This is a genomic window from Streptomyces sp. NPDC041205, assembly GCF_055591765.1.
The window spans coordinates 569,119-663,116 of the sequence record NZ_JBVIZH010000001.1 but is presented as its reverse complement, the minus strand read 5'-3'; the positions used below and the strand labels follow the sequence as shown (position 1 = coordinate 663,116).

Sequence of the window (93,998 nt, the reverse complement as noted above, 5' to 3'; positions counted from 1 at the left end):
GGGAACCGGAGCCGGGGCCGGGCCCGAAGCTGAGCCAAGGACCGGGTCTGAAGCCGAGCCTGAAGCCGGGTCCAAGGCCGAGACAGGCGCCGAGGCGGGCGCCCGGACCGAAGCCGGGTCGGGGGCGGGACCCGGTGCCGGGGCCGGTGCCGGACCAGGGCCCGGAGCCGGAGCGGACGCCGCCTCCGCCCCGGCCGCACGCTTCGGTCGGATTCCGGCCGCGCCCCCGCTTCCCGGCGGGGCGGACCGCGGGGGTGGGGGCAAGGGTGAGGGCTCGGCCACAGGGGCTGTCATCTGGGGTCACCTCCGTCCGCGACGCTAGTTTTCGCACGCGCTGGCGTGGCAGACGAGGCTCCCCGCTTCACGCGTACGTGTGGCGAAGTGACGATTCGCCTGAGAGGGAGGGGGCGACTGTGCTGGCTGGAAAACGGCGCTTATGGTTAGGCGAACCTAAGTCCGCCCCGGGACGGGATCCGAGCCCGAGCCCGGACCGGGACCCGAGCCCGGCCCCGACCCGAGCCCGGTGCCGGTCCCCCGGACCGCCCCACCCCCACCAGCACCAGCACCACCCCCGCACAGCCCCCTGGAGCCCCGATGTCCCCGCACCACCGCCCTCACCGCCGCGCCGGCGCCCTCGCTCTCGCCGTAGCCGGCGCGCTCGCCCTGTCCGCCTGCGGGTCGGGCGACGACTCCGGGAAGTCCGACCGCGGCACCGGCAGCAAGGCCGTCGCGCAGGGCGGGGACGACTTCGCCAAGGCGGCCGAGAAGACGGCGAAGATGGGCACGAGCGCGAAGCCGGGGCAGTTCCCGCGCACCATCGAGCACGCGCTGGGCAAGACGGAGCTGAAGCGGGCGCCGAAGCGGGTCGTGGTCCTGGACGTCGGTGAGCTGGACAACGTCGTGTCCCTCGGCGTGAAGCCCGTCGGCTACGCCCCGACCGAGGGCGACGACGGCATCCCCTCGTACCTGAAGAAGGACGCCGGGAGCCCGAAGAACGTCGGCACCATCAACGCGCTCAACCTCGAAGCGATCGCGAACCTCAAGCCCGACCTGATCCTCGGCAGCGAACTGCGCGCCGCCAAGCTCTACCCGCAGCTCGCCAAGATCGCCCCGACCGTCTTCTCGGTGCGCCCCGGCTTCACCTGGAAGGAGAACTACCTCCTCAACGCCGCCGCGCTCGACAGGACCGCCGCGGCCAAGGCCCAGCTGGGCGCGTACGAGAAGAAGGCGAAGGCCCTCGACAAGGACCTCGGCGCGGACAAGCCCACCGTCACGATGCTGCGCTACATGCCCGACCGCATCCGGCTCTACGCCAAGGCGTCGTTCGTCGGCACCATCCTCCAGGACGCCGGTCTGCCGCGGCCCAAGAACCAGCAGGTCAACGACCTCGCCGTGGAGATCAGCCCGGAGAAGATCGACGAGGCCGACGCCGACTGGATCTTCACCGGCGTCTACGGCGACGCCAAGAAGACCGGCCGCTCCGGCGCCGAGAAGAACCCGCTGTGGAAGAAGCTCGACGCCGTCAAGAACGGCCGGGCCAAGGACGTCCCCGACGAGACCTGGTACCTGGGCCTCGGCGTGACGGCGGCCGACAAGGTCCTGGACGACCTGAGGAATCACCTGGCGGAGTAAGGGGGATCCCGCCGGTGGTGAAGATCACCGCTGCCATCGATCGCGGAACCCCGACGCTGATCAGCCAGGTCCGCGAGAGCGACGCCGGTTCAGGCGCACAAAGGGGCCAGGTAGCCTTGCTGCGTGCCCCGTCTGTCTGAAGTCATCGCCGCCCTCGACGCCCTGTGGCCCGCGGAGCGGGCCGAGCAGTGGGACGCCGTCGGCACCGTGTGCGGCGATCCCGAGGCCGAGGTCTCGCGGGTCCTGTTCGCCGTCGACCCCGTCCAGGAGATCGTCGACGAGGCGGTGCGCCTCGGCGCGGACCTGCTGATCACGCACCACCCGCTGTATCTGCGGGGTACGACCACGGTCGCGGCCTCGACGTTCAAGGGCCGCGTCGTGCACGACCTGATCAAGCACGACGTGGCCCTGCACGTCGCGCACACGAACGCCGACTCCGCCGACCCGGGGGTGAGCGACGCCCTCGCGGGCGCCCTCGGCCTGCGCGTCGTGGGGCCGCTCGTGCCGGACCCGTCCGACACCGCGGGGCGCCGCGGCCTCGGCCGGGTCTGCGAGCTCGAACACCCGCTGCCGCTCGCCGAGTTCGCGGAGCGGGCCGCCGCGTGCCTGCCCGCCACCGCGCAGGGCGTCCGGGTCGCGGGCGACCCCGGGCAGACCATCCGCAGGGTCGCCGTCAGCGGCGGCTCCGGCGACAGCCTCTTCGACGCCGTCCGGGCCGCGGGCGTGGACGCCTTCCTCACCGCCGACCTGCGCCACCACCCGGCGTCGGAGGCCCGCGCACAGGCGCCGCTCGCGCTGCTCGACGCCGCGCACTGGGCCACCGAGTGGCCGTGGTGCGAGCTGGCCGCGGCGCAGCTCGACGAGATCTCCGACCGGCACGGCTGGGGCCTGCGCGTCCACGTGTCGAAGACCGTCACCGACCCCTGGACCGCCCACGCGGCGTCGTCCACCACCACCCTCGCAGCGAGCGCTACGCGCGCGCCTTCCGACCCCGATTCCCTTGGAGCCCCCAACTGAACGCCGCGCCCGCCGACCAGATCCGTCTCCTCGACCTCCAGGACCTGGACGTACGCCTCAAGCAGCTCGCGCACAAGCGCCAGGGGCTGCCCGAGCACGCCGAGATCGAGTCGCTGACGAAGGACCTCACGCAACACCGCGACCTGCTCGTCGCCGCGACGACGGAGGAGAGCGACTGCGCCCGCGAGCAGACCAAGGCCGAGCAGGACGTGGACCAGGTGCGCCAGCGCGCCGCCCGCGACCAGAAGCGCCTGGACTCCGGTGCGATCACCTCCCCCAAGGACCTGGAGAACCTCCAGAAGGAGATCGCCTCCCTCGCCAAGCGCCAGGGCGACCTGGAGGACGTCGTCCTCGAGGTCATGGAGCGCCGCGAGTCCGCGCAGGAGCGCGTGAGCGAGCTGACCGAGCGCGTCGGCTCCGTCCAGGCGAAGATCGACGACGCGACGGGCCGCCGGGACGCGGCCACCGCCGAGTTCGACCGCGAGGCCGCGAACGTCACCAAGGAGCGCGAGGTCGTCGCCGGTTCGATCCCCGCCGACCTGCTCGGGCTCTACGACAAGGTGCGCGCCAAGCAGGGCGGCATCGGTGCGGCCAAGCTCCACCAGCGGCGCTGTGAGGGCTGCCGCCTGGAGCTCGACATCACCGAGGTGAACGAGATCAAGGCGGCGTCGCCCGACAAGGTCGTGCGCTGCGAGAACTGCAGCCGCATCCTGGTGCGCACCTCCGAGTCCGGTCTGTAAGGGGCGGGCGCGGTGCGGGAGTTCATCGTCGAGGCCGACGGCGGCTCCCGGGGCAACCCGGGGCCCGCGGGCTACGGCGCGGTCGTCATCGACGCGGAGTCCGGGGAGACCCTGGCCGAGGCCGCGGAGTACATCGGCGTCGCGACGAACAACGTCGCCGAGTACAAGGGCCTGGTCGCCGGCCTCAAGGCGGCCCACGCGCTGGATCCGGCGGCGAGCGTGCACGTCCGCATGGACTCCAAGCTCGTCGTCGAGCAGATGTCGGGCCGCTGGAAGATCAAGCACCCCGACATGAAGCCCCTCGCCGCCGAGGCCGCCCGGGTCCTGCCCGGGACCCAGGTGACGTACGAGTGGATCCCGCGCGAGAAGAACAAGCACGCGGACCGGCTCGCCAACGAGGCCATGGACGCGGGCAAGCGCGGCGAGCAGTGGTCGCCGTCGGCGTCCACCGCCGAGCTGGACCGGCCCGCGCGCACGGCGGGCGCCGGTGTGCCCGCCGGGCCGCCCGGGGACGCGGCCGCGGGTGCGGCGAAGGCGCGGGCCGCGCTGGCCGGGGCGTCCGCGGGGCGCGACGCGGAGGCCGGGGGCGGTGGGTTCACCGCCGGTTCCCTCGGCGGGGCGACCGCGGGGGCGCGGGGCTCAACCGCCGGTTCCCTCGGCGACGCGACCGCGGGGGCGCAGGGCTCACCGGGCGTGGCCCAGGCCGCCGACGTGCGGGCCGCGCGGTCCGTGGCGGCCGGGTCCGGCGAGGGCGCTGCCGCGAGCGGGGCCGGTGCGGTCGCCGCGGCCGACGTGCCCGGTACGGCGGTGCCGCCCGTCGGATGGGGTGCCGCCGCCGACCTGGGCGCGCCCGCCACCTTCGTGCTCCTCCGGCACGGCGAGACCCCCCTCACGCCCCAGAAGCGCTTCTCCGGCAGCGGCGGGAGCAACCCCTCCCTCTCCGACGTCGGCCGGGAGCAGGCCGTCCGCGTCGCCGCCGCGCTGGCCGCGCGCGGCACCGTCCAGGCCGTCGTCTCCTCGCCGCTCCTGCGCTGCCAGGAGACCGCCCGCACCGTCGCCGCCCGGCTCGGCCTCGACGTCCACCTCGAAGAGGGGCTGCGCGAGACGGACTTCGGGGACTGGGAAGGCCTCACCTTCGCGGAGGTGCGCGAGCGGCAGCCCGACGAGCTGACCGCGTGGCTGGCCTCGCCCGACGTCGCGCCGCCCGGCGGCGAGTCGTTCGCCGAGGTCACGACCCGCGTCGAGGCCGCCCGCGAGCGGCTCCTCGCCGCCCACGCGGGCCGCACCGTGCTGCTCGTCACGCACGTCACCCCCATCAAGACCCTCGTCCGGCTCGCCCTCGGCGCGCCGCCCGAGTCCCTGTTCCGCATGGAACTGTCGGCGGCTTCGCTGTCGGCGGTGGCGTACTACGCGGACGGCAACGCGAGCCTGCGGCTGCTGAACGACACGGCGCATTTGCGCTGAGGTAGTGGGAGGGGCGGTGGTGCCGGTGGGGTCCGGCCCTCGCCCCTCTTTGCGTTGCGGGGTCGGTGGAGTCCGACCCGCGCGCCCCCCTTTGCGGCGCGGGGCCGGTGGTGTCCGATCCTCGCCCCCCACGTTGCGGGCTCAGCCGTGCCCGGCCCTCGCGTCTCCCCTTCCGTAGCGAGGTCGGTTGCGCCCCGCCCCCGGCCCCGCTCCCTCACGCAGCGGGGCCGGTCGTGCCCTGCCCCGCCCCTCACGCGGCGGTCCTCAGCGCAGGGACGCCGCCTCGCGGGCCAGGGACTCCACCCGCGACCAGTCCTTCGCCGCGATCGCGTCCGCCGGGAGCATCCAACTGCCGCCCACGCAGGACACGTTCCGCAGGGCGAGGTAGCCCGGGGCGGACGCCGCCGAGATGCCGCCCGTCGGGCAGAAGCGGGCCTGGGGGAGCGGGCCCCCGAGCGACTTCAGATACGGCGTCCCACCCGCCGCTTCCGCCGGGAAGAACTTCATCTCCTCGACGCCCCGCTCCAGCAGCGCCACGACCTCTGATGTCGTCGAGACGCCCGGCAGGAACGGCAGCCCCGACGCCGCCATCGCGTCGAGCAGCTTCGGCGTCCAGCCCGGGCTCACCAGGAAACGGGCGCCCGCGTCGGCCGCGGCTGCGACGTTCTCCGCCGAGATGACCGTCCCGGCGCCGACGACCGCGTCCGGGACGTCGGCCGCGATGGCCCGGATCGCGTCCAGGGCGACGGGCGTCCGCAGGGTCACCTCGATCGCCGGGAGGCCGCCCGCGACCAGGGCTCGCGCCAGGGGGAGCGCGTCCGCGGGGTCGTCGATGACGACTACGGGGATGACCGGGGCTAGGTCCAGCACGGAGGCCTTGGCGGCGGCAGGGGGGTTCATGGGGTCATCGTGCCCCGCGGTACGCACCGTGCGCAAAGCCCGTTGCGCACTCCGCAACGCCCCCTGGGCTCACCCCCGCTACCGGCGCTCCGCGCCTGGTCCTCGATCGCCGGACGGGCTCTCTCCCGCCCACCCGCCCCACCTGTGCCCCGGCTCACAAAAGCCCGGCACCCTCGGGCCCCGAACCACCCCACCCCACAACACCGCCCCGCCCCGCCCCACCCCACAACGTCGCCTTCCCGGCCCGGCCCGCTGCGCCTCTCCGTCCCCGATGCCCGCTGCGCCTCTCCGTCCCCGATGCCCGCTGCGCCCCTTCGGCCCGGCCTCGCAGTGCCTCTCCGGCCCGGCCTTGCTGTGCCTCTCCGGCCGAGGCCGCTGCGTCTCTCGGGCCGAGGGCTTCGCTGCGCCTCTCCAGCCCGGCCCCGCAGTGCCTCTCCGGCCCGCCCCGGCGTAGTTTTCAGCCGGTCCGGCGTTTGAGGACGAGGCGCGGAGCGCCGATTCGGGGGTGCCCCCGGCCCACCCGGAGGGGAGTCCCATCCCCGGGGTCCAGGGGCGCAGCCCCGGTTTCGGGAAAGGGGCGGGACTGGGGAGCCCCCGTCAGGGACCCCACCTGCACCCTCAGTGAATCTCCCGCACCACCACATCCAGCCCCCAGGCCCGCCCAGCCCGCGAGGGCGGCTCGGCCTCGACGACGTATCCGAGGTCGCGGAGCGCGGAGACGAGCTCGGCGGGGTCGGCGGGGGAGATGCCCGCGGTCAGGAGGGCCCGGACGATCCGGCCCTTCGTGGCCTTGTTGAAGTGGGAGACGACGGACCGCCGCTCCACCCCGTCGACGACCTGGGCGTGCAGCACCCGCACGGTGGCGGTCCGCCCGGCCACCTCCCCCTTGGGCTTCCACGCGGAGGCGTACGCGGCGGACCGCAGGTCGAGCACGAGCCCGTCCCCGGCGGCCGAGGGCAGCACGGACGCCATGGGCTCGCGCCAGTACGCCCCGAGCGCCCCGACCCCGGGCAGCTTGACGCCCATGGAGCAGCGGTAGGAGGGGATCTTGTCGGTGACACCGACGGCCCCCCACAGGCCGGAGAAGACGAGGAGGGAGCGCGCGGCGCGCCGCTTGGCGGCGGCGTCGAGGGAGGCGAGGTCGAGGGCGTCGTAGAGGACACCGGTGTAGATCTCCCCGGCGGGCCGCGCCCCGGCGGTCCGCAGCTCGGTGTTCTTGGTGACCTCCCCGCGCAGCCCCTCACTGAGCCCGAGCACCTCGCGCGCCTTGTCCTCGTCGCCCGCGCACAGCTCGACGAGCTCGTCGAGGACGGCGGCGCGCGCGTCGGCGAGCCCGGGCAGGGACAGCGACTCCGGCTTCAGGGGCGCCCCCCGCCCGGAAGAGGCCTTGCCTTCGGACGGCGGCAACAGGACGAGCACGATCGCTTCTCCGTTTTCGTTTCGGCCGGGTACGGGTTGTCGCCGGCCGGGTGCGTGCGGGGGTGCGGCCCCCGCGAAAGCGTACGGGGTGCCGACCCCCGGCCCCCGCCATACGCTCGGTGCATGCCCCGCCGCCACCTGCATGTGACCGGCGCAGCCGAGGCTCCGCTGCGGGCCGCGCTGCGCGACCTGCGCGCCGAACTCGACGTACCGGAGAGGTTCCCGGCCGACGTGCTCGCGGAGGCCGAACGCGCCGCGGCGGCGCCCCGCCTCCCGGACGAGGACGCGACGGGCGTCCCCTTCTTCACCGTCGACCCGCCGACGTCCGTGGACCTCGACCAGGCGATGCACCTGTCGCGGCGGCCGGGCGGCGGCTTCCGGGTGCGGTACGCGATCGCGGACGTGGCCGCGTACGTCACCCCCGAGGGGCCGCTGGACGCGGAGGCGCACCGCCGCGTCACCACCCTCTACTTCCCCGACGGGAAGGTCCCCCTGCACCCCACCCCGCTCAGCGAGGGCGCGGCCAGCCTGCTCCCGGACCAGACCTGCCCGGCCGTCCTGTGGACCCTCGACCTGGACGCGGACGGCCGCACCGAAGGCACCGACGTGCGCCGCGCCCTGGTCCGCAGCCGCGCCAAGCTCGACTACGAGGGCGTACAGCGCGCCATCGACACGGGTACCGCCGAGGAGCCCCTCGCACTGCTCGCCGAGGTGGGTCGGCTGCGCGAGCGGCTGGAGGTCGAGCGCGGCGGCATCTCGCTGAACGTGCCCGAGCAAGAGGTCACGGAGAAGGACGGGACGTACGAACTGGGCTTCCGCGCCCCGCTGCCCGCCGACGGCTGGAACGCCCAGATCTCCCTGCTCACCGGCATGGCCGCCGCCGACCTCATGATCTCCTCGGGCGCCGGCGTCCTGCGCACCCTGCCGCTCGCCCCCGACGGCGCGGTCGCCCGCCTGCGCCACACCGCGAAGGCCCTCGGCATCGACTGGCCGCACCACGTCCCGTACGCCCGCCTCGTCCGTTCCCTCGACCCGCGCGACCCGCGCCACGCGGCGTTCCTCCAGGAGTGCACGACGCTGCTGCGCGGCGCCGGGTACACGGCGTTCAGCGGCGGCGAGGTGCCGGAGCTGACGACGCACGCCGCGGTGGCCGCCCCGTACGCGCACTGCACGGCGCCCCTGCGCCGCCTCGTCGACCGCTACGCCGCCGAGCTGTGCCTCGCCGCGTGCGCGGGCACGCCGCCGCCGGACTGGGTGCTCGTCGCCCTGCCCGAGCTGCCCCGGGAGATGGCCGAGGGCACGCGGCGCGCCAACTCCCTGGAACGTGGCTGCGTGGACATCGTCGAGGCGGCGCTCCTGAAGGACCGGGTGGGCGAGGTGTTCGACGGGGTGGTGGTCGAGGTGAAGGAGCGTGAACCAGCGGTGGGGACCGTGCAGGTGGCGGAGCCCGCGGTCGTCGCCCGCATCGAGGCGGGGCCGGACGGTGCGGGCGCGCTGCCGCTGGGGGAGCGGCTGCGGGTGCGCCTCACGCAGGCCGATCCGGGCCGGGCGAAGGTGCTGTTCGCTCCGGCGTGAGGGGACTCGGCGCGGCGTCGTCGGCGGGCCGAGTGAGCGCGTCGACCAGGGCGCGCGGGTCGTCGGCGTGCAGCCGCACCACGCGCGCCGTCGCGGGCAGCCCCAGCGGGCGTACGAAGGCGACGGGCCGGGCGAGTTCGACGGTGACGGTGGTCTGGTTGCCGACGGCGACGTCGAGGGCGCCGTCCTCGTGGAGCTGGACGGTGCGCCCCTCGGGACAGCGCCGCTCCACCCGTACCCGCAGGATGTCGTCGGCCGCGATCCGCAGATCGAGGAACTGCCCGTACCGCACCCGCAACGACCCGTCCCCGCCCGCCACATGAGGCCGCGTCACGCAGGCCGCGTGCAGCGCGAGGATCTGCAGGACCGTGTAGAGGTCCACGAAGAGCAGTGCCGAGTGCACCAGCGGCCACGGCACGATCAGCGCGAGGGCGACGGTCTCCACGACCGCCACGAACGCGAAGCCGAACAGCATCGCGGTCTGCGGCCCGGTGTACGCGGCCGGGTGCGCCCCCGCCCCGAGCCCGTGCCGCCGCCGCGCCACCCACAGCGCGAGGCTGTGGAACCCCCGCAGCTCGTGCGCGGCGAGCCGCCGCACGACCCGGACCAGGCGCTTCACGGCGTCCACCCCGTCCGGTCGCCGAGGTGCCTCAGCATCGCGCGCACGGCGGCGGCCTGGGCGGGGGCGAAATCGTCGAGGAAGGCCTCACCGAAGGCGCCGCCGCGCCGCAGCCGCCCCGAGCCTTCCCCTTCTTCCGCGCCCTCGTGCCCCTCGGTGAGGGCGGCGAGGAAGTCCTCCGGGACGACGGCCGCGAGATCCCGGCCGAGCGGCTCGACACGGGGGTCGTCCGGCGGGGCGTCGGCGAGTTCGTCGACGCGGGCGTACAGCGCGCGCACGCGGGCGGCGAGTTCGGTGTCGTCGGCGAGCCGGTGCAGGGCGCCGTAGACGCGGTCGCGTACGCCCGGGTCGAGGGTGGCGTCGAAGAGGGCCAGGTGTTCGAGGTCCTTGGCGGCGGTGGGCGATCCGGCAGCGGCGGCGGGCCCGAACCGCCCGAACAGCTCCGCGAGCCCCGCCGAGACCGGCCCCTCCCCGGTGAGCAGCCCCTCCTCGGCCATCCGCAGCAACTCGGCGAGCCGGGCCCGCCGCGCCTTGATGTCCGCCTCCTGCCGGGCCAGATCGTCGTCCAGCTCGGCGAGCACCTCGGTGAGTTCGCGCCCCGCGTCGTCCGCGAGCACGTCCCGCACCTCGTCGAGGCCGAGCCCCAGCTCGGTGAGCCGTTTGACGCGGGCGAGGACGATGGCCTCGCGGAGCCCGTAGTCCCGGTACCCGTTGGGCCGCCGCGCGGGCTCCGGCAGCAGCCCCAGGTGGTGGTAGTGCCTGATGGCGCGCGTCGTGAGCCCGACGGCGGCGGCGATCTCTCCGATTCGCATGCCTTCAGTAGAAACGTTGACGCTGCGGCAAGGTCAAGCGGACACGGGCGGGGCGTGAGCGGGCACCGGTGGGGCCTGAGCGGACACCGGGCGGGGGCATGACCGGACGCCGGGCAGGGGCATGAAAGACGGGCGCGGCCGCGTTCACGAGGTGAGACGAGGCTGACCGCACCGCCGGAGCGCAGGCATGCTGCAGCCGAGAAGCACACGCGGAACCGGAACCGTACTGCCGTGGGCGCACACCCAGGCACGGAAGAGGGTGGGCCCCATGGAGAACCGCACCGACCCGCCGCACGGCACCTCGCCCGGCGAGCGCGCCCTGTGGACCCGGGCGCCCCTGGGCGGCGGCGCGTCCCTCGACCTCCTGACCGCCCGCTTCGACCGGCACCGCTACGCCCCGCACGCCCACGAGGAGTTCACCGTGGGCGTCTGCGTCGGCGGCACCGAGATCATCGACTACCGGGGCGGCCGCCTCGACATAGGCCCCGGCTCCATCGTCGTCCTGGCCCCCAGCGAACCGCACACCGGCCGCCCCGCCACCGGCGACGGCTACGCGTACCGCTCGATGTACCCCTCCCCGGACCTGTTCGCCGACGGCGCCCGCACCCCGCCGCACTTCCGCGACGCGGTCCTGGACGACCCCCGCCTCGCGGCGGCGCTGCGGGCCGCCCACACCGGCCTGAGCACGGCCGCCCGCGCGCCGGGCCCGCAGGACCGGCTGGCCGTGCTCACCGCGGAGAGCCGCCTGACCGGCCTGTTCACCGCCCTGGCCGACCGCTACGGCAGCGCGCGCCCGGCCTCCGACCCGGCCGCCCCCGTCCCCGGCGCGACCACCATCGCCCTGGCCGTCCGCGACCGCCTGGCCGACGACGTCCTCGCACCCCCCACCCTCGCCCAACTGGCCGCGGAACTGGGCCTGTCCCGCTACCAACTGCTCCGCGCCTTCCGTACGACGATGGGGATGCCCCCGTACGCCTGGCTGGCGCAGCACCGCGTCACCCGGGCCCGCGCGCTCCTGGAGAACGGCCTCCGCCCGGCGGCCGTGGCGGGCCGGGTGGGCTTCGCCGACCAGGCGCATCTGACGCGCTGGTTCCGGCGCGTGGTCGGGGTGACCCCGGCGGCGTACCGCAACAGCGTGCGGGCGGGGGAGCGCCCCCAGGGGACCGAGAGCGGGTGACCGGCACCGGAGGCCGCAACCACGTTCAAGACACGACCCTCCCCCCTGTCCGAAACTCCCCCCATGACCGCACGAGGCTGGCTTCTCTTCTCCGTCATGGGCGTCCTGTGGGGCATCCCGTACCTCATGATCAAAGTGGCGGTGGACAGTGATCTGACACCGTCGATGGTGGTGTTCACGCGCTGCGCGCTGGGCGCCGCGCTGCTGCTCCCCTTCGCGATACGCCAGGGCGGCATGCCCGCCGTGCTGCGCACGCACTGGCGCCCGATGCTGGTCTTCGCCTGCGTGGAGATCCTCGGCCCCTGGTGGACCCTGACGGACGCGGAACGCCACCTCTCCAGCTCCACGGCGGGCCTCCTGATCGCCGCGGTCCCGATCATCGGGGCGCTCCTGGCCCGCTTCTTCGGCGACACCGAACGCCTCGGCCCGCGCCGGGTGACGGGACTGGCGCTCGGCTTCGCCGGGGTCGCGGTGCTCACCGTCCCGCACCTGACGGGAGGCGACGCCTGGTCCCTGACGGAGGTCCTGCTCACGGCGCTGGGCTACGCCATCGCCCCCCTGATCGTGGCCCGCCACCTCAAGGACGTACCGACCCTCCAACTCATCGCGCCCTGCCTGACCCTGGCGGCCCTGGTCTACGCCCCCGCCGCCGCGGTGACCTGGCCCGACACACTCCCGGACGGCCGGACCCTGGCGGCGCTCGCGGGCCTGGGAGTGATCTGCACGGCGCTGGCCTTCATCGTCTTCCTCGAACTGATCCGCGAGGCGGGCCCGACGCGGGCGGTGGTCTTCACCTACATCAACCCCGCGGTCGCCGCCGCCGCGGGCTTCGCCTTCCTCTCCGAATCCCTCACCGCGACCTTCGCCGCCGCCTTCACCCTGATCCTCGCCGGCTCCTTCCTGGCCACGGCCGCCACCGGCACCCGGCCCGCACCCCGGCGGGTACCATGGTCGACACGGCAGACGAGCCGGGCGGACGGCCGCGTGAAGACCCCTTCGGGGGCCCTTCCCGAGGAACGTCCGGGCTCCACAGGGCAAGGTGGTGGCTAACGGCCACCCGGGGTGACCCGCGGGACAGTGCCACAGAGAACAGACCGCCCGGCGCTTCGGCGCCGGGTAAGGGTGAAACGGTGGTGTAAGAGACCACCAGCGCCTGAGGTGACTCAGGCGGCTAGGTAAACCCCACCTGGAGCAAGGTCAAAAGGAGCCGCCGTGAAAAGCGGCTCTGCGCGGACGTTCGAGGGCTGCCCGCCCGAGTCCGCGGGTAGACCGCACGAGGTCGGCAGCAATGCCGACCCTAGATGGATGGCCGTCTCCCCGGCCGCCGCGAGGCGACCGGGCGACAGAACCCGGCGTACAGCCCGACTCGTCTGCCGCTCCCCGTTTTCACAGGTCAGGGCGCATGCTTTCCAGCGAAACGCGTGCTCGCGTCCTTTTCTGCGAGTCCTGCGAAGGGGCCGCTTCACTGCCCGGCGGGCGCTACAAGCGCAGCAGCAGCTCCATTGTCTCCTTGTACTGCCGCAGCGCGAGCCGCAGTTCCTCTGTCTGTGCTGCGGTGTCCTGGCCCTGCCAGCCCGCGCGCAGGGCGCGGCGCCGTTCCGCGAGGGTCTCGGTCAGCTGGGTGACGGCTTCGTCGAAGACGCCGTCGGCCTCTTCCACCGCCTCGCGCGGGCTCTCCACGAAGGTGTTGAGGGCCTGCTGGAGCCGCACGGTGAGCTTGTCCCGTTCGCCCTGCGCCAGCAGTGCGGTCCCCGGAGGGCGGCCGGGGGCGTCAGCGCTGGTGACCGGATCACGCGAGGCGTGAGCGGACTCGGGGCGAGGCGGCTGCGAGGCGTGCTGTCCGACGAGGTCGGGCCGCCCGCCCCGGAGGCGCTGTGCGCGTTCCTGGTCGTACGTCATCATGTGCCACTTTCCTTCGCATGGCGTCCGGTTCGCCGGCCACGGCGCGTGGCGCGATCGGCGGCGGGCCGCGGGACGCGCCGGTCGGGGTCGGCCGGTTGCCCGGTGACCAGGGCATCGAAGAGGCCGCGGGCTTCGACCATGGCCTCCCGCATCTCCTCCGTGCCGCTCTGGCCGCGGGCCACTGTGTGCAGGCCGCGGTAGCCCTGGACGTGGTGGGCGTGGTGGACGGAGAGTGCGGCCGCCTGCTCCTCGAAGTGCTCCCCGCCGGGGAAGCCCCGGTCCCTGACCAGGCCCGACAGCAGCGCGTCGGCTTCGACGACGGCCTTCCGCGGCGACTCGACGAACTGCTCCTGAAGGGCCGCCCATTGAGATACGTAGTGTGCGCGGGCCTCGGGCGAAAGGGGGCGTTCCTTGAGGGAGCCGTACTGCTTCACCCGCTCACCGAGCTCCCGGTCGGCACCCTCGGTGTCGCCGTCGTGCCGGGCGACGGCGCGGTCGTACTCAGGTCCGAAGCGCCGCTTCAGGCCGCCGCGTCCGCCATCGCCCCCGGCTCGTCCTCGCCGGACGAGGAAGAGGGCGGAGGCCGCGACGACGAGCACGGCGACGACTAAGACGATGATCATGGCTGCCCTCTTTGGCTCTTGAACCGTTGGCCGAGGTGCGTGCGGAAGCCGAATCCGAAGACCATCGGGACCGGCGGAAGGAGAAGGGTCCGGGCGAGCATCGCCGGGCCTCCAGATCGCGGGGGTGTTCCTGGTTTCCGCGGGGTCCGGGCGAAGCGGGAAGGTGGAATGCCCCGCCCGAACGATCCGGAGCGGCATGGCCCTACGCCGTGCCGTCAGTCAACTCCCGGCGGCCTCCCTTGTCAACGAACCCTGGGGGCGGGCGGGTTGGGGGAACGGGTCCGGGGCTGCCGGGGCGGCCGGAGTCCCGCCGGGGACTTCGGCCCGCTCGGCCGGGGGCAGGACGTGGTCCTCCCACCAGGACAGGCCCATGACGGTGGCGAGCAGGACGAAGGGGGCCGCGGCCGGAACGATCAGCGCGTACATGCGTACCGCCTGGAGTCAGATGCGTGCGACGCGGCGGGCAGCAGATCGATACCCGCGGGGAGCGCATCGGGCCGCGCCGGGATCACATGGCGCGGGGCGGGTGCGGGAGCGGCCACGCTCGTGACGCGGCGGTTCCGGCAGCGATGCGCACGGTGCGCCCCAGGGGGCGCGAGGGCTGTTCGGCGCTCGCCTGCCGGGGGCCGGGGCGGCACGGCGTACGCTAGCCGCGGTCGCGGTCACTGACCAGACGTCAAGTCCACATCTACGTACAGCGGGTACGCGGTGGCACGGCGAGGTATCCGAAGGCTCTGGGCAGGACTACCGTGGAGGTAAGGCCCCAGTCCCTGGCAGCGATGCCTCGTTCCGCTCCTGGGAGGCCCGCCATGTTCGTGCTCCTGTTCATCCTCCTCGCGGCCCTCTTCGGGCTCGGCTTCCTCAACGCCCTGTGGTGGGTGGCCGCGGGCGTGCTGGTCTTCGCCCTCGCCCACCACGGCAGGGGCGGCGGATACTACGGCAGGGGCGGTTCCGGAGGCTGGGGCCAAGGGCGATATTCCGACTACGGGGAGTACCGGGACTACCGGGACCGGCAGGAGCGCTGGGAGCGCCGCTATCGACGCCAGCGCCGAGGGCGCATGCAGCGCCAGGACCGCTGGGACCGCGAACACCACCGGTGACGTAGGCGTCGTGCGTGCGAGGACCACACCCGGTGCCGCACCGCGGCTGACGGTGGGTGCGCCGCGGGCGCCGAAGGGGGGCCCGGCCCCGGACGGGCGCCGCGCCGGTGTCCGCTGACGGCGCGGGAATCACCGTGGGGCGGGCAGGTAGACGGTGAGGGCGCGGCTCCTCTTGTCGAGGACGAGGGTGCCGGCGGCGGGGCTCACCTCCCCGTCGCGGGAGTAGTCGCCCGCCTCTCCCACGCTGTCGATACGCAGGCGGGTGACGGTGGTTTCCCGGTAGACGCGGGAGCGGGCGAGGGTCCCGGTGAGGAAGGCCGCGACGAGGCGGGTGCGGGCGAAGGGGCGCTTCGCGTCGACGAGGCGCAGGTCGAGGAGGCCGTCGTCGAGGGTGGGGCGGTAGGTGGGGGCGAAGCCGGGCGGGTCGTAGCGGCCGTTGCCGGCGAAGAGCAGCCACAGCCGCCGGGGCCTTCCGTCGAGGATGACGTCGACGGGGGTGCCGTCGGCGAGCACGCGCAGCAGGCCGACGGCGAGGGCGGGCCACTTGCCCAGGGACGTCTCGCGGGCTTCGCGGGCCCGGACCAGTTCGGGGTAGACGCCGATGCTGAAGGTGTTGAGGAAGTAGGCGCGGGTGCCGTCGCCGGTGATCCGGCCGAGGTCGACGGTTCCGGCGCGGCCCGCCTCCAGGGCGTCGGCGGCCTCCTGGAGGGTCGCGAGGCCGAGGTCGGCGGCGAAGTGGTTGAGGGTGCCGCCGGGGAACACCGCGAGCGGCAGCTGGTGGTCGACGGCCAGCACGGCCGCCGCGTTGACCGTGCCGTCGCCCCCGACCACACCCAGTGCGCCGCCGCGCGCCTGTACCTGCGCGGCGGCCTGCCGGAGCACGGTGTCCAGGTCCTCGCCGGCGTCGCAGAGCCGCACGTCCGCCTTCGGCAGCAGGGCCCTCAGCTCGACTTCGGCCGGGGCCTCGCCGCCGGCGTCGCTGTTGACGACGACGACAAGACCCTCGCCGGCGGGAAGGGCGGGAGCCGGGAGCTGCGGCCGGGCACTGTCGGCGGGCTTGTCGTGGTGCAGCGGCCACCAGCGGCAGGTGGCGGCGGCGATCCCCACGCCGAAGGCGACGTCCACGAGAACGTGGCGGGGAGCGGGTGTTCCCGCGCGGATGCGGGAGAGGGCGATGCCCGCGGCGACGGGTATGAGGGCGGCCCCCAGCCGGGGTGTCTCCAGGGCGGCGGCCGTCGCGAAGGCGGCGGCTCCGGCCGTGCGGTGGGACGACGACGCGTCGTTCGGCGGCTGCCTCAGCGGCCGGCGGCTGTCGAGCACCTTGGTGGCCGCCTGGATGGCGGCGCAGGCCAGGGCCAGCGAGCCGGTGCCGCGCAGGGCGGCCCGGCGTGTGCTGCGGCTGCCGGTCAGACCCTTCGCGGCCAGGGAAGCGAGCTTCGTGCGGGCGCCGGTAGGCGGTTCGTGGGTTCGCATGGCGGCCGGGTACCCCCGCCGGGGGTGAACAGGCTGCCGCGAGGACGGCGCATCATGCCTCCTCGCGGGGGCACCCGGGGGGCCCGGACGCGCGGCGCCCGCCCCCTGCTGCGGGGAGGACCGAGTGACGTCGTCTCACACACGGGACAGGGGCGGCGGTGCGGGTTCCGCCGCACGCGTCGCCAAGGAGGAGACGCGGACCGCCGCGGGCCGGGCGGGTTTCGTGGCGCGTGGTGTCGTGTGCGTCCTCATCGGCGTCCTGGCGACGCGGCTTGCCCTGGGAGCGGCGGGGAGCCGGCGGACCGTCAGGGTGCGCTCGACCAGGTCGCGGAGCGGCCCTTCGGGAAGGTGACGCTGTGGGCGCTGGTCGTGGGCTTCGGCCGCATGGCGCTGTGGCGGGGCTCGCGCGCGGTGCTCGGCAGGGGGCCCGAGCGGAAGGCCGGCTCGCGGCTCCTTGACGGCGGGCGGGCGGTCCTCTACGCGTCGTTCTGCTGGGTGACCGCGCGGTTCGCCGCGGGCGGTGGCCAGGGTTCCAGCGGCAACGCGCAGTCGCGGGACTGGACGGCGTCGGTGCTGGAGCTGTCGTACGGCCAAGTCCTCGTGGGGGCCGCGGGCTGCCTCCTGATCGGCATCCCCGGGCATCCGGTCTCTCGCGTCAGCCATTGATACGGGTCTCGGGCACTTGTTCCCGGTTCGACCGTCCGGTCCGCTTCGGGGGCCGGGCGACCCCACAATGGCGTTCACCGGCGTGAACTACCGCCGTGTGGAGTCGTCGTGGAGTCAGCTCACCCCCGAGGAGCGCCGTGCGCGAGCTTGTCTATCTGTCCGACCGGAAGTTGCGGCAGTTCATGCCGGAGAGGCCTCGGCGGCTGGTCCGGGGCGGGTGGCAGGTGACCACTCCGGTGGGTGGGGTGGGTCTCGAGCAGGAAGTGCCGGACGCCGAGCGGGAGCGCGGGGAGCGGCTGCGGCGGATCGTGCGGCATGTGTCGGCCGCGGCGGGGTGGTTCGCTGAGCCGGGGCTCCGGGCCGGGAGCTGGGTGCAGTTCGAGGCGCCGCTGAACTTCCGCGCGCTGCGGGACGTGGCTCCGGGGATGGTGCTGTTCGTCGATCCGCCGGGGGGCGTGGACGGGTACGGGACCGGGGGCGAGGTGCGGCTGCTCCTGCACGGGTCCGTGGAGCATCTGGCGGGCGGCCGCGTGCCCGTCGTCGCCGAGCCGCCCGCCCTGTCGGAGGAGGTGCACCACGTGGGCGGCTCGTGGGAAAGCAGCGCCGGCGGCGACTGGGTCGAGCTCGTCACCACCCACGCCTCCGCGCTCCTCGGCTCCCTCACCGACCGGCCCGACGCCATCAGCGAGGACCAGGCCCACGAGCCCGTCAGCCCGGTGACCCTCGTCGAGGGCACCCGGCAGCTCCTGGCCGCCCTGGACCGGCAGTTGCCCGTGGAGACGGCCGCCTGGATGCGCGGCTACGCCCGCGTCACCGCCGCGCTGGGGAACGGCGCCGTGCGGTACGTCGTCGCGACTCCCTTGTACGTGGAGTACGTCGCCGAGTAGCGCGAGGCGTGGCGCACGTACCGGAAGGCGGCGCCCTCAGATCAGCGGCGGGCGCCCGAGCCGCGTCATCCGCCACACCGTCGCCCACCGCATCGGCTTGCGCTCGCCCCCCGACGTGCGGCAGCCCTCGACGAAGCCGCCCGCCCAGGCCTTCAGGCCGCCGAGGGACCTGGTCCGGGCCACCGTGAGGAGGGTCCAGACGGTCAGATAGAGGGGGATGAGGGGCAGGGGAAGACGGCGGCGGGCCAGCCAGACGCGGTTGCGGGCCGTCATGCGGTGGTAGACGGCGTGCCGGGCGGGGGACGTCTTCGGGTGCTGGAGCAGCAGCGAGGGTTCGTACAGGACCTTCCAGTCCGCGTCGAGAGCGCGCCAGGCCAGGTCCGTCTCCTCGTGCGTGAAGAAGAAGTCCGCGGGCCAGTCGCCGGTCTGCGCCAGCATCTCCATGGAGAAGGCGTGCGCGCCGCCGAGGAAGGACGTGACGAGGCCGCCGCGCATCGGGTCCTTGGCGCGCAGCCGCGGCACGTGGCGGCGCTGCGTCTCGCCGTGCTCGTCGGCGATGCGGAAGCCGACGATGCCGAGCCGCGGGTCCTCGGCGAACAGGCGGCGGACCGTGCGGAAGACGTCCGGGTCGACGAGCAGGCCGTCGTCGTCCAGCTCGACGGCCACGTCCACGTCGCCGAACTCGCGCAGCCGGCGCAGGGCGACGTTGCGGCCGCCGGGGCAGCCCAGGTTCTCGTCGAGCTCGATCGTCGTGACCTCGCCGGGGTAGGCGGGGAAGTCCGGCAGCGGGGTGCCGTTGCCGACGATGACCAGGCGGGTCGGCGCGACGTCCTGCTTGGACACGGCCGCCAGGAGGGCGTCGACGTCCTTCGGGCGGTTGCCCATGGTCACGATGGCCACACCCAGGCGCGGTTCGGACAAGGCGGGCCTCCAGGGCGGGTCGGGCCGGGGCGCGCTGGTCGGTCCCGGGGGCTGCCGCGCGGCCGGTGCGGCGGCGCGGTCATATGGTCTGACGTTCGCGATGGTAGCCGTTCACTGATGCGTTTCATCCGGGACGTGGGTCGTTCATGTCGGGGGACGTGGCCGGGTTCACCCCGGTGGCGCCGCGGGGCATGGCCGGATTTGGCTGTGACATGTCAAAAATCATGAGGGTGTGTCTTGTTCTCTCAAGGGCCCTGTGCCTCAATGACCTCAACCCACATCGCTGACTGACCGTCAGTAAAGGCGGGCGCGTCGCTCCTCGGGCAAGCGGGCAGCGGGCAGCCGGACACCGGCGGCCGTCGGCGATGCGGGGCACCCCACACTCCCCCCATTGAAGGCAGGCCCCCATGAGGCATGGCAGATTGGCCCTCGGCTCGGCCCTCGGCGCCGGCGCGCTCGCCGTGAGCGCCCTGGTCCTCGCGCCGACCGCGGGCGCGGTGGAGCCGCAGGAGGCGACCATCGGCTTCGACTGCGGTTCGTTCGGCTCGGGTTCGGCGACGCTCAAGGCGACGCAGGACGGCACCGCGGCCACCGTCGACGTGTCGACGTCGGCGATCACCGCGCCGATCGACGTCGGCGCCGGTGCGGTCAACTCCACGCTCACGCTCACCAAGAACGGCTCCGGCACCACGACGTTCACCGGCAACTCCAACCCGGCGATCCCCGCGGGCAGCCCCGTCTCCACCGGCCCGCTCGGCGGCACCGTCGCCGCGGGCGACAGCCTGGAGGCCACCTCCCTGAAGATCGTCGTCTTCGGTATCACGGTGACCTGCAACGCCACCTCGGCGCAGGCGCCGGGACCGTTCAAGTTCTGATCAAGTCCCCGGCCCGGGTTCCGGCCCGTGCGTACGGTGTCGAGGGTGTCGCGGTCCGGACGGCGGACCGCGACACGCTTCCGCGTACGAGGCCGCCCGCCGTGCCCCGCACCGGGCGAAAACGCGTTGCCGCCCCCACCCGCGCCCCTTACCGTGCCGATCATGCTGCCCCCCGTGGACACCGACGAGGAGTGGGACGCCGTCGTCCCCGACGAAGCCGTCATGCGGCCCGCCGCCGAGGACCTCAGCGCCCGGCTCGGCCTCGCGGACGCGCCCCTCACACGCTACGGCGAGGGCTCGCAGCCCGTGTACGCGGTGGGGGAGCGGCACGTCCTCAAGCTCTTCCCCGGCGCCGCGGCGGACGACGGCGCCACCGAGGCGCGGGTCCTCGGCCACGTGCAAGGACAACTGCCCGTCCCCACGCCGGAGTTGCACGACTTCGGGGCGTACGTGAACGGCTGGAGCTACGTCCTGATGTCCCGGCTGCCCGGCGAGGGCCTGCACCTCGCGTGGCCCCGGATGCCGGCGGCCGACCGGGACCGGGTCGTGGCCCGGGCGGGCGAGGCCCTCGCCGCGCTGCACACGCTCGGGCACGCGCCGCTCGCCGACGTCCTCGGGCCCGGCGACTGGCGGGAGTTCACCTCCCGGCAGCGCGCGGGCGCCGTCGCCCGGCAGCGCGAACGCGGGCTCCCGGAGAGCTGGGCCGAGCAGATCCCCGGCTTCCTGGACGCCGTCCCGCTGCCCGCCGCTCCCCGCCCCGCCCTGCTGCACACGGAGTTCATGCGCCAGCACCTGCTGGTGGACCCGGGCGACGGTCACCGCCTCACCGGCCTCTTCGACTTCGAGCCCGCGATGATCGGCGACCCGGCCTACGACTTCGTGGGCGTCGGCCTCTTCGTCACGCGCGCGGAGCCCCGGCTGCTCGCCCGCTTCATGGCCGCGTACGGCCGCACCTTCGAGCCGCGCCTGCTCCTCGCCTACACCCTGCTGCACGTGTACAGCAATCTGCCCTGGTACCTGCGCGAACTGCCCGCGCCGCCCGAACCGACCCTCGACGCGCTGGCCGAGGCGTGGTTCGGGCACTGACCCGGCGCGCGCCGCTCAGCCCGTGGTCACCGGCACCAGCGTGAGGTACGCGAATCCCAGGAGTCGGCGGTAGCCGCGCAGGAAGGTGGCGCGGTGGCGGTCGTTGCGCTCGCGCAGCTCCGCGGCCCGCGGGTGGTCCGGGTGCGAGGCCAGCCACTCCTCGGTGTCGGCCAGATACGCGGACTCGAACTCCTCCCACTCCTCCTCGCCCGCCGTCTCCACCCACAGCGGCCGGAAACCGGCGGCGACCGCAGCGTCGGCCAGGCCGCCCAGGTCGAGGTGCTCGTCGGCGCGGGCGTCCGGCCACAGCGCGGCGAGGTCGGCGGCCGTGGGCGTGCGCTGCCAGAAGCCCTCGCCGAGTACGACGCGTCCGCCCGGCGCGACCAGGCGGCGCAGCGCGCGCAGGGCGTCGGCGGAGTACGGGGGCGGGGCGTCGGCCGGGCACAGGGCGTGCGCCGAGCCGAAGCACAGGACGACGTCGGCGGGGCCGCGCGCGGTGTCCGTGGCCGACTCGGCGATGAACTCGGCCCGCGCGCCGAGCCCGCGCGCGCGTGCGGACGCGCGGCCCCGCTCCAGGTCCTCTTCGTTGAGGTCCACGCCGATGCCCGTGGACCCGGGGGCCGCCTCCAGGACACGCAGCAGCGTCTCGCCCCAGCCGCAGCCGAGGTCGAGGACGGTACCGCCGCCGGCGCGCACGAGGGGCTCGGCGGCGCGCTGGACGATGCGGTCGGCGCGCGCCCGCGACAGGGGGCCGTGGAAGGTGAGGCGGGTGAGGCGGGGCGGGGCGGCCTCGGGGTCGGTGACGTGGGGGCCGGTGGTGGCGGCGTGCGGGGCGGTGCCGGTGGCGGTGCCTGTGTTCCGGCCGGCGCTGGTGGAGTCCATGGCGGGTGACGCTAACTCGTCAGGTGCCGGGGTGCTCCTGGATTTCGGCGGCCTCGGGGCGTACGGCCTCGGCGGGAGCGGGAGCGGGAGCGGGAGCGGGAGCGGGAGCGGGACCCGGGCCCGGAGTCGGAGTGTGAACGGGCCCCGGCGGCGTGGAGCGGGCGGCGACCGCGCGCAGCCGGGCGGCGAGCGCGCGCTCCGGCTCCGGGGTGAGGGTGCGCAGGGCCACCAGCGCCGTGATGACCACGTCGCACAGCTCCGACTCCACGTCGTCCCAGGTGTGCGTGGTGCCCTTGCGCGGGTTCTGCCCGGTGGCGCCGACGACGGCCTGCGCGACCTCGCCGACCTCCTCCGACAGCTTCAGCATCCGAAGGAGCAGGGTCTCGCGGGCCGGGTGCCTGCTGTGGGACTCCAGCCAGCCGTGCAGCCGGTCGACGGTCTCCCACAGGTCCGGTGCGGTCAGGGGCGGCGCGGGCTTCGGGTCGGGCATGAGGTGCAGCCTGCCACGGCCGTGGGGGCGGGCGTGCCCGGGTGGCGGGGCGGCGGGCCCGGTGCGAGCGTGGGCGCATGAGCATTCAGACAAACCGGCTCAGCGACCCCACGGTCCGGGCCTTCGTCACCGCGGTGAACGCCAACGACCAGACCGCCTTCCAGGCCGTGCTCACACCGGACGCGACCATGTCCGACGACGGCTCCGACCGGGACATCGCCGACTGGACCGAGCGCGAGATCTTCTCCTCCAACGGCCACATGGACGTCGAGTCGGAGTCGGACGGCGGGCGCACGCTCCTGGTCAGCTACCGCAACGACACCTGGGGCGAGATGCGCACGAAGTGGCGGTTCACGGTGGACGGCGACAAGGTGTCCCGGTTCGAGACGGGCCAGGCCTGACGCCGGTCCGCCGCACGATCACCACTTCGGGGCGCGGCCCCTTACGGCCGCTTGCCCCAGGGCCGCGCCCCCCTCACTCCGGGATGCGCACCGCCGTCCCCGCCACCCGCACCCGCGCGTCCCCGTCCCGCAGCGTCACCGTGAGCAGCCCGGGGCGCCCCATGTCCGCGCCCTGGTGGAGGGTCAGTTCGGCGGTGGCGGGGACCAGGCCGAGTGCGCGGGCGTACGCGCCGAAGGCGGCCGCCGCCGCGCCCGTCGCCGGGTCCTCGACGACGCCGCCGACCGGGAACGGGTCGCGGGCGTGGAAGACCGTCGCGCTCTCCCGCCACACCAACTGCACGGTCGTCAGGTCGAGCCGGAGCATCAGGGCCTTCAGCCGGTCGAAGTCGTAGTCGAGGTCGGCGAGGCGGGCGCGGGTGGCGGCCGCGAGCACCAGGTGTCGGTTGCCCGCGAAGGCGATCCGGGGCGGCAGGCCGGGGTCGAGTTCGTCCGCGCGCCAGCCGAGCGCGGCGAGCGCCTCCTCGACGTCGGCTGCCGCGGCCTCGTCGACGTGCGGCTCCACGCTGGTCAGGGTCGCCCGCAGCGTGCCGTCGGACTCGGTGACGCGCACCGGCACGGCCCCGACGCGGGTGGCGAACACGAGGTCGCCGGGCCCGTCGCGCTCCGCGAGGGCGACGGCCGTCGCGACCGTGGCGTGCCCGCAGAAGGGGACCTCGGCCTGCGGGCTGAAGTAGCGCACGGTGAAGGAGCGGCCGCCGTCGTCGGGCGCGGCCGGGCCGGGGGTGAGGAACGCCGTCTCGCTGTAGCCGAGTTCGGCGGCGACGGCGAGCATGGCCGCGTCGTCGAGGCCACGCGCGTCCAGGACGACACCGGCAGGGTTGCCGCCTGCGGGGTCGGTGGCGAAGGCGGTGTAACGCAGCACGTCAGAGTGGTTCGGGGCGTGATCGTTATGGCTCATGCCGGACGACAACCGCCGCGCGGCCGGGTCCATTCCCGGTCGCGCGGCGGATTTCACCCCGTGTTGCTCAGTGGCAGTTCTTGGTCCCGTGGTCCCGGGTCGTCCAGGAGCAGGAGTCGAGCTGGGCGCCGCTCGGCTTGAGCAGCCGGGCCTTGTCGCTGGTGTTGTTCCACACGTACGAGCCCTGGCCCCAGTAGCGCACGCCCGAGGCGTTGGTGCCCTTGCCGGTGCGGACCTTCACGGTCTTGCCCGCGCCGATCTTGTAGCTGCCGAAGGTGTACGTGAAGCCCGTGTTGTCCTTCAGCTTGTAGCCCTTGAGCTGGATGGCGCTGCGGGAGTTGTTGTGGATGTTCACCCACTCCGCGTTGCGCGAGCTGTTGGAGCCGGTGTCACGGCCCGGGCTGTCGTACTGGATGAAGCCGAGGTGCAGGCCGCCCTGGTGGGCCGCGGCGGTCGCGGGCGCGGCGACGAGCAGCGGGGCCGCGACAGCGGTGGCGGCGAGGACGGCGGTGGCCATCGAACGTATGCGCAACTTGTGCTCCGTATGTGAAGTTCCCGTGGAGAGCAGCGAGCTTAGTACGTCGTTGTACGACATCGGGGGCCGCTCCGTGCATATGACTGGAACTCGGCCCTCCCCGCCGTACTGCAATCGGCCCGCCCCGTCCTACGCGCGGCCCGGGCGGCCAGCCGGGGACCTCGCCGTCAGCCGCGTCCGACGTACGGCATCGTCGTGGCGAGCACGGTCGCGAACTGCACGTTCGCCTCCAGCGGCAGCTCCGCCATGTGTCGCACGGTGCGGGCCACGTCCGCCGCGTCCATCACCGGCTCGACCGCGAGCTGCCCGTTCGCCTGGAGGATCCCCGAGCGCATCCGGTCGGTCATGTCGGTGGCGGCGTTGCCGATGTCGATCTGTCCGACGGCGATGCGGTACGGGCGCCCGTCCAGGGACAGGGACTTGGTCAGGCCCGTCAGCGCGTGCTTCGTGGCGGTGTACGCGACGGAGTGCGGGCGCGGGACGTGCGCGGAGACGGAGCCGTTGTTGATGATGCGGCCGCCCTGCGGCCGCTGCTCCCGCATCTGCCGGAACGCGGCCCGGGCGCACAGGAACGCGCCATTCAGGTTGGTGTCCACGACCTGGCGCCACTCGGCGTAGTCCAGCTCCTCGACGGGTGTGCCGCGGGGGCCGAACGTACCGGCGTTGTTGAAGAGCAGGTCGAGGCGGCCGAAGCGGTCGGCCGCGGCGGCGAAGAGGGCGGCCACGTCGTCGGGGGACGTGACGTCCGTGCGCAGGCAGAGGGCGCGGGCCGCCGCGGGGGCGGTGGCCAGGGCCGCGGTCTCGCGCAGCGTCTCCTCGCGGCGGCCCGCGAGCGCCACCGACCAGCCCGCGCCGAGGAGTTCGAGGGCGACGGCGCGGCCGATTCCGGAGCCCGCCCCGGTGACCACGGCGTTCTTCGGCGGTGCCGTTGGCTCAGCGTTCATGGCCCCGCAGCGTACGGGAGGGTCCGCCACCCGGACCTCATCTGCCCGCCATTTGGCTGTTGTGTACGTGACAGGCGGGTGTCGTCCCCAGACACTCCAATGCATCTTGCAACCATCGTCAGGGGAGGGGCACATGACACCCGCAGCACAGCACGCACCCGAACTCCGCGCCGCCGCACGCCACTTGGGGCGCCGCCGGTTCCTCACCGGCACCGGCGCGGCCGCCGCCCTGGCCTTCGCCACCAACCTGCCCACCGCCGGAGTCGCGGGCGCCGCCGAGATGGACGCCGCCCGCGTGTCCGACGATCCCTTCACCCTCGGCGTGGCCTCCGGCGACCCGCAGCCGAACTCCGTGCTGCTGTGGACCCGGCTCGCACCCAAGCCCTTCGAGGAGAACGGCGGCCTTCCCGCCGAGCGCGTCACCGTCCACTGGGAGCTGGCCCGCGACCCGCGCTTCAAACGCGTCGTCAGACGCGGCACGGCCACCGCGCACCCGGAGTTCACCCACTCCGTGCACGTCCAGGTGGACCACATCGACGCCGACCGGACGTACTACTTCCGCTTCCGTGCCGGGAAGTGGTTCAGCGAGACCGGCCGCACCCGCACCGCCCCGCACGCCTCCAGCCGGTCCGCGCTCACCCTGGCCGCCGTGTCCTGCCAGGCCTACCACGACGGCTACTTCACCGCGTACAAGCACCTCGCCGAAGACGACGTCGACGTCGTCTTCCACCTCGGCGACTACCTCTACGAGTACGCCGTGAACTCCGTCGGCGGCGCCCGCAAGTACACCGACCGCGTGCTGCCCGACGTCTTCAACCGCGAGACGCAGACCCTCGACGACTACCGGCGCCGGTACGCGCTCTACAAGTCCGACCCCGACCTGCGGGCCGCACACGCCGCCCACCCCTTCGTCGTCACCTGGGACGACCACGAGGTCGAGAACAACTACGCCGACGACCTCGACGAGAACGGCAACCCGCCCGAGGAGTTCCTCCTGCGCCGCGCCTCCGCCTACCGCGCGTACTGGGAGAACCAGCCGCTGCGCCGGCCGCAGCGGCCCACCGGGTCCGACATGCAGCTCTACCGCCGCCTCGGCTGGGGGCGCCTCGCCCAGTTCGACATCCTCGACACCCGGCAGTACCGGTCCGACCAGGCCTACGGCGACCGGGCGCACGTGCCCGGGCCCGAGTCCCTCGACCCCAAGCGGACCATCACCGGCGCCAGCCAGGAGCGGTGGCTCGTCGACGGGTGGCGGCGCTCGCACGCCGTCTGGAACGTCGTCCCGCAGCAGGTCACCTTCTCCCAGCGCAAGCTCGACCTCAACCCCGTCGCCAAGGTCAGCATGGACGCCTGGGACGGGTACGCCGCCTCCCGCGACCGGGTGCTCGCCGGGGCCGAGGCCGCCGGTGTCGACAACCTCATGGTGCTCACCGGGGACGTGCACGTCGGGTACGCCTTCGACATCCTGGACGACTTCGACGACCCGTCGTCCGACGTCGTCGGGACCGAGATCGTCGCCACGTCCATCGCCAGCGGCAAGGACGGGGCGGAGCGGCCCGCCAACTGGGAGACCTATATGAAGGCCAACCCGCACCTGAAGTTCTACAACGGGCGTCGGGGCTATGTGACCGTCGGCCTGGACCGGCGACAGGCCCGGGCCGACTTCAAGACGGTGTCGGCCGTCACCACGCCGGGGGCGCCGATCGTGACGGCGGCGTCGTTCGTGGTGGAGGCGGGGGAGCCTGGCCTGCGGCCCGCCTGACCCGGTGCGGGTGGGCCGGGGGCACCCCCGTATCGGCGCTCCGCGCCTCGTCCTCAATCGCCGGACGGGCTGTCTCCCACCCACCCGCCCGACCTTCCCCCGGCGCCACCCAAAAGCCCGGCACCCTCTGGCCCGAAACACCTCGCCCCGCTGGGCACCTGTGAGCCCGCCCCGGCGAGATTTCAGCCCGTCCGGCGTTTGAGGACGAGGCCGAAGGCCGATCGGCGGCGGCCCGTCCCCCCCCGCACACCCAGCCCGCCCCGGCAAGTATTCAGCCCGGCCGGCGTTTGAGGACGAGCGCGCAGCGCGATCGGCGGTGGGCTGTCCCAGCCGCAGGGGGCGTCGGCGGCTGGCTGGGGTCCAGGGGGCGCAGCGCCCCGGTTCCGGAGAAGGGGCGGGACCGGGGCGCCCCGCGAGGACCGAGCACACCCCGCGCCCTGAGACGATAGGGGGCACTACCAACTACCGGGGAGGGGCGCGATGCCGGAGCGCGGGCAGGCGGCGGAGAGACAGACCGAGGGACGGATACCCGGGGCGGCGGGGCCCACCGGAGCCAAGGACCCCGCCGCCCTGCGCGTGGCGACCGGCGCCCTGGTCACCCTCATCCTCGGCGGCCTCACCGCCATGCCCCCCTTGTCCATGGACATGTACCTCCCGGCCCTGCCGGAGGTCACCGACGCCCTGCACGCCCCCGCGGCCACGATCCAGCTGACCCTCACGGCCTGCCTCACCGGCATGGCCCTCGGTCAACTCGTCGTCGGCCCGATGAGCGACAAGTGGGGCCGCCGCCGCCCCCTCCTCGGCGGCCTCCTCGTCTACATCCTCGCCACCGCGATCTGCGCCCTCGCCCCCACGGCGGAGCTCCTCATCGCCTTCCGCCTCCTCCAGGGCCTCGCGGGCGCCGCGGCGATCGTGATCGCGCGGGCCGTGGTCCGAGACCTGTACGACGGCGTGGAGATGGCCAGGTTCTTCTCCACGCTGATGCTGATCTCCGGCGTCGCCCCGATCGTCGCGCCGCTGATCGGCGGCCAGGTCCTGCGCCTGACGGACTGGCGCGGCATCTTCGTCGTCCTGACGGTCATCGGGATCGCGCTGACCGTCCTGGTGTGGCGCTGCCTGCCGGAGACCCTGGCACCGGCGGACCGCCACGACGGCGGCACGGTCCAGGCGCTGCGTACGATGCGCGGCCTGCTCGCGGACCGCGTGTTCGCGGGCTACATGGTCGCGGGCGGCTTCGCCTTCGCCGCGCTGTTCGCGTACATCTCGGCCTCGCCGTTCGTGATCCAGGAGATCTACGGCGCGTCGCCGCAGACGTTCAGCCTGCTCTTCGGCGTGAACTCGGTCGGCCTGATCATCGTCGGCCAGATCAACGGCAAGCTACTCGTGGGCCGCGTCAGCCTCGACAAGGCCCTCGGCTTCGGGCTCGCGGTCATCACGCTCGCCGCGACCGCGCTGCTCCTGATGACCAGCGGCGTCTTCGGCGACGACATCGGGCTCGCGCCGATCGCCGTCGGCCTGTTCGTGCTGATGTCGGCGATGGGTCTGGCCATGCCCAACACCAACGCCCTCGCCCTGATGCGCACCCGCCACGCCGCCGGTTCCGCCTCCGCGCTGCTCGGTACGTCCTCCTTCCTCATCGGCGCGATCGCCTCGCCCCTGGTCGGCATCGCGGGCGAACGGACGGCCGTGCCGATGGCCGTCGTCCAGCTGTCGTGCGCGCTGGCGGCCGTCGCCTGCTTCGTGGGACTGTGCCGCCCGTGGCAGCACAACCAGAACGCGCAGGTGACGGAGCCGGGGACCGCGTCGGCACCGGAGGGCGGGACCGCGACCGCGCCCCGGCCCCGGAAGTCGGACCGCTGACCGCCTCCCCGGTGCTGCGGCCCGGCTCCCCGGAGCACGCCGGACTCGACGCGGCCGAACTGCGCCGACTCGTCCACGACGTGCGGGCGCTGCCCGAGGGGCCCCGCCCGTGGTGCGCCGGCGCCGTCGTCCTCGCCGGGCGCGGCCCGGTGATCGCGGTGGCGGAGGCGGTGGGGTGGGCCGTGCGGTACGCAGGGGCGGGCGGGAGCACCGCGCCGCGCGCCGCCGACGGCACGCCTGTCGACGCCGCGCCCCGGGCGAGCGTCGCGCCCCATGCCGCCGACGGCACCCCTGCCGACTCCGCGCCCTGGACGAGCGCCGCGCCGCGCGCCGCCGACGGCACGCCTGCCGACGCCGCGCCCCGCGCGAGCGTCGCGCCCGGCGCCGCCCACGGCACCCCCGCCGGCCCCGCACCACGAGCGAGCGCCCCGCCCTCCACCACCGGAAGCCCGGCCGACGGCACCCCCGTCGAGCTGCCTCCGGCCGACCGCGTCCCCATGACCGTCGACACCCCCTTCGACCTCGCCTCCCTCACCAAGCTCTGCACCACCATCGCCGCCGTGCAGCAGTTGGAGCGCGGTGCGCTCGCCCTCGACGAGCCGGTCGCCCGGTACGTCCCCGAGTGCACGGGCGCCGCCGCGCACGGCATCACGGTGCGGCAGTTGCTCACGCACACCTCGGGGCTGCGGCCCGAACTCCCGCTGTACGAGCTGCCCGACATGCCGTCGCGGCTGCGGGCGCTGCGGACCGAGGTGCCCTCCGGCGAGGTGGGCGCGTACGTCTACTCGGACCTGAACATGCTGCTCCTCCAGCAGGTCCTGGAGCGGGTCACGGGCCGCGGCCTCGACGTGCTGATCCGGGACGGGATCACCCGGCCGCTCGGCATGGGCGCCACCCGGTTCGGGCCGTGCCCCGGCGCCGCCGCGACCGAGGACCAGCGGCGGCCGTGGGCCAAGGCGGACCGGGGCATGCTGCGGGGCGAGGTGCACGACGAGAACGCGTGGGCGCTCGGGGGCGTGGCCGGGCACGCCGGGCTCTTCGGCACCGCCCGCGACCTGGCCGTGCTGTGCCGGACCCTGCTGAACGGCGGTACGTACGGCTCCGCCCGGATCCTCGGCCCCGACCACGTCCGCCTGATGCTGGCCGCGCCCGGCCTCGGCTTCGGCGTGGACCAGGCGTGGTTCATGGGGGACCTCGCCGGCCGGGGCGCCGCGGGGCACACCGGCTTCACCGGTACGTCCCTCGTCCTCGACCCCGCCACGGACACGTTCCTGGTGCTCCTCGCCAACACCGTCCACCCCCGGCGGCAGCCCCACGACAACGGTCCCCGGGTCCGTGCGGCCACGACGCTGGCGCGGGCCGTGGCGGTGGGGCCCGCGCCCGGGGCCGCCCGGCGGCCTCCCGCCCCCGCGGGCCACTAAACTCACGGGGTGCGCGACCAAGCTTCCCCCGCAGAGACCCTCCGTACCGCCCTCGCGGGCCTCCTGGAGGACCTGCCGCCCAAGGCGGCCGCCCAGGCCGTCGACCGGCTCATCGCGAACTACCGCGGCACCACCCCCACCGGCGCGCCCGTCCTGCGCGACCGCGCCGACGTCACCGCCTACGCCGCGTACCGCATGCCCGCCACCTTCGAAGCGGCCCGCTCCGCGCTCGACGCGCTCGCCGCCGCCGTGCCCGCCGACTGGAGCCCCGCCGGGCACACCGACATCGGCGGCGGCACCGGCGCCGCCACCTGGGCCGTCAACGCCACCTGGCCCGGCGAGCGGTCCGTCACCGTCCTCGACTGGGCCGAGCCCGCGCTCGCCCTCGGGCGGGAGATCGCCGCCGCCAACCCGGAGCTGGTCCCCGCCCGGTGGCAGCGCGCCCGCATCAGCGCCTCCCTCGACGTGCCGTCCGCCGCCCTCGTCACCGTCTCGTACGTCCTCGGTGAGCTCACCGACGACGACCGTGCCGCCGTCGTCGACGCCGCCGCCCGGGCCGCCACCGACGCCGTCGTCGTCGTCGAACCCGGTACGCCCGACGGGTACGCCCGTGTCCTCGACGCCCGCTCGCGGCTGCTCGGCGCCGGGTTCCGGGTCGCCGCGCCCTGCCCCCACAGCGACGCCTGCCCCATCGTGCCCGGTGAGGACTGGTGCCACTTCTCCGTCCGCGTCGCCAGGTCCTCCCTCCACCGGCAGGTCAAGGGGGGCTCCCTCGCCTACGAGGACGAGAAGTTCTCGTACGTCGCCGCTGTCCGGCCCGGCGCCGTCCCTCCCGTCCCCTCGCCCGCCCGAGTCGTCCGCAAGCCGCAGATCCGCAAGGGGATGGTGCTGCTCGACCTGTGCGACGCGGAGGGCGCCCTGCGCCGGGAGACGGTGACGAAGCGGCACGGCGCCCTGTACCGCGAGGCCCGCGACGCCGCCTGGGGCAACCCCTGGCCCCCGCCCGGGACCTGACCCCGCGGCTGCCCCTGGGCTCACCCCCGCTACCGGCGCTCCGCGCCTGGTCCTCGATCGCCGGACGGGCTCTCTCCCGCCCACCCGCCCCACCTATGCCCCGGCTCACAAAAGCCCGGCACCCTCGGGCCCCGAACCACCCCACCCCACAACACCGCCCCACCCCACCCCACAACGTCGCCTTCCCGGCCCGGCCCGCTGCGCCTCTCCGTCCCCGATGCCCGCTGCGCCCCTTCGGCCCGGCCTCGCAGTGCCCCTTCGGCCCGGCCTTGCTGTGCCTCTCCGGCCGAGGCCGCTGCGTCTCTCGGGCCGAGGGCTTCGCTGCGCCTCTCCAGCCCGGCCTCGCAGTGCCTCTCCGGCCCGCCCCGGCGTAGTTTTCAGCCGGTCCGGCGTTTGAGGACGAGGCGCGGAGCGCCGATTCGGGGGTGCCCCCGGCCCACCCGGAGGGGAGTCCCATCCCCGGGGCCCAGGGGCGCAGCCCCGGTTTCGGGAAAGGGGCGGGGTCGGGGAGCCCCCGGCAGGGCCCCCGGACCGCAACTTCTTAGAACCCTCTTAACCCCACCAACTATCCAATCCCCATGCCCCCCAAGCGAACCCTCGCCCTCGCCCTGGCCGTCACGACGGCCGCCACCCTCACCGCCGCGGCGGCCCCCGAGCCCACCCCCGCCCACCCCCACGGAGTGACCTTCGCCGTCGACGGCGGTACAGCGCACATCGACCCCGCGACCCTCGCGGTGAGCGCCCGCACGGACGACGGCCGCACCCAGCGTCTGAGCGCCCCCGCGGCCACGGACCTCGGCCGCCCCGGCCCCGTGCGGCGCGCCGGCAAGGGGCGGGTGGGGTGGAGTTACCCGGAGAGGGAGCTGAAGGCCACCGCCCGCGTCGACCACGGCCGCCTGGCCCTCACCCTCACCGCCGACCGGGACACCAAGGTCAGGTGGCCGGTGACGGGGGCCAGGGGGAGCCTCCAACTCCCGCGCGGGGAGGGCCTGGACATCCCCACGGCCGACCCCTTCTGGACCTCGGGCGAGCAGAAGCTCACGGGCACCACGGCCGACGTGAGTGCCGACCTGACCCTGCCCCTGTGGGGGTACTCGGCGGGACGGCACGGCGTCAGTTACCTCATACCGACGGATATCGGGACGGACCTCACGTTCGGCAAGGGCCCAGGCGGCCACCTGCGCACCACGGCCGCCCACACCTTCGACAAGGGCGACGGCACGCGCGCGTACACCGTCACCTTCGCCCTCACCGACGGCACCCCCGTCGCCCCGGCCGCGGACTACCGCGCGTACCTCTCCGAACACGGGCGCCTCGGCAGCCTGAAGGAGAAGATCCGCCGCAACCCGGCGACGAAGCGCCTCCTCGGCGCCTCGCACGCGTACGTGTGGGGAGAGGCCCGCACCCCGGCGGGCATCCGGCGCCTGCGTGCCCTCGGCGTGGACGGGATGTGGCTGGGGTACGACGCCGGGCCCGACCCGATGGGGAAGGGGGCCGTCGCCGCGGCCAAGAAGGCGGGGTACCTCGTCGGCCCGTACGACACCTTCGCCAACGGGCAGGACCCGAAGACCGCCGACAGCCCCACGTCGGTGTGGCCGGGCAGCGTCTACCCGGACTTCTGCGTCCGCGACGCCGACGGCCGCCCCCGCACCGGATTCGGCGGCCGGGGCTGCTACTTGAGCTCGGCGGCCTTCGAGCGCGCCGAACCCACCCGGCACCTCCTCGCGCACCGCACCCGCGCGATGGTGCGGAACGGCGCCGACAGCTACTTCCTGGACGTCGACGCCACCGGCGAGCTGTTCCGTGACCACGCCGCCGCGCACCCGATGACGAAGGCGGGCGACCGCGCCCACCGCCTCGCCCGGATGCGCCGCATCGCCGGCTCCGGCCTGGTCCTCGGCTCCGAGTCCGCCCAGGCCTGGGCGAATCAGGTGGTCGCCTTCGACCACGGCAGCGCCACGCCCGTCGCCGACGGACTGTGGGCGCTGCAGAAGGACCGGGAGAAGTGGGGCGGTTACTACCCGGAGGCCGCCCCGGGCATCTTCTTCAAGCCGGTCCGGCTCCCGGCCTCGCTCTCCAAGGCCATGTACGACCCGCGCTACCGCGTCCCGTTGTACGGGACAGCCCTGCACGGGGCGACCGTGAGCGCCGAGCGCTGGGAGCTGTCGTACGAGAAGCTGCCCGCCGAGAAGACCCGCCGCGCGCTGCTCGCGATGCTCTACAACCGGCCGCTGAACCATGTCCTCGACGGGCCGACGCTGGCCCGGCACGGGCGGGAGATCGCGGCGCTGCAGAAGTACTTCGCGCCGCTGCACCGGGCCGCCGGAGCCGAACGGCTCACGTCCTTCCGGTTCCTCACCGCCGACAGGCGGGTCCAGCGCACGGTTTTCGGCGACGGCGAGCTGACGGTCACCGCCAACTTCGGCGCCGCAGCCCGCGACGGGCTGCCCGGCGGCTGCGTGGACGCCCGGCTGCGCGGTGACGACCGGCCGCGTCGCCTGTGCCCGGCGGACCTGCGCTGACACGGGCCCGACACGCGAGAGGTGCGGGTGGTCCGTGACCACCCGCACCTCCCTGGCGCCGTGCGCTACTTGGCGCGCAGCTCCTGCGTGCAGCACTTCACGCTGCCACCGCCCTTGAGCAGTTCGCCGAGGTCCATGCCGATCGGTTCGTAGCCGCGCTCGCGCAGCGGCTCGAAGAGACCGACGGCGGCCTGCGGGAGCAGCACGTGCAGGCCGTCGGAGACCGCGTTCAGACCGAGGGCGAGGGCGTCCGCCTCCGTGGCGATCAGCGCGTCGGGGAACAGACGGCGCAGGACCGCCTGGCTCCCGGGCGAGAACGCGTCGGGGTAGTACATGACGTCGTCGGTGGCGTCGTCGAGGACCGCGAGCGCCGTGTCCAGGTGGTAGTAGCGCGGGTCGACGAGGTCGAGGCCGATCACCGGGCGGCCGAAGACCTCCTGGGCCTCGCCGTGCGAGAGCGGGCTGGCACGGAAGCCCCGGCCCGCGAGCACGTAGCTGGAGGTGACGGCGAAGTCGCCCTCGCCCTCGTTGATGTGGGTCGGCTCCTGGACCTCGGTGAAGCCGTTGGCCCGGAACCACTCCAGGTGCGCGGCCGCCTCGGGCTGCCGCTCGGGGTGGACGAAGCTCGCGCCCAGGACGCGGCCGTCGACGACGGTCGCGCCGTTCGCCGCGAAGACCATGTCCGGCAGGTCCGGGTGCGGCGTCAGCTCCTCGACGGTGTGGCCGAGCGAGCGGTAGCGGTCGCGCAGGTCCTCCCACTGGGCGACGGCGAGCGGGACGTCGACGGGTTTGGTGGGGTCCATCCAGGGATTGATGGAGTACGTGACCTTGAAGTGTGCGGGTGCGCACATCAGGTAGCGCCGGGGTGTGGCGCGCCGGGCAACTCGATGCAACGAAGGCTCCTCACGGACCGCAGGGGCTGGTGCTGCCCATGGTGCGGTCTGAGGAGCCTTCGCGCAGCGATCTGAGCCCTATCTGCTGCGATCTGGGCGGGTATTTACTCATGAACCGGGCGCTTTTGGGGCCCTGGGCTGTATTTCGACCGGCGCTTTCGGGGGCGCGGGCCGCTCGCCGGCCGGGTGCTCGGGGGTCATGACTCGTTCTTCGCCGCCCGGCCTTCCTGGAGCTTGCGCAGCAGCTCGCGCTTCTGCTCCTGCGGGCTGAGGCCGCCGCCGACCCGGCCGGAGCCGCGGCCGCCGCGCAGCGCCTTGCGGGAGAGGTTGGTGCGCGTACCGCCGACGCCGAGCATTCCGGATCCGCCTCGTGACATGTCGTACCTCCAGGGAAGAGAGTGCGTAAGTGGCGAGACGTATCGTCTCGTCTTGGGGTCGAGCTTAGGCGAGACGCTGCGTCTTGTCGAGTGGTTTTGCGTGAGCCGGGGTGCTGGTGAGACGCGGCGTCTCGCGGCGCTGCTACATTCGTTGCCATGGCTCAGAAAACCGCCCCTGACTCCACCCGCCGCAGCGAGCGCTCGCGCCGCGCCATCTACGACGCCGCCCTCGCCCTGGTCGGCGAGGTCGGCTACGGCAAGATGACGATCGAGGCCATCGCCGCCCGCGCCGGTGTCGGCAAGCAGACGATCTACCGCTGGTGGCCCTCCAAGAGCGCCGTCCTCCTCGACGCCTTCCTCGACCTGTCCGAGCAGGCCTCCGCCGAACTGAGCGCGAAGGCGGGGCTCGAAGAGGTCGCGACCGCCATCCCCGACACCGGGGACCTGGAGGCCGACCTCAAGTACGTGCTGCGCGCCACCGTCGACGAGATGACCAACCCCAAGTTCGACGCCCCGGCCCGCGCCCTGGCCGCCGAGGGCGTCGTCAACGAGGCGCTCGGCGCCGAATTCGTCGAGAAGCTGCTCGAGCCGCAGCTCCAGCTCTACGTCGACCGGCTGCGCGCCGCCCAGGAGTGCGGCCAGGTAGCCCCGCACGTCGACCCGCGCGTCGCCCTCGAACTCTGGACCGGGCCGCTCGCCCAGCGCTGGCTCCAGCGCACCGCCCCGCTCGGCTACGAGTACACCGACACCCTCGTCGAGTACGCCCTGTACGGCATCGCGCCCCGCTGACCCGAGGCCGGCCGGACCGCCGCCCGCGCCGCCTTCGCCCGGCCCTTGAGAGGCGTGCGCGAGAGCAGGCCGGGCGCGTCCGTGATCACGCCGTCGCAGCCGAGCCGCAGCACCCGGTCGCGCTGGCGGGGCGTGGTCACGGTGTGCGCCCACACCCGGGGGATGCCGGAGTTGACGGCCCGCAGCAGATCCGCGTCCCGCGCCTTGTAGTCCACGTCGAGGACGTCGACGAACGACGCCCAGTCCCGCGGGCGGTCGGAGCGCAGCTGGGTCCGGGAGCGCCACAGCTGGGCGAGCAGGCCCAGGTGGTGGGCGCGGCGGGCCACCCAGGGCTTGTTGGTGTTGACGAACACCGAGCGGGCCAGACCGCGCGCGTGGATCATCGTGCCGAGCCGGGCCAGGCTCTGCGGGTCCTTGGCCTCCAGCATCAGCACCACGCGGCCGCCGAAGCGGTCGAGGACCTCCGCCACCGTCGGCGGCCGTTCGGCGCGCCAGCGGCCCGGTACGCCCGTCGGCGGGCGCAGCCGCACCCGCTGCCACTCCGGCAGGCTCAGCCCGCGCACCGGACCCCGCGAGAACGTGGTGCGGTCCAGGGTCGCGTCGTGCATCACCACCAGCGTGCCGTCGCGCAGCATCCTGGTGTCGACGTCGATGACCTGCGCCGTGCGCCGCTCGAAGGCGGCCATCAGGCCGGACATGCTGTTCTCCGGCACTTCGAGGGCGCCGCCCCGGTGCGCGGTGTAGACGACCGGGGGGAGCGCGTCGACGGTGAGCGGGCCGCCGCCCCACTCCAAGGGGGTCAGGAAACCGGCCGGGCCCGCGAGGGCGAGGGCGGTGAGTCCCGTCAGCACAGTCCTAGTGGCCATGCCGAACACCGTAGGTGCGCGATTCGCCGCACAGCGTGAAATGACGCGCTATGTCACCCAGCGGCTGGCATCACCCCAGGTACCCCGGATGTGGACTACGGCCACCCGGGGCGCAGGATGGTGGGACCATAGGTCATGCTGTTCCGCACAATGGCGAGGTGAGGGGATAGATGGGCGCAGAGTTCGGCCGGACGTCCGGCGCGCAGGGCAGGATCTCCCAGTGGCTTCGCCGACGCGCGCGTTCCGGCGCCGAGGCGAGCGCGGGCGCCGAGAGTGCCCGCCGCGAGGACCTGCTGCTCGCCGTCGCCGCCGCGGGGCTGCCACTGGCCCCCGCCGCCCACCCCGCCGGGTACCGATGTTCCTGCGACCGCATCGGCTGTCCCACCCCCGCCCGGCACCCCGTGTCCTTCGCCTGGCAGACGCAGTCCACCACCGACCGCGCGCAGGTCGAGCGCTGGGCCCGGCACCAGCCCCAGGCCAACTTCATCACCGCGACCGGCATGGTGCACGACGTCCTCGACGTCCCCCTCGACGCGGGCCGGGCCGCCCTGGTGCGGCTGCTCGCCGCCGAGGTGGAGGTCGGCCCCGTCGCGGAGTCCGAAGGCGCGGGCGACCAGGGGCGGATGCTGTTCTTCACGGCGACCCGCGGCACCCCCGAGGACGAGGACGAGTGGTGGCCGTGCGAGCTGGACTGCCACCCGGAGACGATGGACGAGCACCCCGGCCTGCGCTGGCACTGCCGCGGGTCGTACGTCCTGGTGCCGCCCGCGCGGCTGCCCGGTGACCTCGCCGTCGGCTGGGTCCGCGGACCGGAGTTCGCGCTGCCCGACCCGCTGACGCTCCTGGAGATCCTCACCGACGAGTGCGCGCGGTACGCGGAGGAGCCGGAAGAGGGCGCCGAGGACGCGGAGGGCGCGGGGGCCTGGCCGCTGCGGGGCTAGCGCGGCTGTCGCGGGGCTGGTCCCGCGCGGCCGGGGAAGCGCGTGCCGCAGGGCCGCCCGCACTACTCGCCCTTGGCCCCCACCAGCCCTTGCATCCGGCTGAGGACCTTCACCTTGCCCGTGCCCTCGGGGTCGAGGGCCACCTGGTTCGAGACGCGCTCCAGCATGACGGACTGCTTCGCCTCGCCCTTCATCAGCGCCTTCACGTCCGCGTCCACGGTGACGTTGAGGCCCTTGGACGCGGTCTGCTTCTCGTAGTGGTGCGTGGAGAAGAACACCAGCGCGCCGCCGTCCTTCGTGCGCAGGCCCAGCGGGGCGAACGCGCCCCCGTCGCGCGGCTGGTCGATGTACTGGACGGCGAGGCCGAGCCGCCGCTTGTTGCGGTCGCGGGCCGCCTTCCACTGCGTGGTGTGCGGGCCCGGCTCGAAGGTGTCGCCGCCCGACTTCAGGAACGCGGTGTACTCGCCGCCGAGCCGCCGTGGCGCCACCGCGAGCCCGGAACCGCCGACGGCGACCGGCTCGACGTGGCCGTCCTCGTCCTTCTCCAGCTCGGGCAGCCGGTCGGGCAGCACCAGGTTGAGGTACGTCGCCTCCCACAAGGAGTCCGCGTCGGCGCGGGTGAAGGCGATCAGCCAGCGGTAGCCGTGCGGCTTGCGGTTGGCCCGCGCGTCGACGACGAACCACCGCGGCCAGCCGGCCTTCTTGGGGATGGCGTACTTCACATCCGTCAGCTTCAGCGGCACGTACCGGGAGTTGCCGTCCGGGTGCTGCGCGTGCCGTGCCTTCAGGCCCGCCTGGTTGATGGCGCCGAGGGGGCCGGTGACGCGGGCGGCGTTCAGCGTCGGGTCGTACACCTTGTCCGCCTTGTTGTAGGCGGTGAGGAAGTCCTTCAGCGCGCGGGCGGCCTCGGGTCTGGTGGCCGTGCGCACGACCTCCCGCTCGCCGTGCACCGTCACGCATCCGCTCGCCGTCAGCGAGAGGACCGCCACCGCCGCCGCGTACGACACCGGCCGGCCGAGCCTGTGAATCCTGCTCATCGGATACCTTCACCTACCCCTGTCCCGGGCCCGAACCCTATCGGGGCCGGGAAGGCGCCGGACGCCGGGCTCCGGCAGTGCGGCAGACGTCCTCAAGAGCCCACAGTGTCCGCACTGGCCGGATTCGCCGGTTCCGGGGCGGGAGTGCGCGGCCGGTTCCGGGACGGGGCCAGGAACAGCGCGAGCACCGGCACCAGATACAGCGACCACACCACGACCTGGACGACCGTCGGGTTCGGCTGGAAGTTGAACACGCCCTTCAGGAGCGTGCCGTACCAGCTGTCCGGCGGGATCGTCGCGCTGATGTCGAACGCCTTGTTCCGCAGGCCGCCGACGAACTCCGCCTCCTGCAGGTCGTGCACGCCGTACGCGAGCACGCCCGCCGCGACCACGACCAGCATCGCGCCGGTCCAGGTGAAGAACTTCGCCAGGTCGATGCGCACCGCGCCGCGGTAGAAAAGCCAGCCGAGGACGACCGCGGTGAGCAGGCCGAGGAGCACACCGGCCAGCGGCGCGTGCGTGCCGTCGTTGGACGCCCGCACCGACGCCCACACGAACAGCGCCGTCTCCAGGCCCTCGCGGCCCACCGCCAGGAACGCCGTGGCGACCAGCGCCGCCGTGCCCATCCGGAGCGCCGCGTCGAGCTTGCCGTGCAGTTCGGCCTTGAGGTGGCGGGCGGTGCGCCGCATCCAGAAGACCATCCACGTCACCAGGATCACCGCGACGATCGACAGCGAACCGCCCAGCGCCTCCTGCGCCTTGAACGTCAGCTCCTGTGAGCCGAAGGTCAGCGCGCAGCCGAAGCCGAGCGACAGCGCCGCCGCGACTCCGACACCGGTCCACACCGGCACCAGCGCGTCCCGCCGCTCGGTCTTCACCAGGTAGGCGATGAGGATGCACACGACCAGGCTGGCCTCAAGGCCCTCGCGCAGGCCGATCAGGTAGTTGCCGAACATCGCCTCATGCCTCCCCGGTGAACAGCGCGCGGCCCCACCAGTCGTTCTTGTCCCGCACCCCGGGCGGGATCGCGAAGACCGCCGAACCCACGTGCTGGATGTACTCGTTGAGCGCGTCCGACGCCGCGAGGGAGCGCTGCACCGGGATGAAGCCCTTGCGGACGTCGCGCTGATAGGCCAGGAAGAACAGGCCCGCGTCCAGGCGGCCCAGGCCGTCGGTGCCGTCGGTGAAGGAGTAGCCGCGGCGCAGGATCGTCGCGCCGCCGTTGCTCCTCGGGTGCGCGAGCCGCACGTGCGCGTCCGGCTTCATCGCCCGCAGGAACGGTTCGTCGCGCTCCTTGGCCTTGCCGACGGCGGCGCCCTCGCCCTTGTCGCGGCCGAAGATGTCCTCCTGCTCCTGGAGCGAGGTGCGGTCCCAGGTCTCGATGTTCATGCGGATGCGGCGGGCGACCAGGTAGGAGCCGCCGACCATCCAGTCGGGGCCGTCCTTCGCGCCGACCCACACATGCTCGGCGAGGGCCTTGTCGTCCGTGCCGGAGATGTTGCGGGTGCCGTCCTTGAAGCCCATCAGATTGCGGGGCGTCTGGGCCTCGGGGGTCGTCGAGGACGTCTTGCCGAAGCCGAGCTGCGACCAGCGGACGGCGACCTTGCCGAAGCCGATGCGGGCCAGGTTGCGGATCGCGTGCACCGCGACCTGCGGGTCGTCGGAGCACGCCTGGACGCACAGGTCGCCGCCGCTGCGGGTCCGGTCCAGGTTGTCGCCGGGGAACTTCGGCAGGTCGACCAGGGCCTCGGGCCGCCTGTCCGCCAGGCCGAACGCCTCGCCGTGCTTCGCGAACAGGGACGGGCCGAAGCCGATCGTGAGGGTAAGCCGTGCGGGTTTGAGGCCCAGGGCCTCGCCGGTGTCGTCCGGCGGCGCCTCGGCGAGCCCGCCGAACGCGCCCTCGCCGACGGCGTGCCCGGCGGTCATCCGCGCGGCTGCCTTCGTCCACTCCTTCAGGAGCGCGACGAACTCCTCGCGGTCGTCCGTCTTCACGTCGAACGCCGCGAAGTGCAGCCGGTCCTGCACGCCCGTCGCGATGCCCGCCTGGTGCGTGCCGTGGAAGCCGACGGCGGCGCCGGTCGTGCCCGCGGGCACCACGTCGTCGCCGGAGTCCGGGCGCGTCATCGCCACCGCGCCGCCCGCCGCGGCGGCGCCGAGCGCGAGCCCGGCCCCGCCCCAGCCGAGCAGCGCGCGCCGCGACGGGGCGCCGGAATCGGCAGGGTCGGTGGGGGGTGTACGGGTGGTGTCGGTGGGGTTGGTGTCCTCAGCCATGGCTGTGCCTTCCCGGAGCGCGGCCGCGCCTCACTTGGACTTCTTGACCACGGCCGCCGCCAGCTTCGACAGCGGCTCCGCGAGCGCGTTCACGCTGTCGTGCAGTTCCTTGCGGTCCGCCTTGCCGACCTTGTCGTAGGAGACGAAGGCGTACGACGCCGCGTCGCCCTTGTCCAGACGGTGCTTGTCGAGCAGCTTGTCCAGGGCGGCGAACTGCTTGTCCAGCTCCTTGGTGAGCGCCGGGTCGTTCTCGGAGGCCACGGGCTTCAGGAGCGCGTACGCCTTCTCGGCGCCCTCGACGTTGGCCTTGAAGTCGACCAGGTCGGTGTGCGAGTAGCGCTCCTCCTCGCCGGTGACCTTGCCGGTGGCGACCTCGTCGAGGAGTTCCTTGGCGCCGTTGGCCATGGAGGACGGCGTGATCTCGGCCTTGCCGACGCGCTTCTGCCAGTCCGTGAGGTCCTCATCGAGCCGCGTCGCGAGGTCCTTCTCGCGCTGCCCGATCTTCTTGTCCTTCCAGAGCGCGCGCTCCAGGCGGTGCCAGCCCGTCCAGTCCTTCTCCGGGTCCTGGCCCTCCGCCAGGCCGTCCGCGCGCACGTCGACCTTCGGGTCGATGTCGCCGAAGGACTCCGCGACCGGCTCCGTGCGCTCCCAGCCGACGCGGGAGGGCGCGTACGCCTTCTTCGCGGCCTCCAGGTCGCCCTTGCGCACGGCGTCGGTGAACACCTTCACCTTGGGCAGCGTCCCGTCGGCCTGCGCCTGGGTGTACGCGCGGTACTCGGCGACGGCCTTGTCCAGTCGCGGGTCCCGCTTGGCGACCTTTCCGCCGCCGGTGGCCTTCACGTCCTGGCGGATGCCCTTGCCCTTCATGCCGGGCACACAGGCGATCCGGTACGCGCCCGCCTTCACCTCGGCGGTCAGGTTCTGCTTGGTGCCGGGGCCGATGTTCTCGCGCTCGGTGACGATGCGGTCGTCCGGGAACAGGATGTACACCTCGGTGACCTTGGAGCCCTTGTTCTCCACGGCCAGCTCGACGTGGCCGGCCGGGAACTCCTTCTTGGACACCTCGCACTTGTCGTCGCTCGCCGTCACCTTGACGGCGTCGTCGCCCGCTTCGCTCTTCTCGGTGCAGCCCGTGACGGCGGCCAGCGCCGCGGCCGTCGTGACAGCGGTGAGGGCGGTGAGACGGGCGCGGCGCATGGGAACTCCAGGGGGATGAACTGGCACGAAGGCACACAGAAGAACTGGCGTGTCGGGCCAGTGAGGTGGGCCTAACTTAACCGACCCTTACTTCGGACCTACCCATGAGGAGGTAAAGCGCAGGTCAAGCGATGGTGCGTAGCGGCGTGACGAGCGGCACCCCGGTCCGCGGGTGCGGGAACACCTCGATGGGCTGTCGGTACACGTCCGAGAGCAGCCCGTCCTCGAAGACGTCGGCGGGCGCCCCGTCGGCCGCGACGACCCCGCCGTCCAGGATCACCACGCGGTCCGCGTAGGCCGCCGCGAGCCCCAGGTCGTGCAGGACGACCACCACTGCGTCGCCCGCGGCGGCCCGTTCCCGGCAGACCCGCAGGACCAACTCCTGGTGGCGCAGGTCGAGCGCGGCCGTCGGCTCGTCGAGCAGCAGCAGGGGGGCGCGCTGGGCGAGCACCCGGGCGAGCGCCACCCGCGCCCGCTCGCCGCCGCTGAGCGCGGAGAACGGCCGGGCCGCGAACGCGCCCACCTCGGTGGCCGCCATCGCCGCGCGCACGATCCGGTCGTCCTCGTCCGCGAGGCGCGTCCCGGCCCAGGGCGCCCGGCCCATCCGGACGACGTCCTCGACCGGGAAGGGGAAGGAGAGGGCGGCCGACTGCGGCAGGACGGCCCGGCGCAGGGCGAGTTCGCGCGCGGGCCAGTCCGGGGCGGGGCGGCCGCAGACGGACACCGTGCCCGCGTCGGCGGGCAGGTCGGCGGCGAGCGCGGCAAGGAGGGTGGACTTGCCCGCCCCGTTGGGGCCGACCAGGGCGAGCACCTCGCCCGCGCGGGCCGTCACCGTCACGCCCCGCAGCACCTCGCGGCCGCCGAGCCGCACCCGGAGGTCCGCCGTCTCGGCGAGCACGTCGCCGGGCTCGACGGGTCCTGGCAGGACCCGGTCGCGTACCCCGAAGATCCGCTTGCTCAGGGTCCCGATCATGCCCAGCCCCCTTGCTTGCGGCGGGTCCTGCGCAGCAGCCAGAAGAAGAAGGGGCTGCCGAAGAGCGCGGTGAGCACGCCGAGCGGCAACTCGGCGGGCGCGGCGACGGTGCGCGCCGCGAGGTCGGCGCCGACGAGGACGACGGCCCCGCCGAGCGCGCTGCCCGGCACCAGGAACCGGTGCCCAGGACCCGCCGCCATCCGCAGCAGATGCGGCACGAGCAGCCCCACGAACGTGATGATCCCCGCCACCGCGACGGCCGCGGCCGTGAGCAGCGCCACCACGAGCACGAGCACCATCCGCAGCCGCTCCACGTCCACGCCCAGATGGCGCGCGGGCCGCTCCCCGAGGGCGAGCAGGTCCAGCTTGCGCGCGTACAGCGGCGCGACGAGGAGTCCGGCCGCCGCGCACGGCAGGACGGCGAGCACCTTCGGCCAGGTGGCCTGCGCCAGCGAGCCGAGCTGCCAGAACGTGATCTGGGTGACCTGCGCGTTGTCCGCGAAGAAGAGGAACAGGCCGATGAGCGCGCCCGCGAAGGCGTTCACGGCGATGCCGGTGAGGATCAGCGTGACGACTTCCGTACGGCCGCCGTCGCGCGACAGGACGTACACGAGCAGCACCGTCGCGAGCCCGGCGACGAACGCGCAGACGGTGACGGTCCAGTTGCCGAGGAAGCTGAGCCCGAGGGCGATGGAGGCGACCGCGCCGACCGCCGCGCCCGAGGAGATCCCGATGACGCCCGGCTCCGCGAGGGGATTGCCGAACACGCCCTGCATCAGCGCGCCCGCGCATCCCAGGGACGCGCCCACGAGCAGCGCGAGGACCACGCGCGGCAGCCGCACGTTCCACAGCACGCTCTCGCCGACCCGGTCGAGCGCGTGCCCGCCGAGGCCCGTGCGGTGCTGGACGGAGGCGAGCACGTCGCCGAGGGGGATGTCGTACGCGCCGATCCCGGCGGAGAGCAGGGCGAGGAGCAGGAGCGCGGCGGTGAGGGCGGTGGTGAGGAGGAAGGGGGCGCCGCGGCGGGCGGGGCGCGGGGCGGGCGCGGCCGCTTCGGCCGCTGGGTCCGGGGCGGTGTCCGTGGGCCCGGTCGCGGTGCGGTCCGGGGTGGTTTTCGGGCCGGTGTCCGAGCCCGCGCCCGGTCGTGCGGCGAGCGTCACTTGGCGTCCTTGTAGAGCTGGTCCACCAGGGACTTGAGGACCTGGTCGGTGCGGGGGCCGTAGTTGAGCAGGACGCCGTCCTCGATGGACACCACCCGGCGGTCCATGCCCGCGGGCGTCTCCGCCACGCCGGGGATCTTCACCAGGCCGTCGAGTCCGCCCACGGAGTCGAGCCCCTTCGACATCACCAGGATCGCGTCCGGCGCGGCCTTGGCCAGGGCCTCGCTGGTGATGGCGGTGAAGTCCTTCTTCAGCCCCGACGCCTTGCCCGCGTCCACCGCGCCCGCCGCCTCCAGGAGCGAGCCCGCGCCGGACTCGCGCCCGCCGAGCAGATAGACGGAGGCCGATCCGCGCAGGTAGAGGAAGGCGACCCGGGGCTTCTCGGACTGCTTGGGCACGGTCGCGCGCACCTTCGCGATCCGGTCCTCGGTACGGGACTTGAGCGCGGCGCCCGCCTTGTCGACGCCGAGGGCCCGGGCCACCGCCTCGATGCGCGGGCCCACGTCGGCGAGGCTCTTGGCCGGTTCGAGGACGACGAGGGGGATGCCCGCCGAGCGGATCTGGTCGACGGCCTCGGCCGGGCCGGTCGTGGTGTCGGCGAGGACGACCGTCGGCTTCAGGGACAGCACGCTCTCCGCCGAGACGTCGTGGGCGCGCGTCACCACCGGCAGCTTCTTGGCCTGGTCGAAGGTGGCGGTGATGTCGCGCGCCACCACGTTCTCGCCGAGCCCGAGCGTGAACACGATCTCGTTCAGGCTGCCGGTCAGCGGCACGATCCGGCTGGTGTCCTCGACGGTGACCTGCTTGCCGTCGGCGGACTTCACGGTCGCGGGCAGCTTCGGCGCCGCCTCGGCCGCGAGCGGCTCGACGCGGTCGGCCGGCGCGGCCTTCGCCCGCGGTCCGCCGCCGTCCCCCGTGCCGTCGCCGTCGCCGGACGAGCCGCACCCGGCGAGGGTGAGCGCGAGCGCGGCGGTCACCGCGCTGACGAGGCCGCCGATACGGAGTGAGCGCGGCTTGCGCACCGAAGTCCACCGTCCTGTCGTGCTGTTGGGGTCTCAGGCCGTCGCGGTGTCCCGAACGGCCGGGGTGGCTGTGGCGTGGGGTTCCGCGCCACGATGATCGTAGTTTAGGTTAGCCTTACCTTAATAGCCAGACCTGGAGGGGTCCGATGCCGTCGCCCAGACAGCCGCGCACGCGCCGCGGCGCACGCGTAGGAGCCGTGGCCGTCCTGGCCGCGCTCCTGGGAGCGCTGCTCCCGATGACCGCCGCGCACGCGAAACCGCGCACCGTGCAGGGCGGCAGGCTCGACTGGGGCATCAAGTCCTCCTTCCAGAGCTATGTCACCGGGCCCATCGCCAAGGGCAGTTGGAACCTCCGGGGCGGCGCGGCCACGGTCGGCGGCAGCCAGTTCCGCTTCCACTCGGCCAAGGGCTCCTACGACCCCGACACCGGCGCGTTCACCGCCGCGTTCTCCGGGGGAGTGCACTTCACCGGGCACAAGAAGGGCGGCTCGAACGCCCTCGACCTGACGATCAGCCGCCCCACGGTCAAGGTCTCCGGCGGCTCCGGCACGCTCCACGCCGACATGGTCAGCAAGGAGAAGGGCACCGGCAAGGTCACCTCGACCGCCCAGGTGCCGCTGGCCCGACTGAACGTCTCGGGCATCAACATGTTGGGCGGCACGGGCCCCATCGCCCTCACCGACCTGCCCGCCACGCTCACCTCGCAGGGCGCGAAGGCCTTCGCCGGGTACTACACGGCGGGCACCCGGCTCGACCCGGTGAGCCTGTCGACGGACCTGGTCGCGGGCTCCGGCGGTGCCGACAAGCCCGGCGGGTCCGACGGCGGGCGGTCGAAGAAGCCCGACGAGAAGAAGTCCGGGGCCGACGCGAAGAAGGACCGGGCCGCCGGGCGCATCGAGGACGCCGCCGTCGACTGGGGCGTGCGCCGCACCTTCCGCGAGTACGTCTCCGGGAGCATCGCCAAGGGCGAGTGGACGCTGTCGTCCGGTGCCGAGGACGGCGGCGCGCTGTTCCGCTTCCCCCAGGGCAAGGGCTCGTACGACGAGAAGAAGCGCACCCTGGCCGCGGACTTCGCCGGTGCCGTCCGCTTCACCGGCAAGCACGGGCTCGACATCCGGCTGAGCGAGGTCGCCGTCGGCGTGAAGGGCGGCGAGGGCACGCTGTACGCCGATGTCGACGGCGGGAAGTTCCGCAAGAAGAAGGCTCCGCTCGTCACCTTCGCGGCCGCCGGACTGAAGGACCTCAAGCCGCAAGACGGCCTCATCGCCGTCACCGAGGCCCCCGCGAAACTCACCGCCGACGGCGCCAAGGCGTTCGGCTCGATGTACAGGCCGGGCACCGCCATGGACCCCGTCTCGCTGGCCGTCGCCGTCGACGACCAGGCGCGACTGCCCGCGCTGCCGGACCTCGGCTCCGAACCCGGCCCGAAGAAGGCCGCGTCCGACGGGAAGCCGAAGACGTCCGCGAAGTCGGAGTCCGCCGCCGACGACTCAGCCGACTCCGACGACTCCGGCGGCTCGTCGAAGGCGCTCCCCCTCACGCTCGCCGCGGTCGCGGCGCTGCTAGTCGCGGCGGCGTTCGCGTTCCGCTTCGAACGCCGCCGCAGGGCGGCACGGGCGGCGTCCGCCGGGGGTGACGGGGGCGACGCCTCCGCGGACCCCGGGGGACCGACCGCCTGAACGGCATCCCGCCGCCCCGCCCGCGTATCCGCTTCCCCGTCCCCACCCATCCCCCCAACTCCCCACCCCCCCCACGCCCCGTTCACCCCATCCCCATCCCCATCCCTCTCCCTCCCCTCCCTTTCCCGAGGAGTACACAGACCATGGCAGTCACCCGTCGCCCCATAGCCCGCGCGGCCGCCGTCGCGACGGCCGTCGCCTTGGGCACCGCCGCGCTGGCCCTGCCCGCCGTCGCCGCCGACGCGCCTTCGGACGCCGCGTCCGGCGCACCCCGCGCGGCCGCCGAGCCGAAGGCGCCGACGGCCTTCACGATCACGGACGGCACCCTGGACTGGGGCTTGAAGGAGTCCTTCCGGAAGTACGTCACGGGCATGGCGCACGGCAAGATCACGGCCAGTGGCGGCGCCAAGCAGGCGCCGGACAACGGGGTGTTCACCTTCACCGGCGGCAAGGGCACGTACGAACTGGCGGACCACGCCCTGAAGGCCGCCTTCAAGGGCGCTGTGCGCTTCACCTCGACGCAGCACAAGTTCGACATCGCCATCGCGGACGTCAAGGTGCACACCCAGGGCAAGACGGGGGCGATCCAGGCCGACGTCACGCTCAACGGCGCCAAGCAGAACGACATCGACCTCGCGACCCTCGACCTCAGCGGGGTCCGCCCCGGGCAGGGCCAGGGCGGCGCGATGACGTTCAAGGACATCCCGACGGCGCTCACCGCCAAGGGCGCCAAGGCGTTCAACGGCATGTACCAGGCGGGTCAGGCGCTCGACCCGGCCACGCTGACGGTGAAGACCGGCGGCCCCGCCCCGCAGCCGAGCCCCACGCCGACGAAGCCGACGTCCAAGCCGACGAAGCCGACCTCGAAGCCCAAGCCCACGCCCACGAAGCCGACTTCGAAGCCGTCGCCCGGCACCGGCGGTCCGGCGGGCGGCAAGGTCGTCGGCGGCAAGCTGTCCTGGGGCCTGAAGGAGTCCTTCCGCCGCTACATCTCCACGGGCGGCAGCGTGCAGACGTCCGGCGGCGCGAAGAAGACCTCGTCCGGGTACGCCTTCCCGCACAGCAAGGCCTCCTGGAACGCCGGGGCCAAGAAGATCGACGCGTCCTTCGGCGGCAGCGTGCGGTTCCTGTACAAGGGCCACGGCATCGACATGAAGTTCAGCGACTTCAAGGTCAAGGCGCGCGGCAAGACCGGCACGCTGACCGTGGACGTGAAGGCCCAGGGCCGCACCAGCAACGACGTGAAGTTCGCGACCCTCGACCTCGCCCGCGCCTCCTACAAGGCGAAGGGTGACGTCGTCCTGCTCGGCAAGGTGCCCACGCGGCTCACGGCGGCGGGCGCCAAGCAGTTCGAGAGCGAGGCGGCCGGATCGCCGTACAAGAAGGGCGAGAAGCTCGACCCGATGACGGTCGCGCTCACCCTGTCCGCCGACGCCGACATCCCCGCTCCCGCGGGCGGCGCCGGTGACTCCGGATCGGGCGCCGACAGCGCGGCCGCCGGGGGCGGTTCGGTCGGCGGTGGCGGCAGCGTGGGCGGCGGCTCGGTCGGTGGTGGCTCGGTCGGCGGCGGCGGGTCGCTCGCCGCGACGGGGTCCAGCGCGCCCTCGGGTGCGCTGCTCGGCGCCGCGGGCGCGGTGGTCGTGGCCGGGGCCGGGGTCGTGTACGCGGCGCGGCGGAGGCACGACTTCCACCCGGGCCGCCACGCGTGAGCGACGTGGCGGGCGAGGTCGCGGTCGGCGGCGCGGGCCCGAGGGGCTGAACCGGCCGCACGGACCGTACCGACCGCACCGGCCGAACTGACGGCGGGTGCCCGGCGCTTGGCGCGCCGGGTGCCCGCCGTCGGGCGTGTGTACGGGTGTGGGGCACGTGATGCTTCAATGCCTGGGTGAACGCAGCGAACGAACATGGCACGCGCGACCCGCACGGCGCGCCGGACGGGCCGGGCACACGGGACGCGGTGAGCGCGTGGGGCGGGCCGGACACGCGGGACACGGCGGGCGTGCCCGACGTGCACCACGGCATCGACGTCCTGCGGGTCTTCTGCGCCCCGGACGGCCGGTACGGCAACGAGTTGGGCGTCGTACGGGACGGTTCACGGGTGCCCGAGCGGGCGGACCGGCAGGCGCTCGCCGCCAAACTCGGCTTCAGCGAGACGGTGTTCGTCGACGACCCCGAGCGCGGGGCCGTCGACATCTACACGCCCTCGACGCGGCTGCCGTTCGCCGGCTACCCGTGCGTCGGCGCGGCCTGGCTGCTCGACGTGCCCGAGCTGGTCACCGCCGCCGGGGTCGTCGAGGCCCACCAGGACGGGGAGTTCAGCTGGATCGTGGCGCGGGCCGACTGGGCGCAGGAGCGGACGCTGCGGCGGTACGCGTCGGCGGCGGAGGTGGAGGCGCTTCCGGTGCCGCCGGAGGGGGAGTGGATCTACGCCTGGGCGTGGGAGGACGAGGCCGCCGGGCGGGTGCGGGCGCGGGGGTTTCCCGGCCGTGGGGACGGGATCGTCGAGGACGAGGCGACGGGGGCGGCGGCCCTCGCGCTCACCCGGGAGCTGGGCCGCGCCCTGAACATCACCCAGGGCCGCGGCTCCCAACTCCTCACGGCCCCGGGCCTCGACGACTTCATCGAACTGGGCGGCCGGGTGACGTTCCCCCGGCCGCCGAGTCTCACTCTCTCCTGAGGGAGGCGCGGCTCAGGCCGAGAGCGGGAACTCGGCCCCGAGCTCCCGGAAGACCGCCGTGTTCAGGGCGAACGCCCGCTTGCACTCGTCCACGATGCGCTGCTTCTCCAGCTCGTCCGGCACGACCACGTCGAGGCCGTCGAGCAGTTCGCGGTAACTCCGCTTGAAGGCGGCGGGGTTGGCGATGCCCTCGAAGACGTAGAACCGGACGCCGTCGCCCTTGCGGTCGAAGCCCCAGGTCTTCTCGGCCTTGCCGCGGATGATCTGTCCGCCGGACAGGTCTCCCAGATAGCGCGTGTAGTGGTGGGCGACATAGCCGCCCGGCCAGGTGCGCGCGCACTCCTCGACCCGGGCCGCGTACGCCGCCGTGGCGGGCAGGGCCGTGAGGCCCGCGCGCCAGTCGGCGCCCCGCAGATGCGCGAGGTCCCGCTCCAGCTCGGCCACCCGGGCCAGCTCGGGCCGTATGAACGGTCCTGCCACCGGGTCGTCGCCTAGGGCCGCCGCGCCGTCCTCCAGCGCGCGGTACACGAACCACAGCTGTTCCGTGTACCGCGCGTACGCGCTCACGTCGAGGCGGCCGCCGAGCAGGTCGCTCATGAACGTCGACGACTCCGCCTCGGTGTGCTGTTCGTGGGACGCGGTGCGGATGAGCGTCGAGAACGTGGGGGGCTGAGTGATCGCCGTGTCCATGGGACCTCCGGAGCCGAAGAAGGGCGGGAAAGCGGTGTGGCCAGGACCGATCATCCAAGGTTAGGCTTACCTAAGTCAACTGGTTCCCGACATTCTGTCGGTAAAAACGCTACCCCGTTCCCCGTCGGGGATGCGTAAACGATCAAAAAGGGCCGCCCCGGGCGGCCCAGGGCGAACCTGGTCCGGCCGGGGCGGCCCCGGTTTCGGGCCTCGGCCCACGGTCACGGCAGCGTGAGGATCTCCGCGCCGGTCTCCGTCACCACCAGCGTGTGCTCGAACTGCGCCGTCCGCCTGCGGTCCTTGGTCACCACGGTCCAGCCGTCGTCCCACATGTCGTACTCGTGCGTGCCGAGCGTCAGCATCGGCTCGATCGTGAACGTCATGCCGGGCTGGATGACCGTCGTCGCGTGCGGGCTGTCGTAGTGCGGGACGATCAGGCCGGAGTGGAACGACGAGTTGATGCCGTGGCCGGTGAAGTCGCGCACGACGCCGTAGCCGAAGCGCTTGGCGTACGACTCGATGACCCGGCCGATGATGTTGATCTGGCGGCCGGGCTTGACGGCCTTGATGGCGCGGTTCAGGGACTCCCGGGTGCGCTCGACGAGGAGCCGCGACTCCTCGTCCACGTCGCCGACGAGGTACGTCGCGTTGTTGTCGCCGTGCACGCCGCCGATGTACGCCGTCACGTCCAGGTTGATGATGTCGCCGTCCTTCAGGACGGTGGAGTCGGGGATGCCGTGGCAGATGACCTCGTTGACCGAGCTGCACAGCGATTTCGGGAAGCCGCGGTAGCCGAGCGTCGAGGGGTACGCGCCGTGGTCGCACATGTACGCGTGCGCGATGCGGTCCAGCTCGTCGGTGGTCACCCCCGGCGCGATGGCCTTCGCGGCCTCCGCCATCGCGCGCGCGGCGATGCGGCCCGCGGTCCGCATCAGCTCGACGGTCTCCGGGGTCTGCACCTCCGGTCCGGTGTACGGGGTCGGCGCGGGCTTGCCGACGTACTCCGGGCGCCTGATGTTTCCGGGCACGGGGCGGGCGGGAGAGAGCTCCCCTGGTACGAGCAGTGACTGGCCAGACATGTCAGCGAGTCTAACGAGCGCCCGTGGGGCAGCATGGCGGGAGAGAGAGGAGCCGGACATGGCCCTGTTCAAGAAGCGGACCGTCGGCAAGCCGGGCGAGTGGTTCTACTGTCTGGAGCACCAGAAGGTCGAGGAGGGGCCGGAGTGTCCCGGTAAGGACCGCTTCGGTCCTTACGACTCCCGGGAGGAGGCCACCCGGGCGATGGAGACCGCCGCGGAGCGGAACCTTGAGTGGGACACCGATCCGCGGTGGCACGATTCCGCCGCGCGGGGCGAGGAGGACTGAGGGGCGGTTCTTCGTCTGCGGCCCGGTGGGGGGTGTTCCTGTCCCGCCGCTCCGCGGCGGATCTCTCCCACCCGCCCGCCCGTTTCCAGTCGACCGGACGGTGAGCGTCTCCCGCGGGGGTTTCCCGCCGTCGGCGGCTGCGGGTGAAGTCCCTGCCGCTGCCGCCGCTGTGGCTCATGCTCCCCCGGCCGGGGCGCCCCGACCTGCCTAGGCCGCGGCGGCAGCCGCTTCGCGGCGGAGTCGGGCGTCGGGGTCCGTCGACGCGTCGTACCGCAGGAGGGACGGCATCGCGGCGGCCAGCGCACCCACCGCGCCGACGCAGACGAGGCCACCGGACCAGATCGCCGGGCGCGTGCCGGACCAGCCCGCCGCCGCGCCCGCGCGGACCTGGCCGAGCTGCGGCCCGACGCTGTAGGAGAGGACCTCGATCCCGGCGAGCCGCCCCCGCAGCTCGTCGGGAATCGTCTGGTTCCAGATGGTGGACCGGGCAAGACCGCTCAGCATGTCGCCCGCCCCGGCCAGGGCCAGACAGCACAGCACCAGCCACACATTGCCGAGCACCCCGGCCAGCGTGATGGCGAGCCCCCACCCCGCCGCCCCGCACACCACGAGCACCCCGTGCCGCCGCACCCGCGACGTCCACCCACTGGTGAGGCTGAGGACGAGCGACCCCACGGCCCCGGCGGCGTACATCAGCCCGAGCGACCACTCGGCGTCCAGGTCGTCCGCCAGGAACGGGAAGATCGTGTTCGGGAAGGCGAACAGCATCGCCACCCCGTCGATGGCGTACGTACCGAGAAGCACGGGCCGCGACCACGCGTACCGCGCCCCCTCCGCGAGCCCCCGCAGCGACGGCTTCCGCGCCCCGTGCGTGGCGGGCGCGGGCGAGAGCCGGGCGCACAGGACCACGGACGCGGCGAACCCGACGACGGTGACGGCGTACGCGCTGGCGTGCCCGGCGTAGGCGACGACGACACCCGCGAGCGCGGGACCGGCGATCGCGCCGACGTTCCAGCGCAGCGAGTTCAGCGCGGCGGCGGCCGTGAGCTGGTCGTGCGGCACGATCTTGGCCATCAGCGAGTCGAGGGCGGGCCGCTGGAGCCCGGCGAGACCGGAGACACCGGCCGCGACGACGTACAGCGGCCACAGCATCGGCTCGGGCAGCAGCGCGTTCACGAACAGCACGAGCGCCAGCAGGCCGAGCGCCGCCTCGGTCAGCAGGATCACCTTGCGCCGGTCCACCGCGTCGGCGAGCGCCCCGCCGTACAGGCCGCAGACGATGAGCGGAATCAGCTCGACGGCGCCCATCGCGCCGACGGCGAGCGGCGAGTCGGTGAGGTGCTTGATCTGGAGCGGCAGGGCGATCATCGCCATGAAGCTGCCGAAGTAGGTGACCAGACCCTGCACCCAGAGAAGCCGGAAGTCGCGGGTGGAGTGCCAGGGGGAGAGGTCGGGCAGGATCGCGGCGGAACGTTTCACAAGAGGTCATGTTCAGCGGCGGGAGACGTACGGCGCAATCGATTTGTTCCCGGCCGGGCCCGCCCAGGGCTGAGCCGGGGCTCCGACCGAGCCCCGGCCGAGCCCCGGCCGGGTCCGGCCGCAGGCCCGCCCGCCCGGCCCGGCGCAGCCGCCCTCACCACCGCGCGGGCGGCGGCGCCGTCAGCTGGTCCGCCAGGCGCGAGAGCCGGTCGCGGACCCGGCGCCGCCCCCGCGGCGCGGGCAGGCTGTTCTCGCCCGCCGCCGCGCTCACCAGATGCTGGACCGTGTCCAGGTCGAGGCCCGCCGCGTCGGGCAGCGTCAGCGACTCGTGGGCGAGCGCTCCCAGATCGCCGTCGCGCTCCCCGAGCGCGAACACCGCGGCGCCCGCCCGCCGCGCGTCGTGCACCCGCGAGAGCAGCCCCGCCGGGGGCGCCGTGGGCGCCACCACGAGCAGCGTCTCCCCGCGCCGCGCCGCCTCGATCCGGCCGAGGCCCACCGAGAGCTGCGCGGGCGCGTCCGGGCGCGGCCGGTGCCGCACGAGCGTGGGCGTCAGCTCCGGCGTGCCGGACCAGGCGGCCTCGTCCACGAGGTGTGCGGCCAGGTGCCACGGCTCGTACTCCCGCGTTCCCACGAGCAGCAGGCCGCCGCCGTGCGGCACGACGCTGGCGCGCAGCGCGCCCGCGAAGCGGCGGGTGGCCCCCGGCCATTCGGTCCCGGCGAGAACTTCGCGCAGCAGCGCGACGCGTACGGCGTCCATGGGGGCGCATACTGCCTCAACGGGAGATTCGTCAGCGGGAGTTCACCGCGAATTCCCCCACGTTGGGGAAGGGGCACGGATGCCAGTGGAGACAGCTGAGACAACCGAGACCGTCGAGACGTCCGTTCCCTTCCGTGCGGGACGCGAGGGGTACGCGAGCTTCCGGATCCCCGCCGTGGTCGTGACGCACAGCGGCACGGTGCTCGCCTTCTGCGAGGGCCGCGTCGGCTCGCAGGAGGACTTCGGGAACATCGACGTGGTCCTGAAGCGGTCCGTGGACGGCGGCCGCACCTGGGGTCCGCTCCAGGTCGTCGGCGCCAACGGCACCGACCTCGCCGGGAACCCGGCCCCCGTCGTCCTCGACACCGGCCGGATCCTGCTCGTGCACGTCAGGAACGCCGCCGCGGCCACCGAGAACGCCATCCGGCGCGGCGAGGTGAGCGCCGCCGACGGCCGCCGCGTCTGGGTGCGGCACAGCGACGACGACGGCCTCACCTGGTCCGCGCCGCGCGAGATCACCAAGCAGACGAAGAAGACCTCCTGGCGCTGGTACGCGACCACGCCCGGCCACGCCATCCAGCTGACCGGCGGCCGCGTCGTCGTCCCCGCCAACCACTCCCTGCCGCCCACCGGCACGGACAACGGCACCGAGGGCAGGTACAACGGCGGGCACTGCCTGCTCAGCGACGACCGCGGCCAGAACTGGCGCATCGGGTACGTCGACGACAACACCAACGGCTACATCAACGTCAACGAGACCACCGCCGCCGAACTCCCCGACGGCCGCGTCTACTTCAACACCCGCAACGACTCCCCGGCCCCCGGCACCCGCGCCGACGCCCACTCCCACGACGGCGGCCAGAGCCTCGCCAAGCCGTTCCGGCCCCAGTCCTGCCTCACCGGCCCCGTCGTCGAGGCCAGCGTGCTGCAGCTCGTCGACCCGGACCTGCTGCTGTACTCCGGGCCCGCCGACCCCGGCTTCCGCGCGCAGATGAGCATCCGCAAGAGCCACGACGGCGGCACCACCTGGCACCCCGCCCACACCGTCGACGGGCTGCCCGCCGGATACTCCGACCTCGTCCGCCTCGACGAGGACGCGGTCGGCCTCCTGTACGAGACGGGGGACTTCAGCGCGTACGAGACCATCACCTTCCGGCGCGTGCCGCTGCACCGGCTGGACTGAGCGCGGTCGGCCGGGGCGGGCGCCCGGCACGGACGTAAGGTCTGACCATGACTTCCACGGAAAGTGTGCAGAAGGCGCCCGCGAAGGACCCCTGGGACCTGCCCGACGTGTCCGGGCTCGTCGTGGGCGTGCTCGGCGGCACCGGCGACCAGGGCCGCGGGCTCGCCTACCGCCTCGCCCGCGCCGGCCAGAAGGTGATCATCGGCTCCCGCGCCGCCGAGCGCGCCGCCGCCGCGGCCGGTGAACTCGGCCTCGGCGTCGAGGGCCTGGACAACGCGGAGTGCGCCCGGCGCAGCGACATCGTGATCATCGCGGTGCCGTGGGACGGGCACGCCAAGACCCTTCAAGCGCTGCGCACGGAGCTCGCGGGCAAGCTCGTCGTCGACTGCGTCAACCCGCTCGGCTTCGACAAGAAGGGCGCGTACGCCCTGAAGCCCGAGGAGGGCAGCGCCGCCGAGCAGGCCGCCGCGCTCCTTCCCGAGTCCCGGGTCACCGCCGCCTTCCACCACCTCTCCGCCGTGCTCCTCCAGGACGAGTCCATCGAGGAGATCGACACCGACGTGATGGTGCTCGGCGAGAGCCGCGCCGACACGGACCTCGTGCAGGCCCTCGCGGCCCGCATCCCCGGCATGCGCGGCGTCTTCGCGGGCCGTCTGCGCAACGCCCACCAGGTGGAGTCCCTGGTCGCCAACCTGATCTCGGTCAACCGGCGCTACAAGGCGCACGCGGGCCTTCGCGTCACCGACGTGTAGCCACCGCGTTCCCGCGGGCGCGGGGCATGGGGGACACTGGTGCGGTACGTCCGCCGGATCGCCGCACCAGGAGCCGCACCCCATGCCCCGCCTCGCTCTGTACGCCCTCGTCGTCTGCGTCCTGTCCGTCGCCGCCGCCGTGGTCGCCTTCGCGCAGGGCAGCCTGCTCGGCATCGTGTGGGTGCTGCTCGCCGGGCTCTCGTCCAACATGACCTGGTACTACGCCCGCCGGGCCAAGGCGCTGCGGCAGCGCGGCGGGGCGGCCTCCGCCAACCGTTGATCGCCTTCGCCAGCCGTTGACAGCCCTCGCTAGCCGTTGATCACGGGGATGTCCGGGGTGCCCTGCCAGAAGCGGTAGAGGCGCTGGCCCCAGTAGGTGTCCCAGTCGGTGACGCCGAGGCCGCGCAGGATCGCGTCCACCGCGTCGAAGAACATGTCGTTGACCTCCGGGATCCACAGGATGCCGAAGACCGCGAGCAGCCCGAACGGGGCGAACGGCTCCACCTGGCGGCGGATGTTGTACGAAAGCCACGGCTCGATCACCCCGTAGCCGTCCAGGCCCGGGATCGGCAGGAAGTTCAGGATCGCCGCCGTCACCTGGAGCAGGGCCAGGAACCCGAGCGCGTACCGGAACGTGTCCGGGACGCCGTCCAGGGCGTCCAGCCAGAACGGCGCGGTGCACACGACCGCGAACAGGACGTTCGTCAGCGGACCCGCCGCCGAGATCAGGCTGTGCCGCCACCTTCCCTGGATGCGGCCGCGCTCGATGAACACGGCGCCGCCGGGCAGGCCGATACCGCCCATGATCACGAACAGCACGGGCAGGACGATGCTCAGCAGCGCGTGCGTGTACTTCAGCGGGTTCAGGGTGAGATAGCCCTTCGCGCCGATGGAGATGTCGCCGCTGTGCAGGGCGGTGCGGGCGTGCGCGTACTCGTGCAGGCACAGCGAGACGATCCAGGCCGCCGTCACGAACAGGAAGACGGCGAAGCCCGGGTTGTCCGCGAACCCGGTCCAGGCCGCCCAGCCCGAGGCCGCGGCGACCGCGGCGATCCCTAGGAAGACCGGGCTGACCCGGCGGTCGCTCCGGGTGGGGGCGGTGGTCATGGTGCTCCTTCGTCCGCGGAACGGGGTGCCGTTGCTGCTGGAGGCTACCTGTCGGGGGCGGCATCAGGGGGTTGCTGTCCTTTCGCCCTCTGTCCGGTTCGTGGGGCGGGGCCGTGCCGGTATGTCCGTGCTCGCGTGTGTGTCGTCGTCGACAGTTTCTGTGCGCTCGTCGTGGTGGGCCGAGCTGCGCGCGGACATACCGGCACGTCCCCTCCGGTTCGTTGGCGGGGATCGGTCCGGTGGGGGTTCCTCATTCGGCCAACGGTTCGGTGGGGGTTTCCCGTTCGGCCATCGGTTCGGTGGGGCCGGGCGTTCGGTCTTCGGTCCGGTGGGGGTTCCCCGTTCGGCCATCGGTTCGGTGGGGGCGGCGGCCACTGTCCGCCCCACCCTGTGGGCAGCTGGGCCGCCAGGGGCGATGGGGGTCCCCTGCTCGAGCGGAGCCGAGAGCTTGGGGGAGGGTGGGCACAGCCCACGGCCGACGGCGCCCGCGACGTGGGGGTACTTTGTCCGGCCCCCGGCCGGTGGGGCTTCCTCGTGACGGGGGACGGGGCGGTGTGTGGGCGGGGGACAATGGGCGCGTGCGCTATCGCGTCCTCGGAGTGACCCGGGCCCTGCGCCCCGACGGCACCACGGTGCCCGTCGGCGGCGCGCGCCTGCGTGCCCTCCTCGCGGCGCTCGCCCTGCGCCCGGGCCGCGCCGTCCCCGCGGCCGTCCTCGTCGACCAGGTGTGGGGCACCGCACCCCCGGCCGACGCCCCCGCCGCCCTGCAGGCCCTGGTCGGCCGGCTGCGGCGTGCGCTCGGCGCCGACGCCGTGGCCTCCGCCGAGGGTGGCTACCACCTGTGCGCCACCCCCGACGACGTCGACGCCCACCGTTTCGAGCGCCTGGTCGGCGAAGGCACCCGCGCCCTCGCCGACGGCGACCCGGCCAGGGCCGCCGCCCTCCTCGACGACGCCCTCGGCCTCTGGCACGGCGACCCCTTCACCGACCTGCCGGACCACACGGCGGAAGCCGCCCGCTGGTCCGCGCGCCGACTCGACGCCCTGCGCGCCCGGTTCACCGCCGCCCTCCTCCTCGGGCAGGCCGAGTCCGCGCTCCCCGAACTCACCGCCCTGTGCGACGCCCACCCGCTGGACGAGCCCCTCCAGGCCCTGCGCCTGCGCGCCCTGCGCGACGTCGGCCGCGCGGCGGAGGCCTTGGCCGCCTACGAAGGCGTACGCCGCACCCTCGCCGACCGCCTCGGCGCCGACCCCGGGCCCGAACTGCGTTCCCTGTATGGGGAGTTGCTTCGGCCCTCGGGGGGTGAGGTCGCGTCGAGCGGTGGGTTGGGCGGGGTCGGTCCGGCCGACGCGAGTCCGGTGTCGGCCGTCGTGCCTGCCGCAGGAGGCAGCCCCATCGGCGTCGGCTCCGACATGGGCATGGGCAGTTCCAGCCGTGCCACGGGCGCCTTCACCGGTGCCGACTCCGGCATGGACGCCCGGGGTACGGACACCCGCCCCGGCGTCAGCCCCGCCCCGGGCAACCTCCGCGCCCGCCTCACCTCCTTCGTCGGGCGTACGGGGGACATCGACACCATCCGGGACGATCTGGGTCGCGCGCGGCTCGTGACGCTCACCGGGCCCGGCGGCGCCGGTAAGACGCGGCTGTCGCAGGAGGCCGCGGAGACGGTGGGCGACGCCGCGCCGGACGGCGTGTGGCTCGCCGAACTCGCGCCCGTGGACGACCCCGACGACGTACCGGAAGCCGTCCTCACCGCCCTCGGCGCCCGCGAGACCGTGCTGCGCGGCGCGGGCGCCGAAGAGTTGCGGGCCGCCGCCGAGCGGCACGCCGACGACCCGATGGTGCGCCTCGCCGAGCACTGCGGCCCGCTCCGCATGCTGCTCGTCCTCGACAACTGCGAGCACGTCATCGACGCCGCCGCCCGCCTCGCCGAGCGGCTCCTCGCCGAGTGCCCCGGGCTCACCGTCCTCGCCACCAGCCGCGAACCCCTCGGCGTACCGGGCGAGTTGGTCCGCCCCGTCGAACCGCTCCCGGAACCCTTCGCCCTGCGCCTGCTCGCCGACCGCGGCGCCGCCGCGCGGCCCGGCTTCCGCATCGACGACGACGCCCGCGCCGCCGCCGAGATCTGCCACCGCCTCGACGGCCTTCCGCTCGCCATCGAACTGGCCGCGGCCCGGCTGCGCATGCTCACCCCGCGCCAGATCGCCGACCGCCTCGACGACCGCTTCCGGCTCCTGACCAGCGGCTCCCGTACCGTCCTGCCGCGCCAGCAGACACTGCGCGCCGTCGTGGACTGGTCCTGGGACCTCCTCGACCACGCCGAGCGCGCCGTCCTGCGCCGCCTCTCGGTCTTCGCGGGCGGCTGCGACCTCGCGGCAGCCGAGGCCGTCTGCGCGGGAGGAGAGTCAGGGGGAGGGGTAGGGGGGTCGTTCCTGGGGGAGTCGGGTTGTGAGGGGGCTCGCGGTTGTGTGGACCGGCGCGACATCGCCGGCATTCTCGGTTCCCTCGTCGACAAGTCCCTCGTCGTCGCCGCTCCCGCCGCCCACGGCGACGTGATGCGCTACCGGCTCCTGGAGACCGTCTCCGAGTACGCCGGGGAGCGGCTCGACGAGGCGGGGGAGCGGGCCGGGGTGACCCGGGCGCACCTCGTCCACTTCCGGGAGTTCGCCCGCGTCACCGACCCGGCGCTGCGCCGCCGCGGGCAGCGCGAGGCGATCGCGGCGTTCGAGGCGGAGTACGAGAACCTGCGCACCGCGCTGCGCCACGCCGTCGCCGCACGCGACGAGCAGGAGGCGCTGTGCCTGGTCCTGTCCCTGTCGTGGTTCTGGCTGATCCGTGATCTGCGACAGGAGGTGCGGAACTGGTCCCGGGAGGTCCTTGCCCTCGGCCCCGACCCGTTCGCGGGCCCCGTCACGCCCGCCGCGCCGCTGTACGGGCGCTGCACCGACATCCCGCCCCCGCTGACGGGCGAACTCCTCCAGGAGGCGCGCCGCGGTGTGCACCTCATCCAGCTGTCCTGCATGGACATGGACCCGGTGGGCTGGCACACCCCGGAGGCCGACCGGAAGCTGCGCGCGATCCGGGACACCTACCGGCCGGGCCTGCCGCAGACCTGCCGGAGCCCGGGCAACCTGTGGTTCTTCGCCGTCCTGATGACGGGGGACGCCGACCGGCTGCGCCAGGTCACCGACGCGACCGTCGCCGCCTGCCGCGAGTTGGGCCTCGACTGGGAGCTGGCCGCCGCCCTCCAGCAGCGCGCCAACATCCTCGCCAACCGCTCCGACTGGGCGGGCGACGCCGTCGCCGACGCGGACGAGGCCCTGGCGATCTGCACCCGCATCGGTGACTCCTTCGGCGCGGCCGAGGCGCTGTCGTCGCGCGGCGAGGCCCATGAACGGCGCGGTGCGTACCTGCTCGCGGCCGACGACTTCCAGGCCGCCACGGAGCACGCCCAGGCGGTCGGCGCGCGGGCCCAGGTGTCGCTGCTGACCGCCCGGCTCGGCACGGTGCTCATCGAGGCGGGGCAGGAGGAGCGCGGCGAGGCTCTGCTGCGGCAGGTGATCGACGACAGCGGCAGCCGGCTGAACGGGGCGCTGCCCGCCGCCCGGCTCTTCCTCGTCAGCCTGCTCGGGCGGACCGGCCGGGCCCGGGAGGCGCGCGAGCAACTGGTGACCCTGCGCGAGGAGTTCGCGGTCTTCGGCTTCGCCCTCTTCGAGGGCTTCCTGCTCGGCGCGCACGCCTGGCTCGACACCCTCGACGGCCAGTACGAGCGTGGGCTCGGCCGCGCCCTCGGAGCCGTGGAGAAGGCCGCCGAGCCGTTGGCGCAGATCGTCGCCCCGCAGTTGCTCTCCGTCCATCTGGCGACCGTGGCCCGCGCGCTCGCCTGCCACGACACCGGCCGCGCGGCGGACGCCGCCCGGCTGCTCGCCGTGGCCGACTCCCGGCTGCCGTCCGGTCATGTCCCGGTCGCCATGGAGCGGGAGATCCGCGGCGCCGCCGAGCGGACGGTCCGCGCGCTGCTCGGCGACGCGGACTACGCCGCCGCGTACGCCGAAGGCGACGGCCGCTCCTGGGAGGAAGCCGTCGCCTCGGCGGGACTGTGACCGCGGGCCGCGCCCCGGCGGCCCCGGACCGCGCTCGGGCGCGGCGTGCGCGTCACGTCTTGGTGCGGAACTTGTGGATCGCGATCGGCGCCATCACGCCGGTCAGGACCACCGACCAGATGAGCGTCACCCACACGTCGTGGGCGACCGGCAGGCCGCCGTTCATCAGGCCGCGGGCGGCGTCGGCGAGCGACGACAGCGGGTTGTAGTCCGTGAACGCCTGGAGCCAGCCGGGCATGGACTCCGTCGGCGCGAAGATGGACGAGCCGAACTGCAGCGGCATCAGGACCAGGAAGCCCATGCCCTGGATGGCCTGGGCGCTCTTCATGACGACACCCATGGTGAGGAAGATCCACATCAGGCCCACGCCGAAGGCCATGGCGAGGCCGATGGACGCGATCAGACCCGGGATGCTCTCCACGGAGAAGCCGATGATCAGGGCCACGACCAGCAGGATCGCCGTGGCGACCAGCATGCGGAGCAGCTCGACCACGATCTTGGCGATCATCACCGAGGAGCGGCCGATGGGCAGCGACCGGAAGCGGTCCATGACACCGGTCTGGAAGTCCTGGTTGAAGCCGGTGCCCACACCCATGGCCATGTTCATCCCCATCATGGCCATCAGGCCGGGGATCACGTACTGCACGTACTCGTCGCGGCCGCCGCCGAGGGCCTGGCCCACGGAGCCGCCGAAGACGTACACGAACAGCAGGGTGAAGACGATCGGCATCAGGACGGCGTCGAACATCGACTCCATGTCCTGCTTGATCCACAGCAGGTTGCGGCGGACCAGCGCGCTGGTGTGGCGCGCATGGGCGCGCAGGCCGATCCGGGTGTCGGGCTCGGCCTTGGGCGCGGGCCGCTCCTGCGCGGGCGGCGTGGAGGGCGCCTTGACGGTGGTGGTGCTCATGCGGCGACCCCCTCGAGATCGTCGGCCTTCGTGGCCGTGGAGTCCAGCGACTCACTGGTCTTGTGACCGGTGAGGGACAGGAACACCTCGTCCAGGCTGGGCAGTTCGGTGGCGATGTCGGAGAGCGTGATGCCGCGCGCGGTGAGCGCGCCCACGACCGCCGTGAGCTGTTCGTCGCTGAGGATCGGCACCAGGACCGTGCCGGTCTCGGCGTCCACCGTGGTCGTGGCGAGGCCCGTGAGGCCCGCCTCGTCGAGCGCGGTGGCCGTGGGGCGCAGCTGCGCCGGGTCGGCCGGGCGGATGCGCAGGGTGCGGCCGCCGACCTTCGCCTTGAGCTCCTCGATGCCGCCGTTGGCGATGACCTTGCCGCGGTCGATGACCGTCAGCTCGCTGGCGAGCTGCTCGGCCTCTTCCATGTACTGCGTGGTCAGCAGGACGGTCACGCCGTCGCCGACCATGCGCTTGACCTCTTCCCAGACCTCGTTGCGCGTGCGCGGGTCGAGGCCGGTCGTCGGCTCGTCCAGGAACAGCACGGCCGGGCTGCCGATCATCGACGCCGCCAGGTCGAGCCGGCGGCGCATGCCTCCGGAGTACGTCTTGGCGGGCCTGCGGGCGGCCTCGGTGAGCGAGAAGCGCTCCAGCAGGCCGTCGGCGCGCGAGCGGGCCTCCTTGCGGGGCAGGTCGAGCAGCCGCCCGATCATGTAGAGGTTGTCCCAGCCGGTCAGCTTCTCGTCCACCGACGCGTACTGACCGGTGAGGCCTATCACGCGGCGCAGCTGGCGCGGCTGGCGCAGCACGTCGTACCCCGCGACGAAGGCGCTGCCGGAGTCGGGTGTGATGAGCGTGGAGAGGCAGCGTACGAGTGTGGTCTTGCCGGCGCCGTTGGGTCCGAGGACGCCGAGGACCGTTCCCTCGCGGACGTCCACATCGACGCCGTCCAGCGCCTTGGTCTCGCCGTAGTGCTTGACCAGCCCCCGTACCGAAACGGCGCTCGCGGCGCCGTCCGCTCCCCGTTGGGGCTTGTTGTCGATTTCTGTCATGCCGTACATGAGAGCAGGTGCCACCGACAATCCACCGACAGCCGACCGACAGGAGCGGGAGCGGGGGGTGGCCGGTGAGCGGCCGCCCTCATGGACGGGTGCGGAGGAACCGCCGCGAAGCGGTGCGAGCTGCCCGCCAGGCGCGGTGGCGCGATATCGACGGTAGCTACCCGGACAGGCCGGGAGGAGGCGGGCAGCCCGCCGACGGGGGACGGTCGGCGGGCTGCCGTTGGTGCCGCGATGGTTCCGTCGGCCGCGGCTCCCGGGGCACGTCGTGCCGGGAGCCGGGGCCAGGGCGTCAGTGGACCGCGTGCTCCGCGGCCGGGAACGCGCCGCCCACCACGTCCTCGGCGAACGCCTTCGCGGCGTCGCCCATCACGCCGCGCAGGTCCGCGTACTGCTTCACGAAGCGCGGCATCTTGCCTCCGGTCAGGCCCAGCATGTCGGTCCACACCAGGACCTGGGCGTCGCAGTCGGAGCCCGCGCCGATGCCCACGGTCGGGATGTGCAGCGACCGGGTGACCTCGGCGGCGAGCTCGGCCGGTACGAGTTCGAGCACCACCGCGAAGGCGCCCGCGGCCTCGGCCGACTTGGCGTCCCGCAGCAGTTGCTGGGCCGCCTCCTCGCCGCGGCCCTGGACGCGGTAGCCCATGGTGTTCACGGACTGCGGGGTCAGGCCCAGGTGGGACATGACGGGGATGCCGGAGCTGACGAGCAGCTCGGTCTGGGCCAGCGAGCGCTCACCGCCCTCCAGCTTCACCGCGCCCACACCGGCCTCCTTGACCAGGCGCGTGGCGGACCTGAGCGCCTGGACGGGGCCCTCCTGGTACGAACCGAAGGGCAGGTCGGCGACGATCAGGGCGCGGCTCGTGCCGCGGACCACGGCCGCGGACAGGACGGCCATCTCGTCGAGGGTCACGGGCACGGTCGTCTCGTACCCCAGGTGGCAGTTGCCCGCCGAGTCGCCGACGAGCATGACCGGGATCCCGGCCTCGTCGAAGACGGACGCGGTCATCGCGTCGTACGCGGTGAGCATGGGCCACTTCTCGCCGCGCTCCTTGGCGGCGGTGATGTCGCGGACGGTGATGCGGCGCGTGCCCTTGCCGCCGTACAGCGCCTTGCTGCTGTCGGACGTCCGCTCCTTGGGGGCGGGGCTCTGGGCAGCCGAAAGCTGCGTCATCGCAACGGCTCCTTCTGTCGTCTCGAGGCGCCCTGACGGCGTCCCCGGATCACGTCCATGGTGGCATCGCGTGCCGCCCGGAGGCTAGGGGGTGTTGTTTCGGCCAATTCCGGCCCGGCTGTGGACGCGGCGGTTTCCTGGGGCGCGGAGGCCTTGGTTCCGGGGGGTGGACGGAAAGATTCCACATGATGGACCGGAAAAGAGCGCGTAAAGCCTTTCCAATACGAGACGGTCTCGTATCGAAATTGGCCTAGGGTGGAGCGCATGACCACACCTGCCGTCCCCGACGCGCCCCGGATACCGGAGGCGGTGCACCGCCGTCGCTGGGCGATCCTCGGCGTCCTCATGCTCAGCCTGCTCATCGTCGTCCTGGACAACTCGATCCTGAACGTCGCCATCAAGACGATCTCGACCCCCGAGCCCACCGGCCTCGGCGCCACCCAGGGCGAGCTCGAGTGGGCCATCAACTCCTACACGCTCGTCTTCGCCGGACTGCTCTTCACCGCGGGCCTGCTCGGCGACCGCCTCGGCCGCAAGAAGGTGCTGCTCGCCGGGCTCGCCGTCTTCGGCATCGGCTCCGCGCTCGCCGCCCAGTCCGGCTCGCCCGCCGAACTCATCGGCTTCCGCGGCCTGATGGGGCTCGGCGCCGCCTTCGTGATGCCCGCGACCCTCGCCGTCCTCATGCATGTCTTCGAGCGCGAGGAGCAGCCCAAGGCCATCGGCATCTGGGCCGCGGGCGTCGGCCTCGCCGTCGCGATCGGGCCCATCACCGGCGGCGTCCTCCTCGACCACTTCTGGTGGGGCTCGGTCTTCCTCATCAACGTGCCGATCGTGATCGTCGCCATCGGCCTGATGATCGTGCTCGTCCCCGACTCCAAGGACCCGAAGCCGGGCCGCATCGACCTCGTCGGCGTCGTGCTCTCCGTCATCGGCCTGGTGCTGCTCGTCTACGGCATCATCAAGGGCGGCCAGCTCGCCGACTTCACCGACCCCGAGGCCCTCGCCACGATCCTCGCGGGCCTGGCCGTGCTCGTCGGCTTCGTCTGGTACGAGAAGCGCAGCGACCACCCGTCCATCGACATCTCGTACTTCAAGAACCGCGTCTTCTCCGCGGCCATCACCGCCATCGCGCTCGTCTTCTTCGCGCTGATGGGCGTCACGTTCTTCGCCGTCTTCTACACCCAGAGCGTGCGCGGGTACTCGCCGCTGGAGACCGGCCTGCTCATGCTGCCGCTCGCCGTCGCCCAGCTGATCTTCGCGCCGCGCGCCCGGCTCGTCGTCGACCGCTTCGGGGTGCGGGCCGTCTGCGCCGGTGGTCTCGCGGTGATCACTCTCACGCTGGTCGCCTTCACCCTCCTCGACGCGGACACGCCCATCTGGGTCATGGAGGTCATCTTCTTCTTCATGGGCGCGGGCATGGCGCACATCATGACGCCCACCAGCGTCGTCATCATGCAGGCGCTGCCCCGCGAGAAGGCGGGCTCCGCGTCCGCCCTCAGCAACACCTTCCGGCAGGTCGGCGGGGCGCTCGGCATCGCCGTCCTCGGGTCCGTCCTCTCCGCGGCCTACCGCGGCGGCGTCGAGGACGAGCTGAAGGTGCTGCCGCCCGGGGCGCGGCACACCGCGGGCGAGTCCATCGAGGCGACGCTCGGGGTGGCCGGGCGGCTCGGCGGGCGGGGTGAGGCCCTGGTCTCCGCGGCCAACGACTCGTTCCTGCACGCCATGCACATCACCGCGCTGTGCGGCGCGGGGGTCGCCCTGGTGGGCGTGCTCGTCGTCTCCCTGTACCTGCCGGGCAAGCCGCCCGAGGAAGCGGTGCCCTCGTCGGACGCTCCCGCCCCCGACCGGGTGGGCGCCGACCACTGAGGGCGCGGCCCCGGGCCGACGGCATCGTGAGGACGACGGTGCCCCTGGTCCCGCGACGGGGACCAGGGACAATGCGGGGGACGCAGACCGCAGAGGAGTCGAACATCGTGGAGCAGGGCCGCACCGGCAAGGCCGAGGGCGACACCGCCAAGGGCGCAGGCGCCAGAGGCCGTCCCCGGAGCGAGGCCGTGGAACGCGCGATCATCGAGGGCGTCATCAAGCTCATCGAGGACGGCGTCCCCCTCGCGGAGCTGTCCATCGAGCGCGTCGCCCGCACCGCGGGGGTGGGCAAGGCCACCATCTACCGCCGCTGGAGCGGCAAGGAGGAGATGTTCGTCGACGTCCTGCGCACCCTGGAGGAGCCCCCCGCCGAACTCCCCGGCACCTCCATGCGCGACGACCTCGTCGCCCTCGTCGAACACATCCGCCGCCGCGGCCTCACCATGCGCTCGTCCGCGATCCTGCACAACGTCTTCGCGCAGATGAAGAGCCTGCCGAAACTGTGGGAGGCCTACCACAAGACGGTCATCGACCCGCAGCGCCGCGTCTCCTTCGAGGTGCTGCGCCGCGGCGTGGAGACCGGCGAACTCCGCGCGGACGTCGACATCGTGCTCGCCAACGAACTGTTCGTCGGCCCCATGCTCGTACGCAGCGTGCTGCGCCCCGACGCCCCGCTGGACGAGGACCTGCCGGTGCGCATCGTCGACCTGGTCCTCGAAGGACTGCGGCCCGCGAAGTGAACGCTCGGCCGCGCGCGTGGCGTTCGCCACCCTCGCCGCGGCCGTCCGCCCCTTGCCCCCGTCGGCCGCCTGCGCCACGCCCCATGGACGATGTGCGCGTTTCGTCACAGAGGCCGTGCCTCGCGCACACATCCGGAACCTTGCGAGCCCGTCCGGTCGTCCTCGTGCCCGTACGGCCGTCCCCGGACGGCGGAGGAGACACGCGATCATCGCCTAGGGTGCAGGGGCGGGGAGACGGTGTGCACGGCAGTCAGTGAGGCGACGAGAGTATGGCGCAGGCGTACAAGGCGGAGACGGACAGCGGCGGCTCGGAGCCCGAGCGCCGGACCTCCGGACTGCGGCGCCTGGCCGACGGATGGCGGGGCGACCCCGGCATCTGGCGGCGCGGGCTGATCACGGCGGGGATCGCGGTCCTCATCGGTCTCGTGATGCTGCTGCACGCCCAGATCCCCAACGGCGTCGGCAACCTCGGCAGCCTCACCGAGACCTTCCTGCCCTGGCTCGGTGTGTTCGTCCCGGTCCTGCTCGTCATCGCCGTCGTCCGCAAGTCCGCGACGGCCCTGATCGCGCTCGTGCTGCCGGTGGCCGTCTGGTTCAGCGCCTTCGGCGGGCTCATCACCGACAAGTCCGGCGGCGGCGGCGACCTGACCGTCGCCACGCACAACGTGAACGCCGACAACCCCGACCCGTCCGGCACCGCCCGCGACGTCGCCGCGTCCGGCGCGGACGTCGTCGCCCTGGAGGAACTCACCGCCGCCGCCGTGCCCACGTACGAGAAGGCGCTCGCCGGCACGTACAAGTACCACTCGGTGCAGGGCACCGTCGGCGTCTGGAGCAAGTACCCGCTGACCGGGACCAAGCCCGTCGACATCAAGCTCGGCTGGACGCGCGCGATGCGCACCACCGTCGACACGCCCAAGGGGCAGGTCGCGGTGTACGTGGCGCACCTGCCGTCGGTGCGGGTCAAGCTCGACGCGGGCTTCACGGCCGGGCAGCGCGACGACAGCGCCGACGCGCTCGGCGAGGCCATCTCCGACGAGCGGCTCGGCAAGGTCGTGCTGCTCGGCGACCTGAACGGCACCATGAACGACCGCGCCCTGAACGCCGTCACCTCTCAGCTGCGCTCCACGCAGGGCGCCGCGGGCGACGGGTTCGGCTTCAGCTGGCCCGCCTCGTTCCCGATGGCCCGCATCGACCAGATCCTGGTCAAGGGTGTCGAGCCGGTGTCCTCCTGGACCCTGCCGGAGACGGGCAGCGACCACCTGCCGGTGGCCGCGAGCGTCGACCTCTGACCGTCATCCGCCCTTAACCTCGCGGAATACTCGGGCCGGGAGCCTTTGTTTCGACGGTAAACTTACGGATTCGGCTTCGTGTCGAGCGGTGGTACGGATCCGTCGGTGGTACGGATCCGGATTCCGTACGTCCGCCGTCTCGCGCCCCCGTCCCCCGGAAGGTACGTCCCTCATGCCCCTGGCCCTGCTCGCCCTCGCCGTGGGCGCCTTCGGCATCGGCACCACCGAGTTCGTGATGATGGGCCTGCTGCCCAACGTCGCGGACGACCTGCACATATCCATCCCCACCGCCGGGCACCTCGTCTCCGCGTACGCCCTCGGCGTCGTCATCGGCGCCCCGCTGCTCGCCGCCGTCACCGCGAAGCTGCCCCGGCGGCGCGTCCTCATCGGCCTGATGGCCCTCTTCGTCGTCGGCAACGCGGTGTCCGCCGCCGCGCCCGACTACCACTGGCTGATGGTGGCCCGCTTCGTGAGCGGCCTTCCGCACGGCGCGTTCTTCGGCGTCGGCGCGGTCGTCGCCACCGGGCTCGTCGGGCCCGAGCGCAAGGCCCGCTCCGTCTCCCTGATGTTCCTCGGGCTCACCGTCGCCAACGTCGTCGGCGTGCCCGTCGCCACCCTCATGGGGCAGCAGCTCGGGTGGCGCGCCACCTTCCTCGCCGTCAGCGCCATCGGGCTCGCCGCCATCGCCGCGCTCGCGCTCCTCGTACCCGCCGACCACGGCCACGGCGAGAACGCCGGGCTCCGCGGGGAGCTGCGCGCCCTCGGCTCGCTGCCCGTCTGGCTCGCCCTCGGTACGACCGTCGCGGGCTTCGGCGCCCTCTTCGCCGCCTACAGCTACGTCACCCCGATGCTCACCGACTCCGCCGGGTTCGCCGAGGCCAGCGTCACGCTGCTGCTCGCCCTCTTCGGCGTCGGCGCGACCGCGGGCAACCTGCTCGGCGGGCGGCTCGCCGACCACTCCCTGCGCGGCACCCTCTTCGGCGGGCTCGGCGCGCTCGTCCTCGTCCTGCTCCTCTTCCCCGTCCTCATGCGGGCCGAGTGGAGTGCGGCTGTGGGCGTGACGCTGCTCGGGATGGCCGCGTTCACGACGGGGTCGCCCCTGCAGTTGATGGTCATGGAGAAGGCCGCCGCCGCGCCGTCCCTCGCCTCCTCCGCCAACCAGGCCGCCTTCAACCTCGCCAACGCCGGTGGTGCCTGGATCGGTGGGCTCGCCCTCGCCGCGGGCTTCGGCGTCACGTCCCCCGCCGTGGCCGGGGCGGCGCTTGCCGTCTTCGGCATCGGGGTGGCGTCCGTGGCGTACGCGGTCGACCGCGGCCGCGAGGTCGGGCCGGGGGCCTCGGGGCGTCTGGTGGCCGAGCACGTCCCCTCGGCCCCGGCCGACGCGCCCCACCCGTAACCAGGCCCGGGGCACCCCCGATCGGCGGTGCCCCCGTCCCGCCCGAAGGGAACATCCACCCCCGGGGTCCAGGGGCGCAGCCCCCCGCGCGGCGGAGCCGCACATCGACACAGCCGGGAAGGGGCGGGATCGGGGAGCCCCCGGCAGGGACCCCGGTCAAGCCGTCTCGCGCCAGTGGTTGGTGATCGGCAGCCGCCGGTCCTTGCCGAAGCCCTTGGGGGAGATCTTGGTGCCGGGCGGGTACTGCCGCCGCTTGTACTCGGCTGTGTCCACCATGCGAAGCGTCTTCGCGACGAGCTCCGCGTCGAACCCGGCGGCGACGATCTCATCGGCCCCCTGATCCCGGTCGACGTACAGTTCGAGGATCCCGTCGAGCACGGGATAGTCGGGCAGCGAGTCGGTGTCCACCTGGTCGGGCCGAAGCTCCGCGCTGGGCGGCTTGCTGATGGAGTTCTCGGGGATCGGCGGCGTCTGCCCGCGCGAGCGGGCCGCCTCGTTGCGCCACCGCGCCAAGCGGAAGACAGCGGTCTTGTAGACGTCCTTGATGGGCCCGTACGCCCCGACCGAGTCGCCGTACAGCGTCGAATACCCCACGGCCAGCTCGGACTTGTTGCCGGGCGCGAGCACGATGTGCCCCTCCTGGTTGGAGAGCGCCATGAGCATGGTCCCGCGCAGCCGCGACTGCAGGTTCTCCTCGGCGAGCCCGGTGAGGCCGAGGGACTCCATGTAGGCGTCGAACATCGGCGCGATGGGGACGTTGCGCAGATTCAGCCCCGTACGCCGCGCCAACTCCTCGGCGTCACCGACGGAGTGCTCGGACGAGTACCGCGACGGCATCGCGACCCCATGCACGTGCTCCGCCCCGAGCGCGTCGCACGCGATCGCCGCCGTCAGCGCGGAGTCGATGCCTCCGGAGAGCCCGATGAGCACGGAGCGGAATCCGTTCTTGGTGACGTACGCCCGCAGCCCCACGACGAGCGCCGAGTACGTCTCCTCGTCGTCGTCGAGCCGGTCCGCGTACCCGCCGTCGAACTCCGCCTCGTACGCGGGCAGCGGCTCCGCGGACAGCGTGACGTGCTCGACGCGCAGGCCGTCGTCGACGACGCCCTCCGGCACCGGCCCGGCGGCGGGCAGCTCCAGGTCGAGGACCACGCACCCCTGCGCGAACTGCGGCGCCCGCGCGACGACTTCGCCGTCCTTGTCCACGACGATGGAGTCCCCGTCGAAGACCAGCTCGTCCTGGCCGCCCATCATCGCGAGGTACGCGGTCGTGCAGCCCGCCTCCTGCGCGCGCTTGCGCACCAGCTCCAGGCGCTCGTCGTCCTTGTTCTGCTCGTACGGCGAGGCGTTGATGGACAGCAGCAGTCCCGCCCCCGCCGTGCGCGTCGCCGGGACGCGGCCGCCGTCCTGCCAGAGGTCCTCACAGATCGCGAGCGCCACGTCGACGCCGTGCACGCGGACGACGGGCAGGGTCTCGCCCGGCACGAAGTACCGGAACTCGTCGAAGACGCCGTAGTTGGGGAGGTGGTGCTTGGAGAAGGTCAGCGCCACCTCGCCGCGGTGCAGCACCGCGCCCGCGTTGCGGGGGGCTCCGGCGGGCTGGCCGTAGCGCGGCTTGGCCTCCTCCGTGCGGTCCAGGTAGCCGACCACCACGGGGAGTTCGCCGAGGCCCTCGTCGTGGAGGCGGGCCGCGAGGGCGCGCAGCTCCCGGCGGGAGGCGTCGACGAAGGACGCGCGCAGGGCGAGGTCCTCCACGGGGTAGCCGGTCAGCGCCATCTCGGGGAACGCGGCCAGGTGCGCTCCCTGCTCGGCGGAGTGCCGGGTCCAGTGGACGATCGCCTCGGCGTTCTGGGAGAGATCGCCGACGGTCGAGTCGATCTGATTCAGGGCGAGGCGTAGTTGAGGCACGTCGCCCAGTCTAATCGTCAAAGCGACGCGATGCCCCCGGTGGACGGGTGTGGGGCGGCCCACGTGGGGCGTGGGACACGGCGGCCGGATGCGCCCCGGCGCCGGGTGGGCGCGGGGGCGCACCCAGGCGGCTGCCGGGGGCGCGCCCGGGGTGCGGGGGCCGTGACCCGCACCCCGGGGAGCGGTCGGCTCCCGTGCCGACCGCCGTCGGTGCCGGTGCCCCGGCACCCTCAGGAGCGGTAGCCGAGCACCGTCATCATCCCCGCCTCCGCGTGGTAGACGTTGTGGCAGTGGATCATCCACAGGCCGGGGTTGTCCGCGTCGAAGTCCACCGTCAGCGTGCCGTTCGGCAGCACGACCGCCGTGTCCTTGCGGGGGCGTCCGGGGGCGCCCGCCAGGGCGAACGTGTGGCCGTGCAGATGGAGCGGGTGCCACATCGTGGTGCCGTTGGTGAACGCGATCCGGACGCGCTCCCCGGCGCGGACCGGGTGCCGACCGGCGGGGGAGTAGGGCTTCCCGTCGAAGGCCCAGTCGTACTTCGCCATGCCGCCCGTCAGCCGGATCCTGACCGTGCGGTCCGGCTCGCGGTCGTCCAGGGCCACGGAGTCGTCGGCCGTGAGCCGGTCGGCCAGGAGCACCCGGCCCGTCAGCTCCTTGGGGCGCGCCGACGCGGGCGGCGGCGCGCCCCCGCCCGTGCGGAGCAGCGCCCGGGCCGCCGCCTTCTTGCCCTCGGCCACTGCCGTCAGCGGGAACACGCCGTCCTTGACGGTGACCAGGACGTCGTACCGCTCGCCCATGCCGATGAGCAGCGCGTCGGCCTTCTTGGGCCGCACCGGGAAGCCGTCCGTGTGCGTCACCGTCAGCTCATGGCCGCCGAGCGCCACCCGGAAGGCCGTGTCGCCGCCCGCGTTGATCAGACGGATGCGGACGCGGTCGCCGGGGCGGGCGCGGAAGGTCGTGGGGGACTCGGGGGTGCGGCCGTTGAGCACGTAGTGGGGGTAGGCCACGTCGCCCGCGTCCGGCCCGAGGATGTCGCTCTTGGCGCCCATCATCATCCGGGAGGGCCCGGCCGGGCCGCTCGGCTCTGCGGTGTCCTTGGACCGGGGCCGCGTCATCGACATGTGGGACATGTCGTGCCCGCCCCCGCCCCCGCCGCCGCTCCCGCCGTGGTCCATCCCGGCCCGCAGCTCCTTCAGGACGGCGTCCGGCGTGGAGCCGTCCACCCCGTCGACCCAGTCGTCCAGGACGACGACCCACTCCTTGTCGTACTCCAGGGGCTCCTTGGGGTCGTCGACGATCAGGGGTGCGTAGAGCCCCCGGTCCTGCTGGGTGCCCGCGTGGGGGTGGAACCAGTACGTCCCCGGGTGCGGGACCTTGAAGCGGTACGTGAAGTCGGCGCCGGGGCGGATCTCTCGCTGGGTGAGGGCGGGGACGCCGTCCATGTCGTTGCGCAGGGCGAGGCCGTGCCAGTGCAGGGTGGTGGGCTCGGGGAGGTGGTTGGCGAGGGTGAGGGCGAGGGTGTCGCCCGCGGTGACGCGGACCTCCTTGCCGGGCAGGTCCTCGCCGTACGCCCACGTGCGCACCGTGGGGCCGCCCAGGTCGAGCGTGGCCGGAGCGGCCGTGAGTCGCAGCTTCCGGACCCTGCCGCCGCCGGGGCGCCTGCGCTCCGCGGCGGCGACCTCCCGGCCGGTGGGCGTCACATAGCCCTTCGGGGGCGCGGAAGGGCCGCCCTGGCCGCCGCCCCCGTGCCCGGAGTGGGAGCCGTCGCCTGAACAGGCCGTCACAAGTCCCGTGCCGACGGCGGCGATCGCGGCGCCGAGCAGCGTCCGGCGCGAGGCGTCAGGGATGCGGGGCGTGCCCGAAGAACGGGGCGTGCCCGAAGAACGGGGCGTGCCCGAAGGCTGGGGCGTGCCCGATGACTGGGGGGTGCGTGAGATGGGTGTGCGCATGGTTGGTGAACACCTCGTCTGTGTGGTGCGTGCAGAAGGGCGCGTCTGCTGCTTCTGGTACACCGCTCACCGCCCGGAGGTTCCCTTTCCGTCTCCGGGGCGTGCGGGCGGCGCGAAACAGCCGGTGCGGCGGCCTATACGCGCAGCACGGCGAGACGGGTGAGGAGGGCGCGGGGTGGCGGGGGATTCGGCCGCAGGGCGTCGAGGAGCCGGGCGAGGCCGGGTACGTGCACGGGGGCGCCCCACGGCCGGTGGCGGACCGCCGCGTGCAGCAGGGCGAGGGTGAGGGCGGCGCCGAGGACGGCCAGGCAGACGGAGAGGGGGTCCATGCCGGAGTCGTGCCCGCCGGCCGGGCCGCCTGCCGCCGGGTCGATGGCCTTCGATCCCTTGCCCTTCGATCCCTTGACCTCCGGGCCGATGCCTTCCGGGCCGATGGCGCTCGGGCCCGTGGCCGCGTGACTCACCGCCGTCGGGTTCTCGGCCGTCGGGCTCACCGTCGTCGAGCTCGCGGTCATCGGGCTCACGGCCGTTGGATGCACGGCCGTCGAGCCCATCGCCCCGCGGGCGTGCCCGCCCCCGCTCGCCCCGCGCGCGTGCTCACCACCGCTCTCCACGCGCGCGTGCCCACCGCCCGCCATCACCCCCGCGTGCCCGCCCGCGGTAGCCCGTTCGGCGCTCGCCCCGTGCTCCCGGGGATGACCCAGCGAATGCATCGCCACGATGCCGAAGAGCAGCGCGAGGAGCAGGGCGAGCCGGCTCGCGCGCGTCGTCGGACTCTTCGGGGTCACGGCCCGGAGCCTACCCCTCCTGGGTATCGGGTGACATGCGGCCCCGGCATCCTCCGACGATCATGGGCCCATGACGACCACGGACAGACCCGGTCAGAACGGGGCGACACCCGGGGCCGCGGCGGCGGAGGAGGTGGCCGCGCTCGCCTCGGACCCGGGCGCCGACACCGGGACCAAGCGGCAGTTCATCTCCTGGCTGACGCTCGCCCTCATGACCACCGCGTCGGTGGCCAGCCTGCGCCCGTCCCCGTCGATGGCCCTGTACGGCCTCGCCGCGGTCTTCCTCTATCTGCTGCCCGCCCTGGTCTTCCTGCTGCCCACCGCCCTCGTCGGCGCCGAGCTGGCCTCCGGCTGGACCGGCGGCATCTACCGCTGGGTCAGCGAGGCCCTGGGCAAGCCGCTGGGGTTCGTCGCGGTGTGGTGCCAGTTCGCGATGACCATCGCGTACTACCCGAGCCTGCTCGCGTACGTCGCCTCCACGTTCGCGTACGTCGTGCACCCGAGCCTCGCCGAGGACGGCCTCTACGTGGCCATCGTCATCGTCGTCATCTACTGGACCGGGGTGTGGGTGACCTCGCGCGGCACGAAGACCGTCGCGGGCCTCTCCTCGCTCGGCCTGGTGATCGGCACGCTGGTGCCCGGTGTCGTCCTCGTCGCGCTCGGCATCGTCTTCCTGGGGCAGGGCAACGCCTCCGAGGCGCCGATGAGCGCCGACCACTGGCTGCCGCCGTGGACGGGCCTGGCCAGCCTCGTCCTCATCGTCAACAACTTCCTGTCGTACGCGGGCATGGAGATGAACGGCGTGCACGTCTCCTCGCTGCGGCACCCGCGCGCCGAGTACCCGCGCTCGGTCTTCCTGGCCACCGGGCTCGTCCTGCTGATCTTCATCCTTCCGGCCCTGGCCATCAGCTGGGTCATGCCGGCCTCCGAACTCAGCCTCACGGCCGGTCTGATGCAGGCCTTCCAGGCGTTCTTCGACCACTTCCACGTCGGCTGGATGACCAAGGTCGTCGGCGTCATGCTGGTGCTCGCGGCACTCGGCGGGATGCTCACGTGGCTGGCCGGACCCGCCAAGGGGCTGGTGACGCTGGCCCGGCAGGAGGGGTATCTGCCGCCGTTCCTGCAGAAGTTCAACCGGCACGGCGTCCCGCTCAACATCATGGTCGCGCAAGGGGTCGTGACCACCCTCATCGGCGTCCTCTACGCGTTCAGTGACGACGTGTCCAGCGCGTACTGGATGTTCTCCGTCATCACCGTGCAGATCTACCTCATCGCCTATCTGCTGATGTTCGTGGCCGTGGTGCGGCTGCGCGCCACCCAGCCGCACGTGCGGCGCGGCTTCGTGGTGCCCGCCGTGACGCTGGTCGCAGGGGTCGGCTTCGTCGCCTCGGCCTGCGCGCTCGGCATCGGCTTCGTACCGCCCGACCAGTTCGGGAACGCGCCCCTGTGGCGCTATCTGCTCATCGTCGGCGGCGGGCTCCTCGCGCTCGGCGTCGTCGCGCCCGCCGCCTTCCTCAAGTACCGCAGACCGGAGTGGATTCACCCTGACCACCAGCGCACGAACGCCACGGACTAGCCTTTGTCCCCCTGTGTCTCCCGAGCGCCCCGCCGCCGGAGCCCGCCGCGGCGCCCGCACGGCCGTCGCGGTCCTCCTCGCGGTCGGCGCCCTCGCCTACACCACCTGGGCCCTCGAAGCGTTCCTGCCGACCGGGCTCTCGCCGCTGCGGTCGTACGTCAGTGAACTCGCCGCAGAGGACCAGCCGTACGGGACGTTCTTCCGCTCCCTGGACTTCGGGGCGGGCGTGCTGGTGTGCGCCGGTGCGGTCCTCGCGCCGCTGCGGCGCGTCCGGCCCGCCGGGCTCTCGCGCGGCCTCGCCCGCCTGACCGCCCTCGGGTGGGCCGGCGTCGCGGTCTTCGGCGCGGCCACCGCGGCCGACTCGCGGCTCCCGCTGAGCTGCGCGCCCACCGCGGACGCGGCCTGCGCGGCCCGGGAGCGGGCCGGGCTCGTGCCGACGGCGCACTCCGCGCACGCCGTCAGCAGCAGTGTCGCGGTGGCGGGGGCGCTGGTGGGGATGGTGCTGCTCACGGTGGTGGTACGCAGGGTCGGGGCGCGCGCCGGGGTCCGCGCGGGCGGGCTCCTCACCCTCCTGCTCGGCGTCGAACTGGCCGCCACCGTGTGGACGCTGGCGGCCGTCGCCGCGTTCGACGCCGGTCAGGGAACCTGGGGGCTCGGGGTCGCGCAGCGCCTCCAGTTGCTCACGATCGCGGTGTGGCTGGTGGTGGTGGCGTGGCTGGTACGGCGATCCGGGCCACGGGGGTGAGGGCGGCGAAGCCGTCCAGGGGCTTCTTCGTACGGATCGGAGGAGTGCCGCACCACGTGGACGTGACCGGGGACGGGCCCGTGTGCGTGCTCAGCGCGGGGCTCGGCCTCGCCTGGCGGGAGTGGGACCCCGTGGTGGCGCTCCTCGCCCCGTCCCGCACCGTCGTCCGCTTCGACCGGCCCGGGCTCGGGCTCAGCGGGCCCGCGCGGGGGGCGCCCACGCTGGCGGGGGAGGCCGAGCGGATCGGGCTCGTCCTTGACGCGGTGGGGCTCGGCGGGGCGGCGGTGACCGTCGTGGGGCACTCGCTCGCCGGGTTCCACGTGGAGGCGTTCGCACGGCTCCGTCCTCGGCGGACGGCCGGGGTGGTGCTGGTCGACTCCAGCGTGGAGGAGCCTGCGCGGGCCGTTCCCTGCCGGGCCGCGCGGGTGGCTGCCGCCCGGGCCTGCGGGGCGGTGCTCGGCGCGGCCGGGGTGCCGCTCGTGCTGGGCCCGCCCGCGCGGTGGCTTGCGGGGCGCCCCGCCCCACGGGAGCTGCGCTCGCTCTACGGCACGAGTCGGGTGTGGCGTGCGGGGCTCCTTGAGTACGCGACGTACGCCGACGTGGCGCACGAACTCGCGGTGCTGCGGCGCGGGACACGACTGCCCGCCGGGGCCCCGGTGACGGTCCTCGCGGCGTCGACCTCCCGGACGCCCTGGTCCGACCCCTGGCTGACCCGCCAACGCGCCTTGGCCGCGACGCTGGGGGCGACCTACCGCGCCCTGGCCCCGGCGGGCCACCTCTTGATGCGGGCCCGCCCGGACGAGGTGACCGAGGCAATCCTCGCGACGAGCCAGGCCTGACGGCGCTGCCGGAGTGGGTGGTGCCCACGCTTCCCTCATCGCTCTCTGGGCAGACCAACTGCCCACAGCTGGGGGCGGCAGATCGCAGCGAGGCACCCCTGGCACCCAGGGGCGAGCCGTCCCGGACCCCAGCCCCGAGCCCTCCCTCCTCCCCCCCCGAACCCCAGCGACGCCACTCAACCGTTGCCGCACCGGCACCCCGGTCGGCGTCTCCGTGGCGTCGGCGGAGGGATGGACTGCTGCCAGAAGCCCGTCGTGTGGGGTGAACGGGTGAACGGGTGGGCGGGTGGGGCATATCCGCCGCGGAGCGGCGGGACTGGAGCGGCGCCGACGCGCCCGACGCGTCAGGCGCGCCCCCGAACCACGGCAAGACGCCGAACGCTCGCGCGGACCACGATGTGTGTGCCCAGGACGTGCCGCTCGGGCCCGGACCGCGGCGGCGCCCCCGCGAGGGCGAGGCGGACGGCGGTGCGCCCCATCTCCTCGGCGGGGATGTGGACGGTGGTGAGCCCGGGCGTGACGTCGGAGGCGACGGGATCGTCGTTGTAGCCGACGACGGAGACGTCCTCGGGGACGGAGAGCCCGTACTCCCGCAGCGCGACCACCGTGGCCGCCGCCACCCGGTCGTCCCCGGCGAACACGGCGGTGAACTCCGGCTTCCCGTCGGCGGCCCGCAGCAGATCCCGGATCGCCTCGTACCCGTGGTGCGGCCCGAACCCCACCCCGTGCACGATCGCGTCGGACCGCGGCACCCCGTGGTCGTCGAGGGCCCGCAGATACCCGTGGACCCGGTCCTCCCCGGTGGTGTTGCCGGGCTGGTAGCCGATGAGGGCGATGCGCCGGTGCCCGGCACCCAGGAGATGGCTGGTGATGGCGTAGGCGCCCGCCTCGTTGTCGTACTCGACGACGAGGGCGGGCACGTCGGGCGCGGGCGCGGGCCGGCCGCACAGCACGAGCCGGGAGCCCGCGGCGGCGAGGGCCTCGGCGTACCGGGCCATCCGCTCCCGGTACTCGTCGTCCTCGATGACCCCGCCGACGAGGACGACCGCCTCGGCGGCCTGCTCCCGCATCATCTGCACCAGCGCCAGCTCCCGCGCGGGATCGCTGCCGGTGGAGGCGACGAGCGTGAGCCGTCCGTGCCGGGCGGCCTCCATCTCGACGCCCTGTGCGACGTGCGCGTAGAACGGGCTCAGCACGTCGTAGGTGAGCACGGCGATGGTCTTGCGCCCGGCGCCCGCCAACGCGCGCGCGTGCGCGTTGACGACGTAGTCCAGTTCCTTCACGGCCCGCTGCACCTTCGCCCGCGAGGTCGCGGACGTCGGATAGTTGCCCGCGAGGACCCGCGAGACGGTCGCCACGGAGACCCCCGCGCGTGCGGCGACTTCGCGGATGGTGACCCGTTCCCCCACTGTTGCCTCTCCTCAACTCGCTTGGCCCCGGCCGCCCTTGGACGGCGGACGACGCCCACGCGACACACGGACAGCGCGTCCGGGACGGACCGGCGCCCGCCCGTGACCATCATCGCGCCCCCGCCACCGCCTCAGTGCGCCGCCTCGTACTCCTCCCCGAACTCCTCGGCGCACTTGTCGCCGCCCTGCGACCGCCACTTGCGGTGGACGTCGTCCCAGGAGGACAGGCTCTTGCGGCCGGAGACGACGGCCGTCACCCCGTCCTCGACGATCTGCTGCAGCGACGCGCCGACCCGGTTGAAGGTCGCCGACTGCAGCCCCCAGCGGTCGTTGGGCACGAGCAGCGGCACGACCTTCTTCTCCCAGGCGTGCAGCCGCTTCGTGAGGTCGGCCTGCCCGGGGAAGTACAGCGGCTGCGGGGCGTCCATCAGATACGGGAACGGCAGGTTCGTGCGGGACTCGACGAGGCCGCGCTCCGTGGGGATCGGATCGCCCGCCTTGTCGAACCGGAAGTGGGTGCCCTCCACTCCGTAGTGACTCAGCTGGTACTCCTTGGAGCCGAACGGCGAGGCCAGCCAGTCGAGGACGCGCAGCATGAGCCGGACGCGCTCCTTGGACGCCTTCTTGACGACGGTGTAGCCGAAGCAGCCGCGGTTCTGCTGGTAGACGGGCGTCGCGCCGGGCACTTCGTAGGGCACGGCGGCGTCCAGGGTGTACGCGTCCTTGATGCCTTGCGCGTTGGAGAGCACCGCGCCCCAGCCGTCCGTCATGGAGCGGACGGTGCCGTTGTAGAACTGCGTCTTCAGGTCGACCTGGGAGATCGAGGTGGCGTCGGAGTTGTAGGCGCCGTCGGCCCGCAGCCGCGCCATGAACTCCAGGGCGGCCTTGAACTCCTCGGTGCCGTACATGGGCGTGATCCGGCCGTCCTTGATCCGCCACTCGTTGGGCGCCCCGTGCCACATGGCGTGGTAGAGGTAGCTGTAGTAGCTGACGGTCGAGGTGCCGAGCATGTGCTTGCCGCCGCCGGAGCCCTCCTTGGCCATCGCCCGGAAGTCCGGCGCCGACATGCCGGGCCGGTAGCCCGCCTTGTCGAAGGCCTCGCGGTTGATGAACATCGCGCCCTGCACCTTGGCCCGCTCGACCGGCAGCCCGTAGAGCCGGCCCCCGATCCGGCCCATGCCCTCCCAGGCGTACGTGGGGATGCCCGCGAGGTTCGGGTAGTCCTTGACCGCGTCGCCCGACAGATGCTCCGACAGGTCGGCGCAGCGGGCCTTCACGAACTGCGCCTCGCGCGGCAGGACGTATCCGCCGCCGATGTTGATGAGGTCCGGCAGGTCGTCGCTGTCGCCCGCCATGAGCGTCGCCATCTTCGAGCGGAAGTCCGCGTCCGGCACGACCGTGAACTCGACCTCGACGCCGAGGGCCTCGTTCATCGCCTGCCAGTACTTGTTGGACCCGGCGGGCTTCGGCGGGGTGCCGTACGTGATGGACAGGACGCGGATCTTCTCCTTGCCGGTGCCCGGCTTGCCGTCCGTCGCCGTCACCAGGCGCCGCGGATACGAGGTGAAGCCCGCCTGCACGCCCGCGGCGCTGGGCGGGAGGTCGGGCGCCGGGCCCCTGGTCGGGGTGAAGGTGGGCCAAGGGGCCATCTTCTTCCCGGCGTTGGACACGTCACCGCCGCCGCCCGAGCCGGTGGAGCAGCCGGTGAGGACGGCGGGGGCGGCGAGGGCGGCGCCGCCGACGGCGATCGAGCGCAGCAGCGCCCGGCGCCCCATGGGGAGGCGCGAGGAACCCTGGGAACCAGACACGAGGTCAACCTTTCGGCGGGTACGGGGAGGTGGCTCAGCTCTTGATGGCGCCGGTGAGCACGCCCTTGGTGAAGTACTTCTGCAGGAAGGGGTAGACGAGCAGGATCGGCACGGTCGCGATCACGAGGACGGCCATCTGTGTCGTCTGCGGGGCGGAGACCTGGCCCGCCTCGCTCAGGCCGGTGTCGGCGATCTGGGAGCCGCCGATGACGTACGTACGCAGGACCTGCGACAGCGGCCAGTGGTCGGACTCCAGGTAGATCGAGGCATGGAACCAGGCGTTCCAGTAGCTCACCGCGTAGAACAGCGAGACCACCGCGAGCGCCGCCTTCGACAGCGGGAGCACGACCCGCCACAGGATCTGCCAGTCGTTCGCGCCGTCCAGGCGCGCCGCCTCGTACAGCTCCTCGGGGATGCCCTGGAAGAAGCCGCGCAGGACGATCAGGTTGAAGACGTTGATGAGCACGGGCGCGATCAGGGCCGCGTACGTGTCCATCATGCCCATGCCCTTGACCAGGAGGAACGCCGGGATCATGCCGGGCGGGAAGAGGAACGTGAACAGGATGAGGAGCAGCACCGGCTTGCCGCCGAAGACGCCGGGGCGGGCGAGGGCGTAGGCGAGGAAGGTGGTGCAGGCGAGTGAGAAGAGGGTGCCCGCGGCCGTCAGGGCGACGCTCACGCCGAGTGCCTTGGTGACGATGCCGCCGCTGAGGACGGTGCGGTAGGCGCGCAGGGTCGGCTCGCTCGGCCACAGCACCCAGCCGCCGTTGTCGACGACCTCCCGGTTGGACGCGAGCGACGTCGAGACGATCACCAGGAAGGGGATCAGGACGAGGGCGAGGACGACGGCGACCGCCAGGCCCTTGGCGGCCTTGGTGAGCGGCCGCGGCCGCTCCATCCAGGCGGGGCGGACGACTTGGGGCGTGCGCGGCTTCCGCGGGGCCGTCCTGTGGCTGATGGCGCTGCTCACTTGTAGACCCCCTGCTCGCCGAGCCGGTGCGCGATCCGGTTGGCCGTGAAGACGAGCGCCGCGCCGACGACGCCCTTGAAGAGTCCGGCGGCGGCCGCGTAGCCGGTGTCGCCGCCGACGATGCCCTGCCAGAAGACGAAGGTGTCCAGGACCTCACCTGCCTCCGGGCCCACCGACTGCCGTTGCAGCAGCATCTGTTCGAAGCCGACGGACAGGATGTCGCCGAGCCGCATGATCAGCAGCAGGATCACGATGGGCCGGATGCTGGGCAGCGTGACGTGCCAGAAGCGCCGCCAGGGCCCGGCCCCGTCGATCGCGGCGGCCTCGTAGAGCTGCTCGTTCACCTGCATCAGCGCGGCGAGGAAGATGATCGTGCCCCAGCCCGCGTCCTTCCAGATCACTTCGAGGACGACGAGCGGCTTGTACGCGTCCGGGTTGCCGATGACGTCGACGGTGTGCAGGCCCGCGTCGCTCAGCGTCGCGTTCAACAGGCCCGTGTCGCCGAGGACTTGCTGGAACAGCGCGACCACCACGACCCACGACAGGAAGTGCGGCAGATAGATCACGGACTGTGTGAAGCGGCGCAGCAGGTCCGAGGTCAGGCTGTGCAGCAGGAGCGCGAGGGCGAGCGGCGCGGGGAAGAAGAACACGAGCTGGAGCACCGCGATGAACAGCGTGTTCCAGGTCGCGTGCCAGAAGTCCGGGTCGCCGAACATCCGGCTGAAGTTCTCGGTGCCGACCCAGGGGCTCGCCCACAGGCCGTCGAAGGGGACGTACTCCTTGAACGCCACGGCGTTCGCGATGAACGCGCCGTAGTGGAAGACCAGGAAGTACGCGAGGCCCGGCACCATGAGCAGCACCAGGAGCCGAGTGCGCTGAAACCGTTTCCACTTCTCGCCCCGCCCGCTTTTGCGGGCAATTGCCCCCTTGGTGGGCTCCGTCGGCGGTGTCACCGCCTCGATTTCGGCCCGGTCCTTCGTCACCGCTGACACGGAACCCCCAGTCTTGAACACAGCTGTCGGGACAAGGTGCCGGGAATCTAAAGCGGTTACTGTCCTCGGTCAACCCCCTTTGCAGGGCTGCGCCTTGGCGCTGCCTGCCTTCTCTTGACCGCTGTCCCGACAGAGGCTTAGCCTCCTGACTCCTCCTAGTAACCGTTTTCTATGAGAGGTGGCGACGCGTGCCCGATCAGCTGGAGCAGCCGCGGGAAGCCGCAGGGCCGGAGCGGCGCAGGCCGGTGGCCGCCCTCGCCATGGGTGCCGACGTCGTGGACCGCGTCCTCGCCCCCGGGCTGCGCCAACGCCTCGCCCGCAGCGTCGAGTTGCCGCCCGGCGCGCTCACCGGCGGGCTCACCGGCGCCGACGCCCGCGCGGCGCTCGCCCGGGTCGAGGTCCTCGTCACCGGCTGGGACTGTCCCCGCCTGACCGCCGACGTGCTCGCCCACGCGCCCCGCCTGCGGGCCGTCGTGCACGCCGCGGGATCCGTCAAACCCGTGGTCACCAACGCCCTGTGGGACCGAGGCGTCCTCGTCTCCTCCGCCGCCGACGCCAACGCGGGCCCCGTCGTCGCCTACACCCTCGCCGCGATCACCTTCGCCACGAAGGGCGCCCTGCCCGCCGCCGCCCGCTACGCCGAGCGCTGGCCGCCGTTCACCGAACGCACCGGCGCCGACGCCCGCACCATCGGCGTCGTCGGGGCCTCCCGCATCGGCCGCCGCGTCATCGCCGCCCTCAACGCCTCCGACGCCGGACACCGCGTCCTGCTCACCGACCCCTACGTCACCCCCGCCCAGGCCGCCGCCCTCGGCGTCGACCTCGTGGATCTGCCCGACCTCTGCCGGGCCAGCAGCGTCGTCACCCTGCACGCGCCCCAACTCCCCGAGACCCGAGGTCTGCTGAGCGAGCGGATGCTCGCCCTCATCCCCGACGGCGGCGTCGTCGTCAACACCGCGCGCGGCTCCCTCGTCGACACCGAGGCCCTGACCCGCGCCTGCGCCGCCGGCCGCCTCGACGCCTTCCTCGACGTCACCGAGCCCGAACCCCTGCCGCCCGGGCACCCCCTCCTCGCCCTCCCGAACGTCCTGGTCACCCCACACATCGCGGGTGCGCAGGGCAGTGAGGTGCGCAGGCTCGGGGAGTACGCGGTGGCGGAGGTCGAACGGTACGTGCGGGGGGAGGCGCTGCTCGGGCGGCTGCGGCGGGAGGATCTCGGGCGGCTCGCGTGAGGCCCCGCCCGCCCGGGGCCGGGCGACTGTCAGACCCCCGTGGTGGACTGAATCCCATGACTCAGAAGCTGACGGTGCGCCTCATCGGCCGTGATCTGCCCGGGCCGGAGTGCGGGGACCATCGGGACGTGCACGTGGGGGTGCAGCGCGGCACGGAGCCCGACCAGCTGGTCCGGGCGGACGCGGCCGAGGCGGTGTTCGAGTTCGAGGTGGCCGTGGTCGCCGCGCCGGACGGCACCCCCGACTTCAAGGGGCCCTACGTCCAGGGCAAGCGGGGCGAGCGCTTCTTCTACCTCACCTGGGGCGAGCTGCCCCCCGGCGGGCAGTTCGCGATGTTCCGCCGGGCCAAGCTGTGGTTCGGCGACCTGCCGGAGGCGGCGGTGGAGGCCGGGGCGGTCGTGGGGGAGCTCGGGCTCACGGACGGGGCGGGGATGCCGTTGTGCGCGGGGGTGCGGCCGCCGGGGGTGAGGTGGGGTGTAGGCCTCGCGGGGGCGCCCCAGATGTGCCGGTGAGTTCCAGCCCGTCCGGCGTTTGAGGACGAGGCGCGAAGCGCCGACAAGCGGGGGTCCAGGGGGCGGCGGCAGCCCCCGGTTTCGGAGAAGGGGCGGGTCTGGGGCGCCCCCGCGAGGGCACCCCTACGGCTTCGCGCCCCGCGCCTTCAGCAGGTCGGACATCAGCTTGACCTCGGACTCCTGGGACTCGACCATCCCCTGCGCGAGCCGCCGCTCAACCGGCACGTCGCACCGCTCGACACACCCCTGAGCCATGTGGATGCCCCCCTGGTGATGGGCGGTCATCAGCTTCAGGTAGAAGACCTCGGCCTGCTTCCCGTTCAGCTCCCCGAGCCGCTTCATCTGCGCGTTCGTGGCCATGCCCGGCATGAGGGAGCCGTCGCCCGCCGAGGGGACGCCGGTCATGTCCATCCACTCCATGGGCTCGCCGGGCGGCACCTTCGGCAGCTCCCACAGGTCGAGCCAGCCCAGCATCATGCCGCGCTGGTTGGCCTGGGTCTGCGCGATGTCGTAGGCGAGGCGCCGGATCTCCTTGTTCCCGGTGCGGTCCCGGATGACGTAGGACATCTCGACGGCCTGCTGGTGGTGGACGGCCATGTCCCGGGCGAACCCCGCGTCGGCGGACGTGCTCGACGGCGCGTCGGCGGAACCGGCGGCATCAGAGGAGCCAGAGGAGCCGTCGGTGGAGGCGACGGCGGCGGTGATGCCGCCCGCCGCGAGCACCGCCCCGGCGACGGCGCCGATCAGCCAGTCCCTGCGCTTCATCACGTCATCACTGCCCCAGGCCGTTGGTGCAGGCCGCACCGGGCTCGGGGGTCTGCTTGCCCTGGACGTAGGTGGAGAAGAAGGGGTCGATCTGCTTGTCGGCCGCGTCCTTCACCGCACGCTGGTGCCCCCAGGCGGACAGCAGGATCGGGTCCTTCTGCTTCTTCACGGGGCTCATCAGGGAGTACGGGGTCTTCTTGACCTTGGCTTCCAGCTTCTTCAAGTCGGCGGGCTTCGCCTGGTCGTTGTACGTCACCCAGACCGCGCCGTGCTCCAGGGAGTGCACGGCGTTCTCGTTCGGGACTTCCTTGGTGTAGACGTCGCCGTTGCAGTTCATCCACACCTGGTTGTGGTTGCCGCCGACCGGCGGGGTCACCGGGTAGTTCACCTTGCCGCCGACGTGGGTGCGGCCGAGCTTCTTGGCATCCCAGACCCGCTCGCCGTCGGCGGTCGTCGTGAACTTGGCCACCGCCTTGGCGTCACCCGCCTTGCCGGACTCCTTGTTGTCGTCGTCGGCCTGCGAGATGAGGAAGTAGCCGCCGACGCCGAGCGCGGCGACGATGACCGTGCTCAAGGCGATGGTGAGCACGCTGTTGCGGCGCTCGCGGGCGCGTTCCGCGCGCCGCATCTCCTCTATCCGGGCCTTGCGCTCGGCGCTGCTCGTCTTCTTGGCGGAACCCATGGTGTGTCCTTCTGCGGAAAGCGGCGGAGTCGGATGGGTCGAACAAGGGGCGGTGCGTGGAACAAAGGCGGTGCGTGGAACCGGTGGAACCAAGGGGCGGTGCGGCACAGCGGGGGGCGTTGCGAGTGCGTTGATCGTAGCCTCCGCGTCGGCGGGTGGAGGAGGCGCTCTGTCAAATACTGCACGGGCGGCACGGGCGAGTGCCGCCGCCATCCGGCCGATCCCGGCCACGTGGACCCCCGGCCCGCCGCTCCGGCCCCCCCCGCTCCGGCCACCCCGCCGGGGCCCCGGACCCGTCCCGGATACCCCGTGCCGGGGTGAGCGTGCACTATGGGCAAGGAGCAGCCGCAACGCGCACGAAACCGTGTGGTGGGATGCTCGTGTGCCGGGGCGACGTCCCATGGCTTGGGAGCAGCCGGTTCCGACCAGCAAGGATGGGTGGAAGTCGAGATGGACAAGCAGCAGGAGTTCGTGCTCCGCACTCTGGAGGAGCGCGACATCCGGTTCGTACGCCTGTGGTTCACGGACGTACTCGGCTTCCTGAAGTCGGTCGCGGTCGCCCCCGCCGAGCTTGAACAGGCCTTCGACGAGGGCATCGGCTTCGACGGCTCGGCCATCGAGGGCTTCGCCCGGGTCTACGAGTCCGACATGATCGCCAAGCCGGACCCCGGCACCTTCCAGGTCCTGCCCTGGCGCGCCGAGGCCCCCGGCACGGCCCGGATGTTCTGCGACATCCTGATGCCGGACGGCTCCCCGTCCTTCGCGGACCCCCGCTACGTACTGAAGCGGGCGCTCGCCAAGACCTCCGACCTCGGGTTCACCTTCTACACCCACCCCGAGATCGAGTTCTTCCTGCTCAAGGACAAGCCCCTGGACGGCTCCCGGCCGAGCCCCGCCGACAACTCCGGCTACTTCGACCACACCCCGCAGAACGTGGGCATGGACTTCCGCCGCCAGGCCATCACGATGCTCGAATCCATGGGCATCTCGGTGGAGTTCAGCCACCACGAGGGCGCCCCCGGCCAGCAGGAGATCGACCTGCGCTACGCCGACGCGCTCTCCACGGCCGACAACATCATGACGTTCCGCCTGGTCATGAAGCAGGTGGCGTTGGAGCAGGGGGTCCAGGCGACCTTCATGCCGAAGCCGTTCTCCGAGCACCCCGGCTCCGGCATGCACACGCACCTGTCCCTCTTCGAGGGCGACCGCAACGCCTTCTACGAGTCCGGCGCCGAGTACCAGCTCTCCAAGGTCGGCCGCTCCTTCATCGCGGGCCTGCTGAAGCACGCCGCCGAGATCTCCGCGGTCACCAACCAGTGGGTGAACTCCTACAAGCGCATCTGGGGCGGCTCCGAGCGCACCGCGGGCGCCGGCGGCGAGGCCCCCTCGTACATCTGCTGGGGCCACAACAACCGCTCCGCGCTCATCCGCGTGCCCATGTACAAGCCCGGCAAGACCGGCTCGGCCCGCGTCGAGGTCCGCTCCATCGACTCCGGCGCCAACCCGTACCTGACGTACGCCGTCCTCCTCGCCGCGGGCCTCAAGGGCATCGAGGAGGGCTACGAGCTGCCGCCGGGCGCCGACGACGACGTCTGGGCCCTCTCCGACGCGGAGCGCCGCGCGATGGGGATCGAGCCCCTGCCGCAGAACCTCGGCGAGGCGATCGCCCTCATGGAGCGCTCGGAGCTGGTCGCCGAGACGCTCGGCGAGCACGTGTACGACTTCTTCCTCCGGAACAAGAAGCAGGAGTGGGAGGAGTACCGCTCCGAGGTGACGGCCTTCGAGCTCCGCAAGAACCTGCCGGTGCTGTAGGGCCCGAAGGGGCGCGGGGAACTGCGCGCTCAGCCCAGAAAGAGCCGCGGACGCGTCTGCCGAGGCAGTGAGCAGACGCGTCTGCGGCTTCGTCCTGGTTGCGCGCGCAGTTCCCCGCGCCCCTGACCGGGGCGCTCCCTTCGCCCCGGTCAGGGGCGAATCGCCTCCCGCAGCGGCGTCTCCGCCCGGACCCTGTACTCCTGGACCGCCCAGCCGTTGCCGTCCGGGTCGGTGAAGTACATGAACGTGGCGCCGTCCTGCTCCGCGTACTGGACCGGCTCGGAGACGTCCAGGCCGCGGGCGGTCAGTTCGGCGTGGGCCTGCTTGATGTCGGGGACGCAGAGCTGGAGGCCCTGGTAGGAGCCGGGCTGGGGCGTGGGGCCCGGGGTGGTCTCCCAGAGGACGGTGCTGAGCATGATCGAACAGCCCGATCCCGGCGGCGTGAGCTGGATCAGGCGTGCGCCCGGCATGACCTCCCCGTCGAGGTCGACGTGGAAGCCGCACTTGGACTCGTAGAACTCCTTGGACCGGTCGAGGTCGCTGACGGGGATGCCGATCACTTCGAGTGTGTATTCCATGCGTCGAGTACAGCAGCGATCCGGTGCCCTGTCCCGGGGAACGGGCGGGTGCCCCGGCGCGGGCGCCTCAGGCGAAGCGGTAACGCGTCTGGCTGAACGGCTCGCCCTTGGCGAAGCCGAACGCCGTACGGGGCGTCACCGCGAAGACGTACGCGCGTCCCGACTCGTGGAGGAAGCAGCCGTCCCGCACCTCGTAGTGGAAGAAGCCGCCGTACTTCTCCTCCCAGGCCGCCGCGAGCTCCCGCAGCCGCGCCCCGTCCGTGATCCGCACCGCCGTGCCCTCGACGACCACGTCGAGACCCTCGTCCCAGAGGTTGGCGCCGGTGGTCAGGACGACCTCGGGGTTGGCCTCCAGGTTGCGGGCCTTGCGCTCGTCCGGGCCGGTGGAGAAGCACAGGGCACCCCCTTGCCACAGGGCGCTCAGCGGGGTGACGTGCGGGCGCCCGTCGGGACGTACCGTCGAGATCCAGCACAGCTCGGCCGCCGCGAGCGCGTCCCGGGCCTGTGGCCAGGGGGTCGGGGCCGCCCCTTCGCTGCTGTAGCGGGCGTCGATCTCCGTACGGGGTTCCTGGCTCGGCATGACGTCGCCTCCTGCTCTCCACGCTCCTGTCCCCGTAGGGACCCCGCATGCGGGCGGAACTCATCGGCCGGGCCCTGGGTAGGCTCGTCGCCAGGAACAGGCGAGCGAAGGGCGCGGGGATGACGGTGCCGCAGGGGCGCAGGAGCAGTACGTTCACGCGACTGCTGCGGTACGGGTTCACCGACCCGTCCGCCGCCGAACGCCTCCTCGCCGCGTCCGAGCTCGACGCCGTCCGCACCGACCCGGTGCTCCTCGACGCCCTCGGCGCCACCGCCGACCCGGACCTGGCGCTGCTCGGGCTGGGCCGGCTCGCCGAGGCGCAGGCGGACGACACCGCGCGCCGCGAACTGCTCGACACCCTGATCAGCGCCAAGCCCCTGCGGGACCGCCTGCTCGGCGTCCTCGGCGCCTCCGAGGCCCTCGCCGACCACCTGGCCCGGCACCCGGGGGACTGGCGGGCCCTGGTCACGTACGAGGCCACCGACCTGCACCCCGGTGTGGCGGAGTTCGAGCGCGGCCTCGCCGAGGCGCACGACCCGGTGTCGCTGCGCGTCGCCTACCGCCGCTGCCTGCTGTCCATCGCCGCCCGCGACGTCTGCGGCACCACCGACGTCTCCGAGACCGCCGCCGAGCTCGCCGACCTCGCCACGGCCACCCTGCGCGCCGCGCTTGCCATGGCCCGCAGGGACGCGCCCGCCGACGCCGCGCAGTGCCGCCTCGCGGTGATCGCGATGGGCAAGTGCGGCGGCCACGAGCTGAACTACGTCTCCGACGTCGACGTGATCTTCGTGGGCGAGGCGGTCGACAGCGCCGACGAGGACAAGGCGCTGCGGGCCGCGACCCGCCTCGCCTCGCACCTGATGCGGATCTGCTCCGAGACCACGGTCGAGGGCACCATCTGGCCGGTCGACGCCAATCTGCGTCCCGAGGGCAGGAACGGCCCGCTGGTGCGGACCCTGTCCAGCCATCTCGCGTACTACCAGCGCTGGGCGAAGACCTGGGAGTTCCAGGCGCTGCTCAAGGCGCGGCCCGTCGCCGGTGACGCCGAGCTGGGCGCGGACTACGTGGCCGCCGTCGCGCCGCTGGTCTGGCAGGCCGCCGAGCGCGAGAACTTCATCGACGACGTGCAGAAGATGCGCCGCCGCGTCATCGAGAACATCCCCGCGGGCGAGGTCGACCGCGAGCTGAAGCTCGGCCCCGGCGGTCTGCGCGACGTCGAATTCGCCGTCCAGCTGCTCCAGTTGGTGCACGGCCGCGCCGACGCCTCGCTGCGCAGCGCCACCACCCTCGACGCCCTCGCCGCGCTCGCCGCGGGCGGCTACGTGGGCCGCGTGGACGCCACCCAGCTCGACGACGCCTACCGCTTCCTGCGCTCCCTGGAACACCGCATCCAGCTCTACCGGCTGCGCCGCACCCATCTGCTGCCCGACGACGACGCCGACCTGCGCCGCATCGGCCGTTCCCTGGGCATGCGCACCGAGCCCCTCACCGACCTCGCCCGCGCCTGGAAGCGGCACACCTCCGTGGTCCGCCGCCTGCACGAGAAGCTGTTCTACCGCCCGCTGCTCGACGCCGTCGCCCAGCTCGCCCCCGGCGAGTCCCGGCTCAGCACGGAGGCGGCCAGGGAACGCCTGGTGGCGCTCGGGTACGCCGACCCCGGCGCGGCCCTGCGCCATCTGGAGGCCCTCGCGTCCGGCGTGACCCGCAAGGCCGCCATCCAGCGCACCCTGCTGCCCGTCCTGCTCGGCTGGTTCGCGGACTCCGCCGACCCCGACGCGGGCCTGCTCGGCTTCCGCAAGGTCTCCGACGCGCTCGGCAAGACCCCCTGGTACCTGCGGCTCCTGCGCGACGAGGGCGCCGCGGCGGAGAACCTGGCCCGGGTGCTCTCGGCCGGCCGGTTCGCCCCCGACCTGCTGCTGCGCGCGCCCGAGGCGGTGGCGCTGCTCGGCGACGCCCGTGGCCTTGAGCCGCGCGCACGTGACCACCTGGAACAGGAGGTCCTCGCCGCCGTGGGCCGCGCCGACGGCGGCGAGCAGGCGGTCGCGGCGGCCCGCGGGGTGCGGCGGCGCGAGCTGTTCCGCACGTCGGCCGCCGACATCATCGCCTCCTACGGCACCGAGGAGAGCCCCGTCGAGGCTGACGCGGGCGCGCTCGTGGACCGTGTCGGCACCGCCGTCTCGGACCTGACGGCCGCCACCATCGCGGGCACGCTGCGCGCGGTGGTCCGGGAGGGCTGGGGCGAGACGCTGCCGACCCGGTTCGCGGTCATCGGCATGGGCCGCTTCGGGGGCCGCGAGCTGAGCTACGGCTCGGACGCGGACGTGCTGTTCGTGCACGAGCCGCGCGAGGGCGTGGACGACCAGGAGGCCGCGAAGGCCGCGAACTCCGTCGTCGCCGAGATGCGGCGGCTGCTGCAGTTGCCGAGCGCCGACCCGCCGCTGGCCATCGACGCGGACCTGCGCCCGGAGGGCAAGTCGGGGCCGCTGGTGCGCACCCTGAAGTCGTACGAGGCCTACTACCGCCGCTGGTCCCTGGTCTGGGAGTCGCAGGCGCTGCTTCGGGCCGACCCGGTCGCGGGCGACGCCGACCTCGGCCGCGCCTTCGTCGACCTCGTGGACCCGCTGCGCTACCCCGCCGAGGGCCTCGGCGAGGACGCCGTCCGCGAGATCCGCCGCCTGAAGGCCCGCATGGAGTCCGAGCGGATGCCCCGCGGAGCCGACCCCACCCTGCACACCAAGCTCGGCCGCGGCGGCCTCTCCGACGTGGAGTGGACCGTCCAACTGCTCCAGCTCCAGCACGGCTGGGCCGAGCCGGGGCTGCGCACCACCCGCACCCGTGAGGCCCTGCACGCCGCGTGCGCGGCCGAGCTGATCGCCACGGAGGAGGCGGCGATCCTCGACGAGGCCTGGGTGCTCGCCACCCGCGTGCGCAACGCGGTGATGCTGGTCCGGGGCAGGGCGGGCGACACGTTCCCGTCGGACGGCAGGGAACTGGCCGCCGTCGGGCGCTACCTGGGCTATGACGCGGGGCAGGTCGGCGTGATGCTGGACGACTACCGGCGGATCACCCGGCGGGCGCGGGCGGTGATGGAGGAGCGGTTCTACGGGGCGTGAGCCGTCGTGGAGGGCTCAGGGGGCTTCCAGGGGCGGCCCTACCGGGCGGGCGCCTTCTCCCGTGGCCGTTGCTCCGGCACCAGCTTCGGCAGGGCGTACGGCAGCTTTCCGTACCAGAGGCGCGCCACCGTGTAGCCGAACGCCAGGCAGATCATGCCGCCGACCGCGTCCAGCCAGAAGTGGTTGGCCGTGGCCACGATCACGACCAGGGTGAGCGTCGGGTAGAGCAGGCCGAGGACCTTCACCCAGGGCACCGACGCGAGGGCGAAGATCGTCAGGCCGCACCACAGGGACCAGCCGATGTGCATCGACGGCATGGCCGCGTACTGGTTCGACATGTTCTTCAGGTCGCCGGAGGCCATCGAGCCCCAGGTGTTGTGGACGACGACCGTGTCGATGAAGTCGCCGCCGGGCATCAGGCGGGGCGGTGCCAGCGGATACAGGTAGTAGCCGACGAGGGCCACCGCCGTCGTCGCGAAGAGCACCAGGCGGGTGGCCGCGTACCGGCCGGGGTGGCAGCGGTAGAGCCACACCAGGACGCCGAGCGTCACGATGAAGTGCAGCGTCGCGTAGTAGTAGTTCATGCCGACGATGAGCCATGTCACCGAGTCGACCGCGTGGTTGACCGAGCGCTCGAAGGCGAGACCGAGGCTGTGCTCGACGTCCCAGATCCAGTCGGCGTTGCGCAGCGCGGCCGACTTCTGCTCCGGGACGGCGTTGCGGATCAGTGAGTACGTCCAGTAACTCACCGCGATCAGCAGGATCTCGAACCACAGCTTCGGGCGTCGGGGCGTGCGCAGCCGACGTAGGAGATTCCGCCCATTGCGGTCATCTTCCTCGCCCGCGATGGGTGATGAGGTGGTGGGCCCCTGTTGGCCTTCCAGCGTCGTCACAGTCGTCTCACCCATAGGTACGAGTCTGCCAGATGGCCACCACTGCTCAGATCATCCCCCGGTCGGGTTCCGACCGCATTCCCTACGCCCCAAGTACGACCGCATTCCCTACGCCCCGAGTACGAGGAGATCCCCTCCGCCCCAGGGGCGGCGGATCCCTACGCCCCGGGGGCCGTGCGCGCGGCCGTCGAGCCCCTGACCACCAGCTCCGGCATGAACACGAATTCGCTGTGCGGGGCGGGGGTGCCCCCGATCTCCTCCAGGAGGGTGCGCACCGCGGCCTGGCCCATCGCGGGCACCGGCTTGCGGACCGTCGTCAGGGGCGGGTCGGTGAAGGCGACGAGCACCGAGTCGTCGAAGCCGACCACCGAGACGTCGTCCGGCACCTCCAGGCCCCGCTCCCGCGCGGCCCGTATCGCGCCGAGCGCCATCATGTCGCTGGCGCACACCACGGCCGTGCAGCCCCGGTCGAGGAGTGCCGCGGCCGCTGCCTGTCCGCCTTCGAGCGTGTACAGGGAGTGCTGGATCAGCTCCGCCTCGACGTCCTCGGGCGGCAGCCGGAACGTCTCCCGCATCGACCGCGTGAACCCCTCGATCTTCCGCTGTACGGGGACGAAGCGCCGCGGCCCGAGGGCGAGCCCGACCCGGGTGTGCCCGAGGGAGGCCAGGTGGGTGACGGCCAGGCGCATCGCCGCCCGGTCGTCGGGCGAGATGAAGGGCGCCCGCACCTTCGGAGAGAAGCCGTCCACGAGGACGAACGGCACCCCCTGCGCGCGCAACTGCTCATAGCGCCCGGTGTCCGCCGTGGTGTCCGCGTGCAGACCCGAGACGAAGATGATGCCCGCGACGCCGCGGTCCACCAGCATCTCGGTCAGCTCGTCCTCGGTGGAGCCGCCCGGGGTCTGGGTGGCGAGCACCGGGGTGTACCCCTGGCGGGTCAGGGCCTGGCCGATCACCTGGGCGAGGGCGGGGAATATCGGGTTCTCCAGCTCAGGGGTGATCAGGCCGACCAGGCCCGCGCTCCGCTGCCGCAGCCGCACGGGCCGTTCGTAGCCGAGGACGTCGAGGGCGGCGAGCACGGACTGGCGGGTGGCCGCAGCGACGCCCGGCTTGCCGTTCAGGACCCGGCTCACGGTCGCCTCGCTGACCCCCGCCTGTGCTGCGATGTCGGCCAGTCGCGCGGTCACAGGGTTGGACTGTACCGGTCGTGTCTCACGCTGCCCACCAGTCGGGTCTCACCGCTCCCACCAGACCGTCGCGTCCGGCGGGAGCACGGCGTCGGTGCCGGGCCCGCCCAAGTCGGCCGCGGGGGTGCGCGAGTTGAGGCTGCACAGCAGCGGGGTGCCGGGGGCGGGCAGGGTCACGGGACGGTCGGTGAGGTTCGTGGTCACGACGAGGGTGCGGCCCGCGGCGGTCCTGCGGAACGCG

83 protein-coding genes, 1 other RNA gene and 2 pseudogenes (1 of these 86 running past the window's edge) are annotated in these 93,998 nt (G+C 73.3%); 40 read left to right on the top strand and 46 right to left on the bottom strand.

Annotated elements, in window-relative coordinates:
• Positions 1-594: 594 nt before the first annotated feature.
• The 4 genes from ACZ6BG_RS02985 to ACZ6BG_RS02970 all read left to right on the top strand — a co-directional run bounded on the left by ACZ6BG_RS02985 (position 595) and on the right by ACZ6BG_RS02970 (position 4,853).
• Positions 595-1,632, top strand: a complete 1,038-nt coding sequence (locus ACZ6BG_RS02985) for an ABC transporter substrate-binding protein (protein ID WP_468996129.1) — start codon at positions 595-597, stop codon at positions 1,630-1,632.
• Positions 1,633-1,755: 123 nt separating this feature from the next.
• Positions 1,756-2,649: a Nif3-like dinuclear metal center hexameric protein gene (locus ACZ6BG_RS02980; protein WP_468996127.1), complete on the top strand. Its 894-nt coding sequence runs from the start codon at positions 1,756-1,758 to the stop codon at positions 2,647-2,649.
• Complete coding sequence (locus ACZ6BG_RS02975; RefSeq protein WP_468997875.1) at positions 2,646-3,389, top strand: zinc ribbon domain-containing protein; 744 nt, start codon at positions 2,646-2,648, stop codon at positions 3,387-3,389. Before ACZ6BG_RS02980 ends, ACZ6BG_RS02975 begins: the two co-directional genes overlap by 4 nt.
• 12 nt (positions 3,390-3,401) lie before the next feature.
• The gene (locus ACZ6BG_RS02970) at positions 3,402-4,853 is read left to right on the top strand and encodes a bifunctional RNase H/acid phosphatase (protein WP_468996124.1); all 1,452 of its coding nucleotides are present in this window, start codon (positions 3,402-3,404) and stop codon (positions 4,851-4,853) included.
• 264 nt (positions 4,854-5,117) lie between these two features.
• Here the strand turns inward: ACZ6BG_RS02970 and eda are convergent, their stop codons facing one another.
• A complete protein-coding gene (eda, locus tag ACZ6BG_RS02965; RefSeq protein ID WP_468996121.1) occupies positions 5,118-5,753 on the bottom strand; it encodes a bifunctional 4-hydroxy-2-oxoglutarate aldolase/2-dehydro-3-deoxy-phosphogluconate aldolase in 636 nt (211 codons plus the stop codon).
• A 618-nt stretch (positions 5,754-6,371) separates the two neighbouring features.
• Positions 6,372-7,172 (bottom strand): peroxide stress protein YaaA, encoded by an 801-nt coding sequence (gene yaaA / locus ACZ6BG_RS02960; protein WP_468996117.1) that lies wholly within the window; start codon positions 7,170-7,172, stop codon positions 6,372-6,374.
• A gap of 123 nt (positions 7,173-7,295) precedes the next feature.
• Here yaaA and ACZ6BG_RS02955 point away from each other — a divergent pair, with 123 nt between their 5' ends.
• Complete coding sequence (locus tag ACZ6BG_RS02955) at positions 7,296-8,747, top strand: RNB domain-containing ribonuclease (protein WP_468996114.1); 1,452 nt, start codon at positions 7,296-7,298, stop codon at positions 8,745-8,747.
• Here ACZ6BG_RS02955 and ACZ6BG_RS02950 read toward each other — a convergent pair.
• Positions 8,698-9,366, bottom strand: a complete 669-nt coding sequence (locus ACZ6BG_RS02950; protein ID WP_468996112.1) for a hypothetical protein — start codon at positions 9,364-9,366, stop codon at positions 8,698-8,700. The genes ACZ6BG_RS02955 and ACZ6BG_RS02950 overlap by 50 nt on opposite strands.
• Entirely contained in the window at positions 9,363-10,178 is an 816-nt protein-coding gene (locus tag ACZ6BG_RS02945) for a MerR family transcriptional regulator (RefSeq protein WP_468996110.1), read from the bottom strand. Before ACZ6BG_RS02945 ends, ACZ6BG_RS02950 begins: the two co-directional genes overlap by 4 nt.
• Positions 10,179-10,446: 268 nt before the next feature.
• Here ACZ6BG_RS02945 and ACZ6BG_RS02940 point away from each other — a divergent pair, with 268 nt between their 5' ends.
• The 3 genes and pseudogenes from ACZ6BG_RS02940 to rnpB all read left to right on the top strand — a co-directional run bounded on the left by ACZ6BG_RS02940 (position 10,447) and on the right by rnpB (position 12,728).
• A complete protein-coding gene (locus tag ACZ6BG_RS02940; protein WP_468996105.1) occupies positions 10,447-11,355 on the top strand; it encodes an AraC family ligand binding domain-containing protein in 909 nt (302 codons plus the stop codon).
• A 63-nt stretch (positions 11,356-11,418) separates the two neighbouring features.
• Positions 11,419-12,249: pseudogene (locus tag ACZ6BG_RS02935) on the top strand (DMT family transporter); the annotation flags it as partial.
• Positions 12,250-12,319: 70 nt separating this feature from the next.
• Positions 12,320-12,728: RNase P RNA component class A (gene rnpB / locus ACZ6BG_RS02930), an RNA gene on the top strand.
• A 106-nt stretch (positions 12,729-12,834) separates the two neighbouring features.
• On the opposite strand, the gene ACZ6BG_RS02925 is transcribed toward rnpB, so the two are convergent.
• The 3 genes from ACZ6BG_RS02925 to ACZ6BG_RS02915 form a co-directional block, all read right to left on the bottom strand.
• Complete coding sequence (locus ACZ6BG_RS02925) at positions 12,835-13,257, bottom strand: hypothetical protein (protein WP_468996102.1); 423 nt, start codon at positions 13,255-13,257, stop codon at positions 12,835-12,837.
• Positions 13,254-13,880 (bottom strand): hypothetical protein, encoded by a 627-nt coding sequence (locus tag ACZ6BG_RS02920; protein ID WP_468996099.1) that lies wholly within the window; start codon positions 13,878-13,880, stop codon positions 13,254-13,256. Before ACZ6BG_RS02920 ends, ACZ6BG_RS02925 begins: the two co-directional genes overlap by 4 nt.
• 219 nt (positions 13,881-14,099) lie before the next feature.
• Positions 14,100-14,306 (bottom strand): hypothetical protein, encoded by a 207-nt coding sequence (locus tag ACZ6BG_RS02915; protein ID WP_468996096.1) that lies wholly within the window; start codon positions 14,304-14,306, stop codon positions 14,100-14,102.
• A 383-nt stretch (positions 14,307-14,689) separates the two neighbouring features.
• Between ACZ6BG_RS02915 and ACZ6BG_RS02910 the strand changes: the two genes are divergently transcribed.
• Entirely contained in the window at positions 14,690-14,980 is a 291-nt protein-coding gene (locus ACZ6BG_RS02910) for a hypothetical protein (RefSeq protein ID WP_468996093.1), read from the top strand.
• 129 nt (positions 14,981-15,109) lie between these two features.
• Here the strand turns inward: ACZ6BG_RS02910 and ACZ6BG_RS02905 are convergent, their stop codons facing one another.
• Positions 15,110-16,453 carry a diacylglycerol/lipid kinase family protein gene (locus tag ACZ6BG_RS02905; protein WP_468996090.1) on the bottom strand — a complete coding sequence of 448 codons (1,344 nt, stop codon included), beginning with the start codon at positions 16,451-16,453 and terminating at the stop codon, positions 15,110-15,112.
• Positions 16,454-16,507: 54 nt separating this feature from the next.
• On the opposite strand from ACZ6BG_RS02905, the gene ACZ6BG_RS02900 reads away from it, so the two are divergent.
• Together ACZ6BG_RS02900 and ACZ6BG_RS02895 are read left to right on the top strand one after the other, a co-directional pair.
• The gene (locus tag ACZ6BG_RS02900) at positions 16,508-17,119 is read left to right on the top strand and encodes a DUF1206 domain-containing protein (protein ID WP_468996088.1); all 612 of its coding nucleotides are present in this window, start codon (positions 16,508-16,510) and stop codon (positions 17,117-17,119) included.
• Positions 17,120-17,256: 137 nt separating this feature from the next.
• On the top strand, positions 17,257-18,006 hold the full coding sequence (locus tag ACZ6BG_RS02895) for an SAVMC3_10250 family protein (protein WP_468996085.1): 750 nt from the start codon (positions 17,257-17,259) through the stop codon (positions 18,004-18,006).
• Positions 18,007-18,042: 36 nt separating this feature from the next.
• Here ACZ6BG_RS02895 and ACZ6BG_RS02890 read toward each other — a convergent pair whose 3' ends face one another.
• Positions 18,043-18,927, bottom strand: coding sequence for a glycosyltransferase family 2 protein (locus ACZ6BG_RS02890; protein WP_468996083.1), 885 nt, complete (start codon positions 18,925-18,927; stop codon positions 18,043-18,045).
• A 407-nt stretch (positions 18,928-19,334) separates the two neighbouring features.
• Here ACZ6BG_RS02890 and ACZ6BG_RS02885 point away from each other — a divergent pair, with 407 nt between their 5' ends.
• Positions 19,335-19,802 carry a hypothetical protein gene (locus ACZ6BG_RS02885; protein WP_468996081.1) on the top strand — a complete coding sequence of 156 codons (468 nt, stop codon included), beginning with the start codon at positions 19,335-19,337 and terminating at the stop codon, positions 19,800-19,802.
• Positions 19,803-19,964: 162 nt separating this feature from the next.
• The gene (locus ACZ6BG_RS02880) at positions 19,965-20,888 is read left to right on the top strand and encodes a phosphotransferase family protein (RefSeq protein WP_468996077.1); all 924 of its coding nucleotides are present in this window, start codon (positions 19,965-19,967) and stop codon (positions 20,886-20,888) included.
• Between the two features lie 15 nt (positions 20,889-20,903).
• On the opposite strand, the gene ACZ6BG_RS02875 is transcribed toward ACZ6BG_RS02880, so the two are convergent.
• Together ACZ6BG_RS02875 and ACZ6BG_RS02870 are read right to left on the bottom strand one after the other, a co-directional pair.
• Positions 20,904-21,770 (bottom strand): SAM-dependent methyltransferase, encoded by an 867-nt coding sequence (locus ACZ6BG_RS02875; protein WP_468996074.1) that lies wholly within the window; start codon positions 21,768-21,770, stop codon positions 20,904-20,906.
• A 142-nt stretch (positions 21,771-21,912) separates the two neighbouring features.
• Positions 21,913-22,260 (bottom strand): annotated as a pseudogene (locus ACZ6BG_RS02870) (MazG-like family protein); the annotation flags it as partial.
• A 77-nt stretch (positions 22,261-22,337) separates the two neighbouring features.
• On the opposite strand from ACZ6BG_RS02870, the gene ACZ6BG_RS02865 reads away from it, so the two are divergent.
• A complete protein-coding gene (locus tag ACZ6BG_RS02865) occupies positions 22,338-22,661 on the top strand; it encodes a nuclear transport factor 2 family protein (protein WP_468996073.1) in 324 nt (107 codons plus the stop codon).
• Positions 22,662-22,734: 73 nt separating this feature from the next.
• Here ACZ6BG_RS02865 and ACZ6BG_RS02860 read toward each other — a convergent pair whose 3' ends face one another.
• The 3 genes from ACZ6BG_RS02860 to ACZ6BG_RS02850 form a co-directional block, all read right to left on the bottom strand.
• Positions 22,735-23,619 (bottom strand): PhzF family phenazine biosynthesis isomerase, encoded by an 885-nt coding sequence (locus tag ACZ6BG_RS02860; protein ID WP_468996070.1) that lies wholly within the window; start codon positions 23,617-23,619, stop codon positions 22,735-22,737.
• 67 nt (positions 23,620-23,686) lie between these two features.
• The gene (locus tag ACZ6BG_RS02855) at positions 23,687-24,151 is read right to left on the bottom strand and encodes a lamin tail domain-containing protein (protein WP_468996068.1); all 465 of its coding nucleotides are present in this window, start codon (positions 24,149-24,151) and stop codon (positions 23,687-23,689) included.
• A gap of 170 nt (positions 24,152-24,321) precedes the next feature.
• Positions 24,322-25,098 carry an SDR family oxidoreductase gene (locus tag ACZ6BG_RS02850; RefSeq protein ID WP_468996065.1) on the bottom strand — a complete coding sequence of 259 codons (777 nt, stop codon included), beginning with the start codon at positions 25,096-25,098 and terminating at the stop codon, positions 24,322-24,324.
• A 133-nt stretch (positions 25,099-25,231) separates the two neighbouring features.
• Between ACZ6BG_RS02850 and ACZ6BG_RS02845 the strand changes: the two genes are divergently transcribed.
• From ACZ6BG_RS02845 to ACZ6BG_RS02825, 5 genes are all read left to right on the top strand, one after another.
• Positions 25,232-26,860 carry an alkaline phosphatase D family protein gene (locus ACZ6BG_RS02845; protein WP_468996062.1) on the top strand — a complete coding sequence of 543 codons (1,629 nt, stop codon included), beginning with the start codon at positions 25,232-25,234 and terminating at the stop codon, positions 26,858-26,860.
• Positions 26,861-27,340: 480 nt separating this feature from the next.
• Entirely contained in the window at positions 27,341-28,720 is a 1,380-nt protein-coding gene (locus ACZ6BG_RS02840) for a multidrug effflux MFS transporter (protein WP_468996059.1), read from the top strand.
• Positions 28,721-28,800: 80 nt separating this feature from the next.
• Positions 28,801-30,141, top strand: coding sequence for a serine hydrolase domain-containing protein (locus ACZ6BG_RS02835; RefSeq protein ID WP_468997872.1), 1,341 nt, complete (start codon positions 28,801-28,803; stop codon positions 30,139-30,141).
• A gap of 9 nt (positions 30,142-30,150) precedes the next feature.
• Positions 30,151-31,155 (top strand): small ribosomal subunit Rsm22 family protein, encoded by a 1,005-nt coding sequence (locus ACZ6BG_RS02830; RefSeq protein WP_468996056.1) that lies wholly within the window; start codon positions 30,151-30,153, stop codon positions 31,153-31,155.
• A gap of 578 nt (positions 31,156-31,733) precedes the next feature.
• On the top strand, positions 31,734-33,677 hold the full coding sequence (locus ACZ6BG_RS02825; RefSeq protein WP_468996054.1) for a glycoside hydrolase: 1,944 nt from the start codon (positions 31,734-31,736) through the stop codon (positions 33,675-33,677).
• A gap of 65 nt (positions 33,678-33,742) precedes the next feature.
• On the opposite strand, the gene ddaH is transcribed toward ACZ6BG_RS02825, so the two are convergent.
• A complete protein-coding gene (gene ddaH, locus ACZ6BG_RS02820; RefSeq protein WP_468996050.1) occupies positions 33,743-34,570 on the bottom strand; it encodes a dimethylargininase in 828 nt (275 codons plus the stop codon).
• A gap of 197 nt (positions 34,571-34,767) precedes the next feature.
• Entirely contained in the window at positions 34,768-34,947 is a 180-nt protein-coding gene (locus ACZ6BG_RS02815; protein ID WP_468449395.1) for a DUF6243 family protein, read from the bottom strand.
• Positions 34,948-35,103: 156 nt separating this feature from the next.
• Here ACZ6BG_RS02815 and ACZ6BG_RS02810 point away from each other — a divergent pair, with 156 nt between their 5' ends.
• A complete protein-coding gene (locus ACZ6BG_RS02810) occupies positions 35,104-35,736 on the top strand; it encodes a TetR/AcrR family transcriptional regulator (protein ID WP_468996048.1) in 633 nt (210 codons plus the stop codon).
• On the opposite strand, the gene ACZ6BG_RS02805 is transcribed toward ACZ6BG_RS02810, so the two are convergent.
• Positions 35,679-36,602: a glycerophosphodiester phosphodiesterase gene (locus ACZ6BG_RS02805; RefSeq protein ID WP_468996045.1), complete on the bottom strand. Its 924-nt coding sequence runs from the start codon at positions 36,600-36,602 to the stop codon at positions 35,679-35,681. The genes ACZ6BG_RS02810 and ACZ6BG_RS02805 overlap by 58 nt on opposite strands.
• Positions 36,603-36,772: 170 nt before the next feature.
• Between ACZ6BG_RS02805 and ACZ6BG_RS02800 the strand changes: the two genes are divergently transcribed.
• Entirely contained in the window at positions 36,773-37,543 is a 771-nt protein-coding gene (locus tag ACZ6BG_RS02800; RefSeq protein ID WP_468996043.1) for a bifunctional DNA primase/polymerase, read from the top strand.
• A 62-nt stretch (positions 37,544-37,605) separates the two neighbouring features.
• Here the strand turns inward: ACZ6BG_RS02800 and ACZ6BG_RS02795 are convergent, their stop codons facing one another.
• The 7 genes from ACZ6BG_RS02795 to ACZ6BG_RS02765 form a co-directional block, all read right to left on the bottom strand.
• Positions 37,606-38,580 carry an SCO2278 family lipoprotein gene (locus ACZ6BG_RS02795; RefSeq protein WP_468996041.1) on the bottom strand — a complete coding sequence of 325 codons (975 nt, stop codon included), beginning with the start codon at positions 38,578-38,580 and terminating at the stop codon, positions 37,606-37,608.
• Positions 38,581-38,672: 92 nt separating this feature from the next.
• Entirely contained in the window at positions 38,673-39,536 is an 864-nt protein-coding gene (efeU, locus tag ACZ6BG_RS02790) for an iron uptake transporter permease EfeU (RefSeq protein ID WP_468996038.1), read from the bottom strand.
• A gap of 4 nt (positions 39,537-39,540) precedes the next feature.
• The gene (gene efeB / locus ACZ6BG_RS02785) at positions 39,541-40,851 is read right to left on the bottom strand and encodes an iron uptake transporter deferrochelatase/peroxidase subunit (protein WP_468996034.1); all 1,311 of its coding nucleotides are present in this window, start codon (positions 40,849-40,851) and stop codon (positions 39,541-39,543) included.
• A 30-nt stretch (positions 40,852-40,881) separates the two neighbouring features.
• Positions 40,882-42,048, bottom strand: a complete 1,167-nt coding sequence (gene efeO, locus ACZ6BG_RS02780) for an iron uptake system protein EfeO (RefSeq protein WP_468996031.1) — start codon at positions 42,046-42,048, stop codon at positions 40,882-40,884.
• A 124-nt stretch (positions 42,049-42,172) separates the two neighbouring features.
• Complete coding sequence (locus ACZ6BG_RS02775; RefSeq protein ID WP_468996028.1) at positions 42,173-43,021, bottom strand: heme ABC transporter ATP-binding protein; 849 nt, start codon at positions 43,019-43,021, stop codon at positions 42,173-42,175.
• On the bottom strand, positions 43,018-44,181 hold the full coding sequence (locus tag ACZ6BG_RS02770; protein ID WP_468996024.1) for a FecCD family ABC transporter permease: 1,164 nt from the start codon (positions 44,179-44,181) through the stop codon (positions 43,018-43,020). Before ACZ6BG_RS02770 ends, ACZ6BG_RS02775 begins: the two co-directional genes overlap by 4 nt.
• Positions 44,178-45,203 carry a heme/hemin ABC transporter substrate-binding protein gene (locus ACZ6BG_RS02765; protein ID WP_468996019.1) on the bottom strand — a complete coding sequence of 342 codons (1,026 nt, stop codon included), beginning with the start codon at positions 45,201-45,203 and terminating at the stop codon, positions 44,178-44,180. Before ACZ6BG_RS02765 ends, ACZ6BG_RS02770 begins: the two co-directional genes overlap by 4 nt.
• A 146-nt stretch (positions 45,204-45,349) precedes the next feature.
• Between ACZ6BG_RS02765 and ACZ6BG_RS02760 the strand changes: the two genes are divergently transcribed.
• The 3 genes from ACZ6BG_RS02760 (at position 45,350) to ACZ6BG_RS02750 (ending at position 49,559) form a co-directional block, all read left to right on the top strand.
• Entirely contained in the window at positions 45,350-46,882 is a 1,533-nt protein-coding gene (locus ACZ6BG_RS02760; protein ID WP_468996016.1) for an HtaA domain-containing protein, read from the top strand.
• 143 nt (positions 46,883-47,025) lie between these two features.
• Entirely contained in the window at positions 47,026-48,591 is a 1,566-nt protein-coding gene (locus ACZ6BG_RS02755) for an HtaA domain-containing protein (protein WP_468996013.1), read from the top strand.
• Between the two features lie 311 nt (positions 48,592-48,902).
• Positions 48,903-49,559: a PhzF family phenazine biosynthesis protein gene (locus ACZ6BG_RS02750; RefSeq protein WP_468997871.1), complete on the top strand. Its 657-nt coding sequence runs from the start codon at positions 48,903-48,905 to the stop codon at positions 49,557-49,559.
• A 12-nt stretch (positions 49,560-49,571) separates the two neighbouring features.
• Here ACZ6BG_RS02750 and ACZ6BG_RS02745 read toward each other — a convergent pair whose 3' ends face one another.
• Positions 49,572-50,249 carry a biliverdin-producing heme oxygenase gene (locus tag ACZ6BG_RS02745; RefSeq protein WP_468996008.1) on the bottom strand — a complete coding sequence of 226 codons (678 nt, stop codon included), beginning with the start codon at positions 50,247-50,249 and terminating at the stop codon, positions 49,572-49,574.
• A gap of 221 nt (positions 50,250-50,470) precedes the next feature.
• On the bottom strand, positions 50,471-51,328 hold the full coding sequence (gene map / locus ACZ6BG_RS02740; protein WP_468480977.1) for a type I methionyl aminopeptidase: 858 nt from the start codon (positions 51,326-51,328) through the stop codon (positions 50,471-50,473).
• 58 nt (positions 51,329-51,386) lie between these two features.
• On the opposite strand from map, the gene ACZ6BG_RS02735 reads away from it, so the two are divergent.
• The gene (locus tag ACZ6BG_RS02735; RefSeq protein WP_468995997.1) at positions 51,387-51,614 is read left to right on the top strand and encodes a hypothetical protein; all 228 of its coding nucleotides are present in this window, start codon (positions 51,387-51,389) and stop codon (positions 51,612-51,614) included.
• A 207-nt stretch (positions 51,615-51,821) separates the two neighbouring features.
• Here the strand turns inward: ACZ6BG_RS02735 and ACZ6BG_RS02730 are convergent, their stop codons facing one another.
• Both ACZ6BG_RS02730 and ACZ6BG_RS02725 read right to left on the bottom strand, forming a co-directional pair.
• Positions 51,822-53,093, bottom strand: a complete 1,272-nt coding sequence (locus tag ACZ6BG_RS02730) for an MFS transporter (protein WP_468995993.1) — start codon at positions 53,091-53,093, stop codon at positions 51,822-51,824.
• Positions 53,094-53,247: 154 nt separating this feature from the next.
• The gene (locus tag ACZ6BG_RS02725) at positions 53,248-53,850 is read right to left on the bottom strand and encodes a hypothetical protein (RefSeq protein WP_468995988.1); all 603 of its coding nucleotides are present in this window, start codon (positions 53,848-53,850) and stop codon (positions 53,248-53,250) included.
• Between the two features lie 79 nt (positions 53,851-53,929).
• Between ACZ6BG_RS02725 and ACZ6BG_RS02720 the strand changes: the two genes are divergently transcribed.
• The 3 genes from ACZ6BG_RS02720 (at position 53,930) to ACZ6BG_RS02710 (ending at position 56,065) form a co-directional block, all read left to right on the top strand.
• Positions 53,930-55,033 (top strand): sialidase family protein, encoded by a 1,104-nt coding sequence (locus ACZ6BG_RS02720; protein WP_468995984.1) that lies wholly within the window; start codon positions 53,930-53,932, stop codon positions 55,031-55,033.
• Positions 55,034-55,080: 47 nt separating this feature from the next.
• On the top strand, positions 55,081-55,785 hold the full coding sequence (gene npdG / locus ACZ6BG_RS02715; RefSeq protein ID WP_468995978.1) for an NADPH-dependent F420 reductase: 705 nt from the start codon (positions 55,081-55,083) through the stop codon (positions 55,783-55,785).
• Positions 55,786-55,867: 82 nt separating this feature from the next.
• The gene (locus ACZ6BG_RS02710; RefSeq protein WP_468995973.1) at positions 55,868-56,065 is read left to right on the top strand and encodes a hypothetical protein; all 198 of its coding nucleotides are present in this window, start codon (positions 55,868-55,870) and stop codon (positions 56,063-56,065) included.
• A 29-nt stretch (positions 56,066-56,094) separates the two neighbouring features.
• On the opposite strand, the gene ACZ6BG_RS02705 is transcribed toward ACZ6BG_RS02710, so the two are convergent.
• Complete coding sequence (locus ACZ6BG_RS02705) at positions 56,095-56,892, bottom strand: site-2 protease family protein (RefSeq protein ID WP_468995969.1); 798 nt, start codon at positions 56,890-56,892, stop codon at positions 56,095-56,097.
• Positions 56,893-57,470: 578 nt separating this feature from the next.
• On the opposite strand from ACZ6BG_RS02705, the gene ACZ6BG_RS02700 reads away from it, so the two are divergent.
• Positions 57,471-60,995 carry an AfsR/SARP family transcriptional regulator gene (locus ACZ6BG_RS02700; RefSeq protein ID WP_468995965.1) on the top strand — a complete coding sequence of 1,175 codons (3,525 nt, stop codon included), beginning with the start codon at positions 57,471-57,473 and terminating at the stop codon, positions 60,993-60,995.
• Positions 60,996-61,047: 52 nt separating this feature from the next.
• Here ACZ6BG_RS02700 and ACZ6BG_RS02695 read toward each other — a convergent pair whose 3' ends face one another.
• From ACZ6BG_RS02695 to panB, 3 genes are all read right to left on the bottom strand, one after another.
• On the bottom strand, positions 61,048-61,905 hold the full coding sequence (locus tag ACZ6BG_RS02695) for an ABC transporter permease (protein ID WP_468995959.1): 858 nt from the start codon (positions 61,903-61,905) through the stop codon (positions 61,048-61,050).
• Entirely contained in the window at positions 61,902-62,945 is a 1,044-nt protein-coding gene (locus tag ACZ6BG_RS02690; protein ID WP_468995955.1) for an ATP-binding cassette domain-containing protein, read from the bottom strand. The genes ACZ6BG_RS02695 and ACZ6BG_RS02690 overlap by 4 nt, the downstream gene beginning before the upstream one ends.
• A gap of 298 nt (positions 62,946-63,243) precedes the next feature.
• Entirely contained in the window at positions 63,244-64,125 is an 882-nt protein-coding gene (gene panB / locus ACZ6BG_RS02685; protein WP_468995950.1) for a 3-methyl-2-oxobutanoate hydroxymethyltransferase, read from the bottom strand.
• Positions 64,126-64,389: 264 nt separating this feature from the next.
• Between panB and ACZ6BG_RS02680 the strand changes: the two genes are divergently transcribed.
• The 4 genes from ACZ6BG_RS02680 (at position 64,390) to ACZ6BG_RS02665 (ending at position 69,419) form a co-directional block, all read left to right on the top strand.
• On the top strand, positions 64,390-65,991 hold the full coding sequence (locus ACZ6BG_RS02680; protein ID WP_468995947.1) for an MFS transporter: 1,602 nt from the start codon (positions 64,390-64,392) through the stop codon (positions 65,989-65,991).
• 71 nt (positions 65,992-66,062) lie between these two features.
• On the top strand, positions 66,063-66,731 hold the full coding sequence (locus ACZ6BG_RS02675) for a TetR/AcrR family transcriptional regulator (protein ID WP_468995944.1): 669 nt from the start codon (positions 66,063-66,065) through the stop codon (positions 66,729-66,731).
• 269 nt (positions 66,732-67,000) lie between these two features.
• Positions 67,001-68,023, top strand: coding sequence for an endonuclease/exonuclease/phosphatase family protein (locus ACZ6BG_RS02670; RefSeq protein WP_468995941.1), 1,023 nt, complete (start codon positions 67,001-67,003; stop codon positions 68,021-68,023).
• Between the two features lie 172 nt (positions 68,024-68,195).
• Positions 68,196-69,419, top strand: coding sequence for an MFS transporter (locus ACZ6BG_RS02665; RefSeq protein WP_468995934.1), 1,224 nt, complete (start codon positions 68,196-68,198; stop codon positions 69,417-69,419).
• 156 nt (positions 69,420-69,575) lie between these two features.
• Here the strand turns inward: ACZ6BG_RS02665 and ACZ6BG_RS02660 are convergent, their stop codons facing one another.
• From ACZ6BG_RS02660 to ACZ6BG_RS02650, 3 genes are all read right to left on the bottom strand, one after another.
• A complete protein-coding gene (locus ACZ6BG_RS02660; protein WP_468995927.1) occupies positions 69,576-71,327 on the bottom strand; it encodes an NAD+ synthase in 1,752 nt (583 codons plus the stop codon).
• 230 nt (positions 71,328-71,557) lie between these two features.
• Positions 71,558-73,276, bottom strand: coding sequence for a multicopper oxidase family protein (locus tag ACZ6BG_RS02655; RefSeq protein ID WP_468995923.1), 1,719 nt, complete (start codon positions 73,274-73,276; stop codon positions 71,558-71,560).
• Between the two features lie 134 nt (positions 73,277-73,410).
• Positions 73,411-74,064 (bottom strand): hypothetical protein, encoded by a 654-nt coding sequence (locus ACZ6BG_RS02650; protein WP_468995920.1) that lies wholly within the window; start codon positions 74,062-74,064, stop codon positions 73,411-73,413.
• Positions 74,065-74,134: 70 nt separating this feature from the next.
• Between ACZ6BG_RS02650 and ACZ6BG_RS02645 the strand changes: the two genes are divergently transcribed.
• The 3 genes from ACZ6BG_RS02645 to ACZ6BG_RS02635 are packed head-to-tail and all read left to right on the top strand — an operon-like array spanning position 74,135 to position 77,224.
• Positions 74,135-75,640 carry an APC family permease gene (locus tag ACZ6BG_RS02645; RefSeq protein WP_468995915.1) on the top strand — a complete coding sequence of 502 codons (1,506 nt, stop codon included), beginning with the start codon at positions 74,135-74,137 and terminating at the stop codon, positions 75,638-75,640.
• Positions 75,641-75,653: 13 nt separating this feature from the next.
• Positions 75,654-76,385, top strand: coding sequence for a DUF998 domain-containing protein (locus tag ACZ6BG_RS02640; protein ID WP_468995911.1), 732 nt, complete (start codon positions 75,654-75,656; stop codon positions 76,383-76,385).
• Between the two features lie 56 nt (positions 76,386-76,441).
• Positions 76,442-77,224 carry an alpha/beta fold hydrolase gene (locus tag ACZ6BG_RS02635; RefSeq protein ID WP_468995908.1) on the top strand — a complete coding sequence of 261 codons (783 nt, stop codon included), beginning with the start codon at positions 76,442-76,444 and terminating at the stop codon, positions 77,222-77,224.
• Positions 77,225-77,568: 344 nt separating this feature from the next.
• On the opposite strand, the gene ACZ6BG_RS02630 is transcribed toward ACZ6BG_RS02635, so the two are convergent.
• The 4 genes from ACZ6BG_RS02630 to ACZ6BG_RS02615 form a co-directional block, all read right to left on the bottom strand.
• Positions 77,569-78,633, bottom strand: a complete 1,065-nt coding sequence (locus ACZ6BG_RS02630) for a LacI family DNA-binding transcriptional regulator (RefSeq protein ID WP_468995905.1) — start codon at positions 78,631-78,633, stop codon at positions 77,569-77,571.
• A 131-nt stretch (positions 78,634-78,764) separates the two neighbouring features.
• A complete protein-coding gene (locus ACZ6BG_RS02625) occupies positions 78,765-80,441 on the bottom strand; it encodes an extracellular solute-binding protein (RefSeq protein ID WP_468995902.1) in 1,677 nt (558 codons plus the stop codon).
• Between the two features lie 34 nt (positions 80,442-80,475).
• Positions 80,476-81,339, bottom strand: coding sequence for a carbohydrate ABC transporter permease (locus tag ACZ6BG_RS02620; protein WP_468997869.1), 864 nt, complete (start codon positions 81,337-81,339; stop codon positions 80,476-80,478).
• A 68-nt stretch (positions 81,340-81,407) separates the two neighbouring features.
• On the bottom strand, positions 81,408-82,262 hold the full coding sequence (locus ACZ6BG_RS02615) for an ABC transporter permease (protein WP_468997867.1): 855 nt from the start codon (positions 82,260-82,262) through the stop codon (positions 81,408-81,410).
• Between the two features lie 329 nt (positions 82,263-82,591).
• Between ACZ6BG_RS02615 and ACZ6BG_RS02610 the strand changes: the two genes are divergently transcribed.
• Together ACZ6BG_RS02610 and ACZ6BG_RS02605 are read left to right on the top strand one after the other, a co-directional pair.
• Complete coding sequence (locus ACZ6BG_RS02610) at positions 82,592-83,635, top strand: hydroxyacid dehydrogenase (RefSeq protein ID WP_468995900.1); 1,044 nt, start codon at positions 82,592-82,594, stop codon at positions 83,633-83,635.
• A 56-nt stretch (positions 83,636-83,691) separates the two neighbouring features.
• Positions 83,692-84,147 carry a DUF5990 family protein gene (locus tag ACZ6BG_RS02605; protein ID WP_468995897.1) on the top strand — a complete coding sequence of 152 codons (456 nt, stop codon included), beginning with the start codon at positions 83,692-83,694 and terminating at the stop codon, positions 84,145-84,147.
• Between the two features lie 123 nt (positions 84,148-84,270).
• Here the strand turns inward: ACZ6BG_RS02605 and ACZ6BG_RS02600 are convergent, their stop codons facing one another.
• Together ACZ6BG_RS02600 and ACZ6BG_RS02595 are read right to left on the bottom strand one after the other, a co-directional pair.
• Positions 84,271-84,912, bottom strand: coding sequence for a DUF305 domain-containing protein (locus ACZ6BG_RS02600; RefSeq protein WP_468995895.1), 642 nt, complete (start codon positions 84,910-84,912; stop codon positions 84,271-84,273).
• Between the two features lie 7 nt (positions 84,913-84,919).
• Entirely contained in the window at positions 84,920-85,594 is a 675-nt protein-coding gene (locus tag ACZ6BG_RS02595) for a DUF3105 domain-containing protein (protein WP_468995892.1), read from the bottom strand.
• Between the two features lie 450 nt (positions 85,595-86,044).
• Here ACZ6BG_RS02595 and ACZ6BG_RS02590 point away from each other — a divergent pair, with 450 nt between their 5' ends.
• Entirely contained in the window at positions 86,045-87,406 is a 1,362-nt protein-coding gene (locus ACZ6BG_RS02590) for a glutamine synthetase family protein (protein WP_030363288.1), read from the top strand.
• Positions 87,407-87,555: 149 nt separating this feature from the next.
• Here ACZ6BG_RS02590 and ACZ6BG_RS02585 read toward each other — a convergent pair whose 3' ends face one another.
• A complete protein-coding gene (locus ACZ6BG_RS02585; protein ID WP_468995890.1) occupies positions 87,556-87,984 on the bottom strand; it encodes a VOC family protein in 429 nt (142 codons plus the stop codon).
• 67 nt (positions 87,985-88,051) lie between these two features.
• Positions 88,052-88,564: a pyridoxamine 5'-phosphate oxidase family protein gene (locus tag ACZ6BG_RS02580; protein ID WP_468995887.1), complete on the bottom strand. Its 513-nt coding sequence runs from the start codon at positions 88,562-88,564 to the stop codon at positions 88,052-88,054.
• Between the two features lie 119 nt (positions 88,565-88,683).
• Here ACZ6BG_RS02580 and ACZ6BG_RS02575 point away from each other — a divergent pair, with 119 nt between their 5' ends.
• On the top strand, positions 88,684-91,677 hold the full coding sequence (locus ACZ6BG_RS02575; RefSeq protein ID WP_468995882.1) for a bifunctional [glutamine synthetase] adenylyltransferase/[glutamine synthetase]-adenylyl-L-tyrosine phosphorylase: 2,994 nt from the start codon (positions 88,684-88,686) through the stop codon (positions 91,675-91,677).
• 38 nt (positions 91,678-91,715) lie between these two features.
• Here ACZ6BG_RS02575 and ACZ6BG_RS02570 read toward each other — a convergent pair whose 3' ends face one another.
• The 3 genes from ACZ6BG_RS02570 to ACZ6BG_RS02560 form a co-directional block, all read right to left on the bottom strand.
• The gene (locus ACZ6BG_RS02570; protein WP_468995879.1) at positions 91,716-92,585 is read right to left on the bottom strand and encodes a phosphatase PAP2 family protein; all 870 of its coding nucleotides are present in this window, start codon (positions 92,583-92,585) and stop codon (positions 91,716-91,718) included.
• A 143-nt stretch (positions 92,586-92,728) separates the two neighbouring features.
• Positions 92,729-93,757, bottom strand: a complete 1,029-nt coding sequence (locus ACZ6BG_RS02565) for a LacI family DNA-binding transcriptional regulator (protein WP_468995876.1) — start codon at positions 93,755-93,757, stop codon at positions 92,729-92,731.
• Positions 93,758-93,805: 48 nt separating this feature from the next.
• A protein-coding gene (locus tag ACZ6BG_RS02560; protein WP_468995874.1) for a glycoside hydrolase family 13 protein crosses the window boundary here: on the bottom strand, positions 93,806-93,998 show its end. Its footprint extends 1,553 nt past the window's final position; 193 of the gene's 1,746 nt are visible here — the last part of the coding sequence; its start codon lies beyond the right edge, outside the window; it ends in the stop codon at positions 93,806-93,808.

Bases quoted from the DNA above. Each gene is read 5' to 3' on its own strand.
- ACZ6BG_RS02985 (WP_468996129.1), top strand. From the start codon at position 595: ATGTCCCCGCACCACCGCCCTCACCGCCGCGCCGGCGCCCTCGCTCTC.
- eda (WP_468996121.1), bottom strand. From the start codon at position 5,753: ATGAACCCCCCTGCCGCCGCCAAGGCCTCCGTGCTGGACCTAGCCCCG.
- ACZ6BG_RS02955 (WP_468996114.1), top strand. From the start codon at position 7,296: ATGCCCCGCCGCCACCTGCATGTGACCGGCGCAGCCGAGGCTCCGCTG.
- ACZ6BG_RS02945 (WP_468996110.1), bottom strand. From the start codon at position 10,178: ATGCGAATCGGAGAGATCGCCGCCGCCGTCGGGCTCACGACGCGCGCC.
- ACZ6BG_RS02940 (WP_468996105.1), top strand. From the start codon at position 10,447: ATGGAGAACCGCACCGACCCGCCGCACGGCACCTCGCCCGGCGAGCGC.
- ACZ6BG_RS02925 (WP_468996102.1), bottom strand. From the start codon at position 13,257: ATGATGACGTACGACCAGGAACGCGCACAGCGCCTCCGGGGCGGGCGG.
- ACZ6BG_RS02920 (WP_468996099.1), bottom strand. From the start codon at position 13,880: ATGATCATCGTCTTAGTCGTCGCCGTGCTCGTCGTCGCGGCCTCCGCC.
- ACZ6BG_RS02915 (WP_468996096.1), bottom strand. From the start codon at position 14,306: ATGTACGCGCTGATCGTTCCGGCCGCGGCCCCCTTCGTCCTGCTCGCC.
- ACZ6BG_RS02910 (WP_468996093.1), top strand. From the start codon at position 14,690: ATGTTCGTGCTCCTGTTCATCCTCCTCGCGGCCCTCTTCGGGCTCGGC.
- ACZ6BG_RS02905 (WP_468996090.1), bottom strand. From the start codon at position 16,453: ATGCGAACCCACGAACCGCCTACCGGCGCCCGCACGAAGCTCGCTTCC.
- ACZ6BG_RS02900 (WP_468996088.1), top strand. From the start codon at position 16,508: ATGCCTCCTCGCGGGGGCACCCGGGGGGCCCGGACGCGCGGCGCCCGC.
- ACZ6BG_RS02885 (WP_468996081.1), top strand. From the start codon at position 19,335: ATGAGGCATGGCAGATTGGCCCTCGGCTCGGCCCTCGGCGCCGGCGCG.
- ACZ6BG_RS02880 (WP_468996077.1), top strand. From the start codon at position 19,965: ATGCTGCCCCCCGTGGACACCGACGAGGAGTGGGACGCCGTCGTCCCC.
- ACZ6BG_RS02875 (WP_468996074.1), bottom strand. From the start codon at position 21,770: ATGGACTCCACCAGCGCCGGCCGGAACACAGGCACCGCCACCGGCACC.
- ACZ6BG_RS02865 (WP_468996073.1), top strand. From the start codon at position 22,338: ATGAGCATTCAGACAAACCGGCTCAGCGACCCCACGGTCCGGGCCTTC.
- ACZ6BG_RS02860 (WP_468996070.1), bottom strand. From the start codon at position 23,619: ATGAGCCATAACGATCACGCCCCGAACCACTCTGACGTGCTGCGTTAC.
- ACZ6BG_RS02850 (WP_468996065.1), bottom strand. From the start codon at position 25,098: ATGAACGCTGAGCCAACGGCACCGCCGAAGAACGCCGTGGTCACCGGG.
- ACZ6BG_RS02845 (WP_468996062.1), top strand. From the start codon at position 25,232: ATGACACCCGCAGCACAGCACGCACCCGAACTCCGCGCCGCCGCACGC.
- ACZ6BG_RS02840 (WP_468996059.1), top strand. From the start codon at position 27,341: ATGCCGGAGCGCGGGCAGGCGGCGGAGAGACAGACCGAGGGACGGATA.
- ACZ6BG_RS02825 (WP_468996054.1), top strand. From the start codon at position 31,734: ATGCCCCCCAAGCGAACCCTCGCCCTCGCCCTGGCCGTCACGACGGCC.
- ACZ6BG_RS02815 (WP_468449395.1), bottom strand. From the start codon at position 34,947: ATGTCACGAGGCGGATCCGGAATGCTCGGCGTCGGCGGTACGCGCACC.
- ACZ6BG_RS02810 (WP_468996048.1), top strand. From the start codon at position 35,104: ATGGCTCAGAAAACCGCCCCTGACTCCACCCGCCGCAGCGAGCGCTCG.
- ACZ6BG_RS02805 (WP_468996045.1), bottom strand. From the start codon at position 36,602: ATGGCCACTAGGACTGTGCTGACGGGACTCACCGCCCTCGCCCTCGCG.
- ACZ6BG_RS02800 (WP_468996043.1), top strand. From the start codon at position 36,773: ATGGGCGCAGAGTTCGGCCGGACGTCCGGCGCGCAGGGCAGGATCTCC.
- ACZ6BG_RS02795 (WP_468996041.1), bottom strand. From the start codon at position 38,580: ATGAGCAGGATTCACAGGCTCGGCCGGCCGGTGTCGTACGCGGCGGCG.
- efeU (WP_468996038.1), bottom strand. From the start codon at position 39,536: ATGTTCGGCAACTACCTGATCGGCCTGCGCGAGGGCCTTGAGGCCAGC.
- efeB (WP_468996034.1), bottom strand. From the start codon at position 40,851: ATGGCTGAGGACACCAACCCCACCGACACCACCCGTACACCCCCCACC.
- efeO (WP_468996031.1), bottom strand. From the start codon at position 42,048: ATGCGCCGCGCCCGTCTCACCGCCCTCACCGCTGTCACGACGGCCGCG.
- ACZ6BG_RS02775 (WP_468996028.1), bottom strand. From the start codon at position 43,021: ATGATCGGGACCCTGAGCAAGCGGATCTTCGGGGTACGCGACCGGGTC.
- ACZ6BG_RS02760 (WP_468996016.1), top strand. From the start codon at position 45,350: ATGCCGTCGCCCAGACAGCCGCGCACGCGCCGCGGCGCACGCGTAGGA.
- ACZ6BG_RS02755 (WP_468996013.1), top strand. From the start codon at position 47,026: ATGGCAGTCACCCGTCGCCCCATAGCCCGCGCGGCCGCCGTCGCGACG.
- ACZ6BG_RS02745 (WP_468996008.1), bottom strand. From the start codon at position 50,249: ATGGACACGGCGATCACTCAGCCCCCCACGTTCTCGACGCTCATCCGC.
- map (WP_468480977.1), bottom strand. From the start codon at position 51,328: ATGTCTGGCCAGTCACTGCTCGTACCAGGGGAGCTCTCTCCCGCCCGC.
- ACZ6BG_RS02735 (WP_468995997.1), top strand. From the start codon at position 51,387: ATGGCCCTGTTCAAGAAGCGGACCGTCGGCAAGCCGGGCGAGTGGTTC.
- ACZ6BG_RS02725 (WP_468995988.1), bottom strand. From the start codon at position 53,850: ATGGACGCCGTACGCGTCGCGCTGCTGCGCGAAGTTCTCGCCGGGACC.
- ACZ6BG_RS02720 (WP_468995984.1), top strand. From the start codon at position 53,930: ATGCCAGTGGAGACAGCTGAGACAACCGAGACCGTCGAGACGTCCGTT.
- npdG (WP_468995978.1), top strand. From the start codon at position 55,081: ATGACTTCCACGGAAAGTGTGCAGAAGGCGCCCGCGAAGGACCCCTGG.
- ACZ6BG_RS02710 (WP_468995973.1), top strand. From the start codon at position 55,868: ATGCCCCGCCTCGCTCTGTACGCCCTCGTCGTCTGCGTCCTGTCCGTC.
- ACZ6BG_RS02705 (WP_468995969.1), bottom strand. From the start codon at position 56,892: ATGACCACCGCCCCCACCCGGAGCGACCGCCGGGTCAGCCCGGTCTTC.
- ACZ6BG_RS02695 (WP_468995959.1), bottom strand. From the start codon at position 61,905: ATGAGCACCACCACCGTCAAGGCGCCCTCCACGCCGCCCGCGCAGGAG.
- ACZ6BG_RS02690 (WP_468995955.1), bottom strand. From the start codon at position 62,945: ATGACAGAAATCGACAACAAGCCCCAACGGGGAGCGGACGGCGCCGCG.
- panB (WP_468995950.1), bottom strand. From the start codon at position 64,125: ATGACGCAGCTTTCGGCTGCCCAGAGCCCCGCCCCCAAGGAGCGGACG.
- ACZ6BG_RS02680 (WP_468995947.1), top strand. From the start codon at position 64,390: ATGACCACACCTGCCGTCCCCGACGCGCCCCGGATACCGGAGGCGGTG.
- ACZ6BG_RS02675 (WP_468995944.1), top strand. From the start codon at position 66,063: ATGCGGGGGACGCAGACCGCAGAGGAGTCGAACATCGTGGAGCAGGGC.
- ACZ6BG_RS02670 (WP_468995941.1), top strand. From the start codon at position 67,001: ATGGCGCAGGCGTACAAGGCGGAGACGGACAGCGGCGGCTCGGAGCCC.
- ACZ6BG_RS02665 (WP_468995934.1), top strand. From the start codon at position 68,196: ATGCCCCTGGCCCTGCTCGCCCTCGCCGTGGGCGCCTTCGGCATCGGC.
- ACZ6BG_RS02655 (WP_468995923.1), bottom strand. From the start codon at position 73,276: ATGCGCACACCCATCTCACGCACCCCCCAGTCATCGGGCACGCCCCAG.
- ACZ6BG_RS02645 (WP_468995915.1), top strand. From the start codon at position 74,135: ATGACGACCACGGACAGACCCGGTCAGAACGGGGCGACACCCGGGGCC.
- ACZ6BG_RS02620 (WP_468997869.1), bottom strand. From the start codon at position 81,339: ATGGAGCGGCCGCGGCCGCTCACCAAGGCCGCCAAGGGCCTGGCGGTC.
- ACZ6BG_RS02615 (WP_468997867.1), bottom strand. From the start codon at position 82,262: ATGGTGCCGGGCCTCGCGTACTTCCTGGTCTTCCACTACGGCGCGTTC.
- ACZ6BG_RS02605 (WP_468995897.1), top strand. From the start codon at position 83,692: ATGACTCAGAAGCTGACGGTGCGCCTCATCGGCCGTGATCTGCCCGGG.
- ACZ6BG_RS02600 (WP_468995895.1), bottom strand. From the start codon at position 84,912: ATGAAGCGCAGGGACTGGCTGATCGGCGCCGTCGCCGGGGCGGTGCTC.
- ACZ6BG_RS02595 (WP_468995892.1), bottom strand. From the start codon at position 85,594: ATGGGTTCCGCCAAGAAGACGAGCAGCGCCGAGCGCAAGGCCCGGATA.
- ACZ6BG_RS02590 (WP_030363288.1), top strand. From the start codon at position 86,045: ATGGACAAGCAGCAGGAGTTCGTGCTCCGCACTCTGGAGGAGCGCGAC.
- ACZ6BG_RS02585 (WP_468995890.1), bottom strand. From the start codon at position 87,984: ATGGAATACACACTCGAAGTGATCGGCATCCCCGTCAGCGACCTCGAC.
- ACZ6BG_RS02580 (WP_468995887.1), bottom strand. From the start codon at position 88,564: ATGCCGAGCCAGGAACCCCGTACGGAGATCGACGCCCGCTACAGCAGC.
- ACZ6BG_RS02575 (WP_468995882.1), top strand. From the start codon at position 88,684: ATGACGGTGCCGCAGGGGCGCAGGAGCAGTACGTTCACGCGACTGCTG.
- ACZ6BG_RS02570 (WP_468995879.1), bottom strand. From the start codon at position 92,585: ATGGGTGAGACGACTGTGACGACGCTGGAAGGCCAACAGGGGCCCACC.